General features: G+C 69.6%; 102 protein-coding genes and 1 pseudogene (1 of these 103 running past the window's edge). 50 read left to right on the top strand and 53 right to left on the bottom strand.

What is annotated here, in order from left to right; translation table 11 throughout:
• The 5 genes from AB0N66_RS15555 to AB0N66_RS15535 form a co-directional block, all read left to right on the top strand.
• Positions 1 to 1616, top strand: partial view of an ABC transporter substrate-binding protein gene (locus AB0N66_RS15555; RefSeq protein ID WP_365433958.1) — the 3' portion only. 7 nt of this gene lie to the left of the window's left edge; only the last 1616 of its 1623 coding nucleotides appear in the window; its start codon lies off the left edge, out of view; its stop codon occupies positions 1614 to 1616.
• A 62-nt stretch (positions 1617 to 1678) separates the two neighbouring features.
• Positions 1679 to 2638: an ABC transporter permease gene (locus AB0N66_RS15550; protein ID WP_365433955.1), complete on the top strand. Its 960-nt coding sequence runs from the start codon at positions 1679 to 1681 to the stop codon at positions 2636 to 2638.
• On the top strand, positions 2635 to 3561 hold the full coding sequence (locus AB0N66_RS15545) for an ABC transporter permease (RefSeq protein ID WP_365433952.1): 927 nt from the start codon (positions 2635 to 2637) through the stop codon (positions 3559 to 3561). The genes AB0N66_RS15550 and AB0N66_RS15545 overlap by 4 nt, the downstream gene beginning before the upstream one ends.
• Positions 3543 to 5366, top strand: a complete 1824-nt coding sequence (locus AB0N66_RS15540; RefSeq protein WP_365433949.1) for an ABC transporter ATP-binding protein — start codon at positions 3543 to 3545, stop codon at positions 5364 to 5366. The genes AB0N66_RS15545 and AB0N66_RS15540 overlap by 19 nt, the downstream gene beginning before the upstream one ends.
• 55 nt (positions 5367 to 5421) lie before the next feature.
• A complete protein-coding gene (locus AB0N66_RS15535; RefSeq protein WP_365433946.1) occupies positions 5422 to 6444 on the top strand; it encodes an LLM class flavin-dependent oxidoreductase in 1023 nt (340 codons plus the stop codon).
• A gap of 77 nt (positions 6445 to 6521) precedes the next feature.
• Here AB0N66_RS15535 and AB0N66_RS15530 read toward each other — a convergent pair whose 3' ends face one another.
• From AB0N66_RS15530 to AB0N66_RS15520, 3 genes are all read right to left on the bottom strand, one after another.
• Positions 6522 to 7922 (bottom strand): NtaA/DmoA family FMN-dependent monooxygenase, encoded by a 1401-nt coding sequence (locus AB0N66_RS15530; RefSeq protein WP_365433943.1) that lies wholly within the window; start codon positions 7920 to 7922, stop codon positions 6522 to 6524.
• A complete protein-coding gene (locus AB0N66_RS15525) occupies positions 7919 to 9028 on the bottom strand; it encodes an LLM class flavin-dependent oxidoreductase (protein WP_365433940.1) in 1110 nt (369 codons plus the stop codon). Before AB0N66_RS15525 ends, AB0N66_RS15530 begins: the two co-directional genes overlap by 4 nt.
• Positions 9029 to 9340: 312 nt before the next feature.
• Entirely contained in the window at positions 9341 to 10258 is a 918-nt protein-coding gene (locus AB0N66_RS15520; RefSeq protein WP_365433937.1) for an LLM class F420-dependent oxidoreductase, read from the bottom strand.
• A 583-nt stretch (positions 10259 to 10841) separates the two neighbouring features.
• Between AB0N66_RS15520 and AB0N66_RS15515 the strand changes: the two genes are divergently transcribed.
• Positions 10842 to 12179, top strand: coding sequence for an NtaA/DmoA family FMN-dependent monooxygenase (locus tag AB0N66_RS15515; protein ID WP_365433934.1), 1338 nt, complete (start codon positions 10842 to 10844; stop codon positions 12177 to 12179).
• Between the two features lie 389 nt (positions 12180 to 12568).
• A pseudogene (locus AB0N66_RS15510) lies at positions 12569 to 13546 on the top strand (pyridoxal-phosphate dependent enzyme); the annotation flags it as partial.
• A 93-nt stretch (positions 13547 to 13639) separates the two neighbouring features.
• Here the strand turns inward: AB0N66_RS15510 and AB0N66_RS15505 are convergent.
• The 14 genes from AB0N66_RS15505 to AB0N66_RS15440 form a co-directional block, all read right to left on the bottom strand.
• Positions 13640 to 14854: an amidohydrolase family protein gene (locus AB0N66_RS15505; RefSeq protein ID WP_365433931.1), complete on the bottom strand. Its 1215-nt coding sequence runs from the start codon at positions 14852 to 14854 to the stop codon at positions 13640 to 13642.
• Positions 14851 to 17406, bottom strand: coding sequence for a glycoside hydrolase family 78 protein (locus AB0N66_RS15500; RefSeq protein WP_365433928.1), 2556 nt, complete (start codon positions 17404 to 17406; stop codon positions 14851 to 14853). The genes AB0N66_RS15505 and AB0N66_RS15500 overlap by 4 nt, the downstream gene beginning before the upstream one ends.
• The gene (locus AB0N66_RS15495; RefSeq protein WP_365433925.1) at positions 17399 to 18859 is read right to left on the bottom strand and encodes an ATP-binding protein; all 1461 of its coding nucleotides are present in this window, start codon (positions 18857 to 18859) and stop codon (positions 17399 to 17401) included. Before AB0N66_RS15495 ends, AB0N66_RS15500 begins: the two co-directional genes overlap by 8 nt.
• Positions 18860 to 18877: 18 nt before the next feature.
• On the bottom strand, positions 18878 to 19495 hold the full coding sequence (locus AB0N66_RS15490; protein WP_365433922.1) for a response regulator: 618 nt from the start codon (positions 19493 to 19495) through the stop codon (positions 18878 to 18880).
• A 1-nt stretch (position 19496) separates the two neighbouring features.
• Positions 19497 to 19769: a hypothetical protein gene (locus tag AB0N66_RS15485; protein WP_365433919.1), complete on the bottom strand. Its 273-nt coding sequence runs from the start codon at positions 19767 to 19769 to the stop codon at positions 19497 to 19499.
• Positions 19766 to 20233 (bottom strand): nuclear transport factor 2 family protein, encoded by a 468-nt coding sequence (locus AB0N66_RS15480; RefSeq protein ID WP_365433916.1) that lies wholly within the window; start codon positions 20231 to 20233, stop codon positions 19766 to 19768. Before AB0N66_RS15480 ends, AB0N66_RS15485 begins: the two co-directional genes overlap by 4 nt.
• Positions 20230 to 21087: an ATP-binding cassette domain-containing protein gene (locus tag AB0N66_RS15475; protein WP_365433913.1), complete on the bottom strand. Its 858-nt coding sequence runs from the start codon at positions 21085 to 21087 to the stop codon at positions 20230 to 20232. The genes AB0N66_RS15480 and AB0N66_RS15475 overlap by 4 nt, the downstream gene beginning before the upstream one ends.
• On the bottom strand, positions 21084 to 22859 hold the full coding sequence (locus AB0N66_RS15470; RefSeq protein ID WP_365433911.1) for a dipeptide/oligopeptide/nickel ABC transporter permease/ATP-binding protein: 1776 nt from the start codon (positions 22857 to 22859) through the stop codon (positions 21084 to 21086). Before AB0N66_RS15470 ends, AB0N66_RS15475 begins: the two co-directional genes overlap by 4 nt.
• Positions 22856 to 23797 carry an ABC transporter permease gene (locus tag AB0N66_RS15465; protein WP_365433908.1) on the bottom strand — a complete coding sequence of 314 codons (942 nt, stop codon included), beginning with the start codon at positions 23795 to 23797 and terminating at the stop codon, positions 22856 to 22858. Before AB0N66_RS15465 ends, AB0N66_RS15470 begins: the two co-directional genes overlap by 4 nt.
• A 70-nt stretch (positions 23798 to 23867) precedes the next feature.
• The gene (locus tag AB0N66_RS15460) at positions 23868 to 25376 is read right to left on the bottom strand and encodes an ABC transporter substrate-binding protein (protein WP_365433905.1); all 1509 of its coding nucleotides are present in this window, start codon (positions 25374 to 25376) and stop codon (positions 23868 to 23870) included.
• 102 nt (positions 25377 to 25478) lie between these two features.
• Positions 25479 to 26369 carry a sugar phosphate isomerase/epimerase gene (locus AB0N66_RS15455; protein ID WP_365433902.1) on the bottom strand — a complete coding sequence of 297 codons (891 nt, stop codon included), beginning with the start codon at positions 26367 to 26369 and terminating at the stop codon, positions 25479 to 25481.
• 39 nt (positions 26370 to 26408) lie between these two features.
• Positions 26409 to 27518 (bottom strand): Gfo/Idh/MocA family oxidoreductase, encoded by a 1110-nt coding sequence (locus AB0N66_RS15450; protein WP_365433899.1) that lies wholly within the window; start codon positions 27516 to 27518, stop codon positions 26409 to 26411.
• A 64-nt stretch (positions 27519 to 27582) separates the two neighbouring features.
• Positions 27583 to 28503 (bottom strand): sugar phosphate isomerase/epimerase, encoded by a 921-nt coding sequence (locus tag AB0N66_RS15445; protein WP_365433897.1) that lies wholly within the window; start codon positions 28501 to 28503, stop codon positions 27583 to 27585.
• A complete protein-coding gene (locus AB0N66_RS15440; protein WP_365433894.1) occupies positions 28500 to 29603 on the bottom strand; it encodes a Gfo/Idh/MocA family oxidoreductase in 1104 nt (367 codons plus the stop codon). Before AB0N66_RS15440 ends, AB0N66_RS15445 begins: the two co-directional genes overlap by 4 nt.
• Before the next feature lie 226 nt (positions 29604 to 29829).
• Between AB0N66_RS15440 and AB0N66_RS15435 the strand changes: the two genes are divergently transcribed.
• The 12 genes from AB0N66_RS15435 to catC all read left to right on the top strand — a co-directional run bounded on the left by AB0N66_RS15435 (position 29830) and on the right by catC (position 40600).
• Positions 29830 to 31068 carry an ROK family transcriptional regulator gene (locus AB0N66_RS15435; protein ID WP_365433891.1) on the top strand — a complete coding sequence of 413 codons (1239 nt, stop codon included), beginning with the start codon at positions 29830 to 29832 and terminating at the stop codon, positions 31066 to 31068.
• A gap of 155 nt (positions 31069 to 31223) precedes the next feature.
• Positions 31224 to 32411, top strand: coding sequence for an acyl-CoA dehydrogenase family protein (locus AB0N66_RS15430; RefSeq protein ID WP_365433888.1), 1188 nt, complete (start codon positions 31224 to 31226; stop codon positions 32409 to 32411).
• Between the two features lie 42 nt (positions 32412 to 32453).
• Complete coding sequence (locus AB0N66_RS15425) at positions 32454 to 32822, top strand: hypothetical protein (RefSeq protein ID WP_365433885.1); 369 nt, start codon at positions 32454 to 32456, stop codon at positions 32820 to 32822.
• Positions 32819 to 34093, top strand: a complete 1275-nt coding sequence (locus AB0N66_RS15420; protein WP_365433882.1) for an aromatic ring-hydroxylating dioxygenase subunit alpha — start codon at positions 32819 to 32821, stop codon at positions 34091 to 34093. The genes AB0N66_RS15425 and AB0N66_RS15420 overlap by 4 nt, the downstream gene beginning before the upstream one ends.
• Positions 34083 to 34613, top strand: coding sequence for an aromatic-ring-hydroxylating dioxygenase subunit beta (locus AB0N66_RS15415; protein WP_365433879.1), 531 nt, complete (start codon positions 34083 to 34085; stop codon positions 34611 to 34613). The genes AB0N66_RS15420 and AB0N66_RS15415 overlap by 11 nt, the downstream gene beginning before the upstream one ends.
• Positions 34610 to 35377 (top strand): SDR family NAD(P)-dependent oxidoreductase, encoded by a 768-nt coding sequence (locus AB0N66_RS15410; protein WP_365433876.1) that lies wholly within the window; start codon positions 34610 to 34612, stop codon positions 35375 to 35377. The genes AB0N66_RS15415 and AB0N66_RS15410 overlap by 4 nt, the downstream gene beginning before the upstream one ends.
• Positions 35378 to 35483: 106 nt before the next feature.
• The gene (locus AB0N66_RS15405) at positions 35484 to 36437 is read left to right on the top strand and encodes a PDR/VanB family oxidoreductase (protein ID WP_365433873.1); all 954 of its coding nucleotides are present in this window, start codon (positions 35484 to 35486) and stop codon (positions 36435 to 36437) included.
• Positions 36438 to 36495: 58 nt separating this feature from the next.
• Positions 36496 to 37020, top strand: coding sequence for a 4-hydroxyphenylacetate 3-monooxygenase, reductase component (gene hpaC, locus AB0N66_RS15400; RefSeq protein WP_365433870.1), 525 nt, complete (start codon positions 36496 to 36498; stop codon positions 37018 to 37020).
• 60 nt (positions 37021 to 37080) lie between these two features.
• Positions 37081 to 38316: an amidase gene (locus AB0N66_RS15395; RefSeq protein ID WP_365433867.1), complete on the top strand. Its 1236-nt coding sequence runs from the start codon at positions 37081 to 37083 to the stop codon at positions 38314 to 38316.
• Positions 38313 to 39416, top strand: a complete 1104-nt coding sequence (locus AB0N66_RS15390) for an enolase C-terminal domain-like protein (protein WP_365433864.1) — start codon at positions 38313 to 38315, stop codon at positions 39414 to 39416. Before AB0N66_RS15395 ends, AB0N66_RS15390 begins: the two co-directional genes overlap by 4 nt.
• Positions 39417 to 39451: 35 nt before the next feature.
• On the top strand, positions 39452 to 40309 hold the full coding sequence (catA, locus tag AB0N66_RS15385; protein WP_365433861.1) for a catechol 1,2-dioxygenase: 858 nt from the start codon (positions 39452 to 39454) through the stop codon (positions 40307 to 40309).
• 12 nt (positions 40310 to 40321) lie between these two features.
• A complete protein-coding gene (catC, locus tag AB0N66_RS15380) occupies positions 40322 to 40600 on the top strand; it encodes a muconolactone Delta-isomerase (RefSeq protein ID WP_365433858.1) in 279 nt (92 codons plus the stop codon).
• Positions 40601 to 40868: 268 nt separating this feature from the next.
• On the opposite strand, the gene AB0N66_RS15375 is transcribed toward catC, so the two are convergent.
• Complete coding sequence (locus AB0N66_RS15375) at positions 40869 to 41606, bottom strand: SDR family oxidoreductase (protein ID WP_365433855.1); 738 nt, start codon at positions 41604 to 41606, stop codon at positions 40869 to 40871.
• 369 nt (positions 41607 to 41975) lie between these two features.
• Here AB0N66_RS15375 and AB0N66_RS15370 point away from each other — a divergent pair, with 369 nt between their 5' ends.
• The gene (locus AB0N66_RS15370; protein ID WP_365433852.1) at positions 41976 to 42509 is read left to right on the top strand and encodes a GNAT family N-acetyltransferase; all 534 of its coding nucleotides are present in this window, start codon (positions 41976 to 41978) and stop codon (positions 42507 to 42509) included.
• On the opposite strand, the gene kstD is transcribed toward AB0N66_RS15370, so the two are convergent.
• The gene (gene kstD, locus AB0N66_RS15365; RefSeq protein WP_365433850.1) at positions 42510 to 44306 is read right to left on the bottom strand and encodes a 3-oxosteroid 1-dehydrogenase; all 1797 of its coding nucleotides are present in this window, start codon (positions 44304 to 44306) and stop codon (positions 42510 to 42512) included.
• A 373-nt stretch (positions 44307 to 44679) separates the two neighbouring features.
• Here kstD and AB0N66_RS15360 point away from each other — a divergent pair, with 373 nt between their 5' ends.
• Positions 44680 to 46323, top strand: a complete 1644-nt coding sequence (locus AB0N66_RS15360; protein ID WP_365433847.1) for a GMC oxidoreductase — start codon at positions 44680 to 44682, stop codon at positions 46321 to 46323.
• A 24-nt stretch (positions 46324 to 46347) separates the two neighbouring features.
• Here the strand turns inward: AB0N66_RS15360 and AB0N66_RS15355 are convergent, their stop codons facing one another.
• Both AB0N66_RS15355 and AB0N66_RS15350 read right to left on the bottom strand, forming a co-directional pair.
• Positions 46348 to 46827: a carboxymuconolactone decarboxylase family protein gene (locus tag AB0N66_RS15355; RefSeq protein WP_365434499.1), complete on the bottom strand. Its 480-nt coding sequence runs from the start codon at positions 46825 to 46827 to the stop codon at positions 46348 to 46350.
• An 11-nt stretch (positions 46828 to 46838) separates the two neighbouring features.
• Positions 46839 to 47915, bottom strand: coding sequence for a dihydrodipicolinate reductase (locus AB0N66_RS15350; protein WP_365433844.1), 1077 nt, complete (start codon positions 47913 to 47915; stop codon positions 46839 to 46841).
• A 287-nt stretch (positions 47916 to 48202) separates the two neighbouring features.
• Here AB0N66_RS15350 and AB0N66_RS15345 point away from each other — a divergent pair, with 287 nt between their 5' ends.
• Complete coding sequence (locus tag AB0N66_RS15345) at positions 48203 to 50248, top strand: SpoIIE family protein phosphatase (RefSeq protein WP_365433841.1); 2046 nt, start codon at positions 48203 to 48205, stop codon at positions 50246 to 50248.
• 26 nt (positions 50249 to 50274) lie between these two features.
• On the opposite strand, the gene AB0N66_RS15340 is transcribed toward AB0N66_RS15345, so the two are convergent.
• Both AB0N66_RS15340 and AB0N66_RS15335 read right to left on the bottom strand, forming a co-directional pair.
• Positions 50275 to 51279 carry a DJ-1/PfpI family protein gene (locus AB0N66_RS15340; RefSeq protein WP_365433838.1) on the bottom strand — a complete coding sequence of 335 codons (1005 nt, stop codon included), beginning with the start codon at positions 51277 to 51279 and terminating at the stop codon, positions 50275 to 50277.
• Complete coding sequence (locus AB0N66_RS15335) at positions 51267 to 51914, bottom strand: HD domain-containing protein (protein WP_365434496.1); 648 nt, start codon at positions 51912 to 51914, stop codon at positions 51267 to 51269. The genes AB0N66_RS15340 and AB0N66_RS15335 overlap by 13 nt, the downstream gene beginning before the upstream one ends.
• 297 nt (positions 51915 to 52211) lie before the next feature.
• Here AB0N66_RS15335 and AB0N66_RS15330 point away from each other — a divergent pair, with 297 nt between their 5' ends.
• The 3 genes from AB0N66_RS15330 (at position 52212) to AB0N66_RS15320 (ending at position 55715) form a co-directional block, all read left to right on the top strand.
• On the top strand, positions 52212 to 53363 hold the full coding sequence (locus AB0N66_RS15330) for a S1 family peptidase (protein WP_365433835.1): 1152 nt from the start codon (positions 52212 to 52214) through the stop codon (positions 53361 to 53363).
• A 171-nt stretch (positions 53364 to 53534) separates the two neighbouring features.
• Positions 53535 to 55049, top strand: coding sequence for a metallophosphoesterase (locus tag AB0N66_RS15325; protein WP_365433832.1), 1515 nt, complete (start codon positions 53535 to 53537; stop codon positions 55047 to 55049).
• 30 nt (positions 55050 to 55079) lie between these two features.
• Entirely contained in the window at positions 55080 to 55715 is a 636-nt protein-coding gene (locus AB0N66_RS15320) for a DUF1345 domain-containing protein (protein WP_365433829.1), read from the top strand.
• 132 nt (positions 55716 to 55847) lie between these two features.
• Here the strand turns inward: AB0N66_RS15320 and AB0N66_RS15315 are convergent, their stop codons facing one another.
• Complete coding sequence (locus tag AB0N66_RS15315; protein ID WP_365433827.1) at positions 55848 to 56483, bottom strand: TetR/AcrR family transcriptional regulator; 636 nt, start codon at positions 56481 to 56483, stop codon at positions 55848 to 55850.
• A 183-nt stretch (positions 56484 to 56666) separates the two neighbouring features.
• Between AB0N66_RS15315 and AB0N66_RS15310 the strand changes: the two genes are divergently transcribed.
• From AB0N66_RS15310 to AB0N66_RS15290, 5 genes are all read left to right on the top strand, one after another.
• A complete protein-coding gene (locus AB0N66_RS15310) occupies positions 56667 to 57740 on the top strand; it encodes a VOC family protein (RefSeq protein ID WP_365434493.1) in 1074 nt (357 codons plus the stop codon).
• A 30-nt stretch (positions 57741 to 57770) separates the two neighbouring features.
• Positions 57771 to 58709 carry a fumarylacetoacetate hydrolase family protein gene (locus AB0N66_RS15305; RefSeq protein ID WP_365433824.1) on the top strand — a complete coding sequence of 313 codons (939 nt, stop codon included), beginning with the start codon at positions 57771 to 57773 and terminating at the stop codon, positions 58707 to 58709.
• Between the two features lie 19 nt (positions 58710 to 58728).
• Positions 58729 to 60360 carry a bifunctional 3-(3-hydroxy-phenyl)propionate/3-hydroxycinnamic acid hydroxylase gene (locus AB0N66_RS15300; protein ID WP_365433821.1) on the top strand — a complete coding sequence of 544 codons (1632 nt, stop codon included), beginning with the start codon at positions 58729 to 58731 and terminating at the stop codon, positions 60358 to 60360.
• Complete coding sequence (locus tag AB0N66_RS15295) at positions 60357 to 62339, top strand: acetoacetate--CoA ligase (protein ID WP_365433818.1); 1983 nt, start codon at positions 60357 to 60359, stop codon at positions 62337 to 62339. The genes AB0N66_RS15300 and AB0N66_RS15295 overlap by 4 nt, the downstream gene beginning before the upstream one ends.
• A gap of 154 nt (positions 62340 to 62493) precedes the next feature.
• A complete protein-coding gene (locus AB0N66_RS15290; RefSeq protein WP_365433815.1) occupies positions 62494 to 63114 on the top strand; it encodes an L-threonylcarbamoyladenylate synthase in 621 nt (206 codons plus the stop codon).
• 39 nt (positions 63115 to 63153) lie between these two features.
• On the opposite strand, the gene AB0N66_RS15285 is transcribed toward AB0N66_RS15290, so the two are convergent.
• The 4 genes from AB0N66_RS15285 to AB0N66_RS15270 form a co-directional block, all read right to left on the bottom strand.
• Positions 63154 to 63462: a hypothetical protein gene (locus AB0N66_RS15285; protein WP_365434490.1), complete on the bottom strand. Its 309-nt coding sequence runs from the start codon at positions 63460 to 63462 to the stop codon at positions 63154 to 63156.
• Complete coding sequence (locus AB0N66_RS15280) at positions 63462 to 63656, bottom strand: hypothetical protein (RefSeq protein ID WP_365433812.1); 195 nt, start codon at positions 63654 to 63656, stop codon at positions 63462 to 63464. Before AB0N66_RS15280 ends, AB0N66_RS15285 begins: the two co-directional genes overlap by 1 nt.
• A 103-nt stretch (positions 63657 to 63759) precedes the next feature.
• Complete coding sequence (locus AB0N66_RS15275) at positions 63760 to 64470, bottom strand: AAA family ATPase (RefSeq protein ID WP_365433809.1); 711 nt, start codon at positions 64468 to 64470, stop codon at positions 63760 to 63762.
• A 73-nt stretch (positions 64471 to 64543) separates the two neighbouring features.
• Positions 64544 to 64780: a DUF6296 family protein gene (locus AB0N66_RS15270; RefSeq protein WP_365433806.1), complete on the bottom strand. Its 237-nt coding sequence runs from the start codon at positions 64778 to 64780 to the stop codon at positions 64544 to 64546.
• Positions 64781 to 64960: 180 nt separating this feature from the next.
• Between AB0N66_RS15270 and AB0N66_RS15265 the strand changes: the two genes are divergently transcribed.
• Positions 64961 to 67708, top strand: a complete 2748-nt coding sequence (locus tag AB0N66_RS15265; protein ID WP_365433803.1) for a SpoIIE family protein phosphatase — start codon at positions 64961 to 64963, stop codon at positions 67706 to 67708.
• On the opposite strand, the gene AB0N66_RS15260 is transcribed toward AB0N66_RS15265, so the two are convergent.
• Entirely contained in the window at positions 67699 to 69312 is a 1614-nt protein-coding gene (locus AB0N66_RS15260; protein ID WP_365433800.1) for an MFS transporter, read from the bottom strand. The two genes, AB0N66_RS15265 and AB0N66_RS15260, sit on opposite strands and share 10 nt — an antisense overlap.
• Positions 69313 to 69503: 191 nt before the next feature.
• Between AB0N66_RS15260 and AB0N66_RS15255 the strand changes: the two genes are divergently transcribed.
• Complete coding sequence (locus AB0N66_RS15255) at positions 69504 to 69683, top strand: antitoxin (RefSeq protein ID WP_365433797.1); 180 nt, start codon at positions 69504 to 69506, stop codon at positions 69681 to 69683.
• 13 nt (positions 69684 to 69696) lie between these two features.
• Here AB0N66_RS15255 and AB0N66_RS15250 read toward each other — a convergent pair whose 3' ends face one another.
• From AB0N66_RS15250 to AB0N66_RS15230, 5 genes are all read right to left on the bottom strand, one after another.
• Complete coding sequence (locus AB0N66_RS15250) at positions 69697 to 70557, bottom strand: ABC transporter permease (protein WP_365433794.1); 861 nt, start codon at positions 70555 to 70557, stop codon at positions 69697 to 69699.
• Positions 70517 to 71449, bottom strand: a complete 933-nt coding sequence (locus AB0N66_RS15245) for an ATP-binding cassette domain-containing protein (RefSeq protein WP_365433791.1) — start codon at positions 71447 to 71449, stop codon at positions 70517 to 70519. Before AB0N66_RS15245 ends, AB0N66_RS15250 begins: the two co-directional genes overlap by 41 nt.
• Complete coding sequence (locus tag AB0N66_RS15240) at positions 71446 to 71901, bottom strand: MarR family winged helix-turn-helix transcriptional regulator (RefSeq protein ID WP_365433788.1); 456 nt, start codon at positions 71899 to 71901, stop codon at positions 71446 to 71448. Before AB0N66_RS15240 ends, AB0N66_RS15245 begins: the two co-directional genes overlap by 4 nt.
• A 69-nt stretch (positions 71902 to 71970) precedes the next feature.
• Positions 71971 to 73035, bottom strand: coding sequence for an NAD(+)/NADH kinase (locus tag AB0N66_RS15235; protein WP_365433785.1), 1065 nt, complete (start codon positions 73033 to 73035; stop codon positions 71971 to 71973).
• Positions 73036 to 73055: 20 nt separating this feature from the next.
• Entirely contained in the window at positions 73056 to 73760 is a 705-nt protein-coding gene (locus AB0N66_RS15230) for a GAF and ANTAR domain-containing protein (RefSeq protein WP_365433783.1), read from the bottom strand.
• 180 nt (positions 73761 to 73940) lie between these two features.
• Here AB0N66_RS15230 and AB0N66_RS15225 point away from each other — a divergent pair, with 180 nt between their 5' ends.
• Both AB0N66_RS15225 and AB0N66_RS15220 read left to right on the top strand, forming a co-directional pair.
• A complete protein-coding gene (locus AB0N66_RS15225) occupies positions 73941 to 74780 on the top strand; it encodes an alpha/beta hydrolase (RefSeq protein WP_365433780.1) in 840 nt (279 codons plus the stop codon).
• A 309-nt stretch (positions 74781 to 75089) separates the two neighbouring features.
• A complete protein-coding gene (locus tag AB0N66_RS15220; protein ID WP_365433777.1) occupies positions 75090 to 75425 on the top strand; it encodes a hypothetical protein in 336 nt (111 codons plus the stop codon).
• A gap of 98 nt (positions 75426 to 75523) precedes the next feature.
• Here the strand turns inward: AB0N66_RS15220 and AB0N66_RS15215 are convergent, their stop codons facing one another.
• On the bottom strand, positions 75524 to 75697 hold the full coding sequence (locus tag AB0N66_RS15215; RefSeq protein ID WP_365433774.1) for a CsbD family protein: 174 nt from the start codon (positions 75695 to 75697) through the stop codon (positions 75524 to 75526).
• 170 nt (positions 75698 to 75867) lie between these two features.
• Between AB0N66_RS15215 and AB0N66_RS15210 the strand changes: the two genes are divergently transcribed.
• Together AB0N66_RS15210 and AB0N66_RS15205 are read left to right on the top strand one after the other, a co-directional pair.
• Positions 75868 to 76248 carry a MauE/DoxX family redox-associated membrane protein gene (locus AB0N66_RS15210; RefSeq protein WP_365433771.1) on the top strand — a complete coding sequence of 127 codons (381 nt, stop codon included), beginning with the start codon at positions 75868 to 75870 and terminating at the stop codon, positions 76246 to 76248.
• Positions 76245 to 76712 (top strand): peroxiredoxin, encoded by a 468-nt coding sequence (locus AB0N66_RS15205; protein WP_365433768.1) that lies wholly within the window; start codon positions 76245 to 76247, stop codon positions 76710 to 76712. The genes AB0N66_RS15210 and AB0N66_RS15205 overlap by 4 nt, the downstream gene beginning before the upstream one ends.
• 290 nt (positions 76713 to 77002) lie before the next feature.
• Here the strand turns inward: AB0N66_RS15205 and AB0N66_RS15200 are convergent, their stop codons facing one another.
• Positions 77003 to 79825, bottom strand: coding sequence for an AAA family ATPase (locus tag AB0N66_RS15200; RefSeq protein WP_365433765.1), 2823 nt, complete (start codon positions 79823 to 79825; stop codon positions 77003 to 77005).
• A gap of 188 nt (positions 79826 to 80013) precedes the next feature.
• On the opposite strand from AB0N66_RS15200, the gene AB0N66_RS15195 reads away from it, so the two are divergent.
• Both AB0N66_RS15195 and AB0N66_RS15190 read left to right on the top strand, forming a co-directional pair.
• On the top strand, positions 80014 to 80676 hold the full coding sequence (locus AB0N66_RS15195) for a response regulator transcription factor (RefSeq protein ID WP_365433762.1): 663 nt from the start codon (positions 80014 to 80016) through the stop codon (positions 80674 to 80676).
• Between the two features lie 232 nt (positions 80677 to 80908).
• On the top strand, positions 80909 to 81124 hold the full coding sequence (locus AB0N66_RS15190; protein ID WP_365433759.1) for a hypothetical protein: 216 nt from the start codon (positions 80909 to 80911) through the stop codon (positions 81122 to 81124).
• Positions 81125 to 81173: 49 nt separating this feature from the next.
• Here AB0N66_RS15190 and AB0N66_RS15185 read toward each other — a convergent pair whose 3' ends face one another.
• From AB0N66_RS15185 to AB0N66_RS15150, 8 genes are all read right to left on the bottom strand, one after another.
• Positions 81174 to 82373, bottom strand: a complete 1200-nt coding sequence (locus AB0N66_RS15185) for an SPFH domain-containing protein (RefSeq protein ID WP_365433756.1) — start codon at positions 82371 to 82373, stop codon at positions 81174 to 81176.
• 11 nt (positions 82374 to 82384) lie between these two features.
• Positions 82385 to 82633, bottom strand: a complete 249-nt coding sequence (locus tag AB0N66_RS15180; protein ID WP_365433753.1) for a hypothetical protein — start codon at positions 82631 to 82633, stop codon at positions 82385 to 82387.
• Between the two features lie 272 nt (positions 82634 to 82905).
• Positions 82906 to 83784 carry a hypothetical protein gene (locus AB0N66_RS15175; RefSeq protein ID WP_365433750.1) on the bottom strand — a complete coding sequence of 293 codons (879 nt, stop codon included), beginning with the start codon at positions 83782 to 83784 and terminating at the stop codon, positions 82906 to 82908.
• Positions 83785 to 83901: 117 nt separating this feature from the next.
• Positions 83902 to 84816 carry an ROK family protein gene (locus AB0N66_RS15170; RefSeq protein WP_365434488.1) on the bottom strand — a complete coding sequence of 305 codons (915 nt, stop codon included), beginning with the start codon at positions 84814 to 84816 and terminating at the stop codon, positions 83902 to 83904.
• Positions 84817 to 84845: 29 nt separating this feature from the next.
• Entirely contained in the window at positions 84846 to 86510 is a 1665-nt protein-coding gene (locus tag AB0N66_RS15165) for an ABC transporter ATP-binding protein (protein ID WP_365433747.1), read from the bottom strand.
• Positions 86507 to 87376, bottom strand: coding sequence for an ABC transporter permease (locus AB0N66_RS15160; protein ID WP_365433744.1), 870 nt, complete (start codon positions 87374 to 87376; stop codon positions 86507 to 86509). The genes AB0N66_RS15165 and AB0N66_RS15160 overlap by 4 nt, the downstream gene beginning before the upstream one ends.
• Positions 87373 to 88332, bottom strand: coding sequence for an ABC transporter permease (locus tag AB0N66_RS15155; RefSeq protein WP_365433741.1), 960 nt, complete (start codon positions 88330 to 88332; stop codon positions 87373 to 87375). The genes AB0N66_RS15160 and AB0N66_RS15155 overlap by 4 nt, the downstream gene beginning before the upstream one ends.
• A 4-nt stretch (positions 88333 to 88336) precedes the next feature.
• On the bottom strand, positions 88337 to 90130 hold the full coding sequence (locus AB0N66_RS15150) for a peptide ABC transporter substrate-binding protein (protein WP_365433738.1): 1794 nt from the start codon (positions 90128 to 90130) through the stop codon (positions 88337 to 88339).
• Between the two features lie 201 nt (positions 90131 to 90331).
• Here AB0N66_RS15150 and AB0N66_RS15145 point away from each other — a divergent pair, with 201 nt between their 5' ends.
• Positions 90332 to 91519 (top strand): ROK family transcriptional regulator, encoded by a 1188-nt coding sequence (locus tag AB0N66_RS15145; protein ID WP_365433735.1) that lies wholly within the window; start codon positions 90332 to 90334, stop codon positions 91517 to 91519.
• A gap of 52 nt (positions 91520 to 91571) precedes the next feature.
• A complete protein-coding gene (locus AB0N66_RS15140) occupies positions 91572 to 93101 on the top strand; it encodes a M81 family metallopeptidase (protein ID WP_365433732.1) in 1530 nt (509 codons plus the stop codon).
• A gap of 51 nt (positions 93102 to 93152) precedes the next feature.
• On the opposite strand, the gene AB0N66_RS15135 is transcribed toward AB0N66_RS15140, so the two are convergent.
• Positions 93153 to 93380, bottom strand: a complete 228-nt coding sequence (locus AB0N66_RS15135; protein ID WP_365433729.1) for a chaplin — start codon at positions 93378 to 93380, stop codon at positions 93153 to 93155.
• Positions 93381 to 93583: 203 nt separating this feature from the next.
• Between AB0N66_RS15135 and AB0N66_RS15130 the strand changes: the two genes are divergently transcribed.
• From AB0N66_RS15130 to AB0N66_RS15120, 3 genes are all read left to right on the top strand, one after another.
• A complete protein-coding gene (locus AB0N66_RS15130) occupies positions 93584 to 93790 on the top strand; it encodes a hypothetical protein (protein ID WP_365433726.1) in 207 nt (68 codons plus the stop codon).
• Between the two features lie 182 nt (positions 93791 to 93972).
• Positions 93973 to 94800 (top strand): SAM-dependent methyltransferase, encoded by an 828-nt coding sequence (locus AB0N66_RS15125; RefSeq protein WP_365433723.1) that lies wholly within the window; start codon positions 93973 to 93975, stop codon positions 94798 to 94800.
• Positions 94801 to 94888: 88 nt separating this feature from the next.
• Positions 94889 to 95431: a hypothetical protein gene (locus AB0N66_RS15120; RefSeq protein WP_365433721.1), complete on the top strand. Its 543-nt coding sequence runs from the start codon at positions 94889 to 94891 to the stop codon at positions 95429 to 95431.
• A 96-nt stretch (positions 95432 to 95527) separates the two neighbouring features.
• Here AB0N66_RS15120 and AB0N66_RS15115 read toward each other — a convergent pair whose 3' ends face one another.
• The 3 genes from AB0N66_RS15115 to AB0N66_RS15105 all read right to left on the bottom strand — a co-directional run bounded on the left by AB0N66_RS15115 (position 95528) and on the right by AB0N66_RS15105 (position 97368).
• Positions 95528 to 96046 (bottom strand): hypothetical protein, encoded by a 519-nt coding sequence (locus tag AB0N66_RS15115; RefSeq protein WP_365433718.1) that lies wholly within the window; start codon positions 96044 to 96046, stop codon positions 95528 to 95530.
• Between the two features lie 189 nt (positions 96047 to 96235).
• The gene (locus AB0N66_RS15110; protein WP_365434485.1) at positions 96236 to 96739 is read right to left on the bottom strand and encodes a DUF6624 domain-containing protein; all 504 of its coding nucleotides are present in this window, start codon (positions 96737 to 96739) and stop codon (positions 96236 to 96238) included.
• 65 nt (positions 96740 to 96804) lie between these two features.
• Positions 96805 to 97368 (bottom strand): ATP-binding protein, encoded by a 564-nt coding sequence (locus AB0N66_RS15105; protein WP_365433715.1) that lies wholly within the window; start codon positions 97366 to 97368, stop codon positions 96805 to 96807.
• 153 nt (positions 97369 to 97521) lie between these two features.
• Here AB0N66_RS15105 and AB0N66_RS15100 point away from each other — a divergent pair, with 153 nt between their 5' ends.
• A complete protein-coding gene (locus tag AB0N66_RS15100; protein WP_365434482.1) occupies positions 97522 to 98334 on the top strand; it encodes an SDR family oxidoreductase in 813 nt (270 codons plus the stop codon).
• Between the two features lie 50 nt (positions 98335 to 98384).
• On the opposite strand, the gene AB0N66_RS15095 is transcribed toward AB0N66_RS15100, so the two are convergent.
• Complete coding sequence (locus AB0N66_RS15095) at positions 98385 to 99797, bottom strand: hypothetical protein (RefSeq protein WP_365433712.1); 1413 nt, start codon at positions 99795 to 99797, stop codon at positions 98385 to 98387.
• Between the two features lie 255 nt (positions 99798 to 100052).
• Between AB0N66_RS15095 and AB0N66_RS15090 the strand changes: the two genes are divergently transcribed.
• The 4 genes from AB0N66_RS15090 to AB0N66_RS15075 all read left to right on the top strand — a co-directional run bounded on the left by AB0N66_RS15090 (position 100053) and on the right by AB0N66_RS15075 (position 102675).
• Positions 100053 to 100919 carry a helix-turn-helix transcriptional regulator gene (locus AB0N66_RS15090; RefSeq protein ID WP_365433709.1) on the top strand — a complete coding sequence of 289 codons (867 nt, stop codon included), beginning with the start codon at positions 100053 to 100055 and terminating at the stop codon, positions 100917 to 100919.
• 3 nt (positions 100920 to 100922) lie between these two features.
• On the top strand, positions 100923 to 101168 hold the full coding sequence (locus tag AB0N66_RS15085) for a DUF397 domain-containing protein (RefSeq protein WP_266822500.1): 246 nt from the start codon (positions 100923 to 100925) through the stop codon (positions 101166 to 101168).
• A gap of 158 nt (positions 101169 to 101326) precedes the next feature.
• Positions 101327 to 101824 carry a hypothetical protein gene (locus AB0N66_RS15080; RefSeq protein WP_365433705.1) on the top strand — a complete coding sequence of 166 codons (498 nt, stop codon included), beginning with the start codon at positions 101327 to 101329 and terminating at the stop codon, positions 101822 to 101824.
• Between the two features lie 41 nt (positions 101825 to 101865).
• Positions 101866 to 102675 (top strand): SAM-dependent methyltransferase, encoded by an 810-nt coding sequence (locus AB0N66_RS15075; RefSeq protein ID WP_365433702.1) that lies wholly within the window; start codon positions 101866 to 101868, stop codon positions 102673 to 102675.
• A gap of 38 nt (positions 102676 to 102713) precedes the next feature.
• Here the strand turns inward: AB0N66_RS15075 and AB0N66_RS15070 are convergent, their stop codons facing one another.
• From AB0N66_RS15070 to AB0N66_RS15055, 4 genes are all read right to left on the bottom strand, one after another.
• Positions 102714 to 104111, bottom strand: a complete 1398-nt coding sequence (locus AB0N66_RS15070) for an FAD-binding oxidoreductase (RefSeq protein ID WP_365433699.1) — start codon at positions 104109 to 104111, stop codon at positions 102714 to 102716.
• Between the two features lie 158 nt (positions 104112 to 104269).
• Positions 104270 to 106864 carry an AAA family ATPase gene (locus AB0N66_RS15065; RefSeq protein ID WP_365433697.1) on the bottom strand — a complete coding sequence of 865 codons (2595 nt, stop codon included), beginning with the start codon at positions 106862 to 106864 and terminating at the stop codon, positions 104270 to 104272.
• A gap of 37 nt (positions 106865 to 106901) precedes the next feature.
• Complete coding sequence (gene glgX, locus AB0N66_RS15060; protein WP_365433695.1) at positions 106902 to 109040, bottom strand: glycogen debranching protein GlgX; 2139 nt, start codon at positions 109038 to 109040, stop codon at positions 106902 to 106904.
• A gap of 121 nt (positions 109041 to 109161) precedes the next feature.
• The gene (locus AB0N66_RS15055) at positions 109162 to 109704 is read right to left on the bottom strand and encodes a pep a2 (protein ID WP_365433693.1); all 543 of its coding nucleotides are present in this window, start codon (positions 109702 to 109704) and stop codon (positions 109162 to 109164) included.
• A 305-nt stretch (positions 109705 to 110009) separates the two neighbouring features.
• On the opposite strand from AB0N66_RS15055, the gene AB0N66_RS15050 reads away from it, so the two are divergent.
• Both AB0N66_RS15050 and AB0N66_RS15045 read left to right on the top strand, forming a co-directional pair.
• Complete coding sequence (locus AB0N66_RS15050) at positions 110010 to 110276, top strand: DUF5133 domain-containing protein (RefSeq protein WP_365434479.1); 267 nt, start codon at positions 110010 to 110012, stop codon at positions 110274 to 110276.
• A gap of 76 nt (positions 110277 to 110352) precedes the next feature.
• Positions 110353 to 112596, top strand: coding sequence for an alpha-1,4-glucan--maltose-1-phosphate maltosyltransferase (locus AB0N66_RS15045; protein WP_365433691.1), 2244 nt, complete (start codon positions 110353 to 110355; stop codon positions 112594 to 112596).
• Positions 112597 to 112694: the final 98 nt, after the last annotated feature.

The following is a 112694-nucleotide window of genomic DNA, read 5'->3' as shown; positions in this document are numbered from 1 at the left end:
CGCGTCCGGATTCCCGACCTACCCGGTGGGCGGCACTCGCCGCACTTGTGACAAGCAGCCTCCTGCTGAGCGCCTGCACGTCGAGCAGCAGCGACAGCTCGACCAGCGACAGCGGCCCGGCCAAGTCCGGTGGCACCCTGACCTTCGCGGTGGGTTCCGACGTGGGCTGCGTGGATCCGCAGCAAGTGAGCAGCAACGAGACCATTTACTCCCTGCGCCAGATCGTGGACTCCCTGACCGACCAGGATCCCAAGACCGGCAAGATCGTGCCGTGGCTGGCGAAGAGCTGGGACATCAGCTCCGACGCGACCACGTTCACCTTCCACCTGCGATCGGGTGTCACCTTCAGCGACGGGACACCGCTGACCGCGCAGGTGGTCAAGGACAACTTCGACGCGGTGCCGAAGCTCGGCGCCCTGGGGACGCTGGCCCAGGGGTACTTGAGCGGCGTGGACAGCACCACCGCGGTCGATCCGCTCACGGTGCGGGTCAAGTTCCAGCAGCCGAACGCGCAGTTCCTCCAGGCCACGTCGACGCACTCACTGGGTATCGAGTCGTCGGCTAGCGCGAAGCGGAGCCCGCAGGAGAAGTGCAGCAAGGGTGTGGTCGGGTCCGGGCCGTTCACGCTGCAGAGCTACGTGCAGAACCAGGCGATCACCTTGACCAAGCGCAGCAAGTACGCCTGGGGTTCGTCGCTGTGGACCAAACAGGGCGAGGCGTACCTGGACAAGCTGGTGTTCAAGGTGGTGCCCGAATCGGGCGTGCGCACCGGCAGCCTGCAGTCCGGTCAGGTGGACGCGATCAGCAGCGTCGGCAAGGCCGACGAGGCGGCACTCACGGGCGGCCAGGTGAACCTGCAACGGCGGGCCAATCCCGGTGCGGTGTTCAACCTGGCGCTGAACAACTCACGCCCGCTGCTGAAGGACGCGAAGGTGCGTCAGGCACTCCTGTTCGCCATCGACCGGCAGCAGATCGTCGACACCGTGTACCCGACCGGCACCAGGCCGGCGACCAGCATCCTGGCGTACACCACACCGGACTACGCGGACCAGGGCTCCGACCTGGCCTTCGACGCGGCGAAGGCGAAGTCCCTGCTGGACTCGGCCGGTTGGAAGGTCGACAGTGACGGCATCAGGTCGAAGAACGGCACCAAGCTCAGCCTGACCGTCAGGTGGTTCGCGAACGCGGCCACCAACCAGCCGGCGCTGGAGCTGATCCAGCAGCAGTTCAAGGCCGTCGGAGTCGACGTGGTGCTCAAGGAGACGCAGACCTCCCAGTTGGCCACGGTGCTGCAGTCCGGCGACTTCGACGCGTCGTGGGGCAACCTGACCCGCGCCGACCCGGACATCCTGCGCACCCAGTACTCCACCAAGCTGGCCAACCTCTACCACCTGCCGACGGGCCCGCTGGACACGGTGCTGACCCAGCAGGCGGCAACGGCCGACGCGGCCAAGCGGAAGGAACTGGTCGGCCAGGCACAGCAGTTGATCGTGCAGAACGCCTACGTCATTCCCGTGGTGGAGCTGCAGACCCAGCTGGGGGTGGCGAAGAAGGTGCACAACCTCAACTTCGATGCCTCCAGCCGGATCCAGCTGCACGACACCTGGATCGGCTAGCCACCGGTGGATGCGCGACGGAGCGTCCGATCGGGTCGTCGGCAGCAGGAGGTGAGCAGGGAATGCGTCGCTATGTGATCAAGCGTCTCGCACAGGCACTCGGGGTGCTCTGGGCGGCCTACACGGTGTCGTTCTTCATACTGAACTATCTGCCCGGTGATCCGGTCTCGGCGATGGCCGGCGCCGGAGCGGACTCGGGCCAGATCGATCCGGCGCAGATCGCCGCACTGCGGCATGAGTACGGCTTCGACAAACCGGTGCTGGTGCAGTACGCCGACCATCTCGGCAACGCGGTGCGCGGTGATTTCGGAAACGCGGTCTCCACCGGTCGGCCGGTGACCTCGACGCTGGCCGACGCGCTGCCGCAGACGCTGCAGTTGACCGGAGCGGCCCTGCTGCTCGCGGTGGTCTTCGGTGGCGGTCTGGCGGCGCTGGCGACCTACACCACGCAGCGGTGGTTGCGGCAGCTGTTGCTGTCGCTGCCACCACTGGGGGTGTCGGTACCGACGTTCTGGGTCGGGCTGGTGCTCGTCGAGCTGTTCTCCTTCCGGGCGCGATGGTTCCCCGCGTTCGGCAACGACGGGCTGCCTGGCCTGGTACTGCCGGCGGTGACGCTCGCGATCCCGACCGGCGCCCTGGTCTCGCAGGTGCTGGCCAAGAGCCTGCTCACGGCGCTGGATCAGGCCTATGTGGAGACCGCGCGGGCCAAGGGCGCGAGCCGACTGCGCATTCACCTGCGGCACGCGCTGCGCAACGCGTCGCTGCCGGCGTTGACGATCGTCGGGCTGTTGGCCGGGCAACTCATCGCAGGCTCGGTGGTCGTCGAGACGGTGTTCTCCCGCGACGGCCTTGGCCGGGTTACGGCCGCGGCGGTCACGGCCCAGGACATCCCGCTGGTCCAGGGGGTGGTGGTGTTCGGAGCCCTGATCTTCGTGGTGGCCAACCTCCTCGTCGATCTCGTCTATCCGCTGCTGGACCCGCGGATCGTGGTGGCCTCGAACAGGAAGGTGCGGCCCGCATGAGCGAGACCCTTGTCGAGGATGCCACCGCCGGTGCCGCGCTCGGCCTGGCACTACCGGTCGAGCCGGACATCGACCCCGGCCCGGCGCGCGGGTTCGAACCCAGGCGCGTGGCCCGGTTCCTCCTTCTGCGACCCGGCCTGCTGGTATCGGTCCTCGCGGTGGTACTCGTAGTACTGGCCGCGTTCTGGCCGGGGCTGTTCACCTCGCAGGACCCACTGCAGGGGGTGCCGTCGCAGAACTTCCAGGGCCCGAGCGGCGCGCACTGGTTCGGCACCGACGAACTGGGACGTGACCTGTTCTCCCGGGTGGTGCACGGTGCGCAGCTGTCGTTGAAGGCGACGCTGATCGCAGTGGGCGTCGCCTTCCTGGTCGGCGGCCTGCTGGGCCTGGTCGCCGGGTTCGTGGGCCGTTGGGTCGAGGACGTGGTGATGCGCTTCGTCGACGTATTGCTGTCGATCCCGGCGCTGTTCCTGTCACTGGCCCTGGTCACCGCCCTCGGTTATGGAACGGTGAAGGTCGCGGTCGCGGTCGGGATCGCCAGCGTCGCCGGCTTCGCACGAGTGATGCGTGCGGAAGTGCTGCGGGTGCGGCAGGCGGTCTTCGTCGAGGCGTCCCGCTCCTGCGGGGCCCGCTGGTACTCGGTCCTTGGCCGGCATGTGCTGCCCAACGCGATGGGCCCGGTGATCGTGCTGGCCACTCTGGAGTTCGGCACCGCCGTCCTGGCCGTCTCGTCACTGAGCTTCCTCGGTTACGGAGCGCCGCCACCGGCGCCGGAATGGGGCACGTTGATCTCCGACGGACGCAACTACCTGGGCAACGCATGGTGGCTCACCGCGCTGCCCGGGCTGGTGATCGCCGCGACGGTGCTGGCCACCAACCGCATCGCACGCGCGCTGGACGGCGAATGGTCCCGGCAGCGATGACCGGCCCGCTGACGAACGAACCCGAGACGGATGAAGCCGTGACGAACCATGCCGCCACGAACGAGGTCGTGACCACCGAAGCGACCGCCACCGACCCGAGCGGTGGAAGGGAACCGCTGCTGGAGGTGCGGGACCTGTCGGTGTCGTACCGCACCCGCGGCGGCACCGTACAGGCCGTGCAGGGCGTGGATCTCGACGTGTGGCCGGGCGAAGTCACCGCAGTGGTCGGCGAGTCCGGATCCGGCAAGAGCACGACCGCGCATGCGATCATCCGGCTCCTCGCGGCGAACGGCGGCATCGACGCCGGTACCGTCCGCTTCGGCCGGCACGACCTCACCTCGCTGTCGGAACGGGAGCTGCGCACGGTGCGCGGCGCGGGGATCGGGCTCGTGCCGCAGGACCCGTCGGTGTCACTCAACCCGGTCAAACGCATCGGTGAGCAGGTCGCCGAAGTGCTGCGCATCCACCAGCTGGCGACGCGACGCTCCGCGCCGTTGGACGCGATCGCCGTCCTGGACCTGGCCGGGCTGCCCGACGCGGCCACCCGCGCCCGGCAGTACCCGCACGAACTGTCCGGCGGGATGCGGCAACGGGCCCTGATCGCCATCGCCATCGCCGCCAAACCAAAGTTGATCATCGCCGACGAGCCGACCAGCGCGCTGGACGTCACCGTGCAACGGGTCATCCTCGACCACCTGCAGCACCTCACCGAAGCGACCGGCACCGGGGTACTGCTGGTGACCCATGACCTCGGCGTCGCCGCCGACCGTGCCCGGCGGATCGTGGTCATGTCGCAGGGACGGGTCGTCGAGACCGGTCCGACCCGCGACATCCTCGAGAACCCGCAGCACGACTACACCCGTCGACTGCTGGCCAGCGCTCCGAGCCTCACCACCGCACGCCCCCGAGCCACGGTCGCGGGCCCACCCCCCACAGCCGAGAAGGAAGCGCCGCTGGTCGAGATACGCAACGTGGTCAAAGAGTTCCAGCTGCCCCACGCCGCGGGCTCGGCCCGCACACTGCGCGCGGTCGACGACGTCAGCTTCACCCTCCACCGCGGGCGGACACTGGCACTGGTCGGCGAATCCGGCTCCGGGAAGTCCACCACCGCCCGACTGGTGCTCCGCCTGGCCGACCCGACCGCCGGGCGCATCCTGTTCGACGGCGCCGATGTCACCACCGCCCGCGGAGCACAGGCCAGGCAGCTACGCCGCCGGGCGCAGCTCATCTACCAGAACCCGTACGCCTCGTTGGACCCGAGGTTCTCCATCGGCGAGGTGATCACCGAGCCACTGCGCGCGTTCAAGGTCGGTGACCGCGCCTCCCGGCTGGCCCGGGCCAGAGATCTCCTCGACCGGGTGGCGCTGCCCGCCTCGGTCCTTGGCCGCCGCCCGGCGGAGCTGTCCGGCGGGCAGCGGCAGCGCGTCGCGATCGCCCGCGCCCTCGCACTGTCGCCGGACCTGGTGGTCTGCGACGAACCGGTGTCCGCACTCGACGTCTCCGTCCAGGCCCAGGTCCTCGACCTGCTCGCCGAACTGCAGGCCGACACCGGAGTGGCGTACCTGTTCATCTCGCACGACCTGGCCGTCGTACGCCAGATCGCGCATCAGGTCGCCGTCATGCGCGCCGGCCGCATAGTCGAGGCAGGTACCAGCGAGGAACTGTTCACCCGCCCCGGCCACGACTACACCCGGGAACTGCTCGCGGCGATCCCCGGCGGTCGGCATGCCTCGGCCGGCGCTGCCGGAAAGCCCTCGGACGGGAGCGAGTCCGCTGACCTGGTCGCCCCGGAGGTGAGCCGGTGACACCTCCGGACAGCAGAGTAATGAGGACCGAACACCACACGAGGACGAAGACCGCATGAGCACCCCCACCATCAGCTCGTTGGCCTTTCTCACCCCGGGCAACTTCTCCGACGACGACCCCTACACCGGCCTGGAGGAGACGCTCCAACTCTTCGAGTACGGCGAGCGGTTGGGCTTCGACGGCGCCTGGATCCGGCAGCGCCACCTCGAACACGGCGTCGGCTCGGCCGCGGTGTTCCTCGCCGCGGCCGGCCAACGTACCGATCGGGTCGAGCTGGGCACCGCGGTCATCCCGATCGGGTACGAGAGCCCGTTCCGGTTGGCCGAGGACCTGGCGTTGGCCGACGTGCTGTCCCGCGGCCGACTCCAGGTCGGCTTCAGCACCGGCATGCCGCACGCCGAACTGCTCGGCGACCTGGTGTACGACGGTGACTGGCGCGCCTTCGACCTGTCCTACGGCAGGGTCGCCCGCGTCGTCGACAACCTGCGTGGCGAGTATCTCGGGGGCCCGGACACGGTGATCCAGTCGCCGGGCAACACCCAGCGGCCGCGACTGCAACCACACAACCCCGGCCTGGTGGACCGCATTTGGTACGGCGGAGGCAGCCTGCGCTCGGTCCGCTGGGCCGCCGAGAACGGCCTCAACCTGCTGTCCGGCAACATCGTCACCGGCGAGGACACCGACGACTTCACCACAGCCCAGCTGAACCTGTTCACCGAGTACCGGCGTACCCGGTCCACCGCCCGCGTCGCGGTGGGCCGCGTGATCGTGCCGTTCGACAGCGCCGACCAGGCCACCCGCACCCGCTACCGGGAGTACGCGGCGAGCCGCCACGCCCGCACCCTGGCCCCTCGGGGCCCGAAGCGGATCCTGTTCGCCCCCGACGTGGTCGGCACGGCGGAGCAGATCCTGGAACAACTGGCGGCGGACTCGGTGGTCTCGGCGGTGTCGGAGCTGCGTATCGAGCTGCCGTACGAGTTCCGGCGGGAGGAGTACGAGCAGATCCTGCACGACGTACGCCATCTGGTCGCGCCCGAACTGAGTTGGCAGCCCGCGCAGTTGGAGACGGCGCGATGAGTTCCGTACGACCGGACGAGTAACCGGCCCACCCACAAGAAAGGGTGGGCCGGCGTCGCGGACGGAGGAGGCGCGGGTCAGCCGGCCTGGCGTCGGTCGGTCGTGGAGCGGTGGGTGAGGGGTTCCCGCAGGGCCAGGTGCTCGCGCAGAGTCGTACCCGTGTACTCGGTGGGGTAGATACCGCGTTCCTGCAGTGCGGGGACGAGCAGGTCGACGATATCGTCGAGGCCGTCGGGGATCAGGTAGGGCGTGACGTTGAAGCCGTCGACGGCGCCGTGCCGTACCCAGTGGGCGAACTTGTCCGCAAGGCCGGCCGGAGTGCCGACGTGACCGCGCTGGGGACCGAGCGCGATGGCGGTCTCCCGCAGCGACCAGCCGTTCGCGTCGGCCTTCTCCCGCCACTCGGCGACCACCTTGCGAGGGTCGGCGATACGCCGGGCGCCGAAGGAACCGTCGTCCTCGGCGACGACCGGGTCCTCCTTGGGCAGCGGCCCGTCGGCATCACGATCGGAGAGGTCCAGGCCCCACAGGAGTCCGGCGATGCCCAACGCGGTTGCCGGGGTGACCTGTTGGAGGCGGATCCATCGCTTCTTCTCCAAGGCCTCCTCCTCGGTGACACCAACGATGATCTCGGTGCCCGGGAGGATGCGCAGGTCGTCGTCGGGCCGGCCGACGGTCAGCAGGCGGCGCCTGACGTCCTCGGCGAAGGCGAGCGCGTCGTCGAAGTCGTCGCCGTGCCTGGAGAAGATGACGTCGGCGTTGCGGGCGCCGAAGTCCCGGCCTTCGCCGGAGTCGCCGGCCTGGAAGATCACCGGGTGACCCTGGGCGCTGCGCGGCAGCGTGGGCGCGAGGTCGACGTCGAACTGCGGCCCTTGGTGCCGGACTTGGCGAACGGCGCCGGGTGCCGCCCAGGCGGGGGCGCCCGGGGAACCGGAGACGGCCGCGTTCTCCCAGCCGTCCCAGAGCGCGCGAGCGACGGTGAGGAACTCGTCGGCGCGCCGGTAGCGGTCGGCGTGGTCGAGATAGCCGCCGCGGCGGAAGTTGGCGCCGGTCCAGGCGTTGTCGGTCGTCACCACGTTCCAGCCCGCGCGGCCCTCGGAAAGAAGGTCGAGACCGGACAGGCGGCGGGCGAGGTCGGCGGGTTCGTTGAAGGTGATGTTGGAGGTGGAGACCAGGCCGATCCGGTCGGTGACGGCGGCCAGTGCGGCGAGCTGGGTGATGGCGTCCGGCCGCCCCGCGATGTCGAGGTCGTGGATACGGCCGTCGACCTCTCGCAGACGCAGCCCCTCCCCCAGGAAGAACGCGTCGAACAAGCCCCGTTCGGCGGTCTGGGCGACACGCCGGTAGCTGGCCGGGTCGATCTGACTGCCGCTGGCCAGGTCGGACCAGATGGTCCAGTGGTTGACGCCCTGGAAGAAGACGCCGAAGTGGAGCTGGGCGTCCGGACGGGGGACGTCGAGGGGGTCGGTGCGGGTCATCGGGTCTCCTCAAGGGCCTCGAACGCCGCACCGGCGGCGTAGCGGTTGGCGGGACGGTCGAGGCCCAGGTGGGTGCGCAGGGACGCGCCGGGCAGCGGGCGGACAGCGTGCCGCCGCTCGAAGAGGTCGGGCAGCACGAGCCGGGACAGCTCCAGCAGGTCCTCGTCCAGCACCAGCGGATGCAGTCGTACGCCGTCCACAACGCCCCTCAACTGGCCCAGCAGCGCGGCGAGTCCGGCGGCGGAGCCGATGTGGCGCAGCCGTCCGCGGTCGGTCCAGGGCGCATGCCGTTCGAGGTCGGCGACGCGCTCCTCGGCCGTGGCGTCCGCGGTGTCGAGGGCGATCTCGACCTCGGCGAAGGTACGCGGCGTTCCCACGGCGGCCGCGGCCCTGGTGACTTCGGCGACATCGCGGCCCGCGACGAGGGCGACATCGAGTTGCTCGACAGGCACGAGGTCGGGCCGGCCGAACACGACGAGTTGCCCCTGGGGCGGACGCGGCACGATCGCGGGGCCCTTCACGGCGTAGGTCTCACCGGTGAAGTCGACGTAGTGGAGCCGGTCGCGGTCGAGGTAGCGGCTGGTGGCCACGGAGCGGATGACCGCGTCGTCCTCCCAGGAGTCCCACAGGCCGCGCACGGTCTCGACGCCGTCGCGGGGCTCACGGGCGCGGGCGGCGGCGCCGTCGACGAGGGGGCGACCCCAGACGCGGGCCGCGTCTGGACGGGCCTCCTCGCTCACCACCCACCCGGCCCGCCCGACCGAGATGTGGTCCAGGGACGCCAACTGGCTGGAGACGTGGAAGGGTTCGGCATAGGTGACCGGGACGACCGGCGCGATGCCGATGACGCTCGTCGACGCGGCGAGGAACGCGACCCGCTCCACCGCGCCGATGCGGCCGACCACGTCGGGCGCGCTGCCGGGCGGGAGTACGCCGTCCTCCAGGGTGAGCAGGGTGAACCCGGCATTCTCCGCGGCGGCGGCGACGCCGGCCACCCGGCGCGGGCTCAGCAGGTGGTCGGGTGAGTGGGCGGCGCGGCGCCAGGCCGCGGGATGGGCGCCGTCGCCGTCGAGTTCGACGGCGAGCCGCAGGGCGGGGCCGGACATGGGGGTTCCTTCCGAGGGCACAACGAGACGGTCGGCCCGACGGGCCGACGGGGGTCAGGGTCGTGCGGAAGGACAGACGGCGGAGGCGGTGCGGCAGTAGTCGACGTGCCGCCGGATGATCAGCCGCGTACCTTTGCCGGCACCGTGCGGTGCGGCGCCACGTACACGCATCGGGGCCTCCACCCGTCCGGGACCGATCACTTCAACCTACGTCGTAGGCCCTGGAAGGTGTCAAGACCATTAGATGTACGCGCATGCGACAGCGACACGGCCGGCTCACAGGCTCCGGCGGCGCCTGACGACCGGGGCGCCTCAGGCATTCGCAAGCTCTCCGAGCAGTTTCCAGGTACGCCGCCGGTCCGCCTCACTGCCCAGGTCCGTGGCGGTGAACACCACCTCCGTCGCCCCGGCCTCGCGGTACCGGCGCACCTCGGCAGCGACGGTCTCCTCGTCACCGATAACAGCCAGGTCGGCGGCACGGGTGCCGCCGGAGAGCCCGATGACACGTTGGTAGGAAGGGAACTGCTCATAGAACGCGAGCCTCTTGGTCGCGGTCTCCCGTACCGCCTCGACGTCGGCGGTGACCAGGCCGGGCACCACGGCCACGATCCGGGGCGCCGGCCGGCCCGCCGCCTCGGCCGCGGCGGTGACAGCCGGGACGAGGTGCTCGGCGAGGGCGCGCGGGCCGGCCAGGAGCGGGATGATCCCGTCCGCGAGTTCGCCGGAAGCGCGCAGTGCCTGCGGCGCCATGGCGGCGACCAGGAGCGGCACCGGTGGTTCGGCGCCCGGCACCGTCGCCGGCAGGGGTGTGGTGGCGGTGAGCAACTCTCCGTGGAAGTCGGCGGTGCCTGTTTCCACGAGTTGGCGCAGGGCGGTGAGGAACTCGCGGAGCAGGGCGATGGGGCGCTCGTACGGGATGCCGAAGGCCGTCTCGGTCAGGTGCTTGGTGCCGAGCGCGAGCCCGAGGTGGTAGCGGCCGCCGGTGGCGGCCTGGGCCGTCTGGGCCTGGCTGGAGATGAGCAGCGGATGGCGGCCGAAGACGGGGATCGCGGCGGTCCCGACATGCAGCCCGGGCACCTCGCGGCCGACGATCGCGGCGAGCGTGGGCGAGTCGTACGCGAAGGTCTGCCCGAACCACGCGGAGCGCAGTCCGGCCTCGTGAGCCTCCCGAGCGAGGTGCACCGTGGTGTCGATCCGGTCCTGGAGAGGGAGCGTTACTCCGATGGTCATACACAGAGCAACCGGCAGGCGCGTGACGGGCATTCCTGCTCGTGTATGACAACCTCGTGGCGGCCTCGTAACAGCGATGAAGGCCTCGCAGGTGCTGGTGGTCCATCGCTCCGACTTCGCCGCCGTATTCCTCGGCCGAGGGCAGCCCGGAGCGGCGCGGGTGCGCTCTTGACAAGGCGGCCCGGCTGCCACGTACGTTCATCCCGCACCACCAAGAACGGCCGAGTGACCTGGCTCGTCGAAGCCGCGATCACTGCGCGTCGCGATCCGCGGCGCTGCCTGACGCTGACGCAAGGCCGATGGGAGTCACCGTGAGGGCATCGTGCGTCGGGCCGGCCGGAACTGCGTTCCTGCTGCCGGTCCGGACGAAGCGCCGGCACGTGGACCTGTGCCGCACCCACGCCGCGCTCTGTCGCTGACCATTCGCTCCGGCTTTCCCCTGGCGGGCCCACGCGCCGCTGTGTCGCGGGCCCGCCCACATCTGTGGTGCCTGGCCGGACCTGATCCGGCATGCCTGGGTGTTCGTTCGCCCTGAAGAATCCTCCCCCGAGATGTCACCGACGTCGGTGAGAATGGACGAGTTGTGAGCGCGAAGCGGCCCAGGACGCTGAAGACCGTGACCGGTGCCGGCGGCACATCGGAGACCTATGACCTGGCGATCGATCCCACCCGATCCACCCTGGACACCGCTGTGCGGGTGGCGAAGCTCGCCGAGGCCGCGCGGATCGACGCACTGTTCACCGCCGACCTGCTCAGCTTCGGCGCCCAGGGCGCCATCGGGTCGCAGGAACCGCTGGTCTTCGTCTCGGCGCTGAGCCAGGTGACGTCGCAGATCGGCCTGATCGCCACGGTCTCGACCACCTTCCACCACCCGTTCAACCTGGCCCGGTTGTTCGGAACCCTCGATCACGTCAGCAACGGCCGGGCCGCCTGGAACCTGGTGACCTCCTCGATCGGTGAGGAGAACTTCGGACCCGGCGAGCTGCCCAGCCCGGAGGAACGCTACGCGCGCGCCGCGGAGACGCTGGAGGTGGTCAACGCCCTGTGGGACAGCTGGGAACCCGGTGCGCTGACCGTCGGGGCGGACGGCAAAGCGGTGCTGCACCGAAAGCGGGTGCACCCCATCCACCACTCCGGCCGGTTCTTCGACGTGGCAGGTCCGCTGAACATTCCGCCGCTGCCGCAGCGGCGACCGGTGCAGATCCAGGCCGGGCAGTCCGAAGCGGGGACCGCCCTGGGCGCCCGCTACGCCGAGATCGTCTTCACCTCGCTCCCCACCTTCGACATCGCCGTGGAGTTCACCCGGAGGATCCGCGGCCAGGCCGAGCGACACGGACGGGCCGGCGAACTCCCGCTGATCTTCAGCTCGTTCCACGCCACCTACGGCGCCACCGAGGAGGAAGCACAGCGGCTCGTACGCGAGAAGCGCGAGTCGATCGACTTCGAACGCGGGCGCGCCCAGGTGGCCGACATGCTCGGCGGCGGAGTCGACCTGTCGGACGTCCCCCTCGACGCAACGCTGCCGGAGAGCCTGCTGCCCGACATCGCTTCGGTGAACCGCCGTCGCGGCCGAGTCGACATCTTCGCCGGCTACGCGCGACAGGGTTACACACTGCGGGAGCTCGTCATCGCGGCCCAGGACACCGGCCACTGGGCCGTCGCGGGAACACCCGAGCAGCTCGCCGACGCCATTGAGGAACGGTTCCGGGCAGGCGTTCTGGACGTGATCTCGCTCGGTGGCCTCGCGGACCCGCGGCTGCACGACTTCGTCGTCAACGGTCTGCTGCACGAGCTGCGGAAACGGAAGATCGTCGCCGACGACTACACCGGCACCACCCTGCGCGAGAACCTCGGACTCGAACTGCCGCCCCGCGCCGGTGTGCCGGTCCGGGTCGGAACCGAAACGCAGACGCGGTCATAGCCGAGCAGGCCGACGGCACCGCCTTCCCCTGTGAAGGTGATCGCGGACGAAAGATGGATCTCCGTACCGCTGTTCGGGCTGGTAAATTGCGGGGCATCGCCCCTAGCGGACAATGCCTCCGCGCTCGAAAAGGACCGCGCTGCCCATGCCGTACCAGCCGCCCGCCACTGGGGCCATTGCCCCGCCGCGCGTTGTCGGCATGCACTGTGCGGCATTCTTCCGCCTGCGTTTCGCGGCCCGTCGGCACGTCGATCTGCACCGCGTCTCCAGCGCCCTCTGTCAGTCCTGACTGCTCGGCCTCGTCGCGTTCAAGTCGGACCCCAGCGCGGCCCGGGCACTGCGCGGACATCCCGAATTCGGCGGCACAGCCTGACGCAAGGAGCACAGCCTTGGACGTCCACGCATCCCTGGCCGACGTGGTCGGCAACACCCCACTGGTGCGACTCAACCGCGTCACCGACGCGGTGTCCACGCCGGTCTACGTGAAGCTGGAGTACGTCAACCCCGGCGGCAGCGTGAAGGACCGCATCGCGCTGGCCATGGTCGAAGCGGCCGAGGAGGCGGGGCTGCTGTTGCCCGGCGGCACCATTGTCGAGGGCACCTCGGGCAATACGGGAGTCGGCCTGGCCATGGTCGCCGCGCAGCGCGGCTACGGTTGCATTTTCGCGATCCCGGAGAAGAGCAGCGCGGAGAAGATCGCCGTACTGCGTGCCTACGGCGCCGAGGTCATCGTCTGCCCGTCGGACGTGCCGCGCGAGCATCCCGACCATGTGCACTCCGTGGCCGTCCGTATCGCCGAGGAGACGCCGGGGGGCTGGCTGGCCAACCAGTACGACAACCCGGCCAATCCGCAGGCTCACTACCGCACCACCGGACCGGAGATCTGGCGGCAGACCGACGGACGGATCACCCATCTGGTGTGCGGCATCGGCACCGGCGGCACCATCACCGGGACCGGCGAATACCTCAAGAAGGTGAGTGACGACCGGGTGACGGTCGTCGGCGCCGACCCGGAGGCTTCGCTCTACTCCGGCGGCGACGGGAGCCCGTACTACGTGGAGAGCATCGGCCGCTTCCGCCACCCTGAGACTGTCGACGACACCTGGCCGGAGTCCTACCACCCAACGGTCGTCGACCGGTTCGAGCGGATCAGCGACCGCGACTCCCTGCTGACCGCACGGCGTCTGGCCCGCGAGGAGGGACTGCTGGTCGGCGGCTCGGCCGGCACCGCGGTGGCCGCCGCACTGCGGGTGGCGGCCCAACTGAGCCCCGACGACCTCGTCGTCGTCCTGCTGCCCGATTCCGGCCGCAACTATCTGTCCAAGGTCTTCGACGACAACTGGTTGCACCAACTGGGCTTGCTGGACAACGACGATTCCCAGCCGAAAGACCATGACTGAGCTCTCCGTGTTCTCCGTACTCAGCCTGATCAGCTACCCCCGGCTCTCCCGACCCCTTGCTCAAAGGAGGTTCTTGCGCAGCGCTCCCGCCTGGGCGACGAGTACGACATTCTCCGGCCGGCCAAGGCTGCCGATGTCGCGCAAGGGGTCTTGGTCTACCGCCACGAAGTCCGCGGTCTTGCCCGCCTCCAGGGAGCCCAGTCGGTCGCCGACCCCGAGGAGCCGGGCCGCGCTGAGCGTGCCTGAGGTGATGGCGGCCAGCGGGTCCATGCCGAGTTCCACCAGATGCGACAACTCGCCCAGATTTCGGCCGTGTTCGACGACACCGGCGTCCGTGCCGAGGGCGATCGGGACGCCGCGAGTGATGGCGTGCGCGATGTTCTCCTTCGTGACGCCGGCCCAGCGGCTCTTCTTACGGAAGTGGTAGTCGGGCATGGCGGCCTCGTCGAGAGGGGCGAAGACCGTGGCGAGGGTGGGGACGAGGACGGCTCCCCGTTCCAGGGCCAGATCGCACAGTTCGTCGGTCATTCCGTAGCCGTGCTCGATGCTGGTGACACCGGCCTGGAGAGCGTTGCGGATGCCCGCGGTGCCTTGGGCGTGCGCTGCGACCACCTTCCCGCGATGCCGTCGGGCCTCGTCGACGACGGCCTTCAGTTCGTCGGGGGTCAGTCCCTCGTCGTCGGGGTCGTCGTGCGGGCTGCCCATGCCGCCGGTGGCGCAGACCTTGATGACGTCCGCGCCGTCACGCAGCATGCGCCGGGCCGCGATGCGTACCTCGTCGACGGTGTCGGCGATCTCCGCCAGGTGCGGGGCGGCGTTCACCCCTCCGGGCAGCGAACAGTCGGCGTGTCCACCGGTGTGGCCGATGACCTTGACGGCGGTCTGGAGCCGGGGGCCTTCGACGAGGCCCCGTTCGACGGCGGTGCGATAGCCCGCGGGCAGACCGCCGAGGTCTCGCAGCGTCGTGACACCCGCGTCGAGGGTCGTGCGAAGTCGCCGCGCGATCTCGAAGGTCTCCACCGTCGGGTCGGTGGTCAGGCCCGCGGTGAGCCCGCGCCCCGGGGTCATGCACAGGTGCGTATGGCAGTCGAAGAAGCCGGGGAGCAGGGTGCGTCCGCGCAGGTCCACCGTCACCGCCGTCGGTGTCGGGGGCGCGGTGGCCGCCGGTCCCGCGTAGACGATGACACCGGCGTCGTCCACGACGAGGACCGCGTCCGGTATGGGCGCGGCTCCGGTTCCGTCGATCAGGGTCGCGCGCTGGTAGCGGGTGTTCATGGCATCTCCGTAAGGAAGCGGTGTTCGCCGGAGCCGACTTCGGGGCGCTCCGTCATGCCCGGCAGGTCGATCAGCGCGGTGGTGCCGGGCGGGACCGTGACCGTCACGCGCAGGACGCCGTCAATGAGAGACCAGGACACGGCGGCGCGACCGTACGAGGTTTCGTGTGCGGCGGAGGCGTGGGTGAGTCCGCCACCGGGGCGGGGCCGGATCAGCAGGCGCCGGTATCCGGGAGCCGCGGGGGCGAGCCCGGCGACGGTGCGGTGCAGCCAGTCGGCGACCGCGCCGAGGGCGTAGTGGTTGAAGGAGGTCATCTCGCCGGGGTTGACCGTGCCGTCCGGCAGCATGCTGTCCCAGCGTTCCCAGACGGTGGTGGCTCCCATGGTGACCGGGTAGAGCCACGACGGGCAGGTCTTCGTGAGCAGCAGTTGGTACGCCGTGTCGTACTCCCCCGCGTCGCACAGCGCGTCGCAGATCAGCGGCGTGCCGACGAAGCCGGTGCCGATGTGGAAGCCGCCCTCGCGGACGAGTTCGGCGAGGCGGCGCCCGGCTTGAGCCCGATGGGCGTCGGCGAGCAGGCCGAAGCGCAGGGCGAGTGCGTACGCGGTCTGGGCGTCGTTCGTCAGGAGGCCGTCCAGGGTGACGTACTCGTCGCGGAAGGCGCCCCGTACCGCCTCGGCCAGCTTGGTGTAGTGGGCGTGATCGTCGTCCCTGCCGAGGAGTTGGGCGGTGCGGCCGAGCAGGGAGGCCGAGTGTGCGTAGTAGGCGGTGGCGACCAGCTGTTTGTCGGTGCGGGCGTCACCGGGGCGGTCGGGCGGTGCTGTGGGGTCGAGCCAGTCGCCGAGTTGGCGGTCGGTGTTCCACAGGTGCCGGTCGCCGGTCACGGCGGTGATGCCGTCGACCCAGGCCTTCATGCTGTCGTACTGAGCGGTGAGGAGGCCGAGATCGCCGTAGCGCTCGTACATCACCCAGGGCACGACGACCGCCGCGTCGCCCCAGGCGGCGGCGCGCAGTTCGGGGAAGCGGTCGGGGAAGAAGGGCACGTACATCGGGACCCGGCCGTCCGGGTACTGCTGGGCGGCGAGGTCGGTCAGCCAGGAGCGCAGCAGGCCGGAGCAGTCGTAGAGGAAGGTCGCGGTTGGGGCGAAGATCTGTACGTCGCCTGTCCAGCCGAGGCGTTCGTCGCGCTGGGGGCAGTCGGTGGGGATGTCGACGAAGTTGCCGCGCATGCCCCACACGACGTTCTCGTGCAGGCGGTTGAGCAGCGGATCGGAGCAGGTGAACCAGCCGGTGCGGCGCATGTCGGTGTGCAGGACGACGGCGTGGATGTCGCCGTCGCCGATGTCCCCCGGCCAGCCGGTGACTTCGGCGTAGCGGAAGCCGTGGAAGGTGAAGCGCGGCTCCCACTCCTCGCCGCCCGCATCGCCCCGCAGGGTGTACGTGTCCGTGGCGCGGGCCTCGCGCAGCGGGCGCATGGCGAGTTCGCCGTCCTCCAGCACCTCGGCGTGGCGCAGGGTGACGGCGTGTCCGGCCTCGCCGGTGACCCGGATGCGGAGGCGGCCGACGAGGTTCTGGCCGAAGTCGAGGATCGTACGGCCGGACGGTGAGGTGAGGACGTCGACGGGGGCCAGCGTTTCGGTGCGGCGTACGGGCGGGCCGTCCGGGGCGACCAGCGGCGCCAGGTCGTACGGCAGAACCTCGACCGGGCTCCACTCGGCGGGTACCCGGCGCGCGTCGTACTCCTCGCCCTCGTAGATCCCGGAGGTGAGGATCGAGCCGTGCGCGGCCTGCCATCCCGAGTCACTGCCGAAGGTCTCGGTGGTGCCGTCGGCGTAGCGCACCTCGATCTGGACGAGGGCGGCCAGCCGGTCTCCGTAGATGTTGCGGCGTCCGCCGCCGAAGCCGATCCGGCCGCGGAACCAGCCGTCGGCCAGCAGCACGCCAACCGTGTTGCTGCCCGTGTCCAGTGCTTCGGTGATGTCGTACGTCTGGTGGCGCAGGCGCTCGGTGTAGTGGGTCCAGCCGGGGGCCAAAACGTGGTCGCCGACGCGTACACCGTTGATCTCGGCCTCGTACAGGCCGTGGCTGGTGGCGTAGAGGCGGGCGGACGCCACGGGCGCGCGCAGCCGGAAGGTGCCGCGCAGGACGGGTGGCGGGACCTGCCGGTCGATGGCCTCGGGCCAGGCCGGTGACACGAAGCGGGCCTGCCAGTCGGCCGGTTCGAGCAGCCCGGTCTCGACAGTCAGCGGCGCGGACCACGGGCTCGCGCCCGCGCCTTTCGGCCCCCATACCCGTACGGACACGCCGACTTGTTGCCGCGAGCGCAGGGGGTCGCCGGGCCAGGGCACCAGGACGGAGTCCGCGGACAGGCGACGGGCGGTGTACAGCTCCCGCTCACCGTCCGCGAGTCGGATCTCGTACGCCGACTGGGTCCAGCCCGCACGGGTGGTGGCGGTCTGCCAGGTGAGTCGGGGGCGGGGCTCTCCGATCCCGAGCGGCTCCCTGTGGTGCTCGACCCGCAGCGCGGTCACGTGGATGTCCTGGTCAGGCATGTGCTTCCTTCGAGGTGGCCTGGGCCGGCGCGAGCGGGAGAGCGAAGTGGAAGACCGCTCCCTGCGGCTGGTTGCCGGTCGCGTGGATATGGCCGCCGTGGCGGGTGATGATGCGGTGGCTCAGGGCCAGGCCGATGCCGCTGCCGTTCTCCTTCGCGGTGAAGACGCCGTCGAAGATCCGGTCGCCGGGAAGGTCGGCCGGCAGGCCCCGGCCGTGGTCACGGACGGCGAGTTCGGCGTTTCCGTCCGCTGTCCGCCGCGTGGTGAGTTCGACCTTGCGCTCCCCCGGCGGCCAACCTGCCATCTCCTCAATGGCGTTGAAGGCGAGGTTCATGACGACCTGCCCGATGAGAACGTTCTCGCAGCGCACCGGGAGGGGCGCGTCGGCGAGGTCGAACTCGACGCCCACGGCGTGCTGTTGAGCCCTGACGTCGATGAAGTAGGCGCAGTCCTCGACGATCGTGTTGAGGTCGGTGAGCTGCTCGGACTGTTCCAGGCGGCCCACGTACTGCCGCAGGCTGCCCAGGATTCGCCGGGCCCGCTCGATCTGCCGTACGGCGTTGTCCAGTCCCCAGGCGACGGACTCGTCGCCGGCGGCGAGCCGGCCGCGGGCTCCCTCCACGAAGTTGTACGCGGCGGCGAGCGGCTGGCTCACCTCGTGCGCGATCGCCATGGCCATGTCGCCCATGGCGTTGTTGCGGGCGAGGTGGTTGAGGTGCTGGGTGTCCCGGCGGTGCTCCTCCTCGGCGCGCACCCGGTCGGTGATGTCGTAGAAGAGCACGAGCCGGCCGCGCAGATCGCTCTCGATGTCGATGTGCTGGCAGGTGGCCGCGTACCAGCGGGCTTCGCCGCCGGGTGCGCCCAGGCGGTAGCGGCCCTCGCGCTCGGGGACGGCGCCGTCGCGGCAGTAGTCCGCGAAGTCGGCGCCGTGCAGGGCCGGTACGTCGACTGCGAGCAGCTTGGCGGCGGACTCGCTCGCGAAGACCACACCGCCGTCGTCGTCGAGGACGACGATGCCCTCGGCCAGATTGCCGAGGAAGGTGCGCAGTCGTCCCTCGGTGCGGAACAGGTCGCGGCGGACGGCCTTCTCCTCGGCGATGTCGCGGAACTGGACCATCACGACGGGGCGGGACGGCAGGTCCACGCGGATCGCGATGGCCTCGGTCAGGATCTCCTCGCCGCTCTTGGAGCGGTAGCACCACTCGGTGGCGCTGACACCGTCCTCGACCGCCTGCCCGAGCCAGCGGTGACCCAGCTCGCGGCTGTACTGGCGGGCGTTCTTGCTCATGTCGGGGGCCTTGAGCGGCTTCAGTTCGTCGACGGTCCACTCCAGCAGGTCGCAGGCCGCCTGGTTCGCCCAGAGGATGTCGTACGTCCTCGCGTCGTGGAGCAGCACGCAGTACTTCAAGGCCTGTGTCAGGGACCGGAAGTCGGCCGGTTGGAGATCATTCATACGGCCTTGCCCTCGTTCTCATCGGGCGGCCGGGAGCCGCAGTCCCAGCCGGAGTACGTCGCGGACCAGCGTCGCGATGCTCTCCGCGCCGGTCTTCTCCCGGATGCGGGTGCGGTGTACGTCGACGGTCTTCGTGCTGATGCCGAGCCGCCCGGCGATCTGCTTGCTGGGCACGCTGTCCACCACCAGGTGCAGCACCTCCCGTTCGCGGGCGGTCAGGGTGTCCAACCGCCGCAGCAGATCGCGCCGCCTGGCCAATTCATCGAAGCGTTCCCGCGCGGTCCGCTGTGCCGCCTGCACGACGTCGAGCATGTGCTGGGGGTCGTACGGCTTCTCCAGGAAGTCGACGGCGCCGTTCTGTAGGGCCCGGACCGACATGCGGATGTCCCCGTGCGCCGAGACGAAGACGACGGGCAGCGCCGCCCCCGCCTCGTTCAGCAGCTCCTGGACGCCGAATCCGCTGATCTCCGGCATCCGTACGTCGAGGACCAGGCAGGCGGGTCGGTCCCGGTCGTAGGAGCGCAGGAAGGCCCGGGCGTCGGAGAAGCACTGCGAACGGATGCCCACCGACTCCAGGAGCCAGGCCAGCGAGGTGCACAACTCCGCGTCGTCGTCGAGGATATAGACGAGGCACATCTCAATCGCCCCAGGCGGCCTGGGCGATCCAGTACTCGCTGCCGTCAGCGCTGACGCCGTGCTGCCACTCGCTGGTGCGTCGCAGGGCAGGTTCGACGCGCGCGGTCGCCGCGTCGGCGCCGTCGGGACCGTCCTGATCGACCTGCCAGTGGACCCAGTTGACCTCCTGGCCGGCACTGTCGTGCACGAACAGGTCGACGTGGTGCCAGCCGTAGTGGTGGGTGTCGGCGTAGCAGGTCAGGAACATCGTCCGGTCGTGGGTGTCCGTGCTCATCGCTCTCCCGTCAACGGTGCGCTGAACAGCCGCTCAGTATGGAAGGCCGATATACGGGGACGGTCCGGGCCGATCCGGAAGGTCACGTCGAGCTTTGCGACCATCATCTCGGAGAAGCCCGACTCGTAGTGCGAGAGCTGCTGCATCGGCCAACTCCCCTGGGCAGTAAGGCCCTTGACGTCGACCGTGCCGGGAAAGAGCAAATGCACGTTCGTACGGAAGTGAGGTGTGGGCGGCAGGTAGGCCGACAGCATCTCGACGATCGCCTCGCGGCCCTCGGTACGGCCGAACTTCTCGGCGTACTCGCTGCCGCCGCCCTCCCAGACCGCGTCCTCGGTGAAGAGGTCCCCCAACTCGCCTTGCATACGGACCGGAACGTCACAGAGGGCGAGATAGCGGGCAACGGTGTCCACGATCGAGGACCGCGTGTCCACGACCAGTTTCTCGCTCGGCATCTTGCTCATGACGCGTCCCTTTCCCGCGCCAACCGCAGCCGCTCCGCCCGACGTTGCGCCTGCCGCTCGGGATCGGGTACCGGCGCGGCGAGCAACAGCCGTTTCGTATAGGCGTGTTCGGGGTGCTCGGTGACCTGGGCGGCGTCGCCGGTCTCCACGATGTCGCCGCGGTACAGCACGGCCACCCGGTGGCTGATGTGCCGTACGACGGAGAGGTCGTGCGTGACGAACAGATACGCCACCCCCGTGGCCTGCTGGATCTCGATGAACAGGTCGAGCACCCGTGCCTGCGTGGACAGGTCCAGGGCGCTGACCGGTTCGTCGCACACGATCAGCTTGGGGTCCCGGCACAGGGCGCGCGCGATGGCGATCCGCTGCCGCTGGCCGCCGGAGAACTCCCGGGGCAACCGCTGCGCCGCGTCGTGCGGGAGGTACACCTGGTCGAGCAGGGTCTGGACGCGGCGTTCCGCGTCGGTGCGCGAGACGCCGGTCACTAGCATCGGTTCGGTGAGGATGTCCATGACGGTCATGGCCGGGTTCAGCGAGGTGAACGGGTCCTGGAAGACGACCTGGATGTCCTTGCTCAGCGCCCGCCGTTCCCGTTTGCCGAGCCCCGAGACCGGTTTTCCGCCGTAGCGGATCGATCCGCTGGTGACGGGGGCGAGGCCGAGGACCGCCCTGCCCAGGGTCGTCTTGCCGGAGCCGGACTCGCCGACCAGGCCGAGTGTCTCGCCGGGTGCGATCGACAGGGACACTCCGTGCAGGACGCGGAAGGGCTGCGCGCGGCGGCCCTTGCCCGGGTACTCCACGACGACGTCTTCCAGTTCGAGCAGCGGGGGCGGGGCCGCGGGGAGCGCGGTCATGACGTCACCTCATTCAAGGGGGCGCCCAGGGCGGCGCGCGCCGGGCCGCCTTCGAGCGTGGAATCGAGGAGCATCCGCGTGTACGCGTGCTCGGGCGACGCGAAGATCTTCTCGATGGGTGCCGTCTCGACGATGCGTCCGCTCTGCATGACGGCGACCCGGTCGCAGATGTCGGCGACGACGCCGAAGTCGTGGGTCACGAGGATCATGCCCATCTGGCGTTCCTGTTGGAGGGAGCGCATGAGGTCGAGCACTTCGGCCTGGACGGTGACGTCGAGTGCGGTGGTCGGCTCGTCGGCGATGAGCAGTTGCGGATCGCAGGACACGGCGCCCGCGATCAGCACGCGCTGGGCCATGCCTCCCGAGACCTGGTGCGGGTACGACTTGAACACCCGCTCCGGGTCCGGGATGCCGACGCGCACCAGGAGCTCCAGCGCCTTGGTGCGGGCCTCGCCCCTGGAGATCCCCAGATGCTTGCGCATGGGTTCGACGAGCTGGGAGCCGATACGGAAGCAGGGGTCGAGGTTGGACATGGGCTCCTGCGGTACGTATCCGATCCCGCGGCCGCGCAGGGCGTTGAGTGCGGCCCGGCTCACACCGAGCAACCCCTTGCCGGCGAAGGCCATCTGATCTGCCGTCACCTCGGCCTCGTTCGGCAGCAGTCCAAGGACTGCGAACGCGGTCTGGCTCTTACCGGAGCCGGACTCGCCGACCAGGCCCAGGACTTCACCGCGCTCAACGGTCAGGCTGACTCCGTCGACGACGATCTTGTCACCGTCGGAGCCGCCGGAGCCGCCGGAACGGCCGGGCTTCGGGTAGCTGATGCGGAGGTCCTCCACAGTGAGCAGGCGATCGGACGGCGACGGCACCCCGGCAGCGGACTTCCTGGGCGCCGGTCGCCGACGGCGGACCACCCGGGTCTCGGCCGTCCCCAGTGCGTCCCGCACCGCGTTGCCGAACAGGCTGGCCGCCAGGATGGTCACGCCCATCGCGAGGCCCGGCCACACCAGCAGCGTCGGTGTGGTGTAGACGTTGGTGAAGCCGTCGTTGAGCATCGCGCCCCAGCTGGCCTGGGACGACTTTCCCAGACCGAGGAAGGACAGACCGGCCTGGATGCCGATCGCCACCGCGAACAGCTGCGTCGCCTGGATGACCGAGGGCGCGATGACCACCGGCAGGATGTGCCGCCGCATGATGCGGGCGTCGCCGAGGCCGGAGACCCGCGCGGCGTCGACGTACAGCTCCTCGCGCACCGAGACCACCGACGCGCGGATCAGGCGGAAGACCATCGGCGCCATGATGACGCCCAGGACGACCATCGCGACGTTGAGGTCCTGGGAGACGGCCGCCATCACCACCAACATCACGATGATGGCGGGCACGGCCATGATCACATTGATGATCCAGCCGGCGGCCGCGTCGAACCAGCCCCGATAGAAGCCGCTGACCAGGCCGAGCGGTCCGCCGACCAGGAAAGCGACCAGGGCCGCGAGCGTCCCGCCGAGCAGGCTGGTCCGGCCGCCGTACAGCAGCCGGGACAGTACGTCCCGGCCGACGCCGTCGCCGCCGAGCGGGTGGGCGCCCGACATCGGTGCGAGGGTGTCCGCCAGGACACTGTGGTCCGGTGCGTGGTCGGTGAGCAGCGGGGCGGCCAGGCTCGCGAGGATCACCAGCGCCAGGACCACGAGGCAGCCGACGGCCAGCGGGTCGCGCAGGGTCCGGCGCAGGAGGCCGTCCCGTTTCGGGATCGCCGCGGTCTCCGGGACGGTCATGAGACACGCACCTTCGGGTTGAGCCAGCCGTACGCGATGTCCAGCAGCAGGTTGACGGCGACGACGACGGCCACGGTCACCACGACCGTGCCGAGCAGGACGGGCGCGTCTCCTCGCACGGCCGCCGAGTTGGCGAGTGTGCCGATGCCCGGCAGCCCGAACACCTTCTCCACGACGACCGCGCCGCCGATCAGGCCGATGAACTGGAGGGCGAGCACGGTCAGAGCGGGTGGGGCGGCGTTCCGCAACGCGTGCCGGTACACGACGCTGCGGGTGCTGAGTCCCCGGCTGCGCAACGTACGGACGAAGTCGGCCCGCAGGACGTCGATCAGTGCCCCGCGCACCTGCATCGCCGTGGCCGCCGTGGCCGCGACCGCCAGTGCCACGGCGGGCATGATGATCGACTGGAGCCATCCCGTGGCGGACGTGCCGAGCGCTACGTATCCGGTGGCCGGCAGCAGTCTGAGCTGGACCGCCAGGACGACCGCGAGGACCAGGGCGATCAGGAAACTGGGGATCGCGGTACCGAGCACCGCTGCGAACTGCACAACTCGGTCCACCCAGCCGCCGCGCAGCGCCGCCACGGTCCCCAGCGCGATGCTGAGCACCAGGGCGATCAGCATGCCGACGAGAACGATGGACAGCGTGACCGGAAGGGTGTTCACCAGGGACTGGTTCACCGAGTCGCCGGTGAACCAGGACTGGCCCAGATCGCCGTGCACGGCCCGGTCGATCCAGTGCCCGTACCTGACCACCAGGGGCTCGTCGAGGCCGAGTTCATGGGACTTGGCGGACACCTGGGCCGGCGAGGCGGTCTCGCCGAGGATGTTGCGGGCCACGTCGGTGCCGGTCAGGCTGAGCAGCAGGAACGTCGCGGTGGCCACGACGACCACCAGGACGACACCGGCGGCGATGCGCCGGAACAAGAAGACAAGCACGGTCAGTTCCTCCTTCCGCGTGTCGTAGCGGTCTCGCCGCTATCGTCCGCGTGTCGCAGCGGCCTTGCCGCTAGCTCGCGGCCGGCGCGAAGTTGTAGATCGGCGGGAAGTTGATACCGGGCTGCGGTGTCACCTTCACGTCCTTGGCGGTCGCGTAGGCGTTCACCGTGGGGGTCCAGGGGGCGTCCCACGCCTGGTCGACGACGTAGGTGTTGAGCTCCTTGAACAGTGCGGTGCGCTCGGCTCCGGTCGCCTTCGAGATCTGGGAGATCAGGTCGTCGGCCTTGGGGTCGTCGTACTTGAAGGGGTTCCAGGTCGCGTTCTTGGTCAGCTCCAGCTGGACCTTGTCCCACGAGGTCGGGGCGCCCAGTTTGAAGTAGGACAGGGCGTACTTGCCGGAGAGCATGCTGCTGAAGATCTGGTCGCTCGGCAGGTTGTCCAGCTTCACCTTGATGCCGATGTCCTTGAGGGACTGGGTGAGGGCCGCCTGCTCCTGCGGGAAGAGGGCGGACATGTCCGGCAGGGTGACCGAGAAGCCGTTCGGGTAACCGGCCTCGGCAAGGAGCTTCTTGGCCTTCGCCGGGTCGTAGGAGTACGTGGAGTTCAGCGAGGCGTCATAGCCCTCCTCCCCAGGGGCGAACAGCTGGGTGGTGGGCTCGCCGAGTCCGGTCTTGGCCGTCTTGATGATGGCCTGCTTGTCGAAGGCGTAGTTGAGCGCCTGCCTGACTTTCAGCTTGCCGAGCGCGGGGACGATCTTGCCGGCCCGGTCCCAGATGAACAGGCCCTCGATGTCGCCGGGTTGATAGGTGACGACGTTCAGGCCACGGTCCTTGACGGTTTTGACGCGGCTGAGGCTGAGCGAGGCGCCATCGAGCTGGCCCGAGAGCAGGGCGTTGGTACGTGCCGTCGGGTCGGCCAGATACTTGATGACGATCTTGTCGTACGGGAAGGCCTTCGCGTTCCAGTAGCCCGACGTGCGCGTGTACGTGTACGTCTGCCCGGCCGTGGTCGCCGAGGTGTCCAGCTGGTACGGGCCGGAGCCGACGGGAGCCTTCGGGTTGTCCAGCGACTTCGGGCTGGCGATCATGCCGGAGACCTGGCCCAGGGCGGGGAGCAGGGCGGCGGTGGGGTGGCTCAGTTTGATGGCGACGGTCTGTGCGTCCACGGCGTCCACGCTCGCGATGTCCTGGATCTCGCCGGCGGCCGTGCCCGTACCGCTCTTGGTGTGCAGAAGGTTCTGTTTGACGGCCTGTGCGTCGAGCGCCGTGCCGTCGGTGAACTTCACACCGCTGCGCAGTTTCAGCGTCAGGGTGGTCTGGGCCTTGTCGTACGTCCACGAAGTGGCCAGGTTCGGGGTGGGCTCGTTCTTCGTGTTCAGCCGGATCAGCGTGTCGTAGACCGGCTGGTAGTACTGGGCCTCGGGGCCCACGCTGGCCTTCGCGAGGTCCCACGGCGTGGCCGTGACCGACTCGGAGATGGTCAGCGTCTTGTCGGCGGCACCGGTCGAGGTGGCGCCGCCACAGGCCGCGGTCGTGATGGTCAGGAATCCGGCGCCGATGAACGCCGCTGTCTTGCGCATGATGTCTCCATCTGTTCCATTACCACTGTCTCCTCGGCTCCCCCTGGTCGTCCCGCTCCCCGACTGTGAACAACCAGTCATTCGACGTTCCGAGCCTGTGGGTCACTGCACGTACTTGGCGGCCCACTCCCCGCACCGTCGGACGCTCTCCTCCGGGGTCGGCTGCGCCCCGCGGTCGACCTCGATGATCAGCCAGCCGTCGAAGCCGTCCGGGAGCGCGTCGACGAAGCCTTCGATGTCGGCGTTTCCGTGGCCCGGCTCCGACCACAGGCCGGCCTTCACCGTCCTGCGGTAGTCCCAGCCCGCCTCCCTCGCCCGTGCCGCGAGGCCGAGGTCGAGGTCCTTGATGTGGACGCTCGCCACGCGGTCGGCATAGTCGCGGACGAGTTGCGCGGCGTCGGCGCCCGCCCAGGCCAGGTGTCCCATGTCGGGCCCGAAACCGAGGACCGAGGCGTCGACGGTGTCGAGGATGAAGCGGGTCTCCTCCTCGGTCTCGGCCCAGGTACCCACGTGCGGGTGGAAGGCGGGGGTGATCCCCTGGGCGCGGATGATCCCGGCCGTCTCCGCCAGCAGGTCCCGTACGCGTTCCAGCCGGCCCTGGTCGGCGTCCTGGCCGACTGCCGGGTGGGCCACGCGTACCGCGTCCTTGGCCATGCCCATGGCGAGGAACATCGTGGGCACACCGAGCTCCGCGTGCTGTTCGGCAATGCGCGCGGCGGTGTCCCGATACTGCTGCCGCTCGGCCTCGTCCTCGGTGAGCCGTACGGGAACGTAACCGGGCGCGGCGCTGAGTCCGTGCTCGGCCAGCAGCGCGGCGTACGTCGCGGCCGTCATGTCGCCGGGGACGTCACTGTGCACGGCGGTGATGCCCGCGTCGCGGATGACCGCCAGCCGGTTCTCCAGCGACGGCGCGAGGCTGGGATCGATCCAGCCTTCGGGGCTCGCGACCCACTGCAGGGGGTTGATGGCGAGACGGTCCTGCCTGATCTTCATGTTCTCGGGTCCTTTCAGAGTGTGGAGCGAGGCTAGGGATCAGTGGGCGTAGCGGGGCTCGGGGCGCTCGCAGCTGCTCTCCAGCGCGACGACCCGGTTCTCCTGCTGCGCGATCTCGAAGCTCGCGAGGACTTCCAGGGTGTGGAAGGCGAACTGGGCGTTCGCGCGGTGCGGCTCACCGGCGAGCGCGCCGACGAGATCCCGAACTCCGAGGCCTCGGCGGTGCTGCTCGGGTGTGCCCACGGCTCCGAACAGTTCGGTCACCGGCGTGAGCACCTCCCAGTCGGTGTCCTGGTGGCGCTTGATCCGTACGTCGCCGTCGAAGAAGTTGGGGTTCGGCAGCGCGAGGGTGCCCTCCGTGCCGTAGATCTCGATCCGCGGCAGCTCGGTGTCCCAGACGTCGAAGCTCATCAGGACGGTGCCGATCGCCCCGGAGGCGAAGGTCAGCACCGCGGACGCGTGGGTGGGCACCTCGACGGTGATCTCGTCGACCACGCGGTCGGGACTGGTGACCTTGCGGGTCTTGGCGCCGATGCGGGTGGCCGCGGAGAGCGAGCTGACCGGGCCGAGGCAGTTGATGAGGGCTGCCAGATAGTAGGGGCCCATGTCGAACACGGGGCCGGCGCCCGGCTGGAAGAAGGAGCGGGGGTCGGGGTGCCAGGTCTCGGCGCGACTGGAGCGTACGAAGGCGGTGGTGCCGACGACCTCGCCGATCAGCCCGGCGTCGATCGCGTGCCGTGCGGTCTGCACGGCGCTGCCCAGGAAGGTGTCGGGGGCCGATCCCAGCAGCCGCCCCGTGCGGGCCGCGGCCTCGAGGATGCTCCGGCCCTCCTCGACGGTGACGGCTAGGGGCTTCTCGGCATAGACATGCTTTCCGGCCTCCAGCGCGGCGATGGTGGTCTTCGCGTGGAACTGCGGGGGCGTGATGTTGATGATGATCTCGACGCTGTCGTCGGCGAGAAGCGCGGTGTCGTCCCCCCATTCCGGGATGCCGAATTCGGCGGCGGCCTGCTTGGCGCGGGCCGGGTCGATATCGGCGACGCGGACCACTTCCAGCTCCGGGAAATTACGCAGGCCTTCGACGTAACGGCCGAATATGTTGCCCGCGCCCAGAATCCCGATGCGGTGCCGCGTGTTCTCCTGAGCCATGAATCTCCTGCGCTTTCTTGTCAGTTGTGGGGGGGTGTCGGTCGAGTGGCGGGGTACGGCCCGGTCAGGCCACGATCAGTGGCCGCAGGGTGCGGTGGGCGATCTCAAGGCCCGTCTTGACCTTCTCCTCGGTGCCGCTCCACACGGGGTCCTCGTGCTCGACCGAGAGCGTCCCGGTGAAGCCGTTCTCGTAGAGGGCGTCCACGACGGCGTTCCAGTCGACCTGGCCGCGGCCCGGGACGCGGTAGCGCCACCAGCCGTTGTCCCAGGGGTCGTCGCGCTCGACCGCCTTGCCGAAGAAGCCGTAGCGGTTGATCGCACCGGGCAGGATCTCGGCGTCCTTGGCCTGGGCGTGGACGATCCGGTCGGCGTACGGCGCGATGGTCTTCACCGGGTCGACGCCGATCCAAGTCAGGTGCGACGGATCCCAGTTGAGGTAGAGCCCGAGGGAGAACATCCACTCCCACAGCTCGGGCGAGTAGGCGAGGTTGCCCGGGTAACCGTCCGGGTGCCAGCCCTCCATCACACAGTTCTCGATGATGAGGCGTACGTCGCGTTCGCCCGCGTACTCGACGAGTTCGGGGAAGATCTTCTCGGCCTCGCGGAGGCTGTGCGCCACGGGCTGGGTCCAGTCGCGGCCGACGAAGGTGCCGACGTACGGAACGTCGAGGGCGGCCGCGGTGTCGATGACCTTCTTGAGGTGGGTGTGGATCTGTTCCCGGCGCCCAGCGTCGGGGTGGAGGTTGTTCTCGTAGTACGCGAGCGCCGAGAGCTGGAGCCGGTGACGCTCGAACAACTCCCTTGTCTCGTCAGCCTGTTGGGTGCCGAAGTCGGCGACCGGCAGGTGTGCGGCCTCGAAGTCGCGGCCGCCGGTGACGGGCCAAGCGGCGACCTCCAGGGCCTCGTATCCGGCCTCGCTCGCCCAGGCGGCGATCTGCGTCAGGGAGAGGTTCGGGAGACAGGCTGTGAGCATGCCGAGTTTCATACGGGGGCCTCCTGGTTCTTGTTGCTGAGGGCGGGGCCGTCCACGCCGGTCCATCCGAGGGAGCCGGCCGACCGCAGCACGGCTTCGACGAGCCGTGCCGAGCGCAGCCCGTCCGCGCCGGTGGGCAGGCCTTCGGGCGTGCCGCCCTCGATGGCCGTATAGGCGTCGCTGACAAAGGAGTTGAAGCAGTCGGCGTAGCCCTGGGCGTGTCCGGCGGGCAGCCGGGAGAGCCGCCGCTGCTCGGCTGAGCCGTGCTGCGGATCGCGTACGAGAATCCGTGCGCCGTCCTGGGCGCCCAACCAGACGGTCTCGGGGTTCTCCTGGTCGAAGACCGCACTTCCCTCCGCGCCGTCGAGCTCGAACCACAGCCGGTTCTTACGGCCCGCCGAGACCTGGGAGACCGTCAGCGTGCCGAGTACACCGTCTTCGGTGCGCAGCAGTACGGCGGCCACGTCCTCGGTGGGCCGGTTCGCGAACGTGGTGCCGATGCGAGCCGTCACCTCGGTGAAGCGGACTCCGGCGACCCACTCCACCAGATCGCACCAGTGGGATCCGACGTCGGCGAAGGCCCGCGAAGGCCCGCCCTCGGCCGGATCCACCCGCCAGGACGTCGCGTCCTCGGCCAGCAGCCAGTCCTGCAGATAGCTGCCGTGGATGAGCTGCCAGGCCCCGAACTCACCGCGCAGGCGGCGGTCGCGAATCTCCCGGACGAGGGGGTGATAGCGGTAGACGAAGGGAACCGCCAGCAACAGCCCGGCGCGCTCGGCCAGTTCGGTCAGATACTCGGCATCGGCGGCGGCCGTGGCCAGCGGCTTCTCGCAGATCACATGCTTGCCGGCGCGCAGGGCCGCCTCGGCCTGCCGGACGTGCAGAGCGTTGGGCGTGCAGAGGTGCACCACCGTGACACTCTTGTCGGCGAGTACCGCGTCGAAGTCCGGATACTGAGCGGGTACGTCCCACTCCTTGGCGACCTGTGCGCTGCGCTCGGGATTCGATGCCACCGCTCCGGCGAGGACACCCCCGGCCGAGCGGATCGCCGCGGCGTGTACCGCGCCGATCATTCCGGTCCCGACCACGACCGCTCGCAGGGAACCACTCATCGGTGCACCTCCGCCGTCTTCCGACCGACCGCGGCCTGAACGCCGCGTTGCGCATCACCATCGTTTAGTTCGCCGGAAAAGCACAAGAGGCCCCATTTAATTTTCTAGGAGGCCTAAAATCGAGCAAATCCCGGGTCTCAACCGAAACGATCTCGGCATGATCCCGACATCGTTGACTTGAAGAGCCCATTGACGGACGTTAGGCGGCACCATTAAGGTCACTGGAATGCATAAAGGCGATGGATATAGCGAGGGACACGCCGCCGGGACGACACCGTCCTCCCCGGTGCCGGTCGCCCTGCGCAGGGTGCTGGATCTCGTGGTCTCCGGTGAGGCGACCAGCCGCGCGGAGATCTCCCGGCGAAGCGGTCTCGCCCGCTCGACCGTGGGCCAGCAGGTCGACCACCTGGTGGCGCGCGGCATACTCCAGGAGCTCGAGAGCAGGGAGTCGGTCCGAGGACGCCCGCCGCGGGTGCTGACGATCAGCCCGCAGGCCGGGACCATCGCCGTCGCGGACATCGACACCCTGGCGAGCCAGGTCGCCATCGCCGACCTCACCCAGCGGGTGATCGCGCACGAGACCGTGGACATCCGGATCGACGCCGGCCCCCGGGCGGTGCTGGACGCGGTGACGGAGCGACTGTCGAGCCTGCTGGCGAGGCACGGCCGCGACCCGAACCGAGTACGCGAGACGGTGGTCGGCCTGCCCGGTCCCGTCGACTTCCAGCACGGCTGCGCGGTACGTCCGACCGGCATGCCCGGATGGGACGGCTACCCCGTCGCCGAGCATCTGCGCACCGCCTTCCGCTGCCCGGTCGTGGTGGACAACGACGTCAACCTCATGGCGCTCGGCGAGGCCGGCCAGGCCACGGCGGACACTCCGCTGCTGTGCATCAAGATCGCCAGCGGTATCGGCGCCGGGATCATCACTGCCAACGGGGATGTGTACCGCGGAGCCGACGGGGCGGCCGGCGACATCGGCCACATCCGGGCGGTCGGCGGCGGCGATGTGCTGTGCGCCTGCGGCAACATCGGCTGTGTGGGAGCCCTCGCCTCCCACCGGGCGATCCTTCGCAGTCTCGGCATTCCCGAAACGACGCCCGAGGACCCGCTGCACGGCGCGCACGAACTGGCGCAGCGGGTGGCCAACAGCGATCCGCCCGCGCTGCACGCGCTGCGCCAGGCCGCCACCGAGATCGGCGAGGTGGTGGCGATGCTGGTGCACATGTTCAACCCGCGCACCCTGGTGCTCGGCGGGCCACTGAGCGAGCTCCGCGACGATCTGCTCTCCGGCGTCCGCGCGGTGGTCTACCAGCGCGCCCTGCCACTGGCCACCCGCAAACTCACCATCACCACCACCCAACTCGGCGCCGCAGCAGGGATCCGCGGAGGGATCGCGCTCGCCACCCGGGACATCTTCAGCCCGCCCGGCATCGCACGACTCCTGGCGAGCGAACCCACGTAAAAGCTCGTAGGGCCCGTCTGCCGCGCCGAACCACGTAAAGGAATCCCCTACACACTCCAGCCAACTCCCAATTGTCGGCCCGTTCCTGGCGCGCCTAGCGTGAAGGCACAGCGGGATCGAAGACCGCCCGCCCGGCAATGCGAGGAGTTTGTCCCATGACGCAGTCGCTGGATTCCCCGGCACCGGTGGATTCCCGGGCACCGGTCGATTCCGACGCCCGAGCGGCCTTCGACCGCGTGCTTTCCCAAGTGGCCGAGCGGCGCGCGGAATTCGAGGAGAAGCGATACGTTCCGCGGGACATGGTCGCCGAGTTCAAACAAGCCGGTCTCTACCGTGCGGGTGCCCCGAAGCGCTTCGGCGGCGACGCACTGCCGCCGACCGAGTTCCTGCGGCTCATCGAGCGGATATCGGAGGTCGACGGATCGGCCGGCTGGGTGGCCAGCTTCGGCTCGTCCCTCGTCTATCTGGCCGCGCTGCCCCTGGAGACCCAGGCCGAGTTGTACGCCGACGGGCCCGATGTGGCCTTCGCCGGGGGCCTGTTCCCCGTACAGCCGGCCGAACTCGTCGACGGCACGTACCGGGTCTCGGGCCGGTGGAAGTTCGCCAGCGGTTGCAAGGGCGCGGACGTCCTCGGCGTCGGCATCAAGGCGAGCGGGGACCAGGCCGGTCAGCGGAACGCCGGTCGTCCGCTGACCGCCGTGATGCGCCCCGAGCAGCTGGAGATCGTCGAGAACTGGGACGTCATCGGCCTGCGTGGCACCGGAAGCCACGACCTGGTGGCCGACGGAGCGCTCGTCCCCGAGGAGTGGACGTTCGTACGCGGCGGCGAACCCACCGTCGACGAACCGCTGTACCGCTACCCGACCGTCCCCTACGCCGCCCAGGTCCTCGCCGTGGTCGGTCTCGGAGTCGCCCGCGCCGCACTCGACCAGGCGATCGCCAGCGGCGGCCGCGCCGGATTCACCGGCGCCCCGAAGCCCGCCGAGCGCGCCACCTACCGCATCGCGGTGGGCCAGGCCGAGGCCCAACTCCGTTCCGCGCGCGCCTTCTTCTACGAGACCACCGGCGAGGTGTGGGCGACGGTCGAGGCGGGAGATCCCGCGACCCCCGAGCAGGCCAGTCTGCTGCGGCTCGCCTCCGCCCATCTCGCGAAGACCGCGTTCGAGGTCGTACGCGCCGCTTACCAGCTGAGCGGCATCCCGGCCATCACCGATGGCAACCCGATGCAGCGCTTCCTGCGCGACGCGTCCGTCGTCCCGCAGCACGCCTTCCTCCAGGAGGGCATGTACGACGGCGCCGGCGCCGTCCTCATGGGCGTCCAGCCCTTCCCCGGCTACCTCTGAGCAGCCTTTGTCCAGCCACCCCCTGAAAGGCGGGAACCCTCCATGCCCCATTCCGGCGACAAACCCCTGCGGGTCCTCTTCTGTATCGGCGTGAACCAGAACTTCTTCGATCTGCCCACCGGTCAGGGCAAGGCCGTCTGGGACGGCTTCACGACCATGCTCTCCCAGCTCTGGGAGCTGCCCGGCGTGAGCGTCCTCGGCACCATGGACGACGACCAGCACATGGTCGGCCCCTCGGGCTCCTGGCCCTGGACGTCGTACGTCCTCGCCGACGTGACCGACCAGCCGACGGTGGCCGCGGCCTGCAACCTCTTCCGTACCGTCCAGGTCGGCGAGCACGGGCTGTGGCGCTACATGAAGATCGAGGCGCGCGTCGGCCGTCCGCTGCCGGAGCCGGAGGTCACCCGATGACCGTGTCCCCGGAGATTCCCGACCTCGCCTCGCTCGTCGAGGACGACCGCGTCGCCGGCACCCTCTACACCGGCCCGGAGCTGTTCGAGCTGGAGATGGACCGGATCTTCCACCGCACCTGGGTGTGGGTGGCCCACGAGAGCGAGATCGCCAAGTCGGGGGACTTCAAGACGGCCTGGATCGGCCGCCGTCCCGTCATCGTCAGCCGCGACCGCCGCGGCGGCGTCAACGTCCTCCTCAACCGCTGCCGCCATCGCGGCGCCAGCGTCTGCGACGTCCCCAAGGGCAACGGCAACGGCTTCACCTGCCCTTACCACGCATGGTCGTACGCCCTGGACGGCACGCTGCGAGGCATCCCCTATCCCGAGGGCTACGAGAACGTCACGGAGAAGAAGGACCTGCCGCTGCAACGCCTCAAGGTGGGGACGTACGCGGGCATGATCTTCGCAAGCTTCAACGACGAGATCGAACCGCTGGAGGACTTCCTCGGCGGGGCCCGGCTGTGGATCGACCGCTTCATGAAGCAGGGCGCGGGCTTCCCGATCAAGGTGCAGGGCGAGCACAAGTTCCGTTTCCAGGGCAACTGGAAGATCCAGTTGGAGAACACGACCGACTGGTACCACTTCCCGATCGTGCACCGCTCCTGGATGTCGTCCGTGGACGCCGAGACCGCGAGCATGCTGTCGATCATGACCGACGAGAGCGCGGTCACCCACGCCCTCGGCAACGGCCACAGTGTCTCCGTCTCCGTCGCCGAGCACGTCGACCTGGACGTCGACGACGGCACCGAGAAGCTCCAGGACCGCTTCGGTCACGTCATCGAGGAGCTGTCGAAGGACCTGCCTCCGGAGCGCGTGCGACGGATCGTGCGCTCGCTGCACGGCGCCGGCTTCAACCTCAACCTGTTCCCGAACGTGGCCATGTCGATGTCCTTCTTCCGGGTCCTGCGTCCCATCTCCGTCGCGGAGACGGAGATCCGGCATGTGGCCCTCGGCCTGGACGGCGGCCCCGAGATCGTCAACCGCGAGCGGCTGCGCATCCACGAGCACTTCCAGGGCCCGTTCGGCTTCGGCAGCCCCGATGACGCCGAGGCCTGGAACCGCGTCCAGCGCGGCGTGACCGGCGGCGTCGACATGCCGATCCTCGTCAACCGGGGCCTCGGCCGGGAGAAGCCCAACGACCTGGGCCAGCCGACCTCCCACGCGACCGACGAGACCGGCATGCGCGAGGCGTACGCGATGTGGAAGAGGATGATGACCGATGTCAAGTGACGTTCTCAGTAAGGTAGTTGTAGATGCCGAGCTGCCGCTCGACGATCCGCGCGCCCTCGCCGCGCTCTCCCTGATCTGGCACGAGGCCCGCCTCCTGGACGCCAAGCGGTACGAGGAGTGGGACACGCTCTGGGCCGAGGGCGGCGAGTACGTCGTCCCCATCGACCCGGAGACGACGGATTTCGCCGGCTCGCTGAATCTGGTGTACGACGACGACCGGATGCGCCGGATGCGCATCGAGCGGCTGACCGGTGGCTTCTCCATCTCGGCGACGGCCGCGGCCCGTACGGTCCGTACCGTCTCGCGCTTCACGCTCGCCGCCCGTGACGAGTCCAAGGATTCGATCGAGATCTGTTCGGCGCAGTTGGTCGTGGGCTACAAGCGCGGCGAGACTTTCGTCCTGGCGGCCGATCTCACGCACCGCATCACATTCACCGACGACGGTCCCCGGATCGTGCGCAAGGTCATCCGTCTGATCAACTCCGAGGACACCGTGACGGCGTCGGGGTTCCTCCTGTGAGCCCGGCAGGGTGGGAGGACGACCAGCCGCGCGTCGCGCTGGTCACCGGAGCGGCCCGCGGCCTGGGCGCCTGTATCGCCTCCCGGTTCTACGACCGCGGCTACCGCGTCGCCGTCACCGACCTGGACGGGGAAGCCGCGGTCAAGGCCGCTGCCGCCCTTGACCCGACCGGGAGTTCCGCGGTCGGGCTCGGCCTGGACGCCCGCGACAAGGCCGCGTTCGTACGGGTACTGGACGACCTGGTCGCACGCTGGGGCGCCGTCCACGTCCTGGTCAACAACGCGGGCCTCTCCAAGGTCGAGGCGCTGATGGACATCACCCCCGACAGCTTCGGCGCGGTCGTGTCGGCCAACCTCGACGGCACGTTCCTCGGCTGCCAGGTGCTCGGCGCGTACTTCGCCGAACGCGGATACGGCCGCATCGTCAACATCGCCTCGCTCGCCGGGCAGAACGGCGGCACGGCGACCGGCGCGCACTATGCCTCGGCCAAGGGCGGCGTCATCACGCTGACCAAGGTGTTCGCCCGTGAACTCGGGCCGCAGGGCGTGACGGTCAACGCCATCTCCCCCGGCCCGCAGGAACTGCCGTCCGTCCGCGACAGCGTCGACCCGGACAGGCTCGCGCAGATCGAGGCCTCGATTCCCGTACGGCGCCTCGGGCGCCCCGAGTTCATCGCCGACATGGCCGTACTGCTGGCGGCGGACAACGCGGACACGGTGACCGGGGCGTGCTGGGACGCCAACGGCGGCCTCTACATGCGCTGAAGCCCTACATGAGCTGAAGCCTTGCATGAGCTGAAGCTCCTCGCCCCTTTGGTTCCGCCCCTTTGGTTCCGCCCTTTGGTTCCGCCCCGAATGTGAAGGCAGACGGATGTTCACTGTCACCGTCACCGAGGCCGTCGACGTCACCGACGCGGTCAAGGTGCTCCGGCTGGCCCGCTCCGACGGCGGTCCGCTCCCCGGCTACCCGGCCGGTGCCCACATCGACGTGACCGGACCCACAGGGATCACCCGTCCCTACTCACTGTGCGGACCGCCGCACGACGCCGGCGCCTACACCATCGCGGTCAAACGCGAGGAGACGTCCCGGGGTGGCTCCCACGCCCTGCACGACAAGACGGAACCCGGCACGGAGCTGCGCATCGGTGCACCCCGGCAGCTCTTCGGCCTCGACCCCGGCGCGAGCGAGCACCACCTGGTCGCGGGCGGCATCGGCATCACGCCACTGCTGGCGATGGCGTACGAACTCCTCGGCACCGGTGCGGACTTCAGGCTGCACTACGTGGCGCGGAGCCGGGCCGAGGCGGCCTTCGCGGACCGGCTGGAGGAGTCCGCCTTCGCCGACCGGGTCGTCCTCCACTTCGGGCACGGGCGGGAGACGGCGCTCCAGGTACTTTCCGAAGCGCTCACCGATCTCCCGGCGAGTGCGCACGTCTACACCTGCGGGCCCCAGGGCTTCATGGAACAGGTCACCGCACTCGCGGCCCGAAGCGTGCAGGAGGGCCATATCCACTCCGAGCTGTTCCAGGCGGCGGACCAGCCGGATGCCGCCCCCGGCGAGAGCTTCGAGGTCGAGCTCGACACCGGTGAGGTCTACACCGTGCCGGCCGACAAGAGCATCGCCGAGGTGCTGGAGGACAACGGAGTCCCACTCGACACCTCCTGCCGCGAAGGCATCTGCGGCACCTGCGTCCTACGGGTCCTCGACGGCGAGCCCGACCACCGCGACCACTGCCTGACCGCCAAGGAAAAGGCGGCGGGCGACCAGATCGCCGCATGTGTCTCACGCTCCAGGTCACCCCGGTTGGTGGTCGAGCTGTGGTGAACCGGCACGTCGAGCGATGCGCCGCGCCGGAGCCCGGCGCAGAGAGGAACAGACGACCATGAACGCGTACGACACCCAACGCGCCCCGACTCAGGCTGACTTCCGGGAGGCGATGGCCCACCTCCCCGCGGCCGTCAACATCCTGACGACGGACGGACCGAACGGCCGTTGCGGCATCACCGTCAGCGCGGTCTGCTCGGTGACCGACGATCCGCCGACCGTCCTGGCCTGCGTCAACCGCAAGAGCGCCATGCACGACGTCTTCAGCGCCAACGGCCGCGTGTGCGTCAACGTGCTCGGCGGAGATCAGCAGGAGTTGGCGATGCACTTCGCCGGCGCGACCGAAGCGTCGATGGCCGAGCGATTCAGCTGGGACATCTGGGACCGGAGTCATGACGTGCCGGTCCTCAAGGACGCGGTGGTGACCGTGGTCGGCACCATCAAGGACTCCAAGGCCATGGGCACCCACAGCGTGCTGTTCGTCGAGATCGAGCAGATCCGCACCCGGGCGGGCGGCCACAGCCTCGTCTACTTCAACCGCAACTTCCACCGACTGGACTCGGCGCCGCCGGTGGCCTGTTGAGGAACGGCCTGTTGAGAAACAGCCTTTTGACGAACACCCCTACTTCGAAAGCAGGTTGACGTGCCCTCACTGACATCCGCCGCGCACGACCCGCGCGAAGCGGTCGACGGCGCACTGCGGAGACTGGCGGAGACCGAAGCGGACATCCGTGCCTGGGTCTACGTCGACGGGGAGGCTGCGCGCGAGGCGGCCGGGCGCGTCACGGACGGGCCGCTGCGGGGTGTGCCGGTCGGCGTCAAGGACATCATCGATGTCGCCGGGCTGCCCACCGAGTGCGGCTCCCCGCTCCGGCGAGGGCGGGTCGCCACGTCCGACGCCTGGCTGGTGGACCGGCTGCGCCGCGCGGGCGCCGTACCACTGGGCAAGACGGTCACCACCGAGTTCGCGTACTTCCAGCCGGGCCCGACCCGTAATCCGCACGACCTCGCCCACACGCCGGGCGGTTCCTCCAGTGGGTCCGCGGCAGCGGTCGCGGCAGGCGTGGTGCCGTTGGCGCTGGGCTCGCAGACGGCGGGTTCGCTGACCCGGCCGGCATCCTTCTGCGGTGTCGCTGGGTACGTCGCCCCGGTCGGCGCCTGGTCGACGCGGGGGTTCACCGGGCTCAGCCCGAGCCTGGACGCGCCAGGACTGATCACGGCCGGGGTCACCGAACTGGCCGCCGTGGTCGATGCCGTCGACGGCACCAGGGCTGAACTCCCGCACAGAATAAGGGCGTTGGTCTGGCCCGGCACCGAACTGGCCGACATCGAACCGGCGATGCTCGACGCGCTGGACCGCACCGCCAGGGCGCTGGCGGCAGCCGGTGCAGAGACGAACGACCTGGGTGGCCAGGTCCGGACGCCCGAACTCGCCGAGACCCACGCCACCGTCATGGCGTACGAGGCCGTGCGTTCCCTGGCCGCCGAGGCGGAGCACCCAGAGTCGCTGAGTAGGCCCCTGCGCGAACTGCTGGAGCGCGGCCGCCGGACGCCCGAGCACAAATACCGCACGGCACAGGACACCGCCCGAACCGCCCGTGCCCGCGTCCTCGACCTGCTCACCCGAGTCGACGTGATCCTTGCTCCGGCCGCTCCCGGCCCCGCCCCGCGCGGGCTCGATGCCACCGGCACCCCCGTACTTAGCCGCCCTTGGCAACTGCTCGGCCTGCCCGTCGTCACCGTCCCGGGCCACCGCGACCCGCACGGTATGCCACTCGGCGTCCAACTCATCGGCCGTCCCGACCGCGTGGCCCGGCTGCTCGGCATCGCCCGGCACACAGAGGCACTCATCCGGGAGACCGCGAGCGGCACCCGATGAAAATCACCGCGATCGAGACGATCCCGTACTCGATCCCGTATGTGAAACCCCTTCGCTTCGCGAGCGGTGAGGTGCACAGCGCCGAGCACGTGCTCGTCCAAGTCCACACCGACGAGGGGCTGGTCGGAGTCGCCGACGCACCGCCCCGCCCCTTCACCTACGGCGAGACACAGCAGTCCGTGATCGGTGTCATCGAGAAGATCTTCGCCCCGCAGCTCACCGGCATGGACGTGTTCGCCCGCGAGCAGGTACACGCCCGGCTGCACCGCACCGTCGGCAACCCGGCCGCCAAGTCGGCCGTGGACATGGCCCTTTGGGACATCGCCGGCCAGGCCCTGGGCCAGCCCGTCACCCAACTCCTCGGCGGCTACACCGACCGGATGCGTGTCGCGCACATGCTCGGCTTCGACGCCCCGGAACGGATGGCGGCCGAGGCCGAGCGAATCCGCGACACGTACGGCATCACCACCTTCAAGGTGAAGGTCGGGCGGCGGCCCATCACGCTCGACCTCGATGTGTGCCGGGCGCTCCGCGAAACCCTGGGCGACGAGGCCGAGTTGTACGTCGACGGCAACCGCGGCTGGACCGCCTCGGAGTCCGCGACCGCCCTGCGCGCACTCGAACCCGTCGGCATCACCCTCGCCGAGGAGCTGTGCCCCGCCGACGACGTGCTGGGGCGTCGCTGGCTCGTACGACAGAGTCCCGTGCCGTTCGTCGCGGACGAGTCCGCCACCACGCCCGCGGAGGTGACCCGCTCCCTGCTGGACGGCGCGGCCACCGCGATCAGCGTCAAGACCGCCCGCACCGGCTTCACCCAGTCCCAGCGCGTGCTGTTCCAGTGCGAGGGGATGGGCGCCGAGGTGGTGATGGGCAATCAGATCGACGGTCAGTTGGGCACGGTGTGCACGGTCGCCTTCGGCGCCGCGTACGCCGCCGCCTCCCGCCGCGCCGGCGAACTCTCCAACTTCCTGGACATGAGCGACGACCTGCTCACCGAACCGGTCACGATCACCGGCGGCACGCTCGCCGTACGGGACCGGCCCGGTCTGGGCGTCGCGATCGACCCGGACAAGCTCACCCGCTACCGCCAGGACCGCTGAACCGCTTTTCCCGATCGGCAAAGGAGCCGCACATCATGTCCGACACCACTCTTAAAGCCACGGCCGCCGCATCCGGCGCTTCGGCCACCGACCGCTTCCGCACCGACAAGACCGTCGCGTCCGGCCAGGCTGTCGCCGACACCGAGCGCGTCAACACCCTTGCCACCGAGCTGATTTCCGCTGTGCACGACGTCATCCGCCGGAACCAGGTGACGTACGAGGAGTACAACGCCCTCAAGGCGTGGCTGATCTCCGTGGGCGAGGACGGCGAGTGGCCGCTCTTCCTGGACGTGTGGATCGAGCACGTCGTCGAGGAGGTCGCGGGCGCCGACCGCAAGGGAAGCAAGGGAACCATCGAAGGGCCGTACTACGTGCCGGGCGCTCCCGACCTCCCCAGCGTCAGCACCCTGCCGATGCGCGAGGACGAGCCCGGCACCCCGCTCCTCTTCCAGGGCCAGGTCACGGGGGTTTCGGGCGAGGCACTGTCCGGCGCGCTGCTGGAGATGTGGCAGGCCGACGACGACGGCCTGTACGCGCAGTTCGCACCCGGCATCCCGCAGTGGAATCTTCGCGGTGCCGTCGAAACCGACGAGGCGGGGCGCTTCGCGGTGCACACCATCGAGCCCGCTCCCTACCAGATACCCACCGACGGATCCTGCGGCAAGCTCATCGCCGCCGCCGGCTGGCACGCCTGGCGCCCGGCCCATCTGCACCTGAAGGTCTCGGCGCCCGGCCACGAGACCCTCACCGCCCAGCTGTACTTCCGCGGCGGCGAGCACGTCGAGGACGACGTGGCCTCCGCCGTCAAGCCTGAACTTGTCATCGACCCGCAGCCGGTGGGCGACGGCGGCAACCAGGTCACATACGACCTCGTCCTCGATCCCGCTTCCTGATCGGAGACCGTCATGCTCTTCGCCGTCCACATGACCGTGAACCTGCCACCCGATCTCGACCCGGCGCTGCGGGCGTCGACCGTCGCCGCCGAGAAGGAGTACGCACAGAAGCTCCAACACTCCGGCGAATGGCTGCACTTGTGGCGCTGCGCCGGTCAGTACTCCAACCTCAGCGTCTTCGACGTCATCGACAACGACCGTCTCAACGAACTCCTTTGGGGGCTACCACTCTTCCCGTACATGGATGTCACCGTGACCCCGCTGGCCCAGCACCCGTCGTCCATCCGCTGACCCCGCGTCTCCCCGTGAACCTGCCCGACCGGGCAGGAGGCTCGGGGAGGGGCCTTGGCCCAAGGCCGGGGAGATGGCGTATGCGTGCTGGTGGCAAGGGAGCTGGCGGAGCTCAGTTCCGTGCCGCAGCGCGCGCCAGATACCCGGAGAGCCGCTCAGGCCGTGGTCGTGGTGTTCCAGCGCTGTGCGCAGACCGCTCCACCGTCCACCGACAGGTCGTTCGCGGTGATGAAGGCGGAGTCCGGCCCGGTCAGGAACGCGGCGGCGCTCACGATGTCGTCCGGGTGCCCGCCCGGCGGGCACCGGAGAGGTCGATCATGGCCTGGATGTGGGCGCCCGCCGGGCCCTGGAGTTCCTGCGCGCCCATCGGGGTGGAGATCACCCCAGGGCTGATGGTGTTCAGCCGCGCGCCCTTGGCTCCCCAGCCGTGCGCGGCGGCCTGCACCCTCAAATGGTTGCCACGCTTGGCCACCACATAGGCCAGGCGGGGATCGGCGTCGGGGTCGAGTTCCTTGTGCCCCAGTAGTTCGCCCGTGGGCGCGGTCGCGAGGTGCCGCTCGAAGTCCGCAGCCAGCGAGGCGAAGTGCCCGGTCATGCTTGCCACACACACCAGTGACGTGCCGACAGCGGCAACGGCGAGAAAGGCGTCGATCACGTGAGCGGTGCCCAGCAGGTCCACCTCGTATATCTGCCGGGCGGTCGCCGTGACGGGCGACACGCCCGCGGTGTGGACGACGGCGTCGACTTGGCTGGCGGAGTGCGCGGCCGCTGCCCCGGCGGCGTCTGCCAGCTTCTCGACCGAGTCCCACCGCGAGACGTCCACGATGTGCCCCTCGGCCTGGTGACCCTCGCCGCACAGCGTGGCGACGGCCGCTTCCAGACCCGGGGCGGACCAGTCGGCCAGCAGAATCCGCCGCCCGCCGCCGAGGCGCCGGGCAACGGCCAGGCCCATGCCCCCGGTACCGATGACGACGAGGACGTTGCGTGCGGCGGTCTGAGGGCTCATTTCGACTCCTTGGCTTGCTGGGGCTTGCCGCGTAGGGGGCGGGTTGCTGGGTAAGGGGCGTCCGCTGCTCGGCGTCACCTTCGGCACGCCGGCGAACCCCTCGCCGCCGCGGGCGTGGACTGCCGCGGTGACCTGCCGGACGGCAGTCGAGGTCATCGTCATGAGCGGCATTGTCTTGGCGACGACACCCGCGCGTGAGCGGAAAGGTTCCGCCGACGGCGAAGGAATCTCCCCGGGATCGGCCTCGACGGCGGCGCCCTGGCGCACCACTGAGCGGGCGGTGCTGATCACCGCGTCGAGCAGGCCTCCCCCGGCGGACCTACCCCCGCCATTGGCTCGATGATCCGTCCGTCAGGCAGGATGGGCGCCATGACCGAGATCCACACCCCCCGCCTCCTTCTCCGCCGCTGGTACGACGACGACATCACGCCCATGGCGGACATCAACGCGGACTCCCAGGTCATGCACTGGATCGACGACGGTTCGGTGCGCGACCTGGAGTACACCGCCGAGGAGATCGAGCGGTGGGAGGAGGAGTGGGACGAGGAGGGTTTCGGGATCTTCGCTGTGGAGCTGCTGGCCTCAGGCGAAGTGGCCGGCTTCGCCGGTCTGTCCGTGCCCGAGTTCCTGCCGGAGGTGCTGCCCGCCGTGGCGATCAGCTGGCGGCTCGGCTCACAGTTCTGGGGCCAGGGATACGCGTCCGAGGCCGCTCATGCCACGCTGGAGTTCGCGCTCCAGGACCGCGGCCTCGACCGTGTCATCGCCATCAACCGGATGGGTAACGACGCCTCCGAGAACATCATCACCAAGCTCGGCATGGTGCCGGAACGCGAGACGACCCACCCGGTGTACGGCTATCCCCTGCACGTTCATGCCATCGATCTCACCGAGTTCGAAGGCTGATCACGGGACGCCGGCCGCGATGTCCCGCGCGGCGATGTAGCCGAAGGTCATCGCGGGGCCGATCGTGGAGCCCGCGCCCGCGTAGCTGTGCCCCATGACCGCGGCGCTGGCGTTCCCCGCGGCATACAGGCCGGGGATCGCGGAGCCGTCGGGCCGCAGTACGCGCGCCCGGGCGTCCGTGCGCAGGCCACCCTTGGTGCCCAGGTCGCCCGGGACGATCCTGAAGGCGTAGAACGGGGCGAGCCACAGGGGCGCCAGGCAGGAGTTGGGGAGGATCGCGGGGTCGGTGTAGTAGTGGTCGTAGGTGCTGTCACCGCGGTGGAAGTCCGTGTCCTTGCCGCTCTGGGCAAGGCTGTTGAAGCGGTTGACGGTGGCACGGAGGGCGGCCGCGGGGACGCCGATCCGACCCGCGAGAGCATCCAGCGTCCAGGCCTTGTGCGCGGCGCCGGACTGGTACCACGCGTCCGGGAACGTGAAGGTCGGCGCGACGTCCCTGAACAGGTAGCGGTTGCGGTAGTTCTGGTCGACGATCAGCCAGGCCGGGATGTCCGGGGCCGTCGCGTCACGCTCGTACATGATGTGCACGACATCGCTGTAGGGAGCGGCTTCGTTGACGAAACGCGCGCCCGCGGCGTTGACGAGGAGGCCGCCGGGGAGTGTGCGTTCGGCGAGGCAGAAGTAGGGCTGGTCGGGCAGCGGGATCGCCGGGCCCCACCAGGCGTCGTCCATCAGGTCGAGCGCGGCGCCGGCCCGCTCGCCCGCCTGGATGCCGTCGCCGGTGTTCTCCTTGGCGCCCACCGTCCACGCGGTGCCGATGGGCTGTTGCTGGTACTGGTCGCGCATGGCCGCGTTGTGCTCGAAGCCGCCGGAGCCGACGATGACTGCGCGGCGCGCCCGGACGAGGCCCGGAAGGCCGCCCTGTGTCACCACGGCCCCGGTGACGGATCCGCTCTCCATGTACAGGTCGGACAGCGGGGTGTTCAGCCACACGGGCACCTGCGCGGTGAGCAGTCCGGCGCGCAGGCCGGCCGCAAGTGACTGGCCCATGGTGAGGGGTTTCTGGCCGAGCAACGCCGCCTTGGTGCCGCGGGCCAGGCACTCGGTGGCGACGGCTGCGCCCTTGACGCTGACCGCGGCGAGAGTGAGCCACTTGTAGTCGGCGCTGAAGACGACCATGCCGTTCGGGACCGTCATGTACGAGGGGTTCAGGCGGGCGAGTTCGGCACCCAGGATGTTCCCGTCGAGCTGCGCGGGTTCGATGGAGCGGCCGCCCGGCAGTCCGCCGGGCAGCTCCGGGTAGTAGTCGCTGTATCCCTCCATCCACCTAAAGCGCAGCGGGCTGTTGGCCATGACGAAGGAGAGCATGGCGGGGCCCTTGCCGAGGAAGGCCTGTTGGCGCGCGGCGGAGATGTCGGGGCCGACGACCGCCGCGAGGTAGGCGGCGGCTTTCGCCGGGGTGTCGGGGACACCGGCGGCGAGGATCACCGGGTTGTTCGGTATCCAGATGCCCGCGCCGGAGCGCGCCGCCGAGCCCCCGAAGGTGGCCGCCTTCTCCACGACGACACAGCTCAGGCCCTGCTTCGCGGCCGTCAGCGCGGCGGTCATCCCCGCCGCTCCAGAACCGATCACCACCACGTCGTACGTGCCCAGCAGAGGCAGCTCCGCGGCGTCGGCCACGCTCGGGAGGCCGGCCGCGAGCGCGAGGGAGGCTCCCGTGGCGCCGAGCACCCGGCGGCGCGACGGCCCGGGTGCGGCAGCGGATTCGGTACGTCTCGCACGGGTCGCACTGGTGGACATGCAGGGCGCTCCAACGGGGCGAAGGGACGGGAGGACGTGCTGTACCCCGGGAAGCAACGGGCGCTGGGCGTCCCGGTTCTGATGTGGCGTCAGGAATGTTGCGCGGGGGTCTTGTGAAGTCAAGGGGCGGCACCGCCGGGCGCCGCACGGCAGCACACCAGGGGGTGTCCGACGCTCCCTCACGACGATCCGGCGGCGCAAAGCTGTCGGCGGCGCAGGGCTGCCGGTCCGGCTCCGAGGCTGCGTGCCCCGCGGCGGCCGGGACCCTCCTGCCGTCCCGAAATCGGACGCAAGTTACCTAGAGGTATGTAGTGACTTAACACGCTGGCAACAGTAGAACGTGTTCTCACTCGTCAAGAGTGAGGAGTGTCACATGAACGACACTACCATGCACAACAAGCCCACCAGAGGTGTCTCGCGCCGTAGATTCATCACTGGAACAGGTTCTATTCTTGGGGCCGTCACCCTCTCGGCTCACGTCGCGTCGGCCCAGGAGCAGGCGGTCACGGCGGCCGGCCCGATCGCCCCCGGAGCCCATGTCGCCGCCCTGGTGATCGGCACCGGGTACGGCGGTTCCGTCGCCGCCCTGCGTCTCGCCCAGGCCGGCGTCGACGTACACATGATCGAGATGGGCATGGCCTGGGACACCCCCGGCACGGACGGCAAGATCTTCGCCAACACCACCACCCCGGACTACCGGTCGTACTGGCTCCGCACCAGGACCAAGCAGCCCCTCAGCAACTTCCTCGGTTTCCCGATCGACAAGGACATCCCCCGCTACACCGGGATCCTGGACGCCGAGGAGATGGGCGGCATCATCGTCTACCAGGGCCGCGGAGTCGGCGGCGGTTCCCTGGTCAACGGCGGCATGGCCGTCACACCCAAGCGCGAGAACTTCGCCGCCGTCCTCCCCTCGGTCAACGCCGACGAGATGTACGGCACTTACTACCCGCGGGCCAACGCCGGGCTCGGGGTCGGCACCATCGACCCGGCCTGGTTCGAAACCACGCCCGGATACCAGTACGCGCGGGTCGGCCGCAAGCACGCCCAGCGGTCCGGGTTCCCGTTCGTCTTCGTCCCCGACGTATACGACTGGGACTACATGAAGCAGGAGGCGGCCGGAACGGTCCCCAAGTCGGCGATGGCGGGCGAGATCCTCTACGGCAACAACTACGGCAAGAAGTCACTGCAGAAGACCTACCTCGCCCAGGTCGCGGCCACCGGCAGGGTCACCATCTCGCCGCTGCACAAGGTCACTTCGGTCGCCCCGGCGGCCGGCGGCGGCTACACGGTCCTCATCGACCAGATCAACACCAACGGTGACACCACGACCACCAAGACCGTCACAGCGGACCGGGTCTTCTTCGCGGCCGGCAGCGTCGGCACCAGCAAGCTCCTGGTCAAGCTGAAAGCCACCGGCGCGCTGCCCGGCCTCAACTCCGAGATCGGCAAGGGGTGGGGCGACAACGGCAACGTCATGTGCGGTCGCGCCAACCACCTGTGGGACCCGACCGGTTCCCTCCAGGCGAGCATTCCATGCGGCGGCATCGACAACTGGACCGCCGGTGGCGCGTTCGCCGAGGTCGCGCCGCTGCCCACCGGGATCGAGACGTTCGCCTCGTTCTACCTGTCGATCACCAAGAACCCGAACCGCGCGCAGTTCACCTGGAACGCCGCGACAGGCAACGCCGAACTCAACTGGCAGACCGCCTGGAAGCAGCCGTCCATCGACATGGCCAAATCAATCTTCGACAAGATCAACGCGAAGGAAGGGACGATCTACCGCACCGACCTCTTCGGCGTCTACAAGATCTGGGGCGATCACCTGACCTACCACCCGCTCGGCGGCGCGGTGCTCAACAAGGCCACCGACAACTACGGGCGTCTGCATGGCTATTCCGGCCTGTACGTCATCGACGGTTCGCTCATTCCCGGCAACACCAGTGTGAACCCGTTCGTCACCATCACCGCGCTCGCCGAACGGAACATCGAGAAGATCATCGCCACCGACCTGTAAAGGCGGCGACCACGGAAACCCGGTTCAGTGCGTGGGCAGCACGCACACGGCGTCGAGGCCGAGTACATGGTTGAGCCGGCCGAACGCCAGCCAGGAACCGATGCTCATGCTCAGCTCCACGATCTCGTGCTGACTGTAGAGCGCGGTCATCCGCGCCCAGAACTCGTCATCGAGACCGTGGTGATCCAGTGCGTACCGCTCGGCGTACTCCGCGGCCAGCCTCGTGCGGTCGTCGAATACGTCGGTGGTACGCCACTGGGTCACCGCCTCCGCGAACTCCTCCTCGACCTTCTGGCCCTCCCGTTCGGTCCGCCAGTCGAGGCAGAAGAGACAGCCGTTGATCTGCGCGATGCGCAGCCTGGCGGCCTCGAACTCGCGCAGCCCCAGGGTGCTGTGCTCGTACACGGACAGCGAGAAGTTCGCGGCGGCCATCCCGATACCGGGGACCATCTCTCCCCACACGTACCCGATCGGCTCCTGGCCCTCGGGGATGTCGATCTGCATGGTCATGGGGGTCACTTCCTTCCGAGTCGGCCGACTGCCGGGCGCAGCGGGACGTCGAGCGCGTCATAGAGTCCGGGTTCCGCGTCCACCAGCCAGTCGATGGCGCCCACCAGCCGGCCGACCGCGGTGGCGTTCCCGCCGGCGGACCGGTTCTCGCCCTCGTCGGTGGCCTCGACGGTGACCTCGATGCGGGGACGGCCCTCGATGATGACGCGATGTGCTCCGTCGCCGCCGTCAGGCGGCGTCGGCCAGTCCGTTGCGCAGGACGCGTGGATGCGGGTGACGTGCTCGATGACGATGCGGGGTTCGCCTCCGACGATCCCCTGCACCTCGAACCGCACGGCGCCCTGGGTACCTGCCTCGAACTCCCCCATCGTCCGGGTGCTCACCATGGCGTCGAGCGGCCTGCGTTCCAACGTCTCCCGGATGTCGTCGAGTTCGACACCGAGGGCCCTGGCCATCAGCCGTATCTGTCCGCCCCACACCATGGTTGGAATGGACGGCGCGAGCATCAGCGGCTCGTAGTCCATGGGATGACCCATACCGATCAGATGGCGAACGGAATCCTCCTGGTCGTACGTGGAGTAGTCGAAGATCTCCTGGCAGCGGATGCCGTCGATCGTGGTGCCGAGTCCGCTGATCAGCAGGGGCAGTACGTCGTTGCCCCAGCCCGGGTCGACACCCGAGACGAAGAGCGAGCCGCCGCCGTCGGCGATGGCCCCGAGCACCGGATCGCGGAACTCGGGCGGAGCGTTGCGCTGGTCGTAGAGCGGGTACAGCGCGGGTGTGACGACCACGGCGCCGGCGCGGATCGCCCTGCCGATGTCGTCGAGAGCCTCATCGGGCCGGATGTCGCCGGTCGCCGCGTAGACGACGGCCCCGGGAGCGGCGGCCAGTACGGCGTCGATGTCGTCGGTCGCCGTGACCCCCAGCCCGTGGTCGAGGCCGCCGAGCTCGCCCGCGTCGCGGCCGACCTTGGCGGAGTTGTGGACGAGTACTGCCGCGAGTTTCAGCGCCGGGTGGGCGTCGACGGCGCGGATGGCCGCGCGGCCCACGTTGCCGGTGCCCCAGACCACCGTGGAAATCATGCGGCGGAGAGTAGCCAGAGGACCTCAAGGTTCATAGAGCCGTGACCGGTGAAAATGTCTGATCGGCCGGGACTCGCAGAGGTCCGGTTTCGGACGGCACGGGCGATCACCCGTACGGCCGCGTGCGGGATACGGCGGATTTCTGTCGCTACGCCCGCCACCTGCGGTTTCTGGGCCGCTCCGTGGTTCAGGTGTTGCCCTCCGGGGCACGGTGTGACGTAATCGAAGAACCCGAAGGGCGGATCTTGGCGATGCCGGTGCCAGCCGCGCCGGAAGGAGCGGCTGGAATGCACGGGTACGCAACCGGAAACGACGACGGGGTCACCGCCGCGCCGGGAGGACTGCTCGACCTGCTGCAAGTCGCGGCCGTGGTGGTCGACAGCCACGGGCACATCGGGTTGTGGAGTCCCGAGGCCGAACAGCTGCTCGGGTATCGGGCGGAGGAAGCTCTCGGCCATCGCACCGACGAACTCCTGGTCACGCCCGACAACCTGCAACAGGCGCGCCAGGTGTTCGCGCAGGTGCGGTCGGGAGCCCGCTGGGCCGGGGTCTTCCCGATGCGCCACAAGGACGGCACGGAACGCCCCGTCGAGTTCCGCACCATGCGACTGCACGACAGAGACGGGCGAATCCACCTGTTGAGCCTGGTGACGGACGCCACCACCGTACGGCGCGTGGAGCGGGACCTCGCGCTGTCCCACAGCTTTGTGCAGCAGACCCCGATGGGCATCGCGGTCTTCGACAACGATCTGCGCTGGGTGGGCCTCAATCCGGCGCTGGAGCGGATCAACGGGCTCCCCGAGGAAGCGGTCCTGGGTCATCGCATCGCGGAGATGCTGCCGGATCTCGACGTGGAGGCCATCGAGTCACGCATGCGCCTTGTCCTGGCCAGCGGCAAACCCCTGCTGGACCAGCAGTCCGTCGGCAGGACGCCGGCGGACACCGAGGAGCGCGCGTACTCGGAGTCGTACCACCGCATCCAGGACGCGGAGGGCCGTGTACTCGGACTCGCGATGTCCATCATCGACGTCTCGGAGCGGCAGCAGGCGGCGGCCGAGATCTCCCAGGCCCGCGAGCACCTGTCCGTGATCGCGGACGCCGGTGCCCGCATCGGCACCACGCTGGATCTTCAGCAGACCGCCCGGGAGCTGGCCGACGTGGCCGTTCCGCAGCTCGCGGACCTGGCCGCCGTCGACGTACTCGAAGCTGTGGTCGCGCACGGCACCACCACGGCGGTCGTCGGAGACGCTCAGGCCGAGTTCCGTGCGCTGGCCGTGGCGGCCGGTTACCTCACGGACGCCATCCACGCCGCGGACCCGGTCGGCGAACTGGCCACCTACAGTTCGACGCGGATCATCACCCAGTGCGTTAGGGAGGCCAGGCCGATCCTGGTGGAACACGTGGATTCCGCCATGATGCGGCGCATCGCCAGGGACTCGCACGCCGCCCAGACCCTGCGCGTGGCCGGCGTCCACTCCTATCTGGCCGTTCCACTGGTCGCTCGGGGCGAGGTGCTGGGCACACTCAGTCTGTACCGCACGATCAACACCCGGCCGTTCGACGAGCAGGACCGCATCCTCGCGTCGGAGCTCGCCGCACGCGCGGCGATCTGTGTCGACAACGCCCGGCTCTACGGACGCGAACGCAGCGCCGCCCTCACCCTCCAGCGCAGCCTGCTCCCCCGCACGCCCGTGGACCAGGACGGTCTCGACATCGCCGTCCGCTATCTGCCTGCCCTGAGCGAGGTCGGCGGGGACTGGTACGACGTGCTGCCGCTGAGCCGGGGACGGACCGGTCTGATCGTCGGCGACGTGATGGGCAAGGGTGTCCAAGCTGCCGCGGTCATGGGCCAGTTGAGCACCGCCACCCGCGCCCTGGCGCGTCTCGATCCGTCTCCCGCCGAGTTGTTGGGCCACCTCGACGACATCGCGGGTTCACTCGGTGACACGATCGCCACCTGCGTGTACGCCGTGTGCGACCCGCGTCGGGGCACCTGCGAGCTGTCCAGCGCCGGTCACCTCCCGCCGGTCGTGATCCGCCCCGACGGCAGTGCGGACCTTCTCGACATCCCCGGCGGCGTGCCCCTCGGCGTCGGCGGCGTGCCCTTCGGCACCCTGGAGGTGGAACTGGCGCCGGGTTCTTTGCTCGCCCTGTACACCGACGGTCTGATCGAGAACCGCACGGAGCCCATCGACGCGGGCCTGGAGAGGATGACGCGGCTCCTGCAGAGCACACGGCAGTCCTTGGAGCGGATCAGCGACATGCTGCTGGACGCGTTGCGCCCCGAGCCCGACGACGACGTCGCCCTGCTGCTGGCCCGCATACGCGAGTGACGGCGGGAAGGGCAGCTACCAGCCGGTTACCCGTCCGCCGCCCTGCCCGTCGTACGGAAGCGCGCCCGGTACGCCGTCGGTGAGACGCCCAGCGTCTGCTGGAAGACCCGGCGCATGGACTCCGCCGAGCCGAAGCCCGCCTCCTGGGCGACCGCGTCGACGGTGTCGGTGCCGGATTCCAGGAGTGCCCGCGCGGCTTCGAGGCGCACCGACTCGACGTACCGGCCCACGGTCATTCCCGTCTGCGTACGGAAGAGTCTGCTGAGGTGGCGGGTGCTGACTCCGGCGCCGCGGGCGAGCGCGTCCAGATCGCGGGCCGCGGCGGGGTCGGCTCCGACCAGATTCATGACGCGGCGGACTACCAGGTGGGTGGCGTCCCGGGGGGTCAGGCGAGCGCTGAACTGGGACTGGCCGCCGGGGCGTGCCATGAAGACGACGAGTTCGCGGGCGACGTCACGGGCCGTGTCGGGGCCGTGGTCCTCCTCGACGAGGGCCAGGGCGAGGTCGATGCCCGAGGTGACTCCGGCGGAGGTGATGACGTTGCCGTCCCGTACGAACAGCGGATCCGTCTCGACCGTCACCTTCGGATAGGCGGCGGCCAGCTCGTGGGCGAGCTGCCAATGGGTCGCGGCCCGGCGGCCGTTGAGCACGCCCACCTCCGCCAGTAGGAAGGCGCCGGCGCACACGGACGCGACCCGCTTGGCTCGTCCGGCCAGGTCCACGGCGGCGGCGACCAGGTCGTCGTCGGTGACCACCTGCCGCCATTCGCGTCTGCCGGGGACGATCAACGTGCCCAGTCGGGCGGGTACTTCGTCCCAGCTGCCGTCGACGCCGATGCGCACGGCCGCGGAAGTGCGGATGTCGGCGCCGGTGACGGACACCAGGCGCACGTCGTAGCGGGCACCGTAGGCGTTGGCCGTCGTCAGGACCTCCACGGGGCCGGTGACGTCCAGGAGTTGTACGCCGTCGAAGGCCAGCACCGCGACAACGTGGGCCGCGGTGCCGGAGAAGCCGGGGATCACTCGGGCCATGGAGAGTCGAGGATGGTGCGGACGAAGTCTCCCCGCTCGAAGCCGGGTACGAAGTGCTCCAGTACGTCGGCCTTGACGTTGCCGAAGGTGGTCTCCGGCTTGGGGCTGATGCCGTCGGTGAAGGCGCCGAGGATCTGGTTCTTGAAGTCGGGCCGGGGGTGCAGGGCGACGATGCGCGCCCGGTCGGCGGCGGAGATGTCCTCGTAGCCGATGCCCAGGACGTCGTACTCGACGCCCGCCGTCACCAGGGCCACCTCCGGTTCCATGAACTGCGGGATGGCGGGCGTGGTGTGCAGGGCGATCGCCGTCCACACGCGGCGGATGCTGTCCTCGGGGACGTCGTGCGACCGCAGGAAGCGGCGGGCCTCGTCCGCTCCGTCCACCTCGAAGCGGCGTCCGCTGGAGTGGAAGCGCTCGGACAGTCCGAGGTCGTGGAACATCGCGCCGAAGTAGAGCAGTTCGGGGTCGAAGCTCAGGTCGCGGTTGCGGCCCTGCAGCGCGCCGAACAGGTACACGCGGCGCGAGTGGTGGTAGACGAGGTCGCTCGTGGTGTCCCTGACCAGTTCGGTCGCCTCCCTTGCCAGCTTGGTGTCCGGCACGCTCACCCCGGCGACCGGGTTCGAGTCGGTGGTCATCGCGTTCACCCGCACTTCTTTCTCATTGCCGCCGCCGGTCCGTCCGGCGACACAATCCAGCCTCGTCGGTTCGGTGGCGTGGCGCCACGGCGGCAGGGCCAGACAACCCACAGATACGGACACCCGCGCGCCGTACGCGGCTGAGTCGCCCTTGAAGGCGCTGGTCAACAATCCCTGCGCTTGGCATGGACCTGCCCATGATCACCGGCTACCGTCATCGACGCACGTTCCAGAGAGCGCTCTCACCCTGCCCTTCCGCTCCCCACCCCACGACCGGAACGACGAAAGGCAACTCCCTTGAGACGCAAGACAGTTCTGCGATCCTGTCTCTCCGCGGCCTTGCTCCTGAGCACCGTGGCCGCCGGTGTCACCACCCAGGCGTCCGCCGCCGAGACCCCCACCGCCGCGGACAACGCCCCGGCATCACCCGGCCTGATCACCGCCATGCAACGAGACCTGGGCCTGACCGAGACCCAGGCCACCGCCCGGCTCAAGGCCGAGGCGACGGCCCGTACCGTCGAGCGCGCGGCCAAGCGCGTTGCGGGCGGCTCGTACGGCGGATCGTGGTTCGAGGCGGACAGCGGGAAACTCACCGTCGCGATCACCGACAACGTACGAAGGGAGGCCGTCGAGGCCACCGGCGCCCGGGTCGCTCTCGTCGAGCACAGCGAGCGTCAGCTCGACGCCGCGCTGGCGCGGATCGACAAACTCGACGCCCCCTCCGGTGTCAGCGGCTGGCACGTCGACCCCAAGAGCAGCTCGGTCGTCGTCGACGTGGTCGCCGCGCGAAAGAATGACAACGATGTCCAGGCCTTCGTGACCCAGGCCCGCCAAGCCGGTCCGGTGACGGTCGACAATTCGGGACAGGCACCGCGCACCCTCGCCGCCGGGACCGTCGGCGGAGACCCGTACTACACGGGCAACGTCCGCTGTTCCATCGGCTTCTCCGTGTACGGGGGCTTCGTCACCGCCGGACACTGTGGACAGCCCAGCGCCGGTGTCAGCGGCTGGGACGGCAGCTACATCGGCAACTTCCAGGGTTCCTCCTTCCCCGACAACGACTACGCCTGGGTCAACGTCGGCAGCGGCTGGTGGACCGTGCCCGTCGTCCTGGGCTGGGGAACCGTCTCCGACCAGCTCGTCCGCGGCTCGGGAGAGGCTCCCGTCGGCGCCTCCATCTGCCGCTCGGGCTCGACCTCCCACTGGCACTGCGGCACCGTGCTCGCCAAGAACGAGACCGTCAACTACAGCCAGGGTGCCGTGCACCAGATGACGAAGACGAACGTCTGCGCCGAACCCGGCGACTCCGGCGGATCCTTCATCAGCGGCGACCAGGCCCAGGGCGTCACCTCGGGCGGCTGGGGCAACTGCGGCAGCGGCGGCGAGACCTGGTACCAGCCCATCAACGAGATCCTCAGCCGTTACGGGCTGACCCTCCACACCGCCTGATCGGTAGTGATGGCCGTTCCGGCACGCGCCACGTGCCGGAACGGTACGGCAGCCATCACACAGCGGAAGGGTGCGGCACCCGCCACGAAGTCTCGTCCGCCCACCATGAGTTGTCCGGCTCGAACCGTCCCCGCTCGTCGCGTCTCAAAAGATCGTTGTTACGGTTCACCGATGTCCGACTCATCACGCGACACCTCTGAGGGCGCCGGCTGGGGAACCCCGGAACCCGGCGACTACAAGGAACTGATGCCGCACCGGGTGGAGAAACTCTCCTGGCTCAACCCGAAGACGCTGTGGCCCGCCCGCAACGGCCTGCTGGCCTCCTGGTTCGGGGACCCCACGGGCCGCACCCGCAGCCGATGGGTGGAGCAGCGCAGAGCAGCCGGGGCACCCGCGGACGCGGTGATCCGGCGCGATGATCCGGACGACTTCTCCTTCATGGTCATCGGTGACACCGGCGAGGGCGACGACCCTCAATTCGCCGTGGTCCCAGGGTTTCTGAAGGTCAGTCAGGACACCAAGTTCGCCGTCCTCGCCAGTGACGTGATCTATCCGGTCGGCAGCGCCACCGACTACGGCACGAAGTTCTACCGCCCGTACCAGGACTATCAGGCACCCATCTACGCGATACCCGGCAACCACGACTGGTACGAAGACCTCCAGGCCTTCATGCGGGAGTTCTGCGACGCGCTGCCTCCGGCACCGCAACCCTCGCCGCGCCGGCTGTCGAAGGCCTGGCTGCGGTCGCTGCTGTGGCACACACCGGGCAAGGCCGACGAGCAACACCTCGCCCAGGCACGGAAGATGCGTTCCGCGCCCGCTCAACAGGCCGTCCAGCCGGGCCCGTACTGGGCCATCGATGCCGGACCGGTGCGCATCATAGGAATCGACACCGGGCTCCTGGGCACCGTCGATGCCGAGCAGGGCCGTTGGCTGCGTGAGGTGTCCAAGGGAGACGTCCCCAAGATCCTCATCACCGGCACGCCTTTGTACGTGGATGCCGAGTACCACCCGTGCCCCATCGAGGGCGGCGGCACCGTCGACGACATCGTGCGCGATCCCGGGCATCACTACGTCGCCGCGATAGGGGGCGACATCCACAACTACCAGCGCTATCCGGTACGGGTGGACGGTCGCACCATCCAGTATGTGGTCGCGGGCGGCGGCGGGGCGTTCATGCACGCCACCCACACCATCGCCCCTGTCTCGGTCGCCGAGGTCACCGAGGAGGACTTCCGCTGCTATCCGCTGCGCGGTGACTCTCTCGCCTTCTACAGCAGGCTCTACGGACGCCGTCTCCACATGCGCCGCTTCTTCACGCTCACCGAGGCCGAGGCCACGGCGGTCATCGCCGAGCGCCTCGGCATCACCCCGATCCGTGACCAGGGCGAGTCGGCCGAGGTCACCCTGCGCACTCGCCTCGTCGCCACTCTGCTGGGCGCAGGCCGCCGTCCCGGCCTCGCCTCACGCTTCCGCCTCCCGGTGCGCAAGACCTACACCCAGCTGTTCTCGCCCGGCTCGGCGACGTACAGCCCGCCCTTCTTCAAGTGCTTCCTGCGCCTGGACGTCACCCCGGACTCCATCCGGTTGCGCTGCTTCTCTGCGACCGGGAACCGGAAGCAGGAACTCGACCCGCCCGTCGAGGACGAAGTGACCATTCCCCTCGGGGCAGGCCTGCCGGGCTGACCGGCAGCAACAGAGATAGCGTGGCCGTGTATGAGGATGAAGCTCCCCCTGGATGCCGTGCCGCGCCTGATCGGCGCAGTGGTCCTCGGTGCCGCGGTCGGTCTGACCGTGGGACTGTCGACGGACGTCCTTCTGGGGCTGATGGCGGGGATCGCCGCGACCGAACTGTTCTTCGTGGTGGCGGGCTGGCTGGTGCTGTGGCCCATGGACGCCGCCGCCACCCGCCGCAACGGGCGGCGCGAGGACTTCCAGCCCCTGACCGACGAGATCGTGGTGGTCGCGGTGGCCCTGTGCGGGCTGTCCGCGATCGTCCTCCTGGTGCTCCGCGGCGGCAAGGCCGACGACGGCCAGGCGGCGGCCGTCACGGCCCTGTGCGGGGTGTTCCTGGCCTGGTCCGCGCTGCACCTGATGTACGCCACCCGCTATGCCTATGCGTACTACGAGGACGACGGCGGAATCGACTTCAACTCCGACCAGCCGCCCTCGTACCGCGACTTCTTCTATTTCAGCTACAACCTCGGAATGACCTATCAGGTCTCCGACACCGACGTCTCGAGTTCCGCGATCCGCTCGATGGTGCTCAGGCACACACTGCTGTCGTACGTGTTCGGCACCAGCATTCTCGCCACGGCCATCAACGTCGTCGTGGGCATCGTGAGCGGCTGAAGGACAGCGGGCCCGTGCCGTTCCCGTGCGGAGTCCCGCGCGACGACTGCCGCAAGCCCTGAGGTGTTGTCAGAAACCGGTTCTGGCACAGATCTTGGGAGTTGGCCGGCCTGGACCGGTGCTCTGCGCCCGTCAGCCGAGGTCGGGCAGTGGGCGACGGGCGACGTCGCGGGCGTCCTCCGGCGAGACACCCAGCATGCGGAGCAGCATCTCGGCGAGGTTCGACGCTGCCTCGTCACCGTCCAGTTCCGGGCGGGCGAATCGCAGTTCCACCAGCGCCAGCAGGGAGCCTCCCAAGGCCGTCAGCGCGATGGTCGGATCGGCGATGATGAAACGGCCGGAGGCGATGCCGGCCTCCAGGTCACGTGTGGCACGCGCAGCCAGACCCGAGTCGGAGTGGATGTGGCTGAGGCCGCGGTGGCGCATGACCTGCATCAGCTCAGGTTGGGAGTCGGCCATGCGCACGCCGAGACGGAAGCCCGCCGCGACGAGCTCCGCCGGGTCGTCGATGCCTTGCAGATGTTCGTCGAAGGTCTGGCCGAGTTCTTCGAGGGCGTCCCGCACCGCCGCGTCGAACAGTTCCGCCTTCGACTCGAAGTGGTTGTAGAAGGAGCCGAAGCCGACGTCCGCGCGCTCCGCGATCGCCTGGATGCTGACGCTGGCGTCCCCGGTCTCGGCGAGTATCTGCCGAGCCGCGCGGACGAGCGCCTGACGGGTCTCGGCGCGTCGCCGTTCGAATCGGTTGTGGGGCGGGGCTGACGTCGGCATGCACGCGAGCTTAGCAACGGAACCCCCCTCACCACAGTTCTGATGAATCCATCAGTTCATTCGGACAGAGCCCTTGACGATCGAATAATCAAAGCTGATGATTTCCTCATTACAGCGAAGTTACCTGGAGGAGACATCGACGTCAGGACAGCCCACCAGGACCTCCACAGCGAACAAGGCGCCCTGCGCGGCGAGCATCCAGGACGCTCACGCAACCCCGTGATCAAGGTGGCCGACCTGGCCTGGCTGGAGTTCGAGAAGCCCGGCCTGGACCGCGCCGAGGTCTTCGCCCGGGACTTCGGGTTCGGGATCGCCGCGCGGACCGAGCGTGAACTGTGGCTGCGCGGCAGCTTCGCGGGCTCAGCGTGCATGGTGATCCGACGCGGCCGTACGTCCCGCTTCATCGGCCCCGCGTTCCGTGTGGCCGAGAGGGCCGACCTGGACCGGCTCGCCCGGTCGACGGGGACGGATGTACGGGACGCGGACGTACCGGGCGGCGGCAGCGTCGTGAATCTGCTCGACCCCTCGGGCTTCCCCGTGCGCGTGGTGCACTGCGGCGAGGAACTGCCCGCGCTGCCCGAACAGCAACCGCTCCTGCTCAATTTCGGCACAGATCACCGTCGTACGAATGTCACGCAGCGCCCGCCGCGTGAACCGTCCCGTATCCAGCGCCTGGGGCATGTGGTGCTGGAGACGAGAGTGTTCGCCCGGGCCCTGGACTGGTACCTGGACACGCTCGGCATGATCGTGTCCGACTTCCTGTTCCTGGACGGCCGGCGTGACCGCGGCCCGACCATGGCGTTCATCCGCTGCGACCAGGGCGGTGTGGCGGTCGACCATCACACGCTGGCCATGCATCTGGGTCCGGGCAACGGCTACGTGCACTCCGCCTACCAGGTAACCGACCTGGACTCGATCGCCGCGGGCGGTGAGTACCTGAACGAGCGTGGATACAAGCGCAGTTGGGGCATCGGGCGGCACATCTTGGGCAGCCAGCTCTTCGACTACTGGCGTGACCCGGACCGCTTCATGCTGGAGCATTTCGCCGACGGCGACCTGTTCTCCTGCGACCTGGAGCCCGGCTGGGCGCCCATGTCGACCAGCGGCCTCGCTCAGTGGGGGCCACCGGCCACCCGCGACTTCCTCGGCGCCAGTCCCTCTCCCGCCCGGGTCCGCGACGTCTTCCAGGCCCTGCGCGGCGACAACGAACTGGACCCGGCACGCCTGCTGGGTCTGCTGAAAGCAACAAACTCCTGAACCCGCCAACCCCCTGCTGAAGGTAATGACATGAGCACCAACGTCCTGCGTACCGCCGACGGCTGGTGGGTGGTGCGTGACGCGCGCGCCGTCCGTATCGACACCAAGGCCGAGACCACCGCCGAGCTACTGGCCGACCGCGACTCCGTACGCGAGGCCGCCGTTCCCGGTGCGGCGGGTACGCCCGTCGCCGACCTGGTCGCCCTCTCCCCCGTCACCACCCCGTGCCGGGTGGTCGCCCAGATGGTCAACTACCGCAGCCACGCCCGCGATTCGGGCTTCACCGGCGACATCCCGCCCGCCTTCTTCCGGAAGGCGTCCGGCTCGGTGAGCGGTCCGCACGACAACATCGTCCGCCCGCCACATGTGAAGTTCCTGGACTACGAGATCGAGCTCGGCCTGATCATGGGCGCATCCCTCCCGGTCGGCACGGTCGTCGAGGAGCGGGACCTTCCCGTCTACGTCGCCGGGCTCGTGATCACCAACGACGTCAGCGCCCGCGACGTACAGCTGACCAAGACGCAGTTCTACGAGAGCAAGTCGTACCCGACCTTCACGCCGACCGGGCCGTATCTTGCACTGCTGGAACCGGAGGACTTCGCCCATCTCCTCGATCTGCGGCTGAAGCTGTCCGTCGACGGCGACCTGCGCCAGGACCGCACTCTTGCCGACATGATCGTCCGGCCCGCGCAGGCACTGACCCTGCTGGCGCGCTTCCAGACCCTGGACCCCGGCGACCTGCTGCTGACCGGCACCCCCGGCGGCACTGCCCTCAAGGCACCGCACAAGGCGGTCGAGAAGATCGGCGCGCTGCTGCCGCCTGCCCTGAGGTGGAAGGCCTTCTTCAAGAGCCAAGCCCGCAACCCCCACTACCTGAACCAGGGCGACCTGATCACCGCGACGATCGCCACGCCGGACGGGCGGATCGACCTCGGTGAGCAGCGCACCGCTGTCGCCGACGCGACCTGATACCCGAAGTGAGCCGCACATGACCGTCGACCAGGCCGCCGGACCACGGCACACCGCACCCGGGCCGGGACACGTACCCGTGGTGATCGTCGGAGCCGGACCCGTGGGTGTGACCGCCGCCCTTCTGCTCGCCCGGCGTGGAATCCCTACCGTCGTCCTCGAACGCCACCGGGAGGTCTACCCCCTGCCGCGTGCCGTCGCCATCGACGACGAGGTGCGCAGGATCCTCCAGGCCGCAGGGGTCCACGAGGAATTCGCCGCCATCGCCCGCCCCGCGCTTGGGCTACGGCTGCTGGACGCCAGGCACCGGGTGATGGCCGAGTTTCCGCGCGCCGCGCAGGGGGCACACGGATTCCCGCAGACCAGCATGTTCGACCAGCCGGAGTTGGAGCGCGTGCTGCGCGCCGCGCTGGCCCGCACCCCGGAGTGCGAGCTGCGCGGCGGGGCGGAGGTCGGCGTCGTCGAGCAGGACGGCGACGGTCCGGTCCGGGTGACCTACCGCGACGACGAGGGCGAACACCTGCTGTGGGCGGACGCCGTCCTCGGCTGCGACGGCGCGGGCAGCCTCACCCGCGACGCCATTGGCGCCGGATGGGAGGACCTGCACTTCGAGGAACGCTGGACCGTCATCGACGTACGCACCAGTCTCCCGGTCCGCTGCTGGGAAGGGGTCGAACAGATCTGTGATCCGCAGCGGCCGGCGACCTTCATGCGTATCGGCGAGGACCGCTACCGCTGGGAGTTCCGGCTGCCGGACGACTCCGAACTGGATCGCGAGCGCCTACGGGAGTTGCTCGCCCCGTGGGTGGACCTCGCGCCCGGCGTCGACTTCGAGGTGGTGCGGCAGGCGCAGTACACCTTCCGGGCGCGTATCGCCGACCGCTGGCGCCGAGGTCGCGTCCTCCTTCTCGGCGACGCGGCCCACCTCACGCCGCCCTTCGTCGGACAGGGGCTGTGCGCGGGCCTGCGCGACGCCTACAACCTGACCTGGAAACTGGCCCGGGTCCTGCGACAGGGCGCCGACGAGCGGCTGTTGGACACGTACGAGAGTGAACGCAAGCCCCACGCCCGTCATGTGATTCGCCTCGCGGTCGCCATGGGCTGGGCCATGACGGGCGGTCAGGACGGCGCCGCCGCCATCCGCCGAGGCGTCCTGGGCGCGGCCGTCCGCATCCCCGGCCTGACCGCGGCCGCCGCCCGTGGCCTCAGCCCGGCGCTGACCGCCGGGCCACTCGTACGACGCCGTGTCCGCCTCGGCGGGGGCGGTCTCGTCGGCGGCTTCTGCCCGCAGCCGTGGGTAAGTGCCGACGGGCGGCGCGCCCGCCTCGACGAACTGCTCGGCGACTCCTTCGCCGTCCTGAGCGCCGTACCGCTCCCGCCCTTTCTGAAAGCGGTCGCCGACGGCCTCGGTGCCCGGACCGTCCCCGTGACAGGCCTCGGCGACGACGGCCGGCTCGCCGCCTGGCTGCGCGAGGGCCGGGCCGATGCCGCGCTGCTGCGGCCCGACCGTGTCGTCATGGACGTCGTCCCGTCCGGCGGCCGCGACTTCACCGGCAGAGCGGGCTGGGCGTCCCTGTTGCACACGACACAAAGCTCTTTCCCTTCCCAATGGACCGTTGAGAAAAGCCTGTTGAGGAGCACGACGCGATGAACACTCCACATCCGGTCCCCTTCTTCACTCCCGATCCGGAGGCGGTGGCAACCAGCCGTATCGCGGACTTCGCCCGGCGCCGAGGCATCGACGCCGGTGACTACGCCGCCCTGCACCGCTGGTCGGTCACCGACCTGGAGGACTTCTGGGGTGCGGTGTGGGAGTACTTCGATATCGAGGCGGACACACCGTACGAGCAGGTGCTGGCCGAGGAGACCATGCCCGGCGCCCGCTGGTTCCCCGGCGCCACCCTCAACTACGCCCACCACGCCCTGCGCAACCTCACGGACGACGACGTGGCGATCGTCGCCCTCGACGAGACCGGCTCCGCGTATGAGGTGACCGGGAAGCGGCTGCGCGCCCAGGTCGCCTCCGTCGCCGCCACCCTGCGCGAGCTGGGTGTCGGCATGGGAGACCGGGTCGTCGGCTATCTGCCCAACACCCCGCACGCGATCGTGGCGTTCCTGGCCGCCGCGAGCCTGGGCGCCGTGTGGTCGGTGTGCGGGCAGGACTACGCGCCCGAGGCGGCCGCCGACCGCTTCGCCCAGCTGGAACCCACCGTCCTGATCGCAGCCGACGGCTACCTCTTCAACGGCACCACCCACGACCGCCGCGAGGCCATCCTCGAACTGGCCGGCGCGCTGCCGACCTTGAAGGCGACGCTGCTGGTCGACCACGTGGGACTGCCCTGGCCTTCGCGGAACTACCCGTCGCTGGTCATCCCGTGGGAGGACGCGTCCACCCGCACGGAACAACTCGCCTGTACCTCCGTGCCGTTCGACCATCCGCTCTGGGTCGTCTTCTCCTCCGGCACGACCGGTCTGCCCAAGGGCATCGTGCACGGCCACGGCGGAGTCCTGCTGGAACACCTCAAGTCCCTCGGCCTGCACTCCGACCTCGGCCCCGGCGACCGCCTGCTCTGGTACACCACCACCAACTGGATGCTGTGGAACATGGTCGTCTCCACCCTCCTGACCGGTGCCACGACCTGTACCTACGACGGCAGTCCCGCGCTGCTCACCCGGCCCGACATCCTCTGGGAACTGGCGGCCCGCCATCGCGTCACGGTGTTCGGCACCAGCCCCCAGTACCTGCTGGGCATGGCCAAGTTCGGCATCGACCTGTCCGCGCACGACCTGTCGTCCGTCCGCGCGGTCGGCTGCACCGGCTCCGTCCTGCCCGCCTCCACCTACCCCTGGGTCCGCGACCACGTCGGCGACCGCATCCCGCTCGCATCCGTCAGCGGCGGCACCGACATCGTCTCCGGCTTCGCCGGCAGCGCACCCACGACCCCCGTCTGGGCGGGCGAGCTGTCCGCTCCCCACCTGGGCGTGGCCCTGGCCGCGTACGACGCCGAGGGTTTCCCGGTCGTCGACCAGGTCGGCGAGCTGGTCGTCACCCGCCCGATGCCGTCGATGCCGCTCTCCTTCTGGAACGACCCCGACGGCACCCGCTACCACGACGCCTACTTCTCCTCGTACCGAGGTGTGTGGCGGCACGGCGACTGGATCACGGTCACGGGACACGGCTCGGTGATCGTCCACGGTCGCTCCGACTCCACCCTCAACCGCAACGGCGTACGCCTCGGCAGCGCCGACATCCACGACGTCGTGGAACGCCTCCCCGAGATCACCGAAGCCCTCGTCATCGGCGCGGAAGAACCCGACGGCGGCTACTGGATGCCGCTGTTCGTGGTCCCCGCGGCCGGGGTGACCTTGGACGACGCCCTGCGAGAAAGGATCAAGGAGGCGATCCGCACCGGCGCCTCTCCCCGCCACGTACCCGACGAGATCCTCGAAGTCCCTGCCATCCCGCACACCCGCACAGGCAAGAAGCTCGAAGTCCCCGTCAAGCGACTCCTCCAGGGCCTTCCGGTGGACCAGGTCGTCAACCCGGCCTCGGTGGACACCCCCGGCCTCATCGACTACTACGCCCGTCTGGGAGCCGACCGCCGCAGTAGGAGGAGTACGGAGGTGTGAGAACGGGTCGCGGGCCACGGCCCCGAACGCTCCCCCGAATGGCACACCCAGGTGGACAGGCACCTGGGTGGCCGGCCGCCCTGTCGACGGGAGACAGCGAGGCGCACCTGGGGAGGCGGTCGGAACGCCGCCTTCGCAGCCCTAAGCTCGACGTATGGCCAAGTACTTTGACGTGCACCCGGAGAACCCGCAGCCGCGCACCATCAGCCAGGTGGCAGAGATCATCCGCGGCGGAGGTCTCGTCGCCTATCCGACGGACTCGTGTTTCGCGCTCGGATGCCAGCTGGGCAACCGGGAAGGGCTGGACCGGATCCGCTCGATCCGCCGGCTCGACGACCGCCACCACTTCACCCTGATGTGCCAGGACTTCGCGCAGTTGGGCCATTTCGTGCACCTCGACAACACAGTGTTCCGGGCGATCAAGGCGTCCACGCCCGGCAGCTACACCTTCATTCTCCCTGCGTCGAAGGAGGCCCCGCGCAGACTGCTGCACCCGAAGAAGAAGACCGTCGGCGTCAGGATTCCCGACCATGTCGCCGCCCAGGCACTCCTCGCCGAACTGGGTGAGCCGCTGCTGTCGAGCACCCTGCTCCTTCCCGACGAGGACAAGCCCCTCACCCAGGGGTGGGAGATCAAGGAGGAACTCGATCACGTGGTGGACGCCGTCCTCGACTCCGGCGACTGCGGCACCGAGCCGACGACGGTCATCGACTTCTCCAGCGGGGAAGCCGAGATCGTACGCCGGGGAGCCGGCGACCCTTCCCGGTTCGAGTAGTTCGGCCTCTGGGCGGGCGGCGTCGCACGCCGCGGGCGCTCACAGGTCGAGGACGGCCCGGAGTGCGTTGTCGACGAGCGCCTGCTGTTCGGGACCGATGTTGCCGTGCGGGGTCCCCGTCTCGAAGCGGGATGCCGACAGCTGAACAAGGTTGACGGCGACGACCGACGCCTCCACCGGGGCAGCCAGGCGCACGCTCATGGCGGTGTCGGGGTGCACGGCCGGGGCGTGCAGGACGAGCGCGACCACGGCCCCGTACGCGTCGGCGAGCCCGTCGAGGCTGACGACCAGCACCGTACGGTTGCCCTTGCCGGTGTCGACATCCCACACGTCGCCCTTGCGGATCATCACAGGGCGTCGCCCTCACCGTCGAGGTCGAGGGCGGCGTGGGCATCGACGGCGGCGAGTTTACGGGCGGCGTCGAGCGTCATCTGACGGCGCACCGCCTGCACGATGTAGGCGTTCAGCGAGGGTGCGTCGGCGGCGGCGGCGCGCAACGCGTGGTCCATGGTGTCGGGGATCCGCACGGTGACTACACTCATGCAGCCAAATGTAGTGGCACGCATGGAGTCACCGCCAGTGCCAAGGGGATCGTCCGGGGCTCCTGGATGACGATGACCCGCAGGCCTGTCTGCCGGACATCGTCTACGGCTCCACGATGTGCCGCAGATAGGCCTGCGGATCGGCGAGGTAGCGGCGCCAGTGGTCGACCACGCCGAGCTCCCGCCAGGCGACCCTGCGCATGCCGTGCTCGCCGACCTCGATGATGTCCGCGCCCGGCAGGGCGGTCAGCAGTGGGGAGTGGGTGGCGCAGACGACCTGGCCGCCCTCCTTGGTCAACCGGTCGATGTGCCCGATGAGTTCGAGGCAGGAGGAGAACGAGAGGGCGGCCTCGGGCTCGTCCAGGACATAGAGCCCGGCCTGCAGGAACTTGCCTCGGAACGCGGCCAGAAAGCCTTCGCCGTGGCTCACCGACTCAGGCGAGAAGCCCTCCCTGCCCAGGGCGTCGAGCGCGGTCTCGGCCCGCAGGAAGAAGCCCTTGCGGGCCGACCAGCTGGACGCCATGCGGCGCCCGCGTGGGGCCGCGTCGAATCTCATCCGCTCGCCGAGCACCGACTTGCCCCGCTGGGAGGCGTAGCGCCAGTCGTGAGAGCCGCCGTAGGAGTCCAGGCCGAACGCCTCCGCCAGCGCCTCGACGAGGGTCGACTTTCCCGAGCCGTTCTCCCCGACGAGAAAGGTCACCGGCGCGGTGAAACGCAGTCCCTCGTCGAGCAGCTGCCGTACACAGGGCACTGACCACGGCCAGGTGTCCTCGTCGTACGAGGAGAGGTGGGCATACGCACGTTCGACAATCACGTGCCCAGTGTCACCTGCCGCACTGACATGCCGAGGTGAAGCCCGGCGGAAGGCTCTTCCGAGGCGCGGGCTCTCAGGGAAGCGGTTCGGCGGAGGGGGCCGTCGGTGACTGGTAGGCACCGCTGGCCAGCATCCGCACCTCCCCCGTCGAGCTGATCTCGGCACGGAGGATGCCGGTGGGGTCGCAGTACACGGGGTTGCCGCCCGGTCCCACGCTATTGGTCCGTTCGACGATCACGTCATCCGTCGTGGTGTCCGTATCCGATCGCCGACGGGTGAAGGACAGCCGGTAGCGGTCCGTGGTTTCCATGACGACCTCCAGCGCTTGATGCAGCCCCGATAGACAAAAGATGATAAATAGACCCATCTCCATGATGCAGCCGGACGATCCCGGAAGCGGTACGCGGCGGCCGCGGCAGGCCGCCCCCGCCTCTGTCACACCGGGTGACGCCTCTCGCCTCCGGGCGCCGGGCGGTGTAGACATATGCACATGGTCCGACTAATGGGTCGATCCCGGGCTCAGTCGACCGGGACACCTCACAGACCGCCCGATCCTCGGGGGCCGCATGAGGGCGGGCCACGCCGGAAGCCGCGCGGACGGCTGTGGTCGGCGCTGAGCGGGCGCAGCGTCGCCGGTCAGGTGTTCCTGCTGCAAGTGGTGATCGTGCTGCTGCTGGTGGTGTCCGCGGTGGTGGCGCTGGTTCTGCAAGTTCGCCATGACAGCACGGTGGAGGCCCACAACCGTTCGCTCTCCGTCGCCGAGACGTTCGCGAACTCGCCCGGCATCGTCGATGCGCTGCGCTCCCCCGACCCCTCGGCTGTGCTCCAGCCGCGGGCCGAAGCCGCGCGCAAGGCGACGAAGGTGGACTTCATCGTCGTCATGAACACCGACGGGATCCGCTACACCCACCGCTTCCCTGACCGGATCGGAAAGAAGTTCGTCGGGGACATCTCCCGCCCCCTGGCCGGTCACGCCATCACAGAGGAGATCACCGGGACCATCGGGCCGCTGGTGCAGGCCGTGGTTCCCGTCAGGGCGCCGGACGGATCGGTCGTGGGCCTGGTGTCGGCCGGGATCACGACGGCGAACGTGGGCGGTGTGGCGGACCGGCAGCTGCCGCTCCTGCTGGCCGCCGCGGCCGCCGCGCTCGCCCTGGCCACGGCCGGGACGGCACTCGTGAGCAGACGGCTGCTGCGCCAGACCCGGGGCCTTGGCCCGTACGAGATGACCCGGATGTACGAGCACCACGACGCGGTACTGCACGCCGTCCGGGAGGGCGTGATCATCATCAGCGACGAGGGACGGCTGCTGCTCGCCAACGACGAGGCGCACCGACTGCTCGATCTGCCCAAGGACGCCGACGGGCGGCCGCTCGTCGAACTCGGCCTCGATGCGGACATCGCCGGCCTGCTGGCCTCGGGACGGGTCGCCACGGACGAGGTGCATCTGGTCGGAGACCGGCTGCTGGCGATCAACCAGCGGCCGACGGACCTCCAGGGCGGCCCGTCCGGCAGCGTCGCGACACTGCGTGACTCGACCGAGCTGCGGGCACTGTCCGGCAGGGCCGAGGTGGCACGCGAACGCCTCAAACTTCTGTACGACGCGGGGGTGGGCGTCGGCACCAGCCTGGATGTGACCCGCACCGCCGAGGAACTGGCGGAGGTGGCCGTGCCGCGGTTCGCGGACTTCGTCACCGTGGATCTGGCCGAGGCCGTGCACAGCGGCGAGGAGCCGGAGACGTTCGGCAGGCTGCGCCGCACGGCGTCCAGCGGAATCCGCGACGACGCCCCTCTCTACCCGGTGGGCGAACAGATCGCCTTCGTCGCCACCTCACCGCAGGCCCGCAGCATCAGCACCGGCCAGTCCCTCGTCGAACCCGACCTCAGCAAGGCCACCGGCTGGCTCGCCCAGGACCTGGAGCGCTCCGCGCAGGTCGTGGAGTACGGAATCCACTCGCTGATCACCGTCCCGCTGCGGGTGGGCCCGCTGGTGATGGGCGTGGTCCAGTTCTGGCGTTCCGAGAAGCCGGAGCCCTTCGACGTGGAGGAGCTGACGCTCGCCGAGGAACTGGTGGCCCGTGCCGCGGTGTCCATCGACAACGCGCGCCGCTACACCCGCGAGCACACCATGGCCGTGACGCTGCAGCGCAGTCTGCTGCCGCGCAACCTGCCCGAGCAGACCGCCCTGGACATCGCCTACCGCTATCTCCCGGCGCAGGCGGGGGTGGGCGGGGACTGGTTCGACGTACTGCCGCTGTCGGGCACCCGGGTCGCCGTCGTCGTGGGCGATGTCGTCGGGCACGGGCTGCACGCCGCGGCGACGATGGGGCGGCTGCGTACCGCCGTGCACAACTTTTCGGCGCTGGATCTGCCGCCCGACGAACTGCTGGGGCTCCTCGACGAGTTGGTCGGCCGTATCGACCAGGACGAGGACGTGGAGGACGGCGGCGGCGCCGTCACAGGTGCCACCTGCCTGTACGCGATCTATGACCCGACCTCCCGGAAGTGCACCATCGCCCGGGCCGGCCACCCGCCGCCGGCGCTGGTTCGTCCCGATGGCAGCGTCGAGTTCCCCGAGGTGCCCGCCGGTCCGCCGCTGGGCCTCGGCGGTCTTCCGTTCGAGACGGTCGATCTCGTCCTCGAGGAGGGCAGCCGGCTGGTTCTCTACACGGACGGGCTCGTCGAGGACAGGGAAAGGGACATCGACGTAGGGCTTGAGCTGCTGCGCGCCGCCCTGGCGGGGGCCGACCAGTCACCGGAGGGCACCTGCCGGGCCGTGCTGGACGCCCTGCTCCCGGCCCGGCCGAGCGACGACATCGCGCTGATCGTGGCCCGCACCCACGCACTCGGTGCCGACCGGATCGCCGACTGGCAGGTACCGGCCGACCCGGCGGCCGTCGGCGAGGTACGTGCGTCGGTCACCCGGCAGCTCGCCCAATGGGGACTGGACGACATGGTGTTCGCCACGGAGCTGATACTCAGCGAGCTGGTCACCAACGCGATCCGTTACGGCAGTGGACCGATCCAGGTGCGGATGCTGCGCGACCGCAGTCTGATCTGCGAGGTCTTCGACACCAGCAGCACTTCACCCCACCTGCGTTACGCGGCCACCACCGACGAGGGCGGGCGCGGACTGTTCCTCGTCGCACAGCTCTCCGAACGCTGGGGCACCCGCTACACCCCCACGGGCAAGGTGATCTGGACCGAGCAGCCGCTGCCTTTTGACGCTCAGCCCTGAGGAGGACGGCTGTCGCGCGCGTCCGCGTCGGCCACGTTCGCCGGGGCGTCCTCGGACTGCGCGAGCGGCAGGCCGGCGCCGCCCTGGAGGCGCTCCAGGTCGTCGGGGCGTACCTGGATGACGATCAGGGCGACCAGTGCGGCCACGACGGCGAAGATGGCGGCGACGATGAACGAGCTCGAAATGCCGGAGGCGAGCACCTGCTCGCCCCAGGGCGCCGGGAGCTGCCCCGTCCTGCGGAACTCCAGTCGCTGGGCCGGGGTCGCGTTCGCCATGAACCGGGCGACCTGGTCGGTGGCCTCGTTGCGGCTGGCCGTGCCGTAGACGGTGACCAGCACGGACAGACCGAGCGAACCGCCCACCTGCTGGGTGGCGTTGAGGATCCCGGAGGCCGCTCCCGCCTCGTGGGGCGCCACGCCCGACACCGCCATCAGCGTCAGTGAAACGAACTGCAGGCCCATGCCGAAGCCGAAGACCAGCATGGGGCCGAGGATGCTGCCCAGGTACGTACTGTCGACGTCGGTCAGCGTCAGCCAGCCCAGTCCCACGGCGGCCAGGATCGCGCCCACCGCCATGAAGGGCTTGGGGCCCCACTTGGGCAGCAGCTGCGAGGCGAATCCCGCGCCGATCGCGATGATGACGCTCACCGGCAGGAAGGCGAGCCCGGCCCGCAGCGGACTGAAGCCCAGGATGTTCTGTACGAACAGGGTCAGGAAGAAGAACATGCCGAACATCGCCGCGGCCAGGGTCAGCATCATCGCGTAGACGCCGGAGCGGTTGCGGTCGCGGAACATCCACAGCGGGGTGATGGGCTGCCTGGACCGGCGCTCGACAATGATGAACAGGGCGAGGAACACGACCGCGGCCACGAAGGCCATGACACTCACGCTGTCGCTCCAGCCCTCCTCCGACGCGCGGATGAAGCCGTAGACCAGCAACACCATGCCGAGCGTGGAGGTGAGCGCGCCGAGGAAATCGAAGTGGCCCGGGTGGCGCTCGGATTCGCGGATGTAGCGGGGAGTCGCGAGCACGATCAGCAGGCCGATGGGCACGTTGACGAAGAGGACCCAGCGCCAGTCGAGCCACTCCACGAGCACTCCGCCCGCGAGCAGCCCGATAGCGCTGCCGCCCGCCGAGACGGCCGCGAAGACACCGAACGCCCTGTTGCGTTCGGGCCCTTCACGGAAGGTCGTGGTGATCAGCGACAGAGCGGTGGGGGAAGCGATGGCGCCGCCGACGCCCTGCAGCGCGCGTGCCGCCAGCAACTGCCAGGATTCCTGGGAGAGTCCGCCGAGCAGGGACGCGAACACGAAGAGCAGCACACCGAAGATGAAGACCCTGCGCCGGCCGAGGATGTCGCCCAGCCGTCCGCCCAGCAGAAGCAGACCGCCGAAGGTCAGCGTGTAGGCGTTGATCACCCAGGAGAGGTTCTCGGTCGAGAAGCCGAGCGAGGTCTGGATGTGCGGCAGTGCGATGTTCACGATGGTGATGTCGAGAACCACCATCAGCTGGCATGAGGCGATGACGAGGAGTGCGATACCACTGCCTTTGCCCCGCTCCGGGGATTCGGCAGGCTCCGTGGGTGTCGTCTGAGCGCCTGTCATGAGATGTCCTGCGTCCCAGGTCAGAAGTGAACGTCGACGTTCACTACACCGACGTTAATCCGGTGCGCCCGACCCCACCAATCGATCATGCCCACGTCGAGGTGGCCACCGCTTTCCGCGGCGCTGAGATGCGGGGACCCGGCTCCACGGGAACACTGAGGCAGTGGGGGCAAGAGCGAAAGGACACCATCATGTCCGTAATGGACAAGCTGAAGAGCATGCTCAAAGGCCACGAAGCGCAGGCCGACAAGGGCATCGACAAGGCGGGCGACGCCATCGACGACAAGACCCAGGGCAAGTACAGCGGCCAGGTGGACACCGGTCAGGACAAGCTCCGGGACCAGTTCGGTACGCGCCCCGAGGACCGGTAGGGCCACCTGCGGCTCAACGGGCCAGGCGGCCCAGCAGTGACGAGGCGGACCAGATGCCGAGAGCCGCGGCCACGGCCAGGACGCCGAAGTCGAGTGCCAGGTGGGCGTGCGTGCCGAGCAAAAGCCCGCGCAGCGCGTCCACTTGGTAACTCAGGGGGTTGATCTTGCTGATGACCTGGAGCCAGCCGGGCATGATGCTCACCGGGTAAAGGGCGTTGGAGCCGAAGAACAGCGGCATCGTGATGGCCTGGCCGATGCCCATCAGGCGGTCCCTGCTGAGCACGATGCCCGCGATGGTCATCGAGAGGCAGGAGAAGAAGGCCGACCCGAGGATGACGACCACGGCAACGCCCAGCAGGCGAAGGGGGTTCCAGGTCATTCCCACGCCGAGCAGTGCGGCGATGACGATGACCACAACCGCCTGGATCACCGCTTTCACCCCGGAGGCGAAGGCCTTCCCCGTGATGAGCGCGGACCGCGGGGTCGGTGTGACGAGGAGTTTCGTGAGGATCCCGGCGTCCCGTTCCCAGATGATCTGGATGCCGTAGAAGATGGCGATGAACATCGCGGACTGGGCGATGATTCCGGGCGCCAGATAGTCGATGTAGGGGATGCCGCCGGTGGGTATGGCCTTGATCTTGGTGAAGGTCTCGCCGAAGATCAGCAGCCAGAGCGCCGGCTGGACCGCCCGCGTGTACAGCTCGGTGCGGTCGTGGCGGATTTTCTGCAGCTCGACCGCGCACATCGCGCCGACCCTGGCGGGCAGCACGCGCCAGCCGGTGCGGGCCTGGGGCGGGACGAGGAGCAGGTCGAGGCCGGCCGGGTGGACGTGGTCAGCCGACACGGGACGCGGTACGGCGGGTGCTTCGGACATCGCTGAAGGCTCCTGACTTGTCATCGAGGCCGCTGCCGGCGATGTCGCGGAAGACGTCCTCCAGCGTGGGCAGTTCGCCGGGCGTCGTGATTCCGCGCCGTTCGCCGAGGTCCCTCCTCAGCTCATCGGGCGTGCCGAGGGCGTGGATCTGGCCGCGGTGCATCAACGCGACGCGGTCGCAGTACTGGTCGGCCTCGTCCATGTAGTGGGTCGTCACGAGGACGGTCATGCCGGTGGCGGCGCGTACGGCGTTGATGTGCTCCCACACGCTGGTACGGGCGATCGGGTCGAGGCCGATCGTCGGTTCGTCGAGGATCAGCAGCCGGGGCGCGCTGACCAGGGCCTGCGCGAGTTCCAGGCGGCGGACCATGCCTCCGGAGTACGTCTTGGCGAGCCGGTCGGCCACGTCGGCGAGGTCGACCGCGGCGAGCGCCTGGTTCACGCGTGCCGCACGTTCCTTGCGCGAGACGTCGAAGACGCGGGCGAACAGCTCCACGTTCTCCCGGCCGGTGAGCCCGGCATCGGCGGAGAGCTGCTGCGGTACGTAGCCCAACAGGCGGCGTACCGGCATACGTTCGCGGGTGGCGTCGTGCCCGAACACGCGGACCATACCGGCGGGGACCGGCAGCAGCGTGGTGATGCAGCGGATGGCCGTGGTCTTGCCGGCGCCGTTGGGCCCCAGCAGGCCGAACACCTCGCCGTCGTGGACGGAGAGGTCGAGTCCGTCGACCGCGGTCGTCTCGCCGAAGGTGTAGGTGAGCGCGGAGCAGGTCACGGCGTCCGTACGGGGATCGGTTGCCGCCGCCCGTATGTCGTCGGCGCGTGGCTCCTCGCCCTTCACAGTGCGCCCCTGCTGCACGGGGTCTTGCCTTCCGGTCGTGTCGCGCGTCATGTCTCCTCGGCCTCCTCGTGCAGGTTCGCCGCCAGCTTGCGCAGGGCCGGGAGGGCTGCCTCCAGTGCGGCGCGGTCGGCCTCGTCGAGACGGGTCACCTGTCGGCGTACGAGCGCCGCTCGGCGCTCTCGCCAGTCGCGCAGCCGTGCTTCGGCCGCCGGTGTGGGCAGCAGTCGCGCGGCCCGCCGGTCGGCGGGGTCCGTCTCGCGGATCAGATAGCCCTGCCGGACCAGCTGGTTGACCAGCGTCGATACCGAATTGCCCGCCAGGTAAAGGTCCTTGGCGGCCTCCGACACACCGATGCCCGGCCGGGCCACGACCAGCCGCAGCAGACCGATCTCGGCACCGCGCAGGTGCGGGGCGGTCATGCCACTGCGCAGCCGCCGCCTGATCAGCCGTTGCACTCCGGCCAGGGTGTCGGCCAGCGCCTCGGGAAAGCTCTCTGACTCCACGTTTCGACAATAGCTCTGTGTCAGAGGTATTTCGGGAAAGGGAGAGTCAAGAAGGGGTAAGCAGCGGGCTCAGCGGGCCCCGGACGGCGGCGGCAGTCGCAGATGGGCGAGATCTGACGGTATCGGGGAGTCGGGCCGGAAGAACGGAGCTCCTTCCCCGTCCGTCGCCGTGGCGGGTGCGTCGGTCAGTCGGAACCTGTCGCGGAGCCTGCCGTAGAAGTCAGTGGGGCGCAGGCGGATGAGGCGCGCTCGCTGCGGGGCGCGGAAGACGCCGATCCAGTCGCCGGGGTCGAGCACTCCGCGCAGCTGGCCGTCGACGCTGACCGCGGCCTGACCCGAATGCGGCAGGACGCGCAGGGCCACGGGTTCGTCGGGGGCGGCCACGACACTGCGGTTGAAGGTCATGTGGGGCGCGATCGGGGTGAAGACGAGCGCGTCCATGTGCGGGGAGAGGATCGGCCCGCCGGCGGCGAAGCAGTAGGCGGTGGAGCCTGTGGGGGTGGCGACCGCGACGGCGTCGGCCGAGTAGGAGGCCAGCAGGCGGCCTGCCAGGTAGACACCCAGGCTCACCTGGTGGTCCCGGGCCAGCTTCTCCACGACGACGTCGTTCAGGGCCATGACGTCCAGGGCCAGCCCCCAGCCCTCCCCCTCGGTGGTCTCGGGGCGCACCTGCGGCGGTGGAAGGGCGGGGCCGCGGCCGTAGCGCAGCAGGGCTTCCATCCGCTCGGGTATCTCCAGGGCCCGAGAGGCGCGCATGGTCAGCGTCATGCGTTCCTCGACGGTGGCGTGGCCGTGGTGGACGGCTTCCAGCGCTTCGCCGACGTCGGATGCCTGCACCTCGGTGAGGAAGCCGACCTTGCCCAGGTCGACGCCCAGCACACTCGCCCCGCTCTTGAGCGCGATCCGCGCCCCTCTGAGGAACGTACCGTCACCGCCGAGCGTCACCACGAGGTCGGGATTGCCCGCCGCCTGCGCCTCCGCCCGGCCGCCGAGGCGTTGGTGGTCCTTGGCCCACACATCGATGTCGGTGCAGGGAATGTCGTGGGCGTCGCACCAGTCGTGGACCGTACGGGCGACGTCCTGGGCGGCCGGGCGGCCCAGGTGGACCACCAGGCCTACGCGCTGTACTGCCATGGAAACCTCCAGGTGCGCGCTCAGGCCGGTCTCTCGCCTGTCTCGCAGATCCGGCGGGCGATCTCGCGGAGTTTGATGTTGTGGTCCTGGGAGGCCTTCTTGAGGACGCCGAAGGCCGTTTCCTCGGTCAGGCCATGGCGTTCCATGAGAATTCCCATGGCCTCACCGATTTCGTGGCGGGTTTCCAGGGCGTGCCCGAGCTGCTGGTGGGTGCGGGCCGCGGAGAAGGCGACGGCCGCGTGCGAGGCGAGGATCCAGCCCGCCGTCTGGGCCACCTCGTCGAAGGTGCGCGGGTGGTGGGAGTACAGGTCGAGCGCGCCGAGTTCGTCGTCCTCGGTGAAGAGCAGAAAGCCCATCATGCTGCCCATGCCCAGCTTTCGCAGTTCGGGGGCGAAGCGGGACCAGCGCTCATGGGGATGGCTCAGATCCTTGATGGTGTAGACCTGCGTGCGGTCGGTGACCGCGTCGAAACACGGGCCCTCTTTGAGGTCCTGCTGGATCCGGTCCGCCGTGCGCACCACGTCGCTCGTCGCCGAAAGGGCCTTCACTTCGCCCCGGTGCACAGTGAGGATGCCGGCCTCGTCACAGCCGTTGATCAGAACCGTCGCATGTTCCACGATGCGGTCCATGGTGGCCTGGACCGAGTCCTGAGCCAGCAGATCCCGTGCCATCTCCGCCAGGGAAACGGCGAACCGCTCCCAGTCCTCGCGGGTCTCATCCGACATGTATCACCTGCTTTTTGTGGAAGCGCGACCGCCGCTCACCCAGATTTCCATCTTGCCACCAGCAGGCCTCCCCCGCGCAGAGCAGCCCTTTTCCGGGTTTTCCGGCACCAATTTCCGGGCTTTCCGGCACCACGCGAATCCGGTTGCTCCAGGCCCTGCGGCCCTGTCAGGGTCTTGGCCATGCCCAACTTCTCCGCACCTGACGGAACCAAACTCGCCTACCACGTGTTCGGGGACGGCCCTCCTGTGGTCTGCCTGCCCGGCGGACCGATGCAGGCGTCCGTGTACCTCGGTGACCTCGGTGGCCTTTCGGCACACCGGCAGCTGGTCATGCTGGATCTCCGAGGGACCGGACAGTCGCAGACTCCTGGGGACGCCTCCTCCTACCGTTGCGACCGTCTTGTCGACGACGTGGACGCCCTGCGCGAGCATCTCGGTCTGGAGAACATGGACCTGCTCGCGCATTCCGGCGGTACGAATCTGGCGGCGCTGTACGCCGCCCGGCACCCGGAGCGGGTGAGCAGGCTCGCACTGATCACGCCGAGCGTCATGGCCGTCGGCCTTGCGATCACCGGGGAACTCCGGCGCGAGACCGCGCGGCTCCGCCGGGACGAGCCGTGGTTCCCGACGGCGTTCACGGCCCTGGAGGCGATCACCGCCGGCCGGGCGACGGACGACTCCTGGGAGGCCATCGCGCCCTTCCTCTACGGTCGTTGGGACGAGAGGGCGCAAGCCCATCACGCCGCTGAGGACGGTCAGCGGAACAACGAGGCCGCGGCCGCCTACGGTGCGGAGGGCGCCTTCGACCCGGACGGCACGCGTGCTGCGCTGGCACTGCTCGGGGCGCCGGTCCTGCTGCTCGCCGGCGAGGTCGACCTGAACTCTCCTCCTCCCGCGATGACCGAACTCGCGGGGCTGTTCCCGAACGCCAGGCTGGTCGTTCAGCCGGGTGCCGGACACTTCCCGTGGCTCGACGACGCCGAACGGTTCGTGGCGACCACGGCTGCGTTCCTGGGGTAGGCGACCGGAACCAAGGGGACATTCGCGCGTTTACGGGGCCAGTGGGGACGTCGAGGATGTGAGGGACCCGGGAACATCACCGAGGTGTGGAACGCGAGAAGTTGAGCATGCGTCTGACAAGTCAGGCAACGCTCCGGAGCGTGGCCGCGCCCGCATTGTCAGTGCCCTCGGGAACAATGCCGAGCAGCGAGAACGTCACCGCTCCCGGCGGTACGCGATCGAACCCGTCCGTCGAAAGGCCGCCCGCACATGACGCCCCTTCTCCACCGCCGCGCCATGCCGCAGGCTCCGACCGAAGGCCGGTGACCCATGCTCCGAGCCCTCCCCCGCGCCCGCGTTCCGCTCAGCCCCGGCGGCGCCGACGTCCTGCGTCTCGTCATGGAGCAGCGCGCTCCCGTCTTCCTCACGGTGCACGCCAACGGGCTTCGGCGGTACGGCTACTGGCAGGCCGTCGGTTCGGCGGCCGGGCGCGGAGGCTGTCACGTCGCGCTGCCCACCGACGAGTGCGACGCGTTGCACGCGGCGGGCCGGATCGTGCTGGGGGATCCGTTGGTGGATCCCGCGAAGACCATCTACCCGGTGCGGGCGGCTGTGGCCACCGCACCATCCCTGGCAGATACACCGCGGCAGGCGCTGACGGCGTGAGCGCGAACGCGGAGGCCTCCTTCCGCACGCCCCCAGGAACGCACAATGAAGCGGGCCTGCCGCATCATGATGCGGCAGGCCCTGCGGCGTAGGTGTCGTCAGTGCCGGAAGACGTCCTTCGCCTTCTCCTTGGCCTGGCGGGCGTCGCCCTTGGCTTGATCCGTCTTGCCTTCGGCGGTCATGCGCTCGTTGCCGACCGTGCGTCCGGCGGCTTCCTCGGCCTTGCCCTTGGCCTGCTCCATCTTGGCCTTTGCCTTCTGGTTCTTGGCCATCGTGGTTCACATCCTCGCTGGCTCGACACATGCGTTCTACTCATACGACTCACCGGCAAACTCCACATCAAACATGCAGGAGTCTGCTGCCGCACACGGCGGCCGCACCCCCCTCGCCCCCTCCGACTTACCATCCAGTAATGTCGCGCGACAGGTCCAGAGGAGGAACCGTGCCACGGTCGGAACGCTCGCCCCTGTTGCTCGCCGGCCTGTTGGCCACCGCGGGCGCCGCTCACTTCATCGCCCCGCGCCAGTTCGACGCGATCATCCCGAGTGCTCTGCCCGGGTCGCCCCGGGCGTGGACCTACGCGAGCGGTGCCGTGGAACTCGCGCTGGCGGCCGGGGTGGCGCTGCCCCGTACACGGCGTGCCGCCGCGCTGGCCACCGCCACCTTGTTCGTCGGGGTGTTCCCGGCCAACATCCAGATGGCCGTGGACTGGCGCCACAAGCCCGCACCGCTCAAGGCCGCGGCCCTGGCGCGGCTTCCGTTGCAAGTACCGCTCGTGCTGTGGGCACGTGGCGTCGCCAAAGGTGGAGAGGGACGGTCATGACGAGTAGCGCGGTTGTGGGTGACACGGTCGAGGACTTCGCTCTGCCGGACGAGACGGGTACGGTCCGGCATTTGTCGGAGCTGCTCGGCGAGGGACCGGTGGTGCTGTTCTTCTATCCCGCCGCCCTCACCGCGGGCTGCACGGCCGAGGCGTGCCACTTCCGTGATCTGGCCGCCGAGTTCTCCGCCGCCGGAGCGCGGCCTGTCGGGATCAGCGGTGATTCGGTCGACCGCCAGCAGGAGTTCGCCGGTCGCCACACGCTCGGTTTTCCGCTGCTGTCCGACGCCGAGGGAACAGTCCGTGAGCGTTTCGGGGTGAAGCGCGGCTTCTCCCTGGCGCCCACGAAGCGGGTCACCTTCGTCATCGCGCCGGACCGTACGGTCCTGGAGGTGGTCCGCAGCGAACTGCGGATGAGCGCACACGCCGACCGCGCCCTCGCCGCGCTGCGCGCCCACAAGAGCTGAGTCACCCGTCCAAGCTCAGTCAGCCGTCCGAGCTGAGTCACCCGTCCAATAAGTACATGGCCCCATTCGAGGGGCATGCTCACGTGAACAGGCCCCGCCCCTCTGCGGATGGTGGACGGGGCCCGTTCACTGGGCCTCATTCTCAGCGCCTCGTCAGGCTTCCGGGAGGGAGTGAGACCGGGCGCTCCGGCAAAGCGGCGTGCACCCCGTGTGAAGGGTGCGGCTCCCGTGTGCGAACCCAAGATCCCCGCACCTGAGAGGCGGCACGTGCAGAGGGTGGACCCCAGGCCTCAAACGCCCTGCGTCGGGCCGGGCGCCCGTTCGCCCATCGCGGCGGGGAGTTCCGTCCTACGGCGGATGCCGAGCTTGCGATAGGCGCTGGTCAAGTGGGTCTCGACGGTGCGCCGGGCCAGGTGCAGCAGCTCCGCGATCTCGGTGTTCGTCCGGCCGTCGGCGGCGAGCGCGGCGATGCGGCGTTCGCTACCGGTCAGTGCCGCCCAACCGGTGAGCGCCGTAGCGCCGCCGCGGGAGCCTGCTTCGGGCAACGCCTCCTCGGCGAGGGACCGCATGCGCACCGCGCCCAGCCGTTCCGCGCGCTCGGCGGCCTCCCGCAGTGCTGCGCGGGCGCGGGCCCGGTCGCCGGCGGCGGAGAGCTGCCGCCCCTGTGCGATCAGGGCGGGAACCAGCTCGGTCTGTGCGGAGGCGTCCCGGAGTATGCGTACAGCTCTGTCGGCCAGTTCCAGACCTCGCCTGCCCCCGGTCGCCGTGGCGAGCCCCCGCATCGCCCGGCCCACCAGCCGCGGGGTGTTCCACACCAGCGCGAGCCGCATTTCCTCCCGGGCCAGGGCGAGGGCCTCCTGCGGACGCCCGAGCGCGACACGGCAGTCGGCAGCCGCGCTCCGCCAGGGCGTGACGACCGGGCTCACCACATCGCGCGCCGACTGCCGGCGCCCACACTCCAGGAAGTCGGCGAGCGCACCCGCCTGATCACCTGACGCGGACCGCAACACGCCCCGCGCGTAAAGGAATCGGTTGAGTTCCCAGGAGTCGCGCGCCTCCCGGAGATCGAAGCTGTCCACGAGGCGAGCCGCCTCCGGTGTACGGCCCGTCTCGACCAGGGCGATCACGGCGTGCGCGTGCGCGTTGGCCGGATCGGACCGGTGAGGGCGGGTTTCGGTGACCTGCCAGGCCCCGGGGTCGGCCAGCAGATCCGCGTACGCTCCGCGCCCCGCGGCGATGTCCGCCCGCACGTTCAGCAGCGCAGGATGCATGGGGTGCAGAAGTGACGGGCGTTGCCCGGCCAGTCCGCGGCCCACCAGTCCTTCGGCCTCGTCCGGTTCGTCGGCCCACTGCGCGACGGCGGCGGCCGTGCCCAGCAGGAAGGGTTCCGCGAACGGGTCGGCGGGTTCGTCGAGTAGCTCGCGGATCCGCTTCATCGCCGTGGCCGCGGAAATGTGACCCGCCGTCGACTCATAGCGCACCAGGAGTGCCCGCCCGGCCGTTCCGATGAGGTGCGGCGACCGTTCCGCGGTGTCGTACAGCCACCGGTAGGCCTCCTGCCTGATCACCTGGTCGTGGTCCGACAGCAGTGCCGAGGCGAGCTGCAGCAGACGGATCAGGTCGGGATGGTCGGCCAGCTGATCGTCCAGACCGCGGAGTGCGTCGACCGCCGCACGGCCCTCGCCCCGCAGGGCCAGCGCCGTACCCAGAGCGACCGCCGCCCGCGCCCGGTCCTGGGGCATGCCGGGCAGCCGTGCCGCCTCGGCGAGCCGTGGTATCCCGGCCGAGGAGCGGGCGGCCGCGAATTCCAGGGAGCCCAGCTCTATGAGGACCGTGGCCCGGCGGGCGGGCGTCAGCGGCTCCTCCAGCGTCCGGCGCAGATAGGACACGGCGTCGTCGGTTCTGCCGTGCCGGACCGCGACGGTCGCGGCGTCCAGGAGCACGGCCGTGGCCCACTCCGCGCCCACGCCGACCACGGAAGTCCGCAGGAGCTGTCCTGCCACCGCTTCGGCGTGATCGCCGCGGCGCAGCATCACCTCGGCCGCCGTGCGGTGGGCCGCCTGCCGCCGGACGCTGGGCCAGCCGCTCACCACCGCGTCCCGCAGCAGGGGGTGGGCATAGCGCGCCCGTCCGTCCGGATCCGTGCGCAGCAGCCCCAGGTGGGTCATCGCGGTGAGCCAGCCCGGCACTCTCGCGGGGTCGACTCCCGCCATCCGGGCGAGCAGTTCGGCACCCGTCCCCTCACCTTGCCCGTCGTCCAGGACATCACCGTCGAGCGCCGCGAGCGCGCGGGCGACACCGGCCGTCGCGGGGCCCGCGCTGTCCAGCCACCAGGAGACGGCGGCCGGGTAGGCGCCCGGATACAGGGCCGCGCAGGTCTGCGGCACGGTTTCGGGCAGGGTGCCCGCCGGTTTCTTCACCCGGAGATCGTCCAGCAGGGCGCGCAGCAGCAGAGGGCTGCCCGCACCTGCCCGTACGCAGTCCTCCACCCATTCGGGTTTCGCGGCCCCGGCGTCCGAACGGATCAGCTGGGCTGCCGCGTCAGCGCTCAGCGGGGCGAGCGTGTGGGTGCGTACGAGGGTGGGTGAGAGCGTGTGCGCCAGGCCGTCCGAGGGCGGGTCGATGTCGTACTGACAGCGCTCGGTCACGACCAGCAGAAGGGGTATTCCGTCGATCCGCCGGGCGGCGTCGACGAGCCAGCGGCGCGAGGACTCGTCGGCGAAGTGAACGTCGTCCACGGCCACCAGCAGGGGCTCGCCGTCGGCGTACGCGCGCAACTGGTTCCACAGCTGTGCGGCGTACGTCCGGTCGTACGCCGATTCGCCCTGCTGCGGACACGGCTCGGCGCTCGTGAACTCGGTCACGAGGGACAGCAACCGGAGCACCGCGGCGAAAGGGACGGCCTCGTCGTCGGGCGAGCAGCGGGCCCGCAGCACCCGCGTGCCGCGCGCCTGTGCCTGTTCGGCGACGGCTTCCAGGAGGGCCGTGCGGCCAGTGCCTGTCGCTCCTCTGAGCAGCACCAGACGGCCGGACCCGGCCCGGGCACGATCCGCCTCGGCCGCCAACAGCTCCATGGCCTCCCGGCGTTCACGCAGCGGTCCGAGTTCGCACATCGATGCCTCCTCCGGTGGGCGTCTCATGATCGATCTCGTGGTGCGTCTCGTGGTCCTCCACGATTGCGCGGTCACACCGGGCGCAGAAGGCTAGGACAAGCCCATTGGGCACTGACGGCACGGGGGCCACCGGCATACGGACTTGGGAGTAACGGTTGCACGGCTCACCACCGACCACTGACGCAGACGTGTCGCAACGGCCCACCGAAACGGGTGCGTTGGTTTCCACCGGCCGGATACCCGTGGTGGTCCAGGCGCCGGACCCGATCTCCCTGGCCGGGGTACGCAGTCTGCTGGGGCAGCAGCCGGTGATCGATCTCCTCGACGATGTGGAGGCCGGTCCCGGCACGGTGGCCGTAGTGGTGAACGAGACGCCGGACGAGAGCACGCTCTCGCAGTTGCGCCGACCGGTACGCGGTGACGGCGTACGCGCTGTCCTCGTGGTGGGCGTGATCCGTGAAGCCGAACTCCTCGATGTCATCGAGTGCGGAGTCGGGTCCATCGTCTGGCGCCACGAGGCCACTGCGCACCGGCTGGTGCAGGCCGTGCTCGCGGCCTCTCGGGGCGACGGTGATCTGCCCGCGGATCTCCTGGGACGCCTCATCACTCAGGTGGGTTCACTCCAGCGCTCCGCGGCCGGCCATTCCGGTGTCCCGCTCTCCGGCCTGGTGCCGCGTGAGGTCGATGTCCTGAGGCTGGTGGCCGAGGGAATGGACACCGGGGAGATAGCGAGCAAGCTGTCCTACTCCGAACGCACGGTCAAGAACGTCATGCACGGGCTGACCAACCGACTGCACCTGCGCAACCGCGCACATGCCGTGGCCTATGCCCTCCGCGAAGGCTACCTCTGATCGAACGGACCTTCGCACAGGAGCCTTTCGGGCAACTCCGTCGACGGAACAGGCACACCGGTCAGCAAGCGGACACGGGTCTCGACCGGTGGGCGCGCGAACCCGCGCCCTGAACATGTCACTCCTTGGCCATGTGCTTCCGGTTCTGCCCGAACTGGGAGGATGAGTCCCGCGGCGACGCCGCGGCCTTACCGTAGAGGCGAGGCACCGACCCCGAGGAGAAGCGCCAACCGTGCACGACGCACCGATCTACGCCCAGTTGATATCCGAGCGCGGCGACATACCGCTACAGGTCCGCACCGAGGCAAGCAGGATCCAGCGCGAACTCGACTGGATCGTCAACGCCGGTCCCGCATCCGGGGGTCTCCTCCCCAGACCTTCCGCCGCCTCGGTACCGAGCTCCCGCGCCCTTCCACCCGGGTCCGGCTCGACCGGCTGGCTCGCCTGACGCGAGCGTCAACCGTGGAGCGCGGTCCCGAGTTCGCACCAGAACCGCCCTAGCGGGGGTTACCGGGACCGTCCTCCCGCTCCCCCTCGTCGGTGTCCTTCCCCGGCGTACCCGAATACCCCTGCAATTCCAGTAGCCCCTTGACCTTCTCGGCGCTGCCGTCGCCGTTCTGGCCGTTCAGGTTCTGGCGCACGGAGTCCAGGATCGTCAGGCCCTGGGCGACCAGGCCCGCGGCGATCTCACCGAGTCCGTCCGCGCCGTTGAGGACGTTGACGTTGGCGCCGGCGAGGCCGCCCGCGGCTTCCTTCACGATGAGCGGGAGCTGGTCGATCAGCATCCTGTCGAGGGCGACACGGTCGTACGACGCGGCGGCCGCGGCCTGGATCTTCATGCGCTCCGCCTCCGCGATGGCGAGCACCCGGATCCGTTCGGCCTCGGCCTCGGCGGGCTTCACGATCTCGGCCACCAACTGCTGCTGACGCAACTTGGCGGCGCGCTGGGCCAGTTCGGTCTGCGCGGCGAGCACTTCCTGCTGCGCGTGCGCCTGTGCCAGCGGTCCGGCCTGCGCGGCCTGCGCCTGAGCGCGGTCCACCTCGGCCGAGTACTCCGCCCGCACGATCGCGGTCTGCCGGGCGTACTCGGCCTGGTTACGGGCGGCGACCTGCTCCGCCTCCACCGAGGCCTGAGTGGCCTGGGCCTGAGCTATCTGGGCCTGCCGCTGGATGGCCGCCTTGTGCGGCGCGGACATGGCCTCGATATAGCCGGTGTCGCCGTCATCGATCGACTGGATCTGCAGCGAGTCCACGATCAGGCCGATCTTCGCCATCTCGATCTTCGAGGTGTCCAGGACCTCCGCGGCGAGTTTCTGCCGCTCGGTGACGATCTCCTCGACCGTCATCGAGCCGATGATCGAGCGCAGGTGGCCGGCGAAGATCCGGCCGGTCAGCACCGACATCTGCTCCTGGTCGGAGAGGAACCGCTGCCCCGCGTTGATGATGCTCTCCGTGTCGTTGCCGACCTTGAAGGCGATCACGGCGCGGACGTGCAGTGAGATGCCCTGCCGGGTGACGCAGGTCTCGGTGACCTCGGCCTCGCACATCGACAGGGTGAGAAAGCGGGTCTTGCGGAAGACGGGGAGCACGAACTTGCCGTGCCCCGTCACCACGCGGAACGGCGCTCCGCCCAGTCCGCGCCTGCCCCCCGAGATCAGCATCGCCTCGTCAGGGGCGGGCACGCGGTAACCGAACATCCTTGTCCTCCTCAGACTGCGCCGGCGGGACCGCCCAACGCTTCGAGTGGATCATCCCATTTGATGACCTCGACCTCACGGCGGCCCCGGGACTCGATCACGAGCACGGTGGACCCCGTCGGCAAGGGCTCCTGCGACCACGCGAAGAAGGTCTCGGATCCGCCTCTGACCCGCACCAGGATCTCGCCGGGGCCGGCGGCTCCACGCGTGCCGATGAGCAGCTCCCCCGTACAGCCGATCACGGCCTCGTCCTGCTCCACTGCCGGAAGCCCCCATCACTCGGGTTTTCCTTTCGACTGTAGTCCTACCCGTAAGTGCTTGGGCAGTTTGTAGCCGCGCTGGGCCGGCAGGGTGCGCAGCCGCTCCAGGGAGTCGATGATCAGGCCGTCGACGGCGTCGTCGATGAGCTCGTGATGCAGGCGAGCGTGGTAGCCGCGCCCGGGGGTGTCCGAGGGGGTGGCGGGGCGAGACCTGGACTGAATCCAGACGGTCGGATGCCACGCACCCCCTCGGACGCCCCCGGCGTCGGCGCTCAGCTCTTGGTGAACTTGTAGGTCATGCTGTCGGTCAGGACGCAGAAGCCGGGCGAAATGACGATCACGCGCAGGGTTCCGGTGCGCCGGTCGTAGTCGATGCCCTCCGCCTCGAAGGTGCCCGTGCAGCCGCTGCGCAGCGGGAGTTGACGCAGGGCCGTGACGTGACCCGTCACATTGGTACTGCCCGGCTCGGCGGACAGATCGATCTGGAGGAGCGGCTTGGTGTAGCCGAAGAGCGTGCCCGCCGGGTCGTCGGACGAGCAGAGCAGCTGGGTCGAGGTGACGAAGTCGCAGCCCTGTACGTCACGTACGGCGTGGTCGAGGGTGATGGTGGACGCCTGCGGCAGGTTCGCCGAGGGCGAGGTGCTCGAGTTCACGCCCGGGGTCGGGAACACCAGGAATCTGGTCATGGTGCCGTACTCGCCGTTCACCATCCACGAGCCACTCGGTGAGATGGCGACCCAGGAGTTGTTCAGCGCCTCCCCGGAGTTGAGCGTGTGGACGTACTCCGACCACGCGCCGCCCGGCGCCTGCACCCGGAACATCTTGCCGGTGCCGCCGTCGGCCTGATACGGCTCGATGTAGTAGCCGTTGTAGGAGGCGTCCGGGTCCCCGACGTGGTTCCAGCCGCGGGCGTAGACATCGATGGGGATGGTGCCGACCCCCGTGTAGCGGTTCGGGCTTCCGGCCGGCACCTCGACCGAGGTCAGGCCCTGGCTCTCGGCCAATGCGTCGGCGTGATCCGAGCCCACCTCGGTCCAGGTGTCGGCGGCAGCGGCGGCCGCGGTGGCGGAGACCGTCAGGACCGCGGCTGTGGTGAGGGTGACGAGACCGGCCAGAGCCGCGTGACAACGTTGCCGGACTAGCATGCGCATGTGTTCTGCTCCTAGGTGGGGGGTGCTTGTTCGGCGCACAGTCTGGCCTGCCACGAGGGGCATGTACAGACCAATGTATGGACGCCGGGCGTCAACTCACCGTCCGGCAAACGACAGTTACACCCGCGCGACCACGCCGAGTTCCGTACGCGCCCGGGACGCGGCGCCGATCGCGACGGCTCCGCTGCCCAGCCGGGCCCGCACGACCCGGATCGGATGCCCGCTGACGGGCGGCTCGGCGGCGAGTGCGGCCCGTATCGACGGCTGGAGCACATCCCACGCCCCGCTGACACCGCCGCCGATCACGACCGTCGTGATGTCGGCCAGGCCGGCCGTGACCAGGATCGCGCGCGCGACTCCCGCGCCCGCGGCCTCGTACACGGCGATCGCGTCGGGGTCACCATCAGCCGCCGCCTCCGCGACACCTTCTGCGGTGAGCAAGCGTCCCGTCCGCTCGCCGTACCGCGCCCGGATCGCGCGTCCCGAGGCGAGTGTCTCCAGGTGGCCGCGGCCACCGCAGGTGCAGGGGAGGTCGCCGAAGCCCGGGATGTGGCCCACCTCTCCGGCCGCTCCGTGCGGGCCGTCGAGCAGTTCGCCGTTCAGCCACAGCGCTCCGCCGACGCCTGTGCCGAGCGTCATCCCGAGCACGTACGGTTCGCCCACGACCGCGCCCTTGGCCGTCTCGCCGCGAAGGAAGGCGTTCACGTCGTTGTCGAGGAAGGCCGGAACACCGAGCGCCTCCTCCACGGTCGCCGTCACCGCGAACCCGGCCCAGGAGTTGAAGGAGTCGCTCGCCACGAGGATGCGCCCGGCGCGGCTGTCGACGACGCCGGCGGCGCCGATGCCGACCCCGAGCAGCTGTGCGGGCACCCGGGCCCGGAGGACGCCGAGTGCGTCGAGCGCGGCGCGGACCATCGCCTGCCCGCCCTCGCTCGCCGGTGTCGGCACCTCCGTGGAGTCGACCACGTCGAGGTCGGCCGTACAGAGCAGGACCTGTGTGGTCGTGCCGCCGATGTCGACACCGGCGAACACCTCGGGCGCCGGGCGGACTTCGGAGGCCTTCACGCCTTCACCCCCTGGACGGCGTGCCGTTCCTCGCGCCGTCGGCGTTGCAGGACCGGGTCGGGCACGGGCACGGCGGCGATGAGCCGGCGCGTGTAGTCCGTCCTCGGGTGCAGGAGCGTGGTCGCGGTACTGCCCTCCTCCTCGATGCGCCCGGCACGCATGACGACCACGTGCTGCGCGAACTGCTGTACGACGGCTAGGTCGTGGGACACGAACAGGCAGGCGAAACCCAGTTCGTCCTGGAGCTCGGTAATCACTTCCAGAACCGACTGCTGAACGCTCACGTCGAGCGCGCTCGTCGGCTCGTCGGCGACCAGCAGCCGCGGTTCGAGGACCAGTGCACGGGCGAGACTCACCCGCTGACGCTGGCCGCCCGACAACTCGCGCGGGCCGCGCTGCGCCAAGTCCCTTGGCAGCCGGACGCGTTCGAGTACGTCCCCGACCCGGGACCGGCGCTCCGCCGCCGACATCCCGCGGCGGTGGACACGCAGCGGCTCGGCGACGCACTCCCCCACACTCATCCGGGCGTCGAGGGAGGCCACCGGGTCCTGGAGGACCACACCGACGCCTGACAGCAGGGCGCGGCGGGCCCGCCCCCTGGTCCGGCCGAGATCCGCGCCGAAGAGTGCGACCGAACCGGATGACGGCGCTATGAGGCCGAGGGCGACGCGGGCCGCGGTCGACTTGCCCGAGCCGGACTCACCGACGAGGCCGACGGTCTCGCCGGGCCGGACCGTGAGCGAGATGTCGCTCAGCGCCCGTACCGCCCGCGGTCCGCGCCCGAACCGCACGGACACGTCCTCCAGATCGACCACCGGGTCGGCGGAGGGCCGGCCGTGGACGGGGCTCTCCCGCACCGGCCCCGGCTCGGCGACCGTCAGCCGCGGCACCGCCCCCAGCAGCCGCTTGGTGTACTCGTGCGTGGGGCGCAGCAGTACCTCCTCCACCGGACCCGTCTCCACGACCTCCCCCTGGAGCATCACGGCGACGCGGTCCGCGAAGTCCGCCACGACCCCCATGTTGTGCGTGACCAGCAGAACCCCCGTGCCGGAGTCGGCGGCCAGTGCGCGCAGCAGGTCGAGGATCTCGGCCTGCACGGTGACGTCGAGCGCGGTGGTCGGCTCGTCCGCGATGAGCAGGCTCGGCGCGTTCGCGATCGCCATGGCGATGACCACGCGCTGCCGCTGTCCGCCTGAGAGCTGGAAGGGGAACGCGGACGCCCTCGTCTCCGGGTCCGGGATGCCGACGCGGCGCAGGAGTTCGACCGCCTCACGGGCCGCGTCCTTGGAAGTGACGCGCCGGTGGTTGCGTACGACCTCGGCTATCTGCGCGCCGATCCGGGTCAGCGGATCGAGCGCGGTCGCCGGTTCCTGGAACACCATCGACGCCGTACGGCCACGGAGGCCGGTGAGGTCGGCCTCGGCGGCGGCGATGACGTCGGTCCCGTCGACCAGGGCACGGCCCGTGGCGCGGGCGCTGCCGGGCAGCAGCCCCATCGCGGCGAGTGCGACCGTCGACTTCCCGGAGCCGGACTCGCCGACTAGGGCCAGCGTCTCCCCTGGTCGGACGTACAGCGACACATCACGGACGGCGGGTACGTCACCCGTCTCCGTCGAGAACGTGACGCCCAGGTTCTCGATCCGCAGGATGTCGGTGGTCATCCGCGCCCCCGAACGTCGAAGGCGTCGCGCAGGCCGTCGCCGATCGCGTTGAACGCGCAGACGACGACGATGATGGCGAGGCCGGGCGGAACGATGAGCCACCAGCGTCCGGAGTACGCGGCGGTGAGACCGGCCGACAGCATCCCGCCCCAGTCCGTGGCCGGTGGCTGGACGCCCAGGCCCAGGTAGGACACGTAGGCGACGAGCAGGATGGCGTCGGCGACCTGGAAGGTCGCCGCCACCACGATCGTCGAGACCGAGTTCGGCAGGATGTGCCGGGCGATCGCCCGGCCGTGCGTGCCGCCGATCGCGCGAAGGGTCAGCACATAGTCCCGGCCCTTGAGGGTGAGCGTCTCGGCCCGGATGAGGCGTGACGGCACGAGCCAGGACACCAGCCCGAGGATGAGGACGAGGCCCCAGGTGTCCGGGGTCGTGATGGCGGAGACCACCAGGAGGATGAAAAGCGCCGGGATGGCGATTCCCGCGTCGACGACGCGCATCATGACCGCGTCGATCCAGCCTCCCGCGTACCCGGCGACCGCTCCCCAGAGTGTGCCGATGACAGTCGCGAGGACGCCGGCCGCGAGGCCGACGAGGAGCGACACCTTGCCGCCGAACATGAGCCGCCCGAGCTCGTCGTGTCCGACGGCGTCGGTACCGAGCAGATGCGCGCCGCCGGGTGCGAGATTCACCTGGGTGAGGTCCGTGTGGGTCTGGTCGGTCGAGTAGAGCAGTGGGCCCACGAAGCAGAAGAGCAGGAAGAGTACGACGACGGCCAGGCCGGCCACCGCGAGTCTGTTCCGCGTGAACCGGCGCACGGAGAGGCTGTAACCGGCGACGGTCTCCACGGTCAGTACGGCGCTCATGTCCGGCCCGCCTTCACTCGGGGATCGACGATCCGCTGGACGATGTCGGCGAGCAGGGTGCCGATGACGGTCGCGACGGAGATGACGAGGACGCAGCCGAGCAGGACCGGATAGTCGGAGGACTGCGCGGCGCTCCAGAACAGCAGCCCCATCCCTGGGTAGTTGAAGAGCTGCTCGACGACGAGCGCACCGCCGAAGAGCACCGGGATGTAGTAGCCGAGCATGGCGATGACGGGCGTGAGTGAGTTGCGGAACACATGCCGCCACAGGATCGCGCGCGGCCGTGCGCCACCGGCTCGCGCGGTCCGTACGTAGTCCTCGGAGAGGTTCTCCAGGGTCGCGGCGCGCATGTAGCGGCTGAACACCGCGACCATGGAGGCGGCTCCCGCGACGACCGGCAGGACGAGCGCGTTCGGCTGCGCGAGCACCTGCCCGAGTGTGTCGCCCTGGGGCGCCTGCGAGGGGAACCAGGGCAGGAGTTGGGTGAACACGAGGACCAGCAGGAGGCCGAGGAAGTACACCGGCGTCGCGTACGCGACGAAGCTCAGCGTGGTGATGACGTAGTCCGCCGGCTTGTTGCGCCGGACGGCCTGCCACATGCCGAGCGGGATCGCGAGCGCGAGCCCGACCAGGGCGGAGAGGACCGTCAGGACGAGGGTCTTCGGGAGGCGCTGCTCGATGAGCCGCGACACCGCCTCGTTCAGGGTGTACGAGGTGCCGAGGTCGCCGTGCAGGAGGGTGCGCAGGTAGTAGACGTACTGCACGGGGAGTGAACGGTCCAGGCCCTGCTCGTGGTTGAACTGCGCGATCTGCTGGGCCGTGGCCTGCGGGCCGAGGATCCCGCGTGCGGGACCCCCGGGCAGCGCGTGCAGGAGGCAGAAGACCACCACCGTCACGATGAGGATCACCGCGAGGGACTGGAGGACGCGCCGGGTCAGATAGAGGAGCGTGTCCATGCGGTCAGCTGTTCCACTTCCACTGGGCCGGGTGGAAGTTGGCGAGCGAGTCCTGCGAGAAGCCGCCGAGGCCTTCCTTGACGACCGAGATCTGGTAGTCGGGCTCCGGCAGCCAGATGACCGGCAGGTCCTTCGCCACGGCCGCGCTGTAGTCCTGCACCGCCTGCGCGTCGTTCGACGTCGTGGACGCGGAGATGAGCTGGTCGACCTCCGGGTTGGAGTAGTTGCCGAAGTTCGAGCCGCCCTTGGTCTGGAAGAGCGAGTCACCGGTGGGGAAGGCGTTGAAGTACCAGCTGCCCGCGGTGCCGAAGTACGAGAGCTGCCACTTGCAGATCGACTCGCTCGCGGTGCACGGCGGAGTCTGGGACAGCACCGAGTTGACGGGCGCGGTCTTGATGGTGAACTTGATCCCGGTCTTCTCCAGCGAGGACTGGATCGCGCTCATCATGTTGTCGGTGACCGTCGAGCCGGACTGCGACAGCACCTCCATCTGGAACTTGGTGCCCTTGGCGACCCCGGCGCCGCACTGCGAGGCACCACTGCCGGCGTCCGTGCAGACCATGACGCCGTCCTGTTCGGTCCAACCGTGGCCGGTCAGCAGCGACTTGGCGGCCGAGGTCGAGAACGGGTACGGGTTGTTCTTCTGCGTCGGCGAGAGGAAGTCCGAGGACTGGCCCTGCGGGATCGGGCCGTAACCCGGGACGGCGGTGCCGTTGAAGATGACCTTCGCCAGGCTGTCCTGGTCGATCGACTTCTGGACCGCCTGGCGCGCGTACAGCTGCTTGAACACGGCGCCCATGGAAGGGTTGTTGAAGTTGTACGGCATGTACGTGATCGCCCAGCCGGACCACGGCTTCACCGAATAGCCCTGCGCGGTGAAGCTGTCCTTCTGGTCGAGGTCGGTCGCCTCGATGTAGCCGTAGTCGACGCTCCCGGAGCGCAGCGCGTTCTTCTCGGCGTCCGCCGTCGTGAACGGAAGCAGGTTCACGGTCGCGATGCCGGGCTTCTCACCGCCGTCGTACTTCTCGTTGGCGGCGAGCACGACCTTGCCGGAGGTCGAGAAGGACTTGACCGAGTAGGGGCCGCTGATCGTCTTCCACAGCGAGTCCTTCTCGTACCCGGAGATGTTCTTCGCGGCGTTGTTGAGGTAGGTCCACACCTGCTTGGCGCCCGCGGCCGTCCGGTCGGCGTCCGACACCGCGGCCGTGGCGCTCGTCCTGTCCCAGGCGTGCTGCGGAAGCGGGTGGATGTCGGTCAGCTCGTTGGCGAGCATCCACTGCGAGTTGTAGGCCTTGTCGAAGGTGATGGTGAAGTGCCGGTCGTCGACGGTCTTGAGCGAGGTCCAGTTGTCCGGCGCCTTGCCGGGGTTGTACCCCGCCCACTCCTCCTTGTTCGCCTTGATGAGGTTGAACCAGAACTCGACGTCGCGTGAGGTGATCGGCTTGCCGTCGCTCCACGTGCGGTCGCCTAGCGTGATCTTGACGCTCTTGCCGTCGGACGCGAAATCGGCTGCGGTTGCTATGGACGCCTGCTTGTTCCAGGCGATCTTGCCGGTCGAACCGTCGTAGGCGACCAGGCGCTCCCACAGGCTGTCGGAGATGGAGCTGTTGTTGGTGTTGAGGTGCGCCGCGGTGCCGATCGGAAGGATCCAGTTCGGGGTGAAGTTCGCGGGCAGCGCGTAGTTGATGGTGTCGGGGGAAGCGGACGACGTGCCGCCCGTCCCTGAGCAACCGGCGAGCAGCAGTGCGCCCGCCGAGACGACGGCACCGGCGACAAGTGTCGTGCGAGCAGGGGGCATGGCTCTCCTCAGGATCCGCAGGGGGAACAACGGCGGGTGGCGGGAGTCAGTCAACGACCCGATGGGTCGAAGAAACAGACGCCTTCCTGTAAAAAGCCTGTTTCTGCTGTTCTGAAAAAAGTGGAAGGGCCGCTTCTGGACGTACTCTCATCGCCTCGGACCCCACGTCGGAAGTTATTTCGCCCATGACTGAAAAAACCCATGCCTGACAAGAGCGCGGCGCACCGCAGGGGCGTCACCGGTGTCTCGTCGCTGGCCGAGCGTGTCCTCGAACTGCTCTCCTCCGGGCAGGCGACCACCCGCACCGAGCTCGCCGAACTCCTCGGCGCCGCGCCATCGACGATCTCGCTCACGGTCGGCCAGCTCGTCGCCCTCGGGCTCGTCGCGGAGGAGGGCACGCGTTCCTCCACCGGGGGCCGCCCGCGCAAGGTCCTGCGCCTCGGCGGCAGCGAGGGGTTCGCGATCGCGGCCGAGCTCGGCGGCAGACACGCCCACGTCGGCGTCGTACTCCCCGGTGGCGGGATCACCGATGTCTCGACCGTGCCGTTCCCGACGGCGGACGGGCCCGAGGTCGCGCTTCCCGGGCTCGCCGAGACGCTGGAGTCCCTCGCCGAGCAGCACGGCCGGCACCTGCTCAGAGGTGTCGGCCTCTCCTTGCCGGGTCCGGTCGACGTCGCCTCCGGCGTGGTGACACTGCCCTCCCGCATGCCCGGCTGGAACCGGTTTCCCGTGAGGGCCTGGCTTCAGGACCGCTTCGGCGTTCCGGCCGCGATCGAGAACGACGCCAACTGCATGGCCGTCGGCGAGCACAGCGTCCAGCCCGCCGGGCGACGTCAGTCGATCATGGTGAAGACAGGCTCCGCGATCGGCGCGGGTGTCATCGTCGACGGGCGGCTGTACCGGGGCGGGACCGGCGCCGCGGGCGAGATCACCCACGTACGGGTCGAAGCGGGCCACGCCATCCCCTGCTCGTGCGGCAACACCGGCTGCCTGGAGACCGTTGCCTCGGGCGCGGCCCTGGTACGGATCCTGCGCGAGAGGGGACGCGACGTCACGTCGATCGAGGACGTCGTCCGCCTCGCGTCCGACGCCGACCCGGAGGCGACCCGCGCCGTCCGCCAGGCCGGCCGCTACCTCGGGATGGTGCTGGCCGCGAACGTCAACTTCTTCAACCCCGACGCCGTGTACCTCGGGGGCATCGTCTCCACCCTCGAACCGTTCGTCGCCGCCGTACGCAGTCAGTTGTACGAGGGCTGCCATCCGCTGGTGACCAAGCATCTGGTGATCGAGCGGGCGAGCCTCGGGGCCGATGCCGGGCTCGTCGGCGCCGGGCAGTTCGCGCTCCAGCACGCCCTGGCACACGCGCTCCAGGCCGTGACCGCAACCTGACACACCAGCGCAATCCGACACGCCGGCCAAGGCCATGTCGCAAGGAGGAGCCATGTCGCGATCCCGTAGTGCCGTCGTCCGTCCCGTCATCGCCATCGCCGGACTCGGCATCGAGTCGTCGACGTTCTCGCCCGCGCGGACCGACGCTCCCGCCTTCCATCCGCTGCGCGGCGAGGGCGTCCTGACGCGCTATCCCTTCCTCGCGCCCGGAACACCGCTGCGCGAGGCCGCCGAGTGGCACGGCGCGCTCGTCGGCAAGGCGCTGCCCGGCGGCACGGTGACCGCCGCCGCCTTCGCCGAGCTGAGCCACGAACTCGTCGAGCGGCTCGCGGACCTGCCGCGTCTGGACGGCCTCTGGTACGACATCCACGGCGCCATGACGGTGGAGGGCATCGACGACGCCGAGGCCGTCCTGCTGGCCCGGGTCCGCGCGACCGTCGGGCCCGAGGTGATCGTGTCCACCTCGATGGACCTGCACGGCAATGTGTCGCGCGAGCTGGCCCACATGAGCGACCTGATCACCTGCTACCGGATGGCCCCGCACGAGGACCACCTGGAGACGAAGGAACGGGCGGCGCGCAATCTCGTGAACCTGCTCACGACAGGTGCGCCCCGGCCGTTCAAGGCCTGGATCCCGGTGCCGGTCCTGCTGGCCGGCGAGCAGACCTCGACGCGTATCGAACCGGCCAGGAGCGTGTACGCCGCGGTCGACGACGTGGAGGCGATGGACGGCGTCGTGGACGCCGCGATCTGGGTCGGGTACGCCTGGGCGGACGAGCCGCGCAACCGGGCCGCGGTCGTCGTCACCGGCTCGTCCGCGTCCGCCGTCACCGCGGGCGCGGAGCGGCTGGCCCGTGGATTCTGGGAGTCGCGGCGCGAGTTCGCGTTCGTCGCGCCGACCGGGTCACTGGACGAGTGCCTCGACGAGGCGCTCGCATCCTCCCCCGACGCCCGGCCGTACTTCATCAGCGACACCGGCGACAACCCTACGGCGGGCGGCGCCGGAGATGTCACCTGGGGGCTCCAACGCGTCCTCGCCCGGCCGGAGTTCAAGGGTCCGACCGGCCCTGTGGTCATCTACGCCTCGATGCCGGGCCCGGACGCCGTCGAGGTCGCCGAGAAGGCGGGCGTCGGTGCGACGGTCACGGTCACGGCCGGAGCGGAGGTGGACGACCGGCATGCCGGGCCGGTCACGATGACCGGGGTGGTGCACGCGGTGCGGCACGGGGACCGGGACGCCGGGACCGAGGTCGTCCTGCGGGTCGGCAGCGTCCACGTGATCCTGACCGGGCTCCGCAAGCCGTACCACCACGAGCACGACTTCACCGACCTCGCGCTCGATCCGCGCGGCGCCGACATCGTCATCGTCAAGATCGGCTACCTCGAACCGGAACTGTTCGACATGTCCGTCGGCTGGAAGCTCGCGCTCACCCCGGGAGGTGTCGACCAGGACCTCGTCCGCCTGGGCCACCGCCGCATCCGGCGCCCCATGTTCCCGTTCGACCCGGAGATGACCGAGCCCGACCTCACGGCCCGGATCATCGCGCCGTCCGACGAGCCCCTCACCGGCGAGGACGACTGAACCGGCGGGGAACCGCCGGGCAGGGAAATCCTGCCCGGCGGCACACTTGGATCAGCGGCACTCGTTCCCGTCGGCCGGGTTCAGCAGCCCCACCACGTTGATGGAGTTGCCGCAGACATTGAGGTCGAGGTCGACAGGGATCTGAACGACGTTGCCTGACAGGACACCGGGGCTGTCCTCGGCGGTACCGACCGGGTGGGGGTCGGCCGCGGCGGTGCCTGCGGTGAGCAGCAGGGCCACGCTCGCCAGTCCGGTGGCGGCCATCAGACGGATACGCATAGCAAGCTCCGATCAGTCGCGGGGTTGCGAGTGCCTCCACCATCGCCTCGGCGGCGGCCGGGCGACATCGCTGTACGCCCGAACGGGGCCGCTCTCCGGCGAGGGCCACCTGATCCGCGCCTGGGCGGGACGCGTCACGCAGGGCGCGAGGCGCGCGGAATACCCGTAGCGTGAGAGGAGATCAGGTGGAACAGGGAGAGATCATGTCAATCAGCCAGCCCGATTCGCCCTCGCCGTCCGACGACATCGCGACCCCCGACGCGCTGCTGCACACCGGCGCCGGAGGCGCTGTGACCCCCGAGGACCTGGTACTCGCCGCAGGCCGGGACATCACCCCGAAGAACCTCGCCTGGGCCGAGCGCAAACTGGCGGCGGAAGGGCCCGCGGCCCTCGACAAGCTGCTCCCCTAAGTCCTGAAGACCGCGAGTTGCCGCATCGCATACACCCCCGAGCGGCCGCAGTCTCTCCTTCGCTGCTTCGCCAAAGCCCTTATTCCGGCGAAGAGTTGGGATGTCGAATCGAGGCGTGGAGCGCACCCGTTCGTCTAGGTTGACGGTCGACCGTCGAACACCGCTGCGCAGGAGGCGCCCTCGTGTCGGATCCGGACCCTCAAATCGTTGCCGCCACCGAGTTACGTGTTCGTATCGACACCACCAAGCCGCACTCGGCGCGCTTTTGGAACTACTTCATCGGTGGCAAGGACAACTACGAGGTCGACCGCGAAATCGGCGATCAAATCAAGGAGATAGCCCCCGGGCTGGTCGACGTGGCGCGCACCAGCCGCCACTTCCTCGGGCGCGTGGTCCGATATCTGGCAGTGGACGAGGGCATCCGCCAGTTCCTGGACATCGGCACCGGTCTGCCGACCGCGGACAACACCCATCAGGTGGCCCAGCGGTTCGCACCGGACGCGCGGATCGTGTACGTCGACAACGACCCCTTGGTGCTCACCCACGCCCGCGCCCTGCTCACGAGCACTCCGGAGGGGCAGACGTCGTATCTCGACGCAGGCTTGTACGACCCCGACGCCATCCTCAAAGCCGCCGCGGACACGCTCGATCTGTCTCAGCCGGTCGCGCTGATGATCCTCAACACCCTCGGCCACGTCGCCGACAACCACCAGGCGCGCGGTCTGGTGTCCCGGATCCTGGGCGCACTCCCGCCGGGCAGCTACCTCGTGATCAGTGACGGCACCGCCACCAGCGAGAACATGATCGCGGCCTCGGACTCGTACAACTCCAGCGGCGCCGTGCCGTACTACGTGCGCAGCGTCGAGGAGATCGGCGGCTTCTTCGACGGGCTCGATGTGGTGGAGCCCGGCATCGTCCCGGTCACCAAGTGGCGTCCGGACTCCGGGGGTTCCGCGGGTACCGACATCGCCGTCGACGCCTACGGCGGGGTGGGCCGCAAGCTGTCCTGATCCCGACGTACCTGGTGGGCAGGGAACCCGTGGGTGAAATCCCCCGCCCCCTCACTCCGGAACAGGCGCCCCTGCGACACTGAACCGTATGGATCCCCGACACCTGAGACTCGGCCGCCGTCGCATCTGGATGCTCAGCGGGGTCTGCTTCCTGGTACTCGGCCCCATCGGCTTCTCCCTGGGTGGCTGGATTCCCCTCGTAGTGCTTGCCGTCGCCCTCCTCGTGGCCACGTCGGTCTCGCACTGGAAAGCCCCGGCATGGCTCGCGCCCGCCATCGCGAAGGGACAGCGCGAGAGCCGGCAGGACGCCGCCACCTTCTGTGTCGTCATCGCCGTCAGCGGGTACGCCCAGCCCCTTGCGCTGCCTTCCCCTTCTTCCGAGGACATGGCGGCTCTTCGTCTGGAGGCGCACCGGGCCGCGGCGGACGACGATCTGTCCGAGGAACTGCGCGGCCTCGCGGCCGACGCACTCGGCGCCGCGGACCTCGCACACGCGGAGGGCACGCCGGCGGCCTGGCGGGCGGCGCGGGCGGACTCCGAACGGCTGGCGCATGCCGCCCAGGAGGGCAACCCCTACGTGCGCCAACTCCTCATACAGTGGGTCGAGGGAAACCCGGCCGCGGAACACTGAGGACTGAGGACTGCCCGGCGGGTCACGCGGGTCATGCGGTTCGGGATCCGCGGGTCATGTCGGAGGCGGGCGCGGCACGACGCGGGAACGCGCGGTTCACGACCCCGCTTCCTTCCGCAGAAAGTTGCTCACCTGACAGGCGAGGCTGTCCCTGGCCGCGTCGGAACGGTCACCGGCGTCCACGGGAAGCTCGACGGAGGCGATCCCGCCGGCCCACAGATATCGCTCGGTCCACTCCTCGTCGACCTTCAGCTGGATCTGGATGTCCACCCGGGACAGCCGGCCGTCGGGGCACGCGGCGTACAGGACCGAGGTGGCGCGACGCAGCGGATAGATGTCGAACCCCTCGATGAACTGTGAGTTCCGCCAGTCGAGGAACGCGCTCTCGCCGTCGTCACCGACGCGGATATCGATCTGGCCGTCTTCGAGATGGATACCGAAACGCTCACTCGTGCGATTTTCGACGGTGACACGAAACCGGAAGTAGGTCAGTTCCTCGGCGGCGTCGTCACGCCCTCGCGGTGGCTCCGCCTTTTCCACGCCGTGGACGCGGACGCGCAGACCGGCATGCTCGTCGTACTCCTGCCAGTCCCCGACCACGTTCGGCTCGCGCACAGTGCACCTCTCCACCTCAGAGAGCTGTTTCCTATCTGTGCTCTCGACGCAGTGTCAAATGAGCTGGACATGCCGTGGCCAGGGATTTCCCTCTTCTTGATCGGCGATCAAGCCGTGCGCAGCCAGAACCCTTCCCGAGCGGGTTCGCCGGCAATTCGGTACGTGCCGCACATCACGTTCCGCGGTGTCTCACTCGCCCACGCGCAACGTCCGCATCTGCTCGTCGAGCGGGCCCAGGCCGACGTCGTGGCGGCGCTCGTCGAGCGTCTGTGGCCGGCGGACCGGATAGGGGCGGAAGGTCACGGGGTTGACCCGGGTGCCGTAGAACTGCGGCTGCCCCTGTTCGACCGCGCAATGGTCGGCGATATAGGCGTGGTGCAGGGCGGGGCAGCGCCCGTCCGCCGCGGCCTGCGCGATCAGATCGCGGCACCTGAGCTGGAAGTCGAGGTCCGCGGCATGCAGCAGGATCATGAGGGCTGCCGTCGAGGCGGGTGCGCCGACGAGGTCGGCGGCCGGCCAGCCATGGTGGTCGACGATCGTCCTGAGGGCCGCGGCGTTTGCTCCGCGGCGCTCGTCGACGGCACGGCGGCACTGCGGGGCGGGGTTCGCCCTGGCCTGCCGCATCAGGCGACGCTCCTCGCCGGCCCTGCGCTCCAGTTCCCCGGCGAGCGCCGTCGCCAGCGCCGGAACCATCCGGCGTGCCTCCACCCGGTCCCGCCGCGCGTCACGACTGACCGCAAGGTGGCCTGCGGAACTCTTCATCGCGTCTCCTGAAACGCCAGCGCGAACCACACCCTCTTGCCCGTGGTGCCGGTTTCGGGCGGCGCGATGCCCCAGTCGTCGGCCAGCGCGGCCACGATGGCCAGCCCGCGTCCCGACTCCTCGGCTCCCTCCGCCGTACGGGGGCGCGGCAGGGCGGACGAGCGGTCGGCGACCGTCACACGCAGGTCGCGCCGGGTGCACTCGATGGTGACGGTGATCACGTCGCCCGCGCCGGGGCGGCTGCCGTGTCTGATGGCGTTGGCGAACAGCTCGCCTGTCGCCAAGACAGCGTTGTCAACGCACTCGGGCGGTACCCGCAGGCGAATCAGGTACTCGGCGACCATGGACCGCACGCCTGACGCGCGTGACGGGTGGGCGGGGACCGTCGTCCGCAGGAGGTGGGTCCTGCTCTCAGGGACCACCGGGGGCACCGGAGTCACCGGAGTCACGGCGGCCCCAGAGGGCCGGATCTGCCCCGCCGGGTCGTGGCCATCAGCCGAGTGGACGTCACGTGTCAGTGAGGCCGACGGCCCGCGGCGATGCGCCCTGGATGCCGTCATCGATCCTCCTTCGAGTGCTGCACGGTGGGGGACGGTCTCGGTGGCTGCCCGTGCAGCCAACACGCCGGACCAGGGCGGGGACCAGGGGGAACAGGGGTTGTCCGGTTGCTGGCCCGTAGTGGTGTGGGATGTATGTTCGATCACGTGAGGGACGTGAGCGGGAGCCAGGCCGAGGTGCACCGGAGCGGTGGCACCGGGTGGCCAGGCGTGCGCGGCAAGCGCGTACTGGTCACCGGTGGCACCCGGGGACTCGGGGAGCAGATCGTGCGGCTGCTGGCAGCCGAGGGGGCACAGGTGGCGACCTGCGCGCGCACCCCGCACGGCCTGGCGGCGCTGGCCGGCTCGCTGGACACTCCCCTGTTCACCGAGCCGCTCGATGTCACCGAGCCGGAGCGCCTCGAGGCCTTTGTCGCGGCCTCGGCGAAACGTTTCGGCGGCCTCGATGGGGTGGTGGCCTGCGCGGGCGGGTCTCGCGGGGGCGCCTTCGAGCAGGCACAGACCGCGGACTGGGCGGCGACCTGGGAGGTGAACGTCGGCCATACGGTACGACTGGTGCGGGCCGCGCTCCCGCATCTGCGGTCTGCGGGCGGCGGCTCGGTCGTGGTGATCTCGTCGATCTCCGGCTGGAAGCCCGGTCCGCCCGTCCAGTACGGGGTCGCGAAGTCCGCGCAGATCCACCTGGCGGCGTCGCTCGCCCGGGAGTTGGGTCCGGACAGGATCCGGGTGAACGCCGTCTCTCCCGGGTCGATGCTCATCCCGGGCAGGCGCTGGGACCGTATGCGACGGGAGGACCCCGAGGCGTTCGCCGGATTCCTGGCTGCGGAGTTCCCGGGCGCGGATCCGGTCGCTCCCCAGGAAGTCGCCCGTGTGGTGGCCTTCCTGCTGTCCGACTGGTCGAGCGGGATCTCCGGAGCACATCTCCCCGTCGACCGGGCCCAGAACGCGCCCTCGCCCGACGGCTACTAAGAGGACGGCTGCTAAGAGGCCGAGGGGTTCTGAGACACGAGGCCGGTCCGTCATGCCACCGCCCCCAGCACCGGACGGGCCTTGCGTTCGAACTCCTGCACAAGGGGCTCGTGGCGGCGCGACTCCAGCCGCCCGCGGAAGTCGCGCAGTGCCTGGATCGACCGTTCGCTGTGCACGGTGCTCAGGGTGTCGAGAGCGGCCGTGGCGGTGCCGAGGGCCTCATCGAGGCGGCCCTGCTGGAGATGGGCGGTCGCCAGTACGGAGCGGCTGATGGCCTGGCGCCTGCGCCGGTCGGCGTTGGCGCTCAGCGACTCGCCCGCGGTGCGCTCCGCCTGCGCGGCAAGCCCGAGGTCACGGAAGCAGAGCGCGGACTCGGCCTGGAGGTAGTGGTGGTCGAGGTAGCGCACCCAGACGGATTCCTGTCCGGCACCCCGGCTGGCGTCCAGTTGCCGCTCCGCCAGGTGCAGGGCCTCGGTGGCCTCGCCCGAGCGGTCCTGGGCAGCGTGTCCGCGCGCCGACATGGCGTACAGGCGCATCAGACCGAGCGGGCTGCCCGCGTCCTTCGCGGTGGCGATACCGGCCCGGGCCAGCGCCACTCCCTCGTCGGGGCGCCCGAGGCTGGTGGCCAGATGGGAGAGCCCGGCCAGGATCTGACCGCCAAGGACCCGGTCGCGGCCCTCGGCGCACAGGCGTAGACCCTGGGTCATGTAGCGCTGGGCGAGGCCGTACTCCCCCGCGTCGTACGAGCTCCAGCCGGCCATCGCGGCGAGGCGCGCGGCGGCGGCGTACAACGAGCGCTGCACATGCGGCGGCGTACCGCGTCGCTGCAGCATCGGGACGACCTCGGTGGAGAGGTAGTGGACGATGCTGGTGCGCACTCCGCCGCCGCCGTACTGGTTGTCCATCTGGTCGAACATGGCGATCATCGCGTGGACCTGCTCGACCGGTCCGCCGCTCGCCGCCAGGTTCGGCCTGCCCTCGCCCTGGTTCTCCAACAGCCAGAGCAGCCATTCGCGTTGGGGGTTCGCCAGTGCGGCGGCGACGAAGGGGACCGAGCCGAGAAGGCTGCGGCGGGAGATGTCGGTGGACCCCAGCTCGGCCAGGGTGTGAAGGGTTTCTGCCACGTCTTCGCCGTAGAGGAGCGCCCGGCCCGCGACCGGGCGCTGCTGGTCGGGGAGGAAGCCGAGGTCCGCGGGTGACACGGCGCGGCCGAGCCGCTCGGACAGCACGGCTGCGATCAACTCGGGTGTGGTGCCCCGTGGTTGCTGGCCCTGGAGCCAGCGGGTGACCGATGCCTTGTCGTAGTGGGAGTCGGCGCCCTGACGGCGGCCCAGTTCATTGACCCGGAGGGCGAGTGAGGCGTAGGAGCAGGCAGCGTCCTTGAGGGCCACCGCCAACGCCTTGTTGGCCCCCGCGGGTGCCCTGCCCGGGTTCCTCGATTGTCCGTCGGTCACGGTGGCCATCCCGGTGTCGCATCACGGTCGCGTGCAGCTGCGTCCAGCCGTACGTGCCCCCGATGCACCAATTCCCGTACGGCCCAACACAGTTGACCTTCCGCACCGCTGACGGTGCGACAGGTCACTCGATCACTATGATGGCCGACACACTCAACATGCAACCGACGTTCTGATAATTTCAGAACGAACCGCATCGCTCTGTCTCTGTCATCGACCGCGTGGCACACTGCACGCTGTGATTGCCGTTCAGGGAGGTGGCGCGTGAGCGAGAACCGCTCCGGCGGCAGTGCACCCACCGTCCTGCGGATGGTTCTCGGCAAACGGCTGAGGCAACTGCGCGAAACGGCCGGGGTGTCGTTCGAGGACGCGGCCCGCGCCATCGAGGTCACACCCCTCACCGTCCGCAGGATGGAGAAGGCCGAGGTCGGGCTCCGCATCCCGTACGTAAGGGAGTTGCTGCACACCTACGGCGTTCCGGCCACGGAGATCGACGACTTCCTCACCATGGCCAGGGAGGCCAACCAGCCCGGGTGGTGGTACAAGTACCGCGACGTGCTGCCCGAGTGGTTCAGCGCCTACGTGAGCCTGGAGAGCGAAGCCAGCGTCATCCGTCTCTACGAACCCCACTACGTTCCGGGCCTGTTGCAGACGTACGACTACGTCACCGCGCTCATGAGAGTCGGCTTCCCCAACGAGTCGAAGGAGGAGATCGCCCGCCGCGTCGATCTGCGCGTCAAGCGTCAGGATCTGCTCGCCAAGCCGGAAGCGCCCGCGATCTGGGCCGTCCTCGAAGAGTCGGTGCTGCGCCGTCCCGTGGGCGGGGCCGAGGTGATGCGGGCTCAGATCGACCGGCTCCAGGAGGCCCTGGACATGCCGAAGGTCAGGATCCAGATCATGCGCTTCGAGGTGGGGGCACACCCCGGCGCGTTCGGTCCTTTCCACCACTTCCGCTTCGGCTTCTCCGAACTGCCCGACGTCATCTACACCGAGAGCCTCGCCGGCGCGGTCTATGTCGACCGTCCCGACGATGTCGTCAGCTATCTCGAAGTACTGGACCGGATGTCCGTGCAGGCGGAGCCGGTCGCACGAACCAGGACCATCCTGGCTGAACTGCGTAAGGAGTTGTGATCCATGGAACGCATGGGCCCCATCCACAGCGGCATGCCGGCCGTCGACCTGGGCACCGAGGGCTGGCAGAAGCCCTGGAGCGGTACCAACGGCGGCAGTTGCGTCGAGGCGAAGCGGCTGCCCGACGGCAGTGTCGCCTTCCGTCAGTCCAGGGATCCGGAGGGTCCCGCGCTGGTCTACTCCCGGGACGAGATGGTCTCGTTCCTCCAGGGCGCCAAGTCGGGCCAGGCGGACTTCCTGATCGCCTGAGGCCCGCCACCCCTTTGCCGGGGGCCGGCACCGCGTCACCCGCGGGCCCCGCCACTACGGCTGCACAACCGGACAACCCGCACGCACCCTCCCGCCGTGCGGGTTGTCCCCTCCACACTGAGGAAGTCGGTCGTCCTGTGGAGGGAGTGGGTGCGGGGATGCTCCTCCACCAGGCCCTCACCCAGTGCCGGACGCTGGTCGTCGAGGGACCGGACGGCATCGGCTGCAGCGGCCTGACCGACCGGCTCACCCGCCATGGATTCCTGATCCGGCGCTCGCGCGAGCACCTCCACCACGTGGACCCGATCCGGCCCTACCGCGAACTCCTCGCCGCCCCGGGCCGGTTGGCCGTCGACGGCGGCATCATCCACGAGCTCGTCTACGGGCCACTGCGCCGCGGGTGCTCCCGGGTGACCTGGATCCAGGCGCTCGACTTCGCCGAAGCGGTCGCCGAACGCGACGGCGCTCTCGTCCATGTGACGGGCGCGGCGGACGACCCCGAGGCGGTCAGCGCGTACGAGCGGGCGTTCCGCACCCTGGCCGAGCACGCCCCCGTCGTGACCTTCGACGCGGGAGACGTGAGCCGGCCGATCCACGGCCCCGCTCCGCCTTGCCCTCAACTCAGGCGCTGCACACAGACGTTGACGATAGGTTAGCGACAGACCGCGTGACGCACGGTAACGGTAGGAGATATCCCATGACAGACGGCCGGCCCACCCCCGACCAAGAGGCTTTGTCCAAGATCGACACCACGGTGCCGCACTCGGCCCGCATCTGGAACTACTGGATGGGCGGGAAGGACAACTACGAGGTCGACCGGGAGGCAGGCGACGCCTACCGCGAAGTCGCCCCGAACATCGAGACGATGGCCCGTGCCTCCCGCGACTACCTGATCCGCACCGTGACCTTCGTGACGGGCGAACTCGGTATCCGCCAGTTCCTCGACATCGGCACCGGCCTTCCCTCGTACGACAACACCCACCAGGTCGCCCAGCGCATCGCGCCCGAGTCGCGCATCGTGTACGTGGACAACGACCCCCTGGTGCTCCGCCACGCGCAGGCCCTGCTCACCAGCACGACCGAGGGCGTCACGAACTACATCGACGCCGACCTGCACGAGCCGGAGAAGATCATCGAAGCGGCGGGAAAGGTCCTGGACTTCGACCAGCCGATCGCCCTGATGCTCATGGGCATCCTCGGCCACGTCCAGGACTACGAGGAGGCCAAGTCGATCGTCAGCCGCCTCCAGGCCGCCCTGCCCTCCGGCAGCTACTTCGTGCACTACGACAGCACCGACACCGACGCCGCGCTCAAGGAGGCCCAGCAGGGTTACGACGACACCGGCGCCGTCCCGTACGTGCTGCGCAGCCCCGAGCAGGTCAGCGCGTACTACGAGGGCCTCGAACTGATGGAACCCGGCATAGTGTCGTGCCCGCTGTGGCGTCCGGAGCCCGGTACCTCACCCGAGCCCACGGACGTCCACGGCGGTGTGGCCCGCAAGCTGTGACGGTCAGGACGCCCGTGACCGTCAGGACGCTGTGACGGTCAGGACCCCGACGCCGGTTCGATGTTCTGGTTGAGCCGGAACAGGTTGTCGGGGTCGCGGTCGGCCTTGATGCGGGCCAGGCGTGCGTAGTTGTCGCGATAGCTGGCCCGCACGCGCTCCTGGCCCTCGTCCATCATCATGTTCACGTAGGCCCCGCCCGCGGAGTACGGGTGCAGGGCGTCGAAGTAGTCGACCGTCCACCGCTTGATGAGGTCGGCGTTGGCCGGGTCGGGGTCCACACCGGCGTAGACGGACGCCCAGCGGGCGTCGCGATAGCTCCACGCGGTGTCCGTCGGGGCGTGGTCGTGGACGGCGCCGTCGATCGGGTACAGGTGCATCGTCGACTTCCACGTCGGCAGTTCGGCACCGAACTTGGCGTGCGCGTCGACCGCCTCGCCGGGGACCTCGTTGACGAAGTCCGCACGCCAGTACCACTGGTCGCCGGGCGGGTAGACCGCGTCGAAGGCCGACTGGATCGCGGGGTGCGGCATCGGCGCGGGGCCGTGCAGCAGCGGCTGGGGCAGGGCGTCCAGGAGCGGTGCCATCAGCCGCGCGGCCTCGTCCGTGTCGTCTCCGATGTAGCACCACACGACGCCGCAGACCTTGCGCAGATGGAGTTCCTCGGGGAACGGCGGGGCCGGCGGGACGGAACCGATCAGGAAGAAGGCGTTCAGTTCACGGGGCGCGTGCGAGATGAAGTCCCGGTAGGCGGGCAGGACTTCGGCGGTGAGTTCGACGGGCCAGAAGGTGGGGCCCGCGACGACCGTGTTCACCTCGTGCAGCCGGAGGAGGAACGAGGTGACGACTCCGAAGTTGCCGCCTCCCCCGCGGATCGCCCAGTACAGGTCGGTGTTCTCGTCGGCGCTCGCGCGAACCAGCTCGCCGCTCGCGAGTACCAGCTCGGCCTCGATGATGTTGTCGATGGTGAGTCCGCATTTGCGGGTGAGATGCCCGAGACCGCCGCCGAGAGCGAGGCCTCCGACGCCCGTCGTGGAGATGATGCCGCTGGGCGTGGCCAGACCGTGCTCGTTGGTGGCGCGGTCGACCTCGCCCCAGACACAGCCGCCGCCGACCCGCACCGTGCGCGCCTGCGGATCGACCTCGACGTCCTTGAGCAAGGAGAGATCGAGGACCACACCCTCGTCGCAGGTGCCCAGGCCCGCTCCGTGATGGCCGCCGCCGCGGACCGCGAGCGGGAGGCCGTGGTCGCGGGCGAAGCCCACCACCTGTGAGACGTCGTCGGCACTCGTACAGAGCGCCAACAGGGCAGGCCGCCTGTCGATCATCCCGTTGTACACACTGCGGGCCTCGTCGTACCCGGGGTCGTTCGGGCCGATCAACTTCCCTTTGAATCCCGCGAGTTCCTGACTTGCTGCTTGTGCAGGCGAAATGGACATGTGAGTCCCCCGTGTCCGGGGAGCGGTTCCGGGTTCCCCTGTCCGGGTCCCCGTTCCAGTCTCCCTCTGATGGTTCCGATCCGCCTGTTCTAGTCCGGCTCCCGGTACGCGGATATCCGTGTCCACCACCCACCTCGCCCCCGGCGGCTACCTACCTTTCACCGCCGGGGCAGCATGCCCAGCTGCACGGCACGGGCGGTGGCCTGGCGCCGGGTGCGGACGCCGAGCTTGTCCAGGACGGCGGAGACGTGGTTGTCGACCGTGCGCACCGACACCACGAGCCGCTCGGCGATCTCGACATTGGTCATCCCCTGCGCCAACAGCCCCATGACCTGCAACTGGCGTTCCGTGAGACCTGCGGGATTCTCCCGTGTCGCCGCGTGCGGGCCCCGCGGGATCCGTCGGACGCCGAGTGCGCGCAGCTCCCCGCGGATCAGGTGGGCGAGCGGCTCCGCGCCCAGCGCGTCCAGCTCGGCGAGTGCGCTGAGCTTGTCGTCGGGGTCCGGGCTCTCGGCGAGGGCGGCGGCATGCTCGTAGGGGCATCCGGCCGTCTGCCAGGCCAGTGCTGCCTCGCGCCAGTGCCCCGCGGTCTGGAGCGCGTACGGATGCTCCGAGCTGTCCGCGGGAACCGACTGCCCGGCCTTGGCGAGCCAGTAGCCGAGCTCCGCCCGGTGCGCCGCGGCGTCCAGCCGACAGGCCTCCGAGAACGTGGTGTCCGCGGCGGCTGTCACCGCGGGGCGATCGCCGCGCAGCCACGCCGACTCCGCCCGGGCCGCGGCGACCGGTCCGGTGCGCTGGAGCTCGCTGCTGCGCACCGCGATCTCCCAGGCCTGCGTGAGCAGTTCGTCGCCGCCGCTCCTGCCGCGACGCACCCGTACCCGGCCCAGTACGGTCAGCGCGGGGCAGCGGGCGGGCACGAAGTCGTGCGCGCCGACCTCTGCGTATTTCTCGGCGTCGTCCCAGGCACCGGCGGCGAGCCGGCGCAGGGCCATCTCGACGTTGAGATAGCTGAGGAAGCCCAGGTGTTCCGCCCGGTCGGCCAGTTCCATGGCCGGGGCCAGGAAGCGGTCGGCCTCGGCGTACTCCAGGTTTTCCAGCAGGCTCCAGATGATGTTGGCGTAGGCCCGGCAGGCGTGTTCGACCTCGTCCGCCCCGAGGGCCACCTTCAGGCTCTCCTCGACCTGCGCCCGTCCCAAGGGGTCGCCGGCCCGCCAGCGGGCCGAGCCGACGTTGTTCAGGGCGTGCGCGAGGATCTCCGCGTCGCCCTCCCGACGGGCCAGGTCGATGGCCCGCTCGCCGAACGCGATCGCCTGTGCGTGCCGGTCGGAGAGCATGTGCAGCTGAGAGGTGTTGCTCAGTGCGAGTGCGAGCAGCCGGTCGTCGCCCGCCCCTTCCAGTACGGCGATGGCTTCCCTCGCCGCCGTCCGCGCCTCCTCGGCGTCACCGGCCCACCAGTGGATCCGTGACAGCCACCGCAGGTCCGCGCCGAGCGCCCGCGCGTCTCCCAGGGACCGGCGCAGCGCGACCGCCTCCCGCTCCGCGTCGACGGCGGCCACGGAGTCCGCGATGGTGTAGCTCTCCACCGCGTACTGCTCAAGGAGTCCGGCCAGCTCGGTCGGGGTGAGCCGCTCACGGTGACGGAGTACGAGCCTGAGATGAGCGGCGGCTTCGCGGTGGGCGCCCGCGCGGGACGCGTCCTGTGCGGCGCCGGGGCCGTGCCGGGCGATCGCTTCCAGGTCGCCCGCCTCCGCCGCGTGATGGACTATCCGGGAGGCGTCGGAGCCCGGTACGGCGACGAGCGCGGCGAGTACGCTCCGGTTCAGTTCGATCCGCCGTGCGGCCGGCAGCGAGTCGGCGATGGCGCGGCGGATCAACTCGTGCCGAAAGTCTGCCCGTTCGGGGGTGACGACCATCAGCCCGCGCTGCTCGGCCGCCGCCAGCTCGGCCACGTCGTCCGTCAACAGGGCCTTCACCAGCGGACGTTCCACCGCGGAGGGCACGACGGCCAGCTGCTCCAGAGCGTCCCGGGTGGCGTCGTCCAGCCCTCGCAGCCGGGCCAGTACGGCGTCCACCACCGTCGGTGGTACGCCACCGGTACCGCCGGCCGCCACCACCTCGGCCACGAAGAACGGGTTGCCCGACGTCACCTCGTACACCCGCACCGGATCCAGCTGACTTGCCGCGCTCAGCCGGCGTACGGCGCCGGCGGAGAGCCGGGACAGTGGCAGGCGATGCACGCGCTCCGCCCGGGACACCTGGCCGAGCAGATGGCGCAGTGGGTGTTCGCGGCCCAACTCGTCGTCCCGGTAGGTCAGGACCAGCATGGCGGGGAGCCGCTCCACCCTGCGGACGAGAAAGCGCAGGGCGTCCAGGGAGGCCTCGTCGGCCCAGTGCACGTCCTCGACGACGAGTACCGCAGGATGCGGCGCTCTTCTCAGCTCCGTCCGCAGGGCGTCGTACACCAGATGGCGGTCGCCTCCCTCGGTGAGCACCCGCGCGAGTTCCGGGCCGACGCTCCCGACCAGGTCACGGAAGGGCCCCAGCGGCCGTCGAGTCGTGAGGTCGTCGCACTCCCCCAGCAGCACGCGCGCGCCCGGGGGCAGCACCTCCGGCAGTGCCTTCACCAGGCTGGACTTGCCGATCCCGGCTTCTCCGAAGACGAGCGCAACGGAGCCGGCGCCGTCGGCCGCTTCGCGCGCGGCGGCTGCCAGTTGGGCGAGTTCGTGGTCGCGTTCGAGGAGCCCCCGTTCCACGGGACAATTCTGGCACGCGTGGCGCCCGTCCAGTACGTCAGCGTGCGGACCGCGCCCGCACCTCTTCGCCACGGTGGGGCCGGGACAGCAGCAGGAGACTGCGCGCCTCGACGCGGACTTCGGTGCCCGCCTTGCGCTCGGACTCGTCCGGCAGCCCCTGCGGATCCGCGGTGTCGATCCGTACGCTCCACCGCTCGCCGTAGGTCGCGTCGGGAAGGCGGAAGGTCACCGGCTCCCAGTGGCTGTTCAGAAGCAGCAGGAAGGAGTCGTCGACCACCGGATCGCCGTACGGGTCCGGCTCGGCGATGGCGTCGCCGTTGAGGAAGACGGCGACGGCGTGGGCGTCGGGGCGCAGCCAGTCCTCGTCCGTCATCTCGCGCGCGTCCGGGCGCAGCCACACCAGGTCGGGCAGCGGCTGATGCTCGTGGGTCGGGGTGTCGCCGAGGAAGAAGCGGCGGCGACGCAGGACGGGATGGGCGGCGCGCAACGCGATGGCGCGCCGGGTGAAGTCCATGAGCTCGCGCTGCTCTTCGCTCAACTTCCAGTCGATCCAGGAGACTTCGTTGTCCTGGCAGTAGGCGTTGTTGTTGCCCCGTTGGGTGCGGCCCAGTTCATCGCCGTGGGCGAGCATCGGGATGCCCTGGGACAGCAGCAGGGTGGCGAGGAGGTTGCGCTGCTGGCGGGCGCGCAGTTCCAGCACGCCTTCGTCCTCGGTGGGGCCTTCGGCGCCACAGTTCCAGGAGCGGTTGGTGCTCTCGCCGTCCTTGTTGTCCTCGCCGTTGGCATCGTTGTGCTTGTCGTTGTACGAGACCAGGTCGCGCAGGGTGAATCCGTCGTGCGCGGTGACGAAGTTGATGCTGGCGCGGGGTCGGCGCCGGTCGTGCTGGTAGAGGTCGGAGGAGCCGGTCAGCCGGGAGGCGAACTCGCCGAGCGTGTGGTCGCCGGCGCGCCAGAAGTCCCGTACGCAGTCTCGGTACTTGCCGTTCCACTCCGACCACAGGGGTGGGAAGTTGCCGACCTGGTAGCCGCCTTCGCCGATGTCCCAGGGCTCGGCGATGAGTTTGACCCGGCCGACCACCGGATCCTGCTGGATCAGGTCGAAGAACGCGGAGAGCCGGTCCACCTCGTGGAACTGCCGGGCCAGGGTGGCCGCCAGATCGAAGCGGAACCCGTCGACGCGCATCTCGGTGACCCAGTACCGCAGCGAGTCCATGATCAGCTGGAGCACGTTCGGGTGCCGCATCAGCAGGCTGTTCCCGGTACCGGTTGTGTCGTAGTAGTGCGCCTGGTCGCCTTCCACCAGGCGGTAGTAGGAGGCGTTGTCGATGCCGCGGAAGGAGAGCGTGGGGCCGTATCCGTTGCCCTCGGCGGTGTGGTTGTAGACGACGTCGAGGATCACTTCGAGGCCGGCCGCGTGCAGCGCCTTCACCATCGACTTGAACTCGCTGACCTGCTCCCCGCGCGTGCTGTGCGCCGCGTAGGCGTTGTGCGGGGCGAAGAAGCCGATCGTGTTGTAGCCCCAGTAATTGGACAGCCCACGGTCACGCAGGAAGCCGTCCTGGACGAACTGGTGCACCGGCATCAGCTCGACCGCCGTGACTCCGAGCGAGGTCAGGTGCTCGATGACCGCCGGGTGGGCGAGCCCCGCGTAGGTGCCGCGCAGTTCGGCGGGGACCTCCGGGTGCGTGCGGGTCAGACCCCGCACATGAGCCTCGTAGATCACCGTCTCGGCGTAAGGGCGCATCGGCGGGCGGTCGTAGCCCCAGTCGAAGAACGGGTCGGTCACGACGCCGAGCATGGTGTGCCCGGCGCTGTCGGCCGGATCGGGCCCGTCGGCCGCGCGCTCGAAGAGCGAGGCGTCGTTGTCCGCCTGTCCGTCGACCGCCCTGGCGTACGGGTCGAGCAGCAGCTTCGCCGGATTGCAGCGGTGTCCAGCGGCCGGGTCCCAGGGTCCGTGCACCCGGTAGCCGTAGCGCTGCCCCGGCCCGACTCCCGGCAGGTAGCAGTGCCAGACGGAGCCGTCGACCTCGGTGAGCGTGACGGTACGAGGAACGCCGAACGCGTCGATCAGTACGAGATCGACGCGTTCGGCGACTTCGGTGAACAGGGCGAAGTTGGTTCCTTCGCCGTCGAATACCGCGCCCAGTGGATAGGGGCGCCCAGTTCGGATGCGCACGTGATCACCGTACGGCGATCACGACCTCCGCGCCTTCACGGGATCACTGAAGGACTGGATCACTGGATCACTGGATCACTGGATCACTGGATGGCGACCACGGACTCGCTGTCGTCACGGTTCATTGGATGGCGACCACGGGCTCGATCTCGTCATGGGAGCCGACGAGCACAACTCCGGGGTTGTCACGGGATCCAATGAGCGCCGGCACGGGCAGTGCGCGAGGCATCCCGCGCGCCTCCCGCAGGCTGGGCGCGGGTGCGGGCGGCATGAGCGGGGCGTGTTCGGCGGCCCGGGCCCGCCACGAGAACCAGATGATCTTGCCACCGGCTCCTGTGGCGCAGCAGCCCCAGCCGTCGCTCAGAGCGGCGATCTGCGCGAGGCAGCCTTGTGGTGTGTTGTGCGGACGGATGTCCTGGTCGTTGTCCGACACGGCCGTGATGAGGTGCTGACCGTTCCACCACATCTCGATGGTCGTGTTCTTGTCCGCCGCGTGCTCCTCGATCGTATGGAGCAGTGCTTCGGCACAGTGACAGACGGACTCGACGAGATTCTCCAGGTTCCAGTACCGGAGGTGAGCGGCCAGAATGCGCCTGACCTGTCCTACCCGTTCCGGGCTGACCTCCACGTCGAGGTGGTAGTAGCTGGGCACTGCAGCTTTCATTTTCGTTGGCTCCTCACCGGCGAAGCTCCCGCTCCTCCTCGCCCCCGCGGGCTGAGCCCCGAACACGTAGCGTGAGCGCTGATCGCTTCTGAGTCAGTCTCAGAGTGGGAGTACTGCTCCATTCGTGCAACACGAGACCGACCTCAATGTTGTTGAAGAGCCAACAAGACGCTCGGTGTCCACACAGGCACCATGGGTGAGGGTGTTGATCTCCGTAACGGATCGGTGCCCCTGCGTGCACGGCCCTCACTCGCCATCCGGGCGAGCCGTGACGCGTTCGAGAGAGTGGGAAGGTGACCAGCGTGATGCTGCTGCCTGCCAAAGCCGAGGTCGCCAGGCATCTTGAGCGGTACCGGGCCTGGGAACGTCTGCTGCTCGCGGCCCCCGCCGACCACACGGTGCGGGGCAACTTCGAGAACACGGGATACACGCTGTGCGTGTTGATGGGCAAGCGTTGCGCGCGCGAGGCCGCGAATGCCGCCGAGCACTATCTGCGTGCCGCTTCGTCGCTGGCGAGGGCGCGAGGTGCCCAGGGCCGGGCGCCGAGCCGGACGGTGGGCCAGTGCCCCTGAGCGCCCCGAGGCGTCGGGGCGTTCCGACGCGGATCTGAACCGCAGGCTGGGCGAGAGGACGGCGGAGGCGAAACCCATGGACGTTAATCCGGACAGCGGCCGTATCCCGACCGTGGATGTCGGCGCGCTCGACATCCCGACCAGGGGAGGCCGCTCGTTCAGTGTGCCGATCAGGGGTACGGGCTCGGCCTCGGTACCGATCACGGGTACGGGCTCGGCCTCCGTACCGATCACGGGTACGGGCTCGGCCTCCGTGCCTGTCGCGGGTACGGGCTCGGCCTCCGTGCCTGTCGTGGATGCCCGCTCCGTCTCCGTCCCAGCCGTAGCTGTGCCTGTCTTCGAGAACGTGGATGCCCACGCCGTCGGCGTCCCGGTCGTGGACGTCCACCCGGTCGTCGAATGCGGCAGGCGGCCGGCGAAGGCGGTGTGCGGCGAGACCTTCCAGGTCACGGCGACCCTCTTCGGCGAGGGCCATGACGCGGTCGCCGCGAATGTCGTCCTGTGCGACCCGAGCGGCCGCCCCGGGCCATGGACCCCGATGCGCGAACTCGCCCCCGGCACCGACCGCTGGGGCGCCGACGTCACGCCGGGAGAGGTGGGCCACTGGACCTACCTGGTGGAGGCATGGCGCGATCCCCTGACCGCCTGGCGCCGCGCCGCCGGGATCAAGGTCCCGGCCGGCATCGACTCCGGGCTGATGCTGGAGGAGGGCGCCGAGCTGTACGAGCGGGCCGCCTCCGGAGTCCCGGACCCGGCGGACCGGGAGGTGGTACTCGCCGCCGCGAACGCCCTGCGCGACGAGTCCGGCCCGCCGACCGCCCGTCTCGCGGCCGCCCTCACCCCGGAGGCGGACGTCGTCCTCGCGGAACACCCACTGCGTGAACGGGTCTCCCGTTCCCTGCCGTTGCCCCTGCTCGTCGAACGGAAGCGGGCACTCTACGGCTCCTGGTACGAGTTCTTCCCACGCTCCGAGGGCACCCGCGAGCAGCCGCACGGCAATTTCCGGACGGCCGCCGCGCGCCTGCCCGCCATCGCGGAGATGGGCTTCGACGTCGTCTACCTGCCACCGATCCACCCCATCGGCACGACGTTTCGCAAGGGCCCCAACAACAGCCTGTCGGCGAGCCGTTCGGATGTGGGCGTGCCCTGGGCGATCGGCTCCCCGGAGGGCGGGCACGACGCCGTCCACCCGGACCTCGGCACGATCGACGACTTCGACGCGTTCGTACGCCGAGCAGCGGACCTGCGTCTCGAGATCGCTCTGGACTTCGCGCTCCAGTGCTCCCCCGACCACCCTTGGGTGGAGAAGCATCCGGACTGGTTCCACCACCGCCCGGACGGCACGATCGCGTACGCCGAGAACCCGCCGAAGAAGTACCAGGACATCTACCCGATCGCCTTCGACAAGGATATGCCGGGGCTGATCGCCGAGACCGTGCGGCTGCTCCGTTTCTGGATGGACCATGGCGTACGGATCTTCCGCGTCGACAACCCGCACACGAAACCAGTGGTGTTCTGGGAGCGGGTCATCGCGAAGATCAACCGCACCGACCCGGACGTGATCTTCCTGGCAGAGGCGTTCACCCGCCCCGCGGTCATGCAGAGGCTCGCGACGGTCGGTTTCCAGCAGTCGTACACCTACTTCACCTGGCGCAACACCAAGCAGGAGCTGACCGACTATCTCTCCGAACTCGCCGGTGAGACAGCCGCGTTCATGCGCCCCAACTTCTTCGTGAACACGCCGGACATCCTGCCGGAGTACCTCCAGCACGGCGGGCGGGCCGCCTTCGAGGTACGTGCCGTCCTTGCCGCGACCCTCTCGCCCGCGTGGGGGATCTACGCCGGATACGAGCTGTGCGAGAACACCCCCGTCAGGGCGGGCGGTGAGGAGTACCTGGACTCCGAGAAGTACCAACTGCGGCCGCGCGACTGGGAGTCCGCCGAGCGCGAGGGCGGCACGATCGCGCCGCTGATCACGGAGCTGAACCGGATCAGGCGGTGCCACAAGGCCCTGCACGAGCTCAGGAATCTCCACTTCCACCAAACCGACAACGATGCCCTGATCGCATACAGCAAGCGCACGGGCGACGACACGGTCGTGGTCGTGGCCAATCTGGATCCTCACCACGCTCAGGAGGCGACGGTCTCGTTGGACATGCCACAACTCGGCCTGGACAGGGACGACTCCGTGCCGGTGCGCGACGAGCTCACCGGCGAGACCTACCGCTGGGGCAGCGCCAACTATGTGCGCCTGGAGCCGGGCACCACACATGTGCTCGCGGTCGGCCCCGCACAGCGGATCGGAGGGTCTCCCGCATGATGCTCAACGAGCCCGTCCCGGATACGTTCGAGGACACACCGGCCAAGGATCGCGATCCCGAGTGGTTCAAACGCGCCGTCTTCTACGAGGTCCTGGTC

The organism is Streptomyces sp. NPDC093544, from assembly GCF_040683495.1.
GTDB lineage: Bacteria > Actinomycetota > Actinomycetes > Streptomycetales > Streptomycetaceae > Streptomyces.
This window is presented reverse-complemented; position numbering and strand designations above follow the sequence as displayed.

Bases quoted from the DNA above. Each gene is read 5' to 3' on its own strand.
- AB0N66_RS15110 (WP_365434485.1), bottom strand. From the start codon at position 96,739: ATGGTTCCGGCGCTGGCGACGGCGCTCGCCGGGGAACTGGAGCGCAGG.
- AB0N66_RS15435 (WP_365433891.1), top strand. From the start codon at position 29,830: ATGCATAAAGGCGATGGATATAGCGAGGGACACGCCGCCGGGACGACA.
- AB0N66_RS15175 (WP_365433750.1), bottom strand. From the start codon at position 83,784: ATGCGCATGCTAGTCCGGCAACGTTGTCACGCGGCTCTGGCCGGTCTC.
- AB0N66_RS15485 (WP_365433919.1), bottom strand. From the start codon at position 19,769: ATGAGCACGGACACCCACGACCGGACGATGTTCCTGACCTGCTACGCC.
- AB0N66_RS15450 (WP_365433899.1), bottom strand. From the start codon at position 27,518: ATGGCTCAGGAGAACACGCGGCACCGCATCGGGATTCTGGGCGCGGGC.
- AB0N66_RS15105 (WP_365433715.1), bottom strand. From the start codon at position 97,368: ATGACGGCATCCAGGGCGCATCGCCGCGGGCCGTCGGCCTCACTGACA.
- AB0N66_RS15445 (WP_365433897.1), bottom strand. From the start codon at position 28,503: ATGAAACTCGGCATGCTCACAGCCTGTCTCCCGAACCTCTCCCTGACG.
- AB0N66_RS15315 (WP_365433827.1), bottom strand. From the start codon at position 56,483: ATGCCGACGTCAGCCCCGCCCCACAACCGATTCGAACGGCGACGCGCC.
- AB0N66_RS15295 (WP_365433818.1), top strand. From the start codon at position 60,357: ATGAACACTCCACATCCGGTCCCCTTCTTCACTCCCGATCCGGAGGCG.
- AB0N66_RS15290 (WP_365433815.1), top strand. From the start codon at position 62,494: ATGGCCAAGTACTTTGACGTGCACCCGGAGAACCCGCAGCCGCGCACC.
- AB0N66_RS15080 (WP_365433705.1), top strand. From the start codon at position 101,327: ATGCTCCTCCACCAGGCCCTCACCCAGTGCCGGACGCTGGTCGTCGAG.
- AB0N66_RS15325 (WP_365433832.1), top strand. From the start codon at position 53,535: ATGTCCGACTCATCACGCGACACCTCTGAGGGCGCCGGCTGGGGAACC.
- catA (WP_365433861.1), top strand. From the start codon at position 39,452: ATGTCCGACACCACTCTTAAAGCCACGGCCGCCGCATCCGGCGCTTCG.
- AB0N66_RS15340 (WP_365433838.1), bottom strand. From the start codon at position 51,279: ATGGCCCGAGTGATCCCCGGCTTCTCCGGCACCGCGGCCCACGTTGTC.
- AB0N66_RS15390 (WP_365433864.1), top strand. From the start codon at position 38,313: ATGAAAATCACCGCGATCGAGACGATCCCGTACTCGATCCCGTATGTG.
- AB0N66_RS15550 (WP_365433955.1), top strand. From the start codon at position 1,679: ATGCGTCGCTATGTGATCAAGCGTCTCGCACAGGCACTCGGGGTGCTC.
- AB0N66_RS15520 (WP_365433937.1), bottom strand. From the start codon at position 10,258: ATGACCATCGGAGTAACGCTCCCTCTCCAGGACCGGATCGACACCACG.
- AB0N66_RS15280 (WP_365433812.1), bottom strand. From the start codon at position 63,656: ATGAGTGTAGTCACCGTGCGGATCCCCGACACCATGGACCACGCGTTG.
- AB0N66_RS15350 (WP_365433844.1), bottom strand. From the start codon at position 47,915: ATGATTTCCACGGTGGTCTGGGGCACCGGCAACGTGGGCCGCGCGGCC.
- AB0N66_RS15085 (WP_266822500.1), top strand. From the start codon at position 100,923: ATGGAACGCATGGGCCCCATCCACAGCGGCATGCCGGCCGTCGACCTG.
- AB0N66_RS15480 (WP_365433916.1), bottom strand. From the start codon at position 20,233: ATGAGCAAGATGCCGAGCGAGAAACTGGTCGTGGACACGCGGTCCTCG.
- AB0N66_RS15490 (WP_365433922.1), bottom strand. From the start codon at position 19,495: ATGTGCCTCGTCTATATCCTCGACGACGACGCGGAGTTGTGCACCTCG.
- AB0N66_RS15375 (WP_365433855.1), bottom strand. From the start codon at position 41,606: ATGAGCCCTCAGACCGCCGCACGCAACGTCCTCGTCGTCATCGGTACC.
- AB0N66_RS15255 (WP_365433797.1), top strand. From the start codon at position 69,504: ATGTCCGTAATGGACAAGCTGAAGAGCATGCTCAAAGGCCACGAAGCG.
- AB0N66_RS15265 (WP_365433803.1), top strand. From the start codon at position 64,961: ATGGTCCGACTAATGGGTCGATCCCGGGCTCAGTCGACCGGGACACCT.
- AB0N66_RS15220 (WP_365433777.1), top strand. From the start codon at position 75,090: ATGCTCCGAGCCCTCCCCCGCGCCCGCGTTCCGCTCAGCCCCGGCGGC.
- AB0N66_RS15150 (WP_365433738.1), bottom strand. From the start codon at position 90,130: ATGCCCCCTGCTCGCACGACACTTGTCGCCGGTGCCGTCGTCTCGGCG.
- AB0N66_RS15430 (WP_365433888.1), top strand. From the start codon at position 31,224: ATGACGCAGTCGCTGGATTCCCCGGCACCGGTGGATTCCCGGGCACCG.
- AB0N66_RS15335 (WP_365434496.1), bottom strand. From the start codon at position 51,914: ATGACCACCGACTCGAACCCGGTCGCCGGGGTGAGCGTGCCGGACACC.
- AB0N66_RS15525 (WP_365433940.1), bottom strand. From the start codon at position 9,028: ATGTCCGGCCCCGCCCTGCGGCTCGCCGTCGAACTCGACGGCGACGGC.
- AB0N66_RS15235 (WP_365433785.1), bottom strand. From the start codon at position 73,035: ATGGCAGTACAGCGCGTAGGCCTGGTGGTCCACCTGGGCCGCCCGGCC.
- AB0N66_RS15475 (WP_365433913.1), bottom strand. From the start codon at position 21,087: ATGACCGCGCTCCCCGCGGCCCCGCCCCCGCTGCTCGAACTGGAAGAC.
- AB0N66_RS15205 (WP_365433768.1), top strand. From the start codon at position 76,245: ATGACGAGTAGCGCGGTTGTGGGTGACACGGTCGAGGACTTCGCTCTG.
- AB0N66_RS15135 (WP_365433729.1), bottom strand. From the start codon at position 93,380: ATGCGTATCCGTCTGATGGCCGCCACCGGACTGGCGAGCGTGGCCCTG.
- AB0N66_RS15045 (WP_365433691.1), top strand. From the start codon at position 110,353: ATGGACGTTAATCCGGACAGCGGCCGTATCCCGACCGTGGATGTCGGC.
- catC (WP_365433858.1), top strand. From the start codon at position 40,322: ATGCTCTTCGCCGTCCACATGACCGTGAACCTGCCACCCGATCTCGAC.
- AB0N66_RS15320 (WP_365433829.1), top strand. From the start codon at position 55,080: ATGAGGATGAAGCTCCCCCTGGATGCCGTGCCGCGCCTGATCGGCGCA.
- AB0N66_RS15270 (WP_365433806.1), bottom strand. From the start codon at position 64,780: ATGGAAACCACGGACCGCTACCGGCTGTCCTTCACCCGTCGGCGATCG.
- AB0N66_RS15140 (WP_365433732.1), top strand. From the start codon at position 91,572: ATGTCGCGATCCCGTAGTGCCGTCGTCCGTCCCGTCATCGCCATCGCC.
- AB0N66_RS15285 (WP_365434490.1), bottom strand. From the start codon at position 63,462: ATGATCCGCAAGGGCGACGTGTGGGATGTCGACACCGGCAAGGGCAAC.
- AB0N66_RS15420 (WP_365433882.1), top strand. From the start codon at position 32,819: ATGACCGTGTCCCCGGAGATTCCCGACCTCGCCTCGCTCGTCGAGGAC.
- AB0N66_RS15120 (WP_365433721.1), top strand. From the start codon at position 94,889: ATGGATCCCCGACACCTGAGACTCGGCCGCCGTCGCATCTGGATGCTC.
- AB0N66_RS15050 (WP_365434479.1), top strand. From the start codon at position 110,010: ATGCTGCTGCCTGCCAAAGCCGAGGTCGCCAGGCATCTTGAGCGGTAC.
- AB0N66_RS15055 (WP_365433693.1), bottom strand. From the start codon at position 109,704: ATGAAAGCTGCAGTGCCCAGCTACTACCACCTCGACGTGGAGGTCAGC.
- AB0N66_RS15440 (WP_365433894.1), bottom strand. From the start codon at position 29,603: ATGAGTGGTTCCCTGCGAGCGGTCGTGGTCGGGACCGGAATGATCGGC.
- AB0N66_RS15260 (WP_365433800.1), bottom strand. From the start codon at position 69,312: ATGACAGGCGCTCAGACGACACCCACGGAGCCTGCCGAATCCCCGGAG.
- AB0N66_RS15370 (WP_365433852.1), top strand. From the start codon at position 41,976: ATGACCGAGATCCACACCCCCCGCCTCCTTCTCCGCCGCTGGTACGAC.
- AB0N66_RS15225 (WP_365433780.1), top strand. From the start codon at position 73,941: ATGCCCAACTTCTCCGCACCTGACGGAACCAAACTCGCCTACCACGTG.
- AB0N66_RS15305 (WP_365433824.1), top strand. From the start codon at position 57,771: ATGAGCACCAACGTCCTGCGTACCGCCGACGGCTGGTGGGTGGTGCGT.
- hpaC (WP_365433870.1), top strand. From the start codon at position 36,496: ATGAACGCGTACGACACCCAACGCGCCCCGACTCAGGCTGACTTCCGG.
- AB0N66_RS15155 (WP_365433741.1), bottom strand. From the start codon at position 88,332: ATGGACACGCTCCTCTATCTGACCCGGCGCGTCCTCCAGTCCCTCGCG.
- AB0N66_RS15185 (WP_365433756.1), bottom strand. From the start codon at position 82,373: ATGTTCGGTTACCGCGTGCCCGCCCCTGACGAGGCGATGCTGATCTCG.
- AB0N66_RS15405 (WP_365433873.1), top strand. From the start codon at position 35,484: ATGTTCACTGTCACCGTCACCGAGGCCGTCGACGTCACCGACGCGGTC.
- AB0N66_RS15075 (WP_365433702.1), top strand. From the start codon at position 101,866: ATGACAGACGGCCGGCCCACCCCCGACCAAGAGGCTTTGTCCAAGATC.
- AB0N66_RS15460 (WP_365433905.1), bottom strand. From the start codon at position 25,376: ATGCGCAAGACAGCGGCGTTCATCGGCGCCGGATTCCTGACCATCACG.
- AB0N66_RS15495 (WP_365433925.1), bottom strand. From the start codon at position 18,859: ATGAATGATCTCCAACCGGCCGACTTCCGGTCCCTGACACAGGCCTTG.
- AB0N66_RS15535 (WP_365433946.1), top strand. From the start codon at position 5,422: ATGAGCACCCCCACCATCAGCTCGTTGGCCTTTCTCACCCCGGGCAAC.
- AB0N66_RS15230 (WP_365433783.1), bottom strand. From the start codon at position 73,760: ATGTCGGATGAGACCCGCGAGGACTGGGAGCGGTTCGCCGTTTCCCTG.
- AB0N66_RS15455 (WP_365433902.1), bottom strand. From the start codon at position 26,369: ATGAAGATCAGGCAGGACCGTCTCGCCATCAACCCCCTGCAGTGGGTC.
- AB0N66_RS15250 (WP_365433794.1), bottom strand. From the start codon at position 70,557: ATGTCCGAAGCACCCGCCGTACCGCGTCCCGTGTCGGCTGACCACGTC.
- AB0N66_RS15425 (WP_365433885.1), top strand. From the start codon at position 32,454: ATGCCCCATTCCGGCGACAAACCCCTGCGGGTCCTCTTCTGTATCGGC.
- AB0N66_RS15470 (WP_365433911.1), bottom strand. From the start codon at position 22,859: ATGACCGTCCCGGAGACCGCGGCGATCCCGAAACGGGACGGCCTCCTG.
- AB0N66_RS15165 (WP_365433747.1), bottom strand. From the start codon at position 86,510: ATGACCACCGACATCCTGCGGATCGAGAACCTGGGCGTCACGTTCTCG.
- AB0N66_RS15070 (WP_365433699.1), bottom strand. From the start codon at position 104,111: ATGTCCATTTCGCCTGCACAAGCAGCAAGTCAGGAACTCGCGGGATTC.
- AB0N66_RS15355 (WP_365434499.1), bottom strand. From the start codon at position 46,827: ATGCAGATCGACATCCCCGAGGGCCAGGAGCCGATCGGGTACGTGTGG.
- kstD (WP_365433850.1), bottom strand. From the start codon at position 44,306: ATGTCCACCAGTGCGACCCGTGCGAGACGTACCGAATCCGCTGCCGCA.
- AB0N66_RS15245 (WP_365433791.1), bottom strand. From the start codon at position 71,449: ATGACGCGCGACACGACCGGAAGGCAAGACCCCGTGCAGCAGGGGCGC.
- AB0N66_RS15500 (WP_365433928.1), bottom strand. From the start codon at position 17,406: ATGCCTGACCAGGACATCCACGTGACCGCGCTGCGGGTCGAGCACCAC.
- AB0N66_RS15540 (WP_365433949.1), top strand. From the start codon at position 3,543: ATGGTCCCGGCAGCGATGACCGGCCCGCTGACGAACGAACCCGAGACG.
- AB0N66_RS15215 (WP_365433774.1), bottom strand. From the start codon at position 75,697: ATGGCCAAGAACCAGAAGGCAAAGGCCAAGATGGAGCAGGCCAAGGGC.
- AB0N66_RS15130 (WP_365433726.1), top strand. From the start codon at position 93,584: ATGTCAATCAGCCAGCCCGATTCGCCCTCGCCGTCCGACGACATCGCG.
- AB0N66_RS15415 (WP_365433879.1), top strand. From the start codon at position 34,083: ATGTCAAGTGACGTTCTCAGTAAGGTAGTTGTAGATGCCGAGCTGCCG.
- AB0N66_RS15545 (WP_365433952.1), top strand. From the start codon at position 2,635: ATGAGCGAGACCCTTGTCGAGGATGCCACCGCCGGTGCCGCGCTCGGC.
- AB0N66_RS15160 (WP_365433744.1), bottom strand. From the start codon at position 87,376: ATGAGCGCCGTACTGACCGTGGAGACCGTCGCCGGTTACAGCCTCTCC.
- AB0N66_RS15300 (WP_365433821.1), top strand. From the start codon at position 58,729: ATGACCGTCGACCAGGCCGCCGGACCACGGCACACCGCACCCGGGCCG.
- AB0N66_RS15200 (WP_365433765.1), bottom strand. From the start codon at position 79,825: ATGTGCGAACTCGGACCGCTGCGTGAACGCCGGGAGGCCATGGAGCTG.
- AB0N66_RS15095 (WP_365433712.1), bottom strand. From the start codon at position 99,797: ATGGCCACCGTGACCGACGGACAATCGAGGAACCCGGGCAGGGCACCC.
- AB0N66_RS15360 (WP_365433847.1), top strand. From the start codon at position 44,680: ATGAACGACACTACCATGCACAACAAGCCCACCAGAGGTGTCTCGCGC.
- AB0N66_RS15505 (WP_365433931.1), bottom strand. From the start codon at position 14,854: ATGAACACCCGCTACCAGCGCGCGACCCTGATCGACGGAACCGGAGCC.
- AB0N66_RS15345 (WP_365433841.1), top strand. From the start codon at position 48,203: ATGCACGGGTACGCAACCGGAAACGACGACGGGGTCACCGCCGCGCCG.
- AB0N66_RS15530 (WP_365433943.1), bottom strand. From the start codon at position 7,922: ATGACCCGCACCGACCCCCTCGACGTCCCCCGTCCGGACGCCCAGCTC.
- AB0N66_RS15145 (WP_365433735.1), top strand. From the start codon at position 90,332: ATGCCTGACAAGAGCGCGGCGCACCGCAGGGGCGTCACCGGTGTCTCG.